The organism is Acinetobacter legionensis (assembly GCF_048551735.1).
Lineage (GTDB): Bacteria > Pseudomonadota > Gammaproteobacteria > Pseudomonadales > Moraxellaceae > Acinetobacter.
Genome location: NZ_JBIMBV010000006.1, coordinates 115,343 through 209,562, shown reverse-complemented (window position 1 = coordinate 209,562; position 94,220 = coordinate 115,343). Strand labels below are relative to the sequence as shown.

Sequence of the window (94,220 nt, the reverse complement as noted above, 5' to 3'; positions counted from 1 at the left end):
AACTTCGAGTAATTTAAACCAATCAATCAATGATAATATTTCGATCAATCAATTAGTAAAAATCCACACAAGTTGTTCTTCATATTCTCTTAATGATTAATTTATCACTTCGTCAGTGATAAATAAGACGCAATAAACATTTAACAACTTAACCCTCTAAGCTAAGTTCGTTTGCTGTATCGCGTCGGGATGCTGCGTATTCTATACAGATTTTAAACCAGTGCAAGCCCTATTTTCAACAAAATGCATTGTGTGATTATTTTTTAATCTAAATACTCAAAAAACCGCATAATTCACTCATTTTTTAAGCAATTTGAGAAATTTAGCTTAAAAATAAGCTAAATCGATCATTCAAAATAGTCACCAGAAGATTGTGCATGTAGAAACGCAGGAATTAATCCCGTTAATGCTGCACGTATATCTGCCCGCTCATTAATCAATTGATGCGATCCTTCTTCAAGAATCAATAGGGTCTGTAATCTAAATTGTCGACGTACAAAATCAATATTATATTTCCAGTCTACAGTTTGGTCTTGTGCGCCTTGGGCCAACCAAACTGGAATGCGGCACTTTGGAAAAGCTTCCATTTCTAACATCCACTTAGACATTGCCAAAATCCAATCCATTCCCATCATTCTGGGCTGTAAAGGATCTTTAAGGCGTACAAATCTTAAAAACTCAGGATTATGATTATTTCTTTTAAAATGACGAGGGACTTCTCTTTTAATTCTTCGAATAATTCCTAAACCAATAGAATTATGCCACCACGCTGTTTTTGCCGGTCGTACTAATGGTGAAAGCAGTAATACCCGATCCACAATGGGATTCTCACGTTTTTGTGCATACTCAAGTAAATGATGCATCCAAATTGCACCACCTGTACTTTGCCCCACTCCCAACCATGGCTTCGGAAGCTGCTCTGCATTTTTTACATATTGATAGACCGCATGTAACACTTGTTGGTAATGATCAAAATTTTGAATATTTGCAGGAGAACCATTACTCAGCCCATGCCCAGGCAAATCATAAGTAATCACACTAAACCCTTGTTCAAGTATTTCTTTCACAATCGGCTGATAAATACCACTATGTTCTAAATAACCGTGCAATAAACACACAGAACCCTTTATTTTATCTATATTAGGTTTGAATACTTGCACATGGAGTTTAAACAATGGCATATCAATAAAACCTTGCCATTGCAAACAGTCCAGTTGATCAAAACCATAAAGACGTTGATAGGATTTTATTTCTTTATTTGGAATATATTCACGATTTAAGTTTAAGGCTTCTAATAGTTGTGGTGTTGTATCTCGACTTGGTATAGGTAAATCGAGTTGCTTTAGAATTGTTGGATTTAAAAATGGAATATCTGCCATTAAGGCACCTCTCTACAGCCACTCGAACCAAACAACATATCTCGGATTGTTGCTAAAGTTTCATAATTGGCTCTACGACTATGATCATAATTTTGTTTGCTAGGCTGCCATACTGTTAATTGAGTTGGCATAGGTGCATTGACAGGAATTGTTTCTATACCATTTAATGCAAATAACCGACGTGTTCTAGGCATATGATAACGATCGGTAATTAATAATACTGTGGGTGCACCACCTTTCTTTTGTAAAAGTAATGAGCTGAAACGTGTATTTTCACATGTGTTCATACTCCTATTTTCTAATAATTTTGCTTGAACACCACGGTCAGACAACCATTTTTGCATATAGGGCGCTTCTACACCGCTGAGTACAATAGGAAGCTTATTTTTTTCTTCTAAGGCCAAGGTTGTCTCAAGTCTTAGCTTAGTATAGTCATTAACAATAATATCTTTTTGATTTTTATCTAAAGTTAAACCACCACCCAAGACTACAATTGCATAAGGCTGACTGATGGGCTTCGGTTGTTCACTGGTTTTGGTTGGCAAACTCTCAAGATCTTCTTGTACCTGCGAACTGGACAATTCATTTGCCAATGTGTGTGAGTTTTCTTGAAGTAATTTTTCATCAATTTTATGTTTTTTTAAGAATGTTAAATATTCATCCATTAGTGCTTTATTGTCTTCACTATTTAAATCCAATAAGTTTTTAACAACATCACTCGACTGATTTTCAACAACATCTGATGCAGCACGTTCAGAAACTAAAGGAATTACGGGTTTATTTTGTTGTAGTTCTTCATTTTTTTGCTCTTTAGCAATTTTTTCTTGTAAGGCTTTATATCGTAACTGAAGTAAGATTAAATCCTGTGCATTTTTACTCTTAATCGCTTCATCCATCAGCTTAAGATAGGCTTGTCGAGCAATCCATAAATCAGACCCAGGTTCTAAGTTTTCAGCCTCCGAAAGCGCAGCATTTTGTTGGCTCTTTGCTGCCACCCGATTCACTTCAACGGGAACAATACTATTTAGGATTTTAACCATCATTGTCGAATAAAATGGCGTATACCAAAAAACGACCAAACAGCCGAACAATACAAATAATATGGCAATTATTCGTAGAAATCTGACCATCCAATGCGGTTTGACCATATATTTACTCAATCTAATGGTTTTCGATTAACCCTAATTCATCATAAAGCACAGGTTCAGGTTCTAAGTGCACACCAAACTTCTCAAAAACATCTTTTTGTACTGCCTGATACGTTGCGCGTACATCTTTCAGTGTTGCATCGGCATAATTCACCAATACCAAAGCTTGTTTATGAAACATTCCTACCTGATTAAGCTGTTTACCTTTCCAACCTGATTGATCAATCAACCAACCCGCTGCAATTTTAACTTGATTCCCTGTTTGAGGATAATGTGGAATATTAGGGAATTTTGCAATTAATTGTGAAAACTCTTGTTGCTTAATAATTGGATTTTTAAAGAAACTTCCCACGTTTGGGTATTCATTCGGGTTCGGGAGCTTACTTTGACGAATCTGAATCACTTGCTTTTGTAAGTTTTCAGCACTCATATCTCCCATCATCGCATTTTTTAAATCTCCATAATTTACTTTTAAATCAGCATGTTTAAGTAATTTAAAAATTACATGGGTAATGACATAACGATCTGGATTATCTTTAAAAATACTGTGTCGATAAGAAAACTGGCAATCTCGTGCTTGAATTGAAAGAGTTTGTGCTGATAGACGATCATAGACTTCCACAGATTGAATAAATTCACCGACTTCCACACCATACGCACCAATATTTTGCACAGGCGATGCGCCGACTAAACCAGGAATTAAAGCCAGGTTTTGTAAACCATAAAGCTGTTGTGTGGTCGTCCACAACACAAAATCATGCCAAACTTTCCCAGCACCCACCTTGATTGTTTTGCTTCTTGCATCTTCGCTTAAAAATTCAACACCTTGTATATCTATAGCAACAACAAGCGCATGGATATGTTCAGGCAACATTATATTACTACCACCTGAAAGCAATAAAACGTTTAAATCATGTGCTTTAGAAAACTGTAATGCTTGCTGAAGATCTACAATAGATTGTATTTTGACATAATGTGATGCAATCGAGCTCAAACTCAATGTATTGAAAGGTTTGAGTTGAACCTGTGATTCAATATTCATAACTTAAATTTATTTCCTAAAAATATTTCAATCACGTGCATTAAAACTGTTGTTGAAACACATGTACCCAAGCCGAACTACTTGATTCACACTGATCAAGTACACGTTCAAATGCATCAGCTTCACCATAATAAGGATCTGGAAGCGCCTGTTGTGGATAAATACAATCGTGCTCACTCATTAAAGCAATTTTAGCTTTAATTTGAGCAAGACCAAATTGGCTGCTGGCTTGGTTATACAAATGCTGTATATCCGCAAGATTTTCATGATCCATGGCAAGAATCAAATCAAACTCTAAAAAGTCTTGTATTTTTAATTGTCTAGCACGTAAGCTAGAAAGATCATAGCCTCTTTTTATTGCATGTTTTTGACTACGACTATCGGGTGATTTATTTGGATGATAATTGCTCGTTCCAGCTGAATCCACAATTACATTTAATCGTTTTTCATCACAATAGTGTCGTAAAACCACCTCTGCTGTGGGTGAGCGACAAATATTTCCTAAGCACACACATAAAACTTTGTATGGCATTTTGGATGACATAACAACCTCAAATGATCATTTCTTTTATAAAGTCTTATGTTAAGTTATTTAGCAGGCGAATCCTATAGAACCTTAAAACAATAATGTTTAATTTGTGATGATAGATTAAGGATAATACATATGAGTCATTTTCAATTCCAAACTGTAGCCAATATTATTTCAGGTTTAGGATCAATCCAAGAACTCAGTACAGTATTAGGCAATCAATACCACAAAGCATTAATCGTGACAGATGCAGGCATGATTCAACACGCATTGCATTTGCCGCTATTAAAAATTTTAGCGCAATGCAATTTAAACTATGAAATTTATGCCGATGTACAGGCAGATCCAGCAGAGCAAATTGTTTTATCGGCAGTTAAATTCGCCAAAGACAATCAAGTAGATGTGGTTATTGGCTTCGGTGGTGGTAGCTCTATGGATGTTGCCAAACTCATTGCGATATTGGCAAATCCAAAGCAATCACAAAGTATTCAGGAAATCTATGGGGTTAATAATGTCAAAGGCCCTCGCCTTCCTTTAATTCTTATTCCAACCACAGCAGGCACAGGCTCTGAAGTAACGCCCATTTCTATTGTCACGACAGGTGAAACAACCAAAACTGGAATTGTTTCTCCAATTTTATATGCAGATGTCGCAATTTTAGATGCAACCTTTACCTCAGGCTTACCTGCACATATCACAGCAGCAACAGGTATCGATGCTATGGTGCATGCAATTGAAGCCTATACTTCTAAAATTAAAAAGAATTTTTATGCAGACATGCTTGCTAAACAAGCACTTAAACTTTTAAATAAAAATTTAAAATTAGTATTAACTGATGGTACAAATTTAGAAGCTCGTCAGAATATGTTACTTGGCTCTATGCTTGCAGGACAAGCTTTTGCCAATGCTCCAGTAGGTGCTGTTCACGCTTTAGCTTATCCGTTGGGCGGTCATTTTCATTTATCACATGGACATACCAATGCTTTAGTTTTATTGGAAATTTTAAAATTCAATGCGCCTGAAGCAAAAATACATTACGCAGAATTAATGCAATGGATTGATCCATATAGTAAAGGTAGCACAGACGGCTTGTGTGATTTATTTATTGATCATATGCAGAGACATTTGGATCACAGTGGGTTGGCTTTGAAGTTACGAGATTTAAATGTACAAGAACACCAACTCGACAGATTGGCATCCGATGCAATGCTTCAGACACGTCTTTTACAAAATAATCCAAGACCGCTAAGCCACTTAGATGCGTTAAAAATTTATCAAACGATTTATTAAAAGTTATCAGTATTCATTTACGAAGTCATACATTAAATAAATTTCTAAATAAAACATTGAGATAAGTTAGCATATTTCATCTTCGTGTTTTATTTTCAAATATCTTCTATATAACTTATACAAACATAAACCATAGTATGCACATAGGGTATATCTCATCAATTTGACTACATTTCAACTCAAACTATAACCACGCAAAAACTACTTTAAAGTTGAAGTTGGTTATTCTTAATATGTGAAAAATCAACGTGACTTATAATGTTTGTTATATTTTTTAATCAATTAAACTTAAAGTTTTTTTAATGAAATAATTTAAAAATCATTAATTTTCAAAAAAATACTCTATTAGATGACTATTTTTATGACTGCCTAGTAATGAGTTTTTATTTAATTTTTATTTAATTTTTAAAATAATTACTCTAAAATCGCGCCGGATCTTAATCGGAAAATTAAGACAACTGATAGTATTGGAAAATCATTTTATGAAAAAACTTACATTAGCGATTCTGCCATTAGCAGCATTTGGATTAAGCAACGTTACTCACGCAGCAACTTCAGATGGTAAGACTTTTGGTGTTTCTGCTGGTTGGTTGCATGTTATGCCTCAAAGTAAAGGACAAGGCGTCAATGGTAAAACTGGTAATAGTCCTTTCTTAGGACCTCTGGCAAATATACAAGCTAATAACCCTGATGCAGGTTTTGAAGTACAAAATGCAGATACAGCAGGCTTGATGCTTGATTATTTTGTTAATGATAACGTTTCACTTGAATTAACTTTAGGTGCTCCTCCTGAAATGGAACTTGCTGGTCAAGGTAGCATTAAAGTTCATGGCCTAACTGTAGTTGATTTGAATAAATTTGATAAAGCTGCAACAACAGATGCTTATACACCAACGCTTTCAGCTCGTTATCACTTTGGTTCAATCAATAACAAGATCCGCCCTTATGTGGGTGCTGGCTTGATGTATGCTCATTTCTCAAATGTTGAGACTGATCCAGCAATCAATGATGCATTAAAAGCTTCACCTATCGGCGCGTTTAGACCTGAACTAGGTAAAGTTAAAGTTGATGATGCGTTTGCTCCTGTTGCAATTCTAGGTGCAGATTTCAATATCAATAAAAATTGGTATGCAACTGCTTCTGTTTCATATGCGCATCTGACAACAAAAGCAAAATTAAATGTAAATGGTACAACGTTAGGCGGACCAACAACTTTAATTTCAGGCCAAAGCAGCATTGAAATTAAACCAATCGTGACTTATTTAGGTCTTGGTTATCGTTTCTAATCAATTTGAACTGAATCAGTTGTAAATTTGAAAAGCTCATTAAGTTATACTTAATGAGCTTTTTTATTGCCCAAACTTGATCGTGAATGTTTTAACCAAAACACTTGTAAAAAAATGCAAAATTCATCTATAAAGTTACTTGTTTATAAAACCATATAAAGAATTGACTTCGTGATTGACAGCGAAAATATTCTAAATATTTAATCTATAGAAATGAATCAATCAAAATGAAACCAGAAATAAAATTACGCAGCCAATATCCCTTTATCTTACCCATCCAAACACGTTGGGCGGACAATGATATTTATGGACATGTCAATAATGTGACCTATTATAGCTATTTTGATACTGCTGCAAATGCGCTATTGATCCACAAAGCAGACTTTGACATACATCATTCACCCATCATTGGTTTGGTGGTAAATTCTTCTTGCCATTTTCTAGAAGAACTCACCTACCCTGAAATTATTGAAGTTGGTGTAGCGATTACAAAAATTGGAAATACATCACTTAGTTATGATCTGGCAATTTTCAAACAAGGTAAAAATGATGCTTCAGCACAAGGTCACTTTATCCATGTTTTTGTAGAACGTGAAACAAAAAAAAGCACCCCGATTCCACAAAAAATGCGAGATTCTTTGCAAAACTATATAATCTGAGTTCAATATAGGTTCTTGATTAAATATGCTACTCAGAAACGTCATCCGTAATAGTCTGAGGCAGGACTTCATTCATAAAGTCTTCTTTCTACGATTTATTGAATGTGTAGCTGGTTGTCGACGATTTTTGCGGTGAGGAGCAAGACTTTGCAAGATGCTTGTCCATGCGAAGCTTAGCTCCTCCCTCCGAAAAAAAGTAGGGCATGCCGCAGGCTGACCCTGAAATTGAATGAAAGCTCAGTAAGACACTGTCAAGATCATTGTTTTCAATCAGTTAAAGATAAGTCGAATTCACTTTATATCATTTAAGACAAAATTAATTCTTAAAAAACTCATCCCCAACATCCTAAAAATAAAGTATCATTTCAAGCGAGCGTATTTTGATCCCAAAAAGCCTGACTCACTTCTGGTATTTGATTTAACATTTCAATAATGGGCTGAATTTCTTTTTCCTCAACGGAATTCGCAATCAAAATCGCTTTAATTTCCACATCTTGCTCACCAAAAGGTTCTACATCAAAATCTTTGGCTGGAAAATGATAACGCTTTAAAGCTTTATTCAGCTCATCCATAACATATTTACTGTGCTCTTTTTGACAAACCACATAAATTTCATGTTGCATTTCCGAATCAACATTTAAAGGCTTACGGTCGATAATGTGCCCAATAGGACGCAATAAAGTATTGGCTGCCAAAATAAATATCGTCGCCAATATTGCTTCCACCAAACGGTCACAGCCTGCCGCAGCACCGACGGCAGCAGAACACCATAAGGTTGCAGCAGTGTTAAGTCCTTGAATATTCCCTTCTTGACGCATAATTACCCCTGCGCCAAGAAATCCAATGCCAGAAACCACATAAGCAATCACACGTACCGAGCCATCAGCACCTGTTAAGTTATTGGCAATATCAACAAATATAGCAGCGCCAAGTGCAACCAACACATTGGTTCTTAAACCTGCAGTACGTTGTCTATACTGTCGCTCAAACCCGATCAATCCTCCTAAAATAAAAGCGCCAAGTAAACTAATCAAAGAATCTAACATATTCGCTAATTCTAGATGTTGCATGAATTGGAGTTGCATTGGTGTTCTCCATTACCAGCCGTAACGACGGATGTAAATTTTTTTCATCAGTTGGACAACCAGTATGTAACCAAGCAAGATTAATGGTAAAAATAAGAAATAACTTAATGGTAAAGCTTGTAGTTTTAAATACTCAGCAAAAGGCCCCATTGGTAAGAAAATACCAACAGCCACAATGACCAAGGTCATGACCAGCAAAGGCATCGCTGCACGACTTTGAATAAAGGGTATTTTTTCCGTACGAATCATATGTACAATTAACGTTTGTGTCAGTAGCCCGACCACAAACCAGCCTGATTGAAACAAGGTTTGCTGTTCTGGCGAATTTGCATGAAATACAAACCACATGAGTGCAAAAGTCAAAATATCAAAAATCGAACTAAGCGGTCCAAAGAAAATCATGAAACGCCCAATTTCATTTGGTTTCCAGCTTTGCGGTTTCTCGATCAACTCATCATCAACATTGTCAAATGGAATGGCGATTTGTGATACATCATAAAGTAAGTTCTGTATAAGCAAATGAATTGGTAGCATCGGTAAAAACGGAATAAAAGCACTCGCTACTAATACCGAAAAAACATTACCAAAATTTGAACTTGCCGTCATTTTGATATATTTCAACATATTGGCAAATGTACGTCGTCCCTCTAGCACGCCTTCTTCAAGCACCATTAAACTTTTTTCAAGTAAAATTAAATCTGCTGACTCTTTGGCAATATCCACTGCTGTATCCACCGAAATTCCAATATCAGCACTGCGTATAGCCGCCGCGTCATTGATACCATCTCCTAAGAATCCAACCACATGTCCATTCTCTTTCAGCTGCATCACAATACGTTCTTTGTGAACTGGGCTTAATTTGGCAAATACTTGAGTATATTCAACTGCAAATTTTAGTTCTTCGTCAGTCATATTCTCAACATGCCCACCTAAAAGTACATGTTCACAATCCAACCCAAGTTCTTCGCAGACTTTTTGAGTAACAAACTCATTATCACCTGTAAGCACTTTGACATTGACGCCATGGGCTGCCAATTGAGCTAGAGCAGGTGCAGCAGATTTTTTAGGAGGATCCAAGAAAGTAAGATATCCAGTTAAAATCAAATTATTTTCATCTGCGACAGAAAAGTGATCTGATCTACCATTAAAATCTCGATATGCGATGGCAATAACACGTAGACCTTCAAGATTAAATTGGCGTATTTTTTCTTGAATAGCTTCAAGATACTCTGGCGTTAATAGCTCAATCTTGTCGTTTATCTCTACATGCGAACAGACTTTCAACATTTCCTCTGCCGCACCTTTAGTGATAATGCGTGCATTCCCTTGTAAGGTGCGGACCACTACTGACATACGTCGACGCACAAAATCAAATGGTACTTCATCCAGCTTCTTAAATTTAAAATTTAGATCTTGCAAGTCTTGTGCAGCATGGTCCAAGATTGCAGCATCCAGTAAATTTTTCAGCCCTCTTTGGTAGTAGCTATTTAAGTAAGCCTGTACCAGTACGCGTTGTGATGTCTTGCCATTTACATCCACATGTTGTGATAAACAAATTTTGTCCTCAGTCAAGGTACCTGTTTTATCTGTACATAAAACATCCATTGCACCGAAATTTTGAATCGCATCTAAACGTTTAACAATAACTTTTTTACGAGATAAAAATACTGCACCTTTGGCCAATGTTGAGGTCACGATCATCGGTAACATTTCAGGTGTTAAACCCACAGCAACAGATAAAGCAAACAACAATGCTTCACTCCAATCACCTTTGGTAAAGCCATTGATAAATAATACAACTGGCGCCATGATCAACATAAATCGAATCAATAACCAACTGACTTTATTTACCCCCATTTGAAATGAGGTCGTCGCACGATCTGCATGTGATACACGATGTGCTAATGCCCCAAAATAGGTTTGTGTCCCTGTATTCACCACCACCGCTTTTGCAGAACCCGACACAATATTGGTTCCCATAAAAACAATATTTTCTAATTCCAATGCATTTTGCAGGGTGTGATCTTTTTGATCAGCAAACTTTTCTACAGGAATAGATTCACCCGTCATCGATGCTTGTGAAACAAAGAGATCTTTTGCAAAGATAATTCGACAATCTGCTGGGATCATATCTCCAGCAGACAATAAAATGATGTCACCAGGGACCAAATCTTGGATCGCAAGCTCAATCTGTTGAGATCCTTGATCTAGGTCATATTGCATGGTTTCAAGATCTGGATCGTCCCAATCTACTTGACGAATCACTGTAGCTGTATTGCTCACCATTGCTTTTAATGCAGCGGCTGCTTTATTTGACTTAAATTCCTGCCAATAGCGCAGCACGGTAGAAAGTACAACCATGGTTGTAATAATGATTGTGCCTTCTATATCGTCAGTAAAGAAAGCCACCAGAGCCAAAATTGTAAGTAAAATATTAAATGGATTGCGATAGGCATACCAAAGATGCTTCCACCACGGTAGTGGTTTTTCATGCGCAAGCTCATTTAACCCAAATTGCTCTTGCCGTTGTTCAACCTGCTTTGCTGACAAACCTTGCATTGTTGTATTTAAATGATTGAGCAATTGGTCTGAAGGTACATAGGAAGCATTGATCAAACTTTGTGAAAGCTTTTTACTAATTTCACTGGCATAACTGGCTTGATGTAATTCTTTAAATGAACGATGACGTTCAAATAAGTGTTGAATATGATATTTTTTGATGAAATTAGAAAATAAACGTTGCCATAGATTATGAAGCATAATGTTCTCCTTTTTTGGCAATAAAGACTTCTTCCTATTGGACAAGAATCGAATTAGATGATTTTTTTATGAGCTTAAAGTTGGTGAGAAACTCAACTCCCACCCCAAACCAGCGACCATCATGGTGGTCAAATCGATCTGCATAAGCCACTTGGACCCTGACAAAATCTTGAATCAACTCATAACCAAATGCGGTTTGAAAAAATACAGACTGATGATCTTGATTAAAGATTTCTGCACTGAGAGAGGTTTTAGCAGTGATCCAATAATTGCTTGAAATTGCAGCTAAAACATACTGAGTATTACCCTGATGTTCATAGGAGATATTGCCATTTAAAAATAAACGATCATCCAGTAATAAATACGTTACGGGCAGATTCACTTTCCAACTGGAGTGGTTATCACCATACATATTTCGGCTTATTGTTAGGGATACAGCCGCGCCCCAACTATTCGATTCCACCGCTTTCAAATTCCGTTTGAATTGAGCTGATATCACATCATGACGATTCTTATTTTGAAGATGATCATCCAATTGAAAGCTTAATTCCAAATTTTTGGCAATACCGCATATTGGAGAAAAACTGGAGTTAACCTCCTGATGTTTATAAAAGTTTATATTACTTTCAAAATGGCAAGTATATAGATCAGCAACACTTGCATCATCTGTAATTAATACAGGATCGGCATATGCTGATTTATGAATAATAAGTAATAAAAAACAGCCCGTAATCAGTACTGTTTCTATCATACAAAGTTGATTGATTACCATCCGTAATCCTCATTGCTGAGGCGGTATGAATCTAAGTGCGCACAAAAACAAGCCAAAATTGAACTGATTAAAGTCAAAATTGAGCTGTTTCACGTCAAAATGGGGATGTAGTTTAAAATCAGATTATAACTGTCTCATTGCAAGACAGCTTTCCTAAAGGCAGCGCTCTCTTGCTCAGATACGAATAATGGCTGTATATAAACTACAGCGCCTCGATGAACAATTTGCCACTTAGGGTCTCCGCTAATTAAAGTTGCCGCAATTATAACCATAAAAATATTTAAAACAAGTGATTTTCAGCATAACAACGCCCATAAATGCCAGATTGATCATCATAATTTGAATTAAAATTCTTATATAAATTGAGAACCTGATGAGATTTTAAAATGATTTACCTTGGCACAGGCAGAAAAGGATTGTGAATATTGCCTAAATTTCGGCAAAATACAGTGGAATAAAAACAAGCCCAATTCCAGTGAAATTGAGCTTATTTAAAACGTTATTTAATCTAGATGTTTTTTATAATTAGGGGCTGTTGACAATTCGTCTACGTTTGCGACTACGTGTGTTTTTAGGCGATACTAGGCACGAAATACGAAATTTAGTCATTCTAAATGATGAGAAACATCGTTTCGCAAGGTAACAACGTAGCGGCAAAAAACACACAAGTCCCGAAGGGTTGTGGCTAAAATTATCTCAGCCTGTGTTACGAAACTCGAAAATAGTCTCGCTATTCTCATTCATGTTTTACGGCGTATACGTCTCATGCTCAATTTTAGTCTACAACGCAAGCCATTTATGAAATGTCTACAGCCCCTAAGCTTTGAGCTGAATATTTTCCAACTTCCCATCCAATGCTTCAATTAAACTTTTGACCAAAGGTTCTTTTTCAAGCATTTCATTCGCACGATCATAAGCTCGAAGCTTACGCTCGTTTTGCATCATATAAGGTGTGGTCGACTCAACTTCACCGTATTGCACTGTAAATAAAGTATTCGGCCACTGCTGTTTTAATTTTGCCTCAAGATCATGTTGTGCTTGATTCAGTATTTTTTCATATTTTTGCGAAATTTGAAAAATAGATTGACCATTCACATCCCCAGTCATTAATCCATGCTGTGCGAGTTCTTGAACAGCAGGAGAAAGTGAGCTGTTTCTAAACCAATATTCCCATTTCTCAACTGTCCACTCACCTTCTAAGACCTGTAATTTTAAGGCAAGTATCTGTTGCGGCGTTTGTTGCTCACCAGAAGATCCTGGTTCTATTTCAGGGATAATATTAGAAACTTGAGCTGGAGTATCTGTTTGAGAATGAATAGGCTCAACTAAATCAATTTCAACATTTTGATCCTGATTCTCAGGTGCTAAAAAAAATACATCTTTATTTAAACTAGACTGAGACGTAGAATTTTTCGGTTGACTCAAATCAGCACCAAATAAAGTTAAACTTGGTTCAGCATTTTCTACTGCAATTTTCTCTTGAACAGTTGGCGACTGCGCTTCAATATTTTGATTATTATGAACAGTTGATTCAACTACAGCGCTTTGTTGTGCTTCCTCAGCAAAGTCATCCAAGTAGTCATCACTACTGGGTTCATGATCAACGCTTTGCTGTTGAGTTTGCAGCTCTTCTATTTCGTCAAAAGCTGGATCTAAATCATTCACTACACGCTGCGAATTGATCTCAACCTGCGGTTGCTGTACTTCTGTTAATGGCGCGTAACTTTCTGGTTGCGGAATTACATTCAAAGCAGCATTTTGTTGTTCATTATTTTTTTCAACAGGTGCTTGCTGAGCCTGCTGTTGATGAGCTGGTTCTTGTTGAATCTGTGCTTGCTGAATTTGCGCTTCTTGAATAATCCCGGCTTGAACAGATGCTTGATGCGGTTGCTGTGACACAGCAACTTGAGCGATATTTTGATTGTTTTGTGGTTGTTCATCTTGAGAGACTACAATTTCATTGATTTGCATCGGTCTAAATGCCAGTAAACGCAATACTGTCATTTCAAAGCCTTGCTCTTGTGTTACTGCAAGTTGTAGCTCCGCTCGACCTTTACAGGCAATTTGATAATAAAGCTGTAAATCTTGTGCAGAGACAATTTTTGATAACTGCATAATTTTTTGATTAATTTCAGCACTGTATTTTAGACTTAAATCAGGCAAATATTGCAACATCGCCAACTCATGCAAAGTTGAAATAAACTGATCTAAAACCAGTGAAACATCTAAAGCCTGTTGCCTAAATTGTAGTAATAACTGACTAACCCGTGCATTTTGATTTTGATGAATTGCCAAGATCAAATCATAAATGATGGTTCTATCAATCAAACCTAGCATTTCTTTGACATCTTGATGATGAATTGCGCCTTGACCATAAGCAATTGCTTGGTCAGTTAAAGACAATGCATCACGTAACGAACCTTGGGCAGATTCAGCAATTTGCCAAATCGCATCTTGCTCTGATGCAATTACTTCTTTATTTAAAATGTCTGTAAGGTGATGGGTAATTTCATCTACAGCCAATGGACGTAAAGTAAATTGCAAGCAACGTGAAATCACCGTAATTGGTAATTTTTGTGGATCTGTGGTCGCAAATAAAAATTTTACATGTTCAGGCGGTTCTTCTAATGTTTTCAATAATGCATTAAAGGAATGCGTCGACAGCATATGTACCTCATCGATCAAATATACCTTAAATCGACCTTGGGTCGGTGCATAAGGTACATTGTCGAGCAACTCACGTGTGTCTTCAACTTTTGTCCGTGAAGCAGCATCGATTTCAATCAGGTCAATAAAGCGCCCTTCATTTACCGCCTTACAAGTTGCGCAAACTTCACAAGGTTTAGAGGTTACCCCTGTTTCACAATTTAAACATTTCGCTAAAATTCGAGCAATCGTGGTTTTCCCCACCCCACGTGTTCCAGTAAATAAATAGGCATGGTGTAAACGTCCACGATCTAACGCACTGGTCAGTGCACGTGAAACGTGATTCTGTCCGACCAATTCATTAAAGTTACGTGGGCGATATTTACGTGCAAGTACCTGATACATGGAAGCTCCTAGTTACAGGTCTAAGGATACTGTTTTTTTACTGATTAGTGAATGAAGAACTGTAGAGTTATTTTTTATTAGAGATAATTCGATCAATTTCTTCTAATTTGACACTGTGCTCTACAATATAAAGTTTATCTATCGCTTAAATAGATTTAAAAACACACAATAGCTAATTTTACTTTAAAAAACACTGACGTGGCAGTGTTAAACAAATCACATTTTGGGCTGCTATAGTTTTTCAATCGCTTCTCCAAACTTTTATATTACACCGTAAAACCTATAGTCAACCTGTCAAAAACTCAGATACAAGAATAGAATTTCTCTTAATCAATATTTTTAATTAAATCAATTATATGGAAAAAATTTTTGATTATAAAAAAGCCTGCAATGCCACACCTTACATTCAAGGTTTAAATAGCTTTGCGTAGGCTATGCCTCACTCTTGCGCTACAAACAAAGCAGTACTTTATTTTTGCTCATATACCCCCGCCTAACGGCGACATCCCTGTCGCCCCACGGTAGGACAACCATCTATAATTCAAAAGTTTCAAAAATGAATTGATAAGCAATAAATAGTTTCTAAAAGTTCATACCAAAATAAAAGCTTCATTTCAGATCAATGGCTACATAAAATCACTTGTATAAACAATTAGTTGCTTGACTATAAATATAAAAACAAGCGCATAATTTAAATCATGCGCAATATTCTAGACAGTAATCTGTTTCTTTGCAGGTAAAGCACGCCAAACAAATACAGATAAAACCAGAAACATCAGACCCGAAATGCCCAAGACTTTACTATGTGAATAAATAAACGCTTCAAAAGCTGCTTGTTCTACCTCTTGCATCAATGCAGGTTCTAACTGCTTGGTCAACAATAATGCCTCACCAATAGAAGAACTTGCTTGAGCTGCGATATTCAGCGGTAAATGCTCAGGCAAGACAATTGAATGCGCATAAAATATAGACAGCAACAGTCCAAAAAACGCAATCCCAAGACCTGCACCTAACTCATACGCCATGCCTTCAATTGCACCAGCAGCCGTTGCTTTTTGTGGAGGTACAGCAGACATAATAGCTGCCGTGGAAGATAATAACGCGATTTCAACACTGATTCCCATCAACACCATCCAAACCCAAGCTTGAATATAATCGATATCAAAATTGGTCATGGCCAAGCCAAAGAAACATAAGGCACACATCAGCATCCCAATAGTTGCAACAGGTCGTAAACCATAATGATTCATTAAAATACTGGTAAAAGGTCCTCCAATACTAATAGCGATCATAAAGGGCAAAATAAACAAACCTGCTTCTAATGGACTATATCCATACACAAACTGTAATTCTTGTGAAAGGAGTAGCTCAAAACCTACTAAAGCTATCATAGCCACCATTGCCATCACAATACTGGTTGAGATCACAGGATTCTTAAACAGACTAAAATCGATCATCGGTTGGGTTGTTTTTAATTGATGGCGGATAAATCCCACCAACAATCCCAATCCAAGCACAAAAATCAAAATCATCCCTAGGCTAAACGCATAGATAGAGGTCTTAATTGAATAAATCAGCATTAAGATTGCAGTGACCAAAATGAGCGCTTGTAATAGATTTAAAGGTTGTTTGGTTTGTACCACTTGCTTTGGCACCAGCCATGTCGTCAATACCAAGACCAAAATAATAATTGGCACGTTAATCAGGAACACGGTTCCCCATGAAAAATGTTCCAGAATAAAACCACCCAACAGTGGACCAAAAGCGGCTCCACCACCACCGACAGTTCCCCAAATACCTAAAGCATAATTACGTTGTTTTTCATCTAAAAAGGTATTGCGAACACCTGCCAAGGTTGCAGGTAAAATCATGGCAGCACCTACACCAAGAAATGCTCTTGCCGCAATCAACATATAGGCTGAACTCGCAAAAGCAGCCATGAGAGAAGCCACACCAAAAATACCAGCACCAATCAGCATCAGACGTTTAAAGCCAATACGATCCCCCAATGCCCCCATGGGCAAAATCAAGCCTGCCATGATCAGTGAATAAATATCAATCACCCAGAGCATTTCATTACTGGATAGTGATAAAGCAGCACTCAATGTTGGGATGGCAACATGCAAAACCGTTGCATCAATTGAAACCGGTAAATAAATTAAAACGATGATTGCCAAAATCACCCAATTGCGGTACATAACACACCTAATTAAAGTTGGACGCTTGTTCAAGTTCCATCATTATAAGCAGACTTGAACAAACGTCCAACTTTGTTTAATATTTGTTTTGTAAATTTTGTTGTATTAAAAGTGATGAATTATTTAAACCGAGAACAACGTCGTACTATGATTTTGGATGCAGCAAAGCGTGTTGCATTACAAGATGGATTGAATGGATTAACTGTGCGCCGTATTGCCGCAGAAGCACAAGTTTCAACAGGGCAAGTACATCATCACTTTCAATCAAGTTCGCATTTAAAGGCAGAGGTTTTTATTCAGTTGATGGATCAACTCAATAAAGTAGAAGATCAAATTAAAACCGACAGTAGCTTTGAACGTTTATCTCTCTTGCTAGGCTTTGAAAATATTGAACAAACTCAACCCTACTTACGACTCTGGAATGAGGCTGAAATTTTAATCGACCAAGATCCAGAAATTAAAAAAGCTTATAATATTACGATGGAACAATGGCATGTTGCCTTGGTTACAGCGATTGAACATGGCATCGCCCAACAAGAATTTAAAATTGCTACAGCCAGCAGTAGCCAAGACATTGCTTGGCGGCTGATTGCTTTTGTTTGTGGTTTAGAAGGAATCTATCAACTTGGCTTAAAAGGTCTAGACCAACACTCGTTTAAACATCATGTCGAAACCATCTTAAAAATGGAGTTACTTGCCTAAGAAAATATAGATGGATCTACATGCCGCTGTATAAAGTCCTTATTTTTAATTCTTTTGCACTATAAGACTCAGCCATCTAACCTTCTATGAAATTTCAATCGCTTTGATCTTAATATTTAAAACCAGCCTTTACTTCCCTTAAGTAAACCATCAGCGCAACGTAATGTTTCTTGGGTCAGTCCCCAAAGACGATAATCGCCTGTGATTGAACCAATGGCAAAATTATGAGTATAGGCAAAACTAAGCCCTCGTTGCGGATCACACCACGCCCCAGAGCCATTATATCCAATATGTCCAAAGCCTTGCTTAGCACGTTTACCCATACTAATCACACGATGGTAGCCTAAACGCCATTTCATAGGAATTGGCATCACGCGATCTCGTTTAATCGATTGGATCTGACTTAACTCTGTAAATATTTCAGGGCGAATTAAAACTTTTCCTTCCCAAACCCCTTTATTTGCCATCATGGCATAAACTTTTGCAAGACTATTGGCGCTAAATACACCATTGGCCGCTGGAATAATCGCTTGAAGCCCTTGGTCACTAAAGAAACTAAAATCACGCATCCCTTTCGGTACCATAGCATCTAAAAAATCTTGCGGATTTTGTCCGGTTAATTCAACCAATTTATCTGAAAATGACGTTTTATGATGCTTCTTAGCTTTGCTCTTACTGGATTTTGTTTCTGTTTTTTGTACTGGCACTGCTTTTTGAATTAAACGCGCCACACGATTTAACTCAGATTCAGGCACACCAAAATAGGCACCATCAAGTTGTAGGGGTTCAACCAAATACTTCTGCATTAACTGTGTTAAAGATTGATGCGTTGCTTTCTCTAAAACACCACCCACCAACCAGCCAAATGTTAATGCCTGATATGCAATATCAGTTCCTACAGCAAAACGAGGTGTGGCCTGCTCCATTACCTTGAGCATATGCTGCCAATCTGCCATTTCAACGGCACCAGCAATAATATTTCGAATATCGTATAAGCCACTTTGATGACTTAAAATATGACGCAGTGTCATATTCTCTTTACCATTTTGAGCAAATTCAGGCCAAAAATTGACTATAGGCGTATCGTAGTCTAAGAAACCTTCACTCACTAAAATATGTGCGAGTGTGGCCAGTACACCTTTCCCTGTGGAATAACAAACCGACAAGGTTCGCTCATTCCATTGCTCAGTTTTTGATTTTTTACCCGTATATATATCGACAACTTTTTCATTTTGAAAATAAACAGTTAAAGCAGCACCACCATTTTCGCTACGACCATCCTGCAAACGACTAAATTGAACAGCGAGATCTTGAAAACGCTCATCCACATAGCCCTGATAATTTTTCGTACTCGCAAAAATAATGTCCGTTAAACTGCTCATTGCCCTATCCTATTTTTTTAATCATAACTTTTTTAATTAAAAAAGCCTGAATCATCTCGACTCAGGCTTTATATTTTATCTTATAAAGCCTTAACCACACCAGAAACATGAGGTTTTTGTGATTTTTGATTACGAATCAAAAAGTCAGTTGTTGTACCATCTTGTGCAGTTAAAAATTCTACTGTTGAAGGTAAATACATCGGCAATTTAAACAATACATCGGCTTCATAAGCTTCTGGTAAGTTGAGCCCAGCGAGAACGCGCGCCTTGCTCCACATCCCATGAGCAATCGCTTGTTTAAAACCAAATGCTTTTGCAGTTAATGCATGGATATGAATCAAGTTAAAGTCACCTGATGTCATAGCATAACGACGACCAGTATTTTCAGAAACTTCCCAAACCGCCTGAACTTGATAATTTGGTTCTTTTTTATCTTTTGGTTTTTCTGTAACTGAACCATCGGTTTTTTGACGTGCTAGATAGGTGGTTAATCCTTGCATGACCACGTCACCGCCAACTTTGGCTGTTGTGATGAAGTCGAACTGAACCCCTTTATCATGGGGCTTTAGCTCACCAAATTGACAAGATAAAGTCAGCTGTTCATTGACCCCAATTTTACGTGTTTGCTTAATTTGATTGCGAATATGCACCAAGCCTAAGATTGCAAAAGGAAATGCTTCAGAGGTCATCATATGCATTTGTAAACTTTGCGATAAAACAGCTAAATAAATCGCGGGAATATACCCATTATTTTTAAAGCCACACACTTCGTTATATGCTTTTAAATGATTTGGATCAATTTTGAATGAATCAACCACATATTCAACTTGCGGTAGAACTTTTTTACCTTTTGGCTTTTTAAAAATTAAACCCTGAATCACTTTTGGATAAGCTAAATATGGCTTAGGAAGCTGACTAAAATGGCGAGTATTCATACTAGACCTTTGAAAAATTAATTCTTATTCAACATTTAAAAAATCCAACATTTCAGTTGAAAATTAACGAATGACAGAGAATAAACATCCTGATTTCGTTCAAGCGAAAGTCAGTGAGAGTGATTATTTAAATACTTAAATAATCACTTCGCAATAATCCCCTAAACGAAACAGGACTTCACTTATGCGTGATTATGCACCCAATAAGCTTTGACCACAAACACGCACAACATTACCATTTAATCCTGTAGATGCTGTAGATGCAAATAAAGCAATTGTTTCAGCAACATCAACAGGTAAACCACCTTGACTCATTGAGTTCATACGACGACCCGCTTCACGGATTGCAAATGGAATTGCCGCGGTCATTTGAGTTTCAATGAAACCCGGCGCTACAGCATTAATGGTAATACCATTTTTTAGTACAGGTGCAGTGAATTTCACCAAACCAATGACACCCGCTTTTGATGCAGCATAGTTGGTTTGACCTAAGTTACCTGCAATACCTGAAATTGAAGATACGCAAACAATACGACCATTTGCATTTAATCCATCATTTGACAATAAATAATCGTTAATACGTTCAGCAGCAGATAAGTTGATATTAATCACCAAATCCCACATCTCTGGCTTCATATTTGCCAAAGTTTTATCACGTGTAATACCCGCATTATGTACGATAATATCTAAACCACCTTGTTGAGCTGCCGCAGCTTTGATTTTTTCACCAGCATCAGCAGCAGTGATATCAATTGCGAGTGTAGAACCACCAATTTCACTTGCAACACGGTCAAGGTCTGCTTGTTGTGGTGGCACATCCAAACAAATTACATGTGCGCCATCACGTGCCAATACATGTGCAATCGCTTCACCAATACCACGGCTTGCACCTGTTACTAATGCAGTTTTGCCAGCAAGCGGTTTTGCCCAGTCAATATCAATCACATCACCTTTAGACACACGAATTACTTGGCCCGATACATATGCTGAACGAGGAGAAATTGCAAAACGTAAACTCGATTCTAAGTTTTGTGCAGCATCTGCATCAACCAGAATAAGATCTGCAGCAATTCCTTTCTTAAACTCTTTACCAACCGATTTAACAAATCCTTCTAATGCACGTTGTGCAATCGCTTGTTTAATCGTTGGTGCAGTTTCCGGTGTTAAACCAATAATAATTACACGACCTGATGTTGCAATTTGACGGGCAACAGGATTAAAAAACTTGTGTAGCTCATGTAATTGTTCTGAATTTTGGATACCTGATGCATCAAATACCACTGCTTTGAATTTTGATTCTTTATCACCTTCATTAAAAGCACCCACATTCAAACCAGATTTTGCAGCAGCTTGTTGTAACTCAGCATTATTCCCTGCATAAGTATTGGCATGAATATTACTAAGAACCTGCGCAACTTCACTAGTAAAATGACTATTTGGCGCTGCACCAAATAATACAGCACCTTTAACGACAGGAGTGGCTGACTCAAAGCGGTCTAGCTGGATTGGTGATGGTAAACCTAAATTTTTTATGACAAATTTACCAATTGGAGATTTAGCAAATGCTTGGTATTGGTCAGACATGTTTCTTATCTCTCATCAAATTAATTTTGTATGGGCTTAAGCTATCTTTTAACTTCAGTATAATCTCAGATATTTAGCTGTGTTGCGCTTTCTTAAATGCCTTGCGTTATTCTTCACGCAAGGCTTAGAGGAATCGTCAACAACGCTATCATCTCTATGACCCATAAGTTTCAGTTAAATCATACTTGAGTTGCCAAAATGATGACTTGACCTGAAAGAATATGCAAATGTCATTATAGTCAATTCGAGTCATAGCCAATTATGTTAATGTAAGCCCTAAGAATATTGCGAACATGCTTGGAAAAGCCTTATGAGCAAAACAACTCAAGAAAATTCGAACGCTGAAAGCACTGTACAAGAAACTGTGTCAAATACATCAAAACCTCGTACTCGTACGAGTAAAAGTAGCAACACAAATTCTACAAATGCCAATGCAGCCAACACGACTAAAAAACCGACTCGTGCACCAGCAGCTGCTTCACGTAGCAAAGCAACTGCATCGACGGCAAAAAAAGTTACAACATCTTCATCTTCTAAAACTCAAACTTCTGGTCAGCAGGATAAAATTATGAGTCAAAACACTGTACGTCGCGTAGCAATTATTGGCGGTAACCGTATTCCTTTTGCACGTTCAAATGGCCCTTATTTCCGAGCGTCAAACATTGACATGCTTACTGCGTCTTTAAACGGTTTAATTGAACGTTTTAACCTTCAAGGTCAACGTTTAGGTGAAGTGGTTGCTGGTGCAGTTCTAAAACATAGCCGTGATTTCAACATGACACGTGAATGTGTTTTAAATACTCAACTTGCGCCTGAAACCCCTGCTTATGATATTCAACAAGCATGTGGTACTGGCTTACAAGCAGCTTTCCTTGTTGCAAACAAAATTGCATTAGGCCAAATTGAAGTGGGTATTGCTGGTGGTGTAGATACTACCTCTGATGCACCAATCGCATTTGGTGACGGCTTACGTAAAGCATTGCTTGAATTAAACATTGCAAAAACAGGTAAAGACCGTTTAAAAGCTTTAGCTAAAATCAATGTTAAAGACTTGATGGATGCACCAAAAAATGGTGAACCTCGTACTGGTTTATCTATGGGTGATCACCAAGCGATTACTGCTTTAGAATGGGGTATTCCGCGTGAAGCTCAAGATGAACTTGCTGCATCTTCACATCAAAAAATGGCCAAAGCATATGATGAAGGCTTCTTCGATGATTTGATCACGCCGTTTATGGGTCTAGACAAAGACAATAACTTGCGTCCTGATTCTTCAGTTGAAAAATTGGCTAAGCTTAAACCTGCATTTGGTAAAGGTGATACTGCAACAATGACTGCAGGTAACTCTACCCCACTTACAGACGGTGCTTCAGTTGTTCTATTAGCCTCTGAAGAATGGGCTAAAGCAAATGGTCATGAAGTCCTTGCCTACTTAACATTCACTGAAACTGCTGCGGTAGATTTTGTGAATAAGAAAGAAGGTTTATTGATGGCGCCTGCTTATGCTGTTCCACGTATGTTGGCTCGTGCAGGTATTAAGCTTCAAGACTTCGATTACTATGAGATTCATGAAGCTTTTGCATCACAAGTTCTTTCTACCTTAAAAGCATGGGAAGATCCTAAGTTCTGTAAAGAACGTTTAGGGCTAGATGCACCATTGGGCTCAATTGACCGTAGCAAACTCAATGTTAAAGGTTCTTCTTTAGCTGCTGGTCATCCATTTGCAGCAACAGGTGGTCGCATTTTGGCAACTGCTGCAAAATTGATTAATCAAAAAGGTTCAGGTCGTGTACTTATTTCGATTTGTGCTGCTGGTGGTCAAGGTGTAACTGCAATCGTAGAGAAATAAATTCTCTGATTTGTACAATACTCTCAAAAAAGCATCCATTTAGGATGCTTTTTTATTGCTCATCAATCTACATCTAGCTAAAAAAATTTGCATAGACCATTCTGCTCAACATAAAAAATGGTTAGCCGAAGCTAACCATTTAAAATCTTCACTATTCTTAGGGAAAATAGTGTTGATTTTAGAAGCGATACCCTACACCAACATAAGTAATCAATGGATCTATATCAACTTTTGTCGTTGAATTAATCAGTCGCTTACCAGTCTTAGCATCAACAACATCAATCTTAGCCTGATTGTTGAGCTTGGCATAAGAAACAGAAGCCACACCAAACCAGTTTTCATTAATGTCATAAGTAGCACCCAGACTTACAATAGGTGCAATTGCATCAGTCGTTTTAACCCTTACATAAGTATTTGCACTGGAAGGTTTGCCATCCAACGCAGCCCCTGCTTTTCCATCTAAAACGTTTTGAATCATGTGTCCCGCTGCGACCAGATCACTTTTGATCTGTGAGTTCAATTTAATATCAGTAAAATGAGAGTACATCACCCCTACCCCAATATATGGACGCAATTTATTGACACCAGACTGACCAAACTGATATTGCGCTTCAAGCGCTGGTGTCCATGCACGGACTGAAGCTGCTTTAGATTTGTTGCCTAAATTGGTGATTGGAATTGCTTGGTTTAAATCTATACCATCTGGAAATAAAATTCCGACTAGGTCACTTGGCGAGGTGGCTAATCCGGTGAGGGGTGCCAAGATTTCCCCTTTACCTTTAATATCAACTTTTGGAGGAATTCCACCAATGAGTTGCAAGGAAACATTGTCATTAATGTAATAATTTAACATCATACCAAGGGTATCTACATCATCGACTTCAAGCCCTGTTCCCTTAGCTTGCCAATTTTCCAAGCCATGAATATTTGCTGTTCCTGCGACCTCTGGCAAAATATTACCCTTACCATCGGTCAATAGGGTTTGCATAAATGCATCATTGAGAAATTCAGTTAAAACCTCTTTCTGATTAAATGGTACTCCGCCTAAGTCTTCCCCCATAGCATTAGGATCAACTGAGTTTAAAAAACTGGTTGTAGAGATACTTCCGACTGTTGCGTTGGTACCATTTTTAACACTGGTATTAATATTAAAGGGATTGGCTTTTCCCTGAGGCATAACATGTAACCAACCTGCAGATACTGAAAAGCGTTTATACTCCCCCGCAAAACTCATGCTGGTAATCGCGAACAATGAACTTGTTATGACAATATTTTTTAACGTTAATATTTTTTTCATTTTTTATCCTTAAAATATGAGATTACCGAACCGTGGCAACCTGTTTAAAAAACATACATAAAAAACAATCTTTATGTATAAAATTCTGATCAATAGCATTTTCACTCAGCCGTAAAAAATATAGGTAATTTTATTTTTAAATTTTTTATACTACTTATTAATGATATATATCATTGTTTTATTTTTATCATTTAGCATAATTTAACAGTAAAGGTATATTTAAAAAGTCTATTTAAGCCCATGCTGAACTATTATATAAATATCAAATTTTTCACATAATTTTAACTTTTTAATTATCAATACACATTCTCATAAATTGATAATTCATTCTATTTTGATGGATTTTAAAATGTATGCCCGAAATTAAACTCAACGATTCACTTTTTAAAAATAAAATGAATTGTTAGAGCAAAAAACACCCAACAAAATAGCTTTTTGTACTTTTTAATCAAAACTCACGTTCAAATATAATTTTCACCTTAAAAATTATAAAGAAAAACTTCACTACTTTATTTTAAATAAAAATATCAAATACTTAGTTTAAGGTTTGCATTATTAAAGTTTGGTAGGTGTTTAGTAGGTATTCAATCTAGCCCTCAAAACAGATACTCAACCTCAAGGTGAACATCACCTTTCTGGAATGATGAAATAACAATGGTAGAAGGAATCGCACCATGGCTTTTAAAAATATAGCAGATCAAACAAACGGTTTTTACATCCCTTGCGTCTCACTTTTTGGTCCAGGTTGTGCCAAAGAAGTCGGTGCTAAAGCACAAAATTTAGGGGCAAAAAAAGCCCTCATCGTCACTGATGCCGGCTTATTCAAATTTGGTGTTGCAGACATTATTGTTGGATATCTTAAAGATGCTGGGGTAGACAGTCATATTTTTCCTGGGGCGGAACCAAACCCGACAGACATTAACGTACATAATGGCGTAAACGAATATAACAATAATGGTTGTGACTTTATTGTGTCTTTAGGCGGTGGCTCTTCTCATGACTGTGCAAAAGGAATCGGCTTAGTTACCGCAGGTGGCGGTCATATTCGTGATTATGAAGGGATTGATCAAAGTAAAGTCCCAATGACACCGCTTGTCGCAATCAATACGACAGCAGGAACTGCTTCCGAAATGACTCGTTTCTGTATTATCACCAATACTGATACCCATGTAAAAATGGCAATTGTTGATTGGCGTTGTACACCGCTTGTTGCAATTGATGATCCTAAACTCATGATTGCAAAACCTGCTGCTTTAACTGCTGCAACGGGTATGGATGCTTTAACTCATGCTGTAGAAGCTTATGTTTCAACTGCTGCAAACCCAATTACTGATGCATGTGCAGAAAAAGCCATTTCAATGATTAGCGAATGGTTAAGCCCTGCTGTTGCCAATGGCGAAAATCTTGAAGCACGTGATGCAATGGCATATGCACAATATTTAGCAGGTATGGCATTTAACAATGCGTCTTTAGGTTATGTACATGCAATGGCTCATCAATTAGGTGGCTTCTATAACCTTCCACACGGCGTATGTAATGCAATTCTATTACCGCATGTGTGTGAGTTTAACTTAATCGCCTGCCCAAACCGTTATGCAAAAATTGCCCAATTAATGGGTGTCAATACTGAGGGTTTAACCGTTACTGAGGCTGCCTTTGCTGCGATTGATGCAATTCGTGCGTTATCATCATCTATTGGTATCCCTTCTGGCTTAGCTGAACTGGGTGTCAAAGCGGAAGATCATGCAGTGATGACCTCAAATGCGCAAAAAGATGCCTGTATGTTGACCAATCCACGTAAAGCAACTGATGCTCAAGTCATTAAAATTTTTGAATCAGCAATGTAAAATGATCCGCTTTCGTTCTACTCAGCCTTAGAACCTTTTAGGCCAAATACAATGAAGTGTGCTTGATACTCAGGAATATTACTTTGGTAATATTCCTTTTTTATACGCTTATAAAAAATGACAATCATTATTGTCAGATATATTGATAAAGTCACAATCTATGACTATGATGCTTAAAACATCAGCGGATTATTTCAGCAATGACAACAACAAGTAAAACCATCATCATCACGGGTGCAAATACCGGAATCGGGCTTGCAACTGCAGAAACCTTTATTAAGGATGGTCACCATGTGATCATTGCTTGTCGTAATCTAGAAAAAGCCAAAACAGCACAGCAACATTTAGAGTCATTCGGTACAGGTCAAGTAGACGTAATTCACCTTGATTTAAATAGTCTTGAACAAATTAACCAAGCAGCCAATGAAATTATTGCTAAATATGAAAAAATTGATGTATTAGTCAACAATGCTGGCATGATGACACCTGATCTTGAGGCCACAGCTGATGGTTTTGAAAAACAGTTTGGGGTAAATTATCTGGGGCCTTTTCTTTGGACATTGAAACTTCTTCCATTGGTTCAAAAAGCCCAACAAGGTCGTGTAATTCATTTGGCTTCAATGATGCATCTTTTAGGTCGTATCCAACCTGAAAACTTTAACGCGGATCAAGTGAAGAAATACAATGGTGTTTTGAGCTATGGCAATAGTAAATTAGCTAATCTGCTCTTTAGTAATATCCTCGCCAAACAACTATATGGAAGTCATGTCACCAGCAATGCATTACATCCAGGTGGCGTAGATTCTGAGATTTATCGTGAATTACCCAAATGGCAATATGCAATCATTAAACTTGGTCTTATTCCACCATCTAAGCCTGCCGAATTAATTAAAAAAATTGCTTTTGATCCGTCATGGGAAAAGCGAAATGGTGATTATGTGAGTTTACAAACTCCAGCGTTTAAATCAGGCAGGGCCAAAGATATAAAGTTGGCACAAAAACTATATGATGAATCCTATGCGCTGGTAAAAGACTATCTGTAATTTTTCGGATTTCATTTTTCTATAAAATTCAGGAATACGCTATGACCACTCAATCTATTGAATATCAACCTGATACCCTTGGTACGGGTTATGAAAAACTAACCTTAAACTTACCAAATGACTATGATGGTAAAGTCATTGCGACTTTGGTACGTAAACAAGCAGCTCAAGCGACCAAGAAAGCGGTGCTCTATATCCATGGTTTTATCGATTATTTCTTTCAAACAGAAATGGCTGAACAATTTAATCAACATGATTATGATTTTTATGCACTTGATTTAAGAAAATATGGTCGTTCTTACCTACCACATCAAAAATATTATTATGTTCTAAATTTGAATGAATATGATGAAGAAATCACGCAAGCATTAAAGATTATTGGTCAGGAAGGCCACACTGAGGTGTTACTGGCAGGACATTCTACAGGTGGATTGATCGCAACATTATATGCAGCACATTATCCACAACATCCCCTTATTCAAGCCTTATGGTGCAATAGTCCTTTTTATGACTTTAATATGCCTGCTTGGAAGAAAAAATTAGCCCTCCCCAAACTCAGCGCAATGGGCAAACGCTTACCTAATTTAAAGTTTCCAAGTGAATTAAATAAATGGTATGTCACCAGTCTGCATAAAGATTTGCAAGGCGAATGGGATTTCAGCTTAGAGTGGAAAAAACCAACTTACCCCAAAGTATATTTAAGCTTTGTGCATGCAATTTTTGAAGCGCAAAAAGAAATTCATGCAGGTGTACAGATCAATGTACCAACCTTAGTGATGCATTCTCACAGAACAACCTATCCTAAGAAATTTAACCGAGATGCTCAAAGCACTGATGTTATTTTAGAGGTCAAAGACATCGTCAGAGATGCAGGTAAAATACAGGGCGATGTTAATGTCATGACCATTCAAAATGGACTACATGACTTGGTTTTATCGGCACCAGAAGTCAGAAGAGAAGTTTATCATCAACTTTTTTCATGGTTAGCTCAAAAGCAACCTTAAAGGCTCAAATCCATTTTTCTTTGCAAGCAAATGATCAGTTAAAAGTATCCTGCAAAATCAATGCTCATCTTTATATTTCATTAGAATTTGATGAGCAGGATGCCCGTCTGGTGTAAGTTCAATTAGACGTTCAACGGCATCAATCGCTTCTGGAAAATGTGCAAGGTGTTTTAATAAAGCATCTGTTTCATTGGCTTTAAAAATCGCTTCACTTAGGCGTGATTCGAGGCAGTCTCGCCATGCAGATAAAAAAGGACTTTCGGTTTTAGCTAAAAATACACCTTTACATAATTTTAAAGCGGATTCGGTATAACCCGCATCTAAAGCATTCTCTGCTTGCAAGAAATCTGCTTCAACATGTGCCAATAAACGATAAGGCCGTGAACCCAGCATGCCGCCCAAGATATCACGCAACTGCGACATTTCTGCTTTTAATGTGCCGACACTCACTTTTCGTTCACCATACAACGCTTGATGTAAATTTTCCAGATTCATCCCTTGAGGGCACAACGCAAGAATGGTCAAAATTTCAATTTGTCGTGGTGTCAATACCACAATCTTGCCATTGAACAACACTTGTGGCACAGCAAAAGCACGGATAAATAAATGTTGTTGTTGAAACTCTAGCAATGCCGATTGAATAATCGAGGCACAGCGCTCAGCCGCCAATAATCCCAAACTATTGTGATGATTCCATGTGGTTGAAAGATCAATGACCCCTAAAACTTGTTTGGAATATGGATCTATAATTGGAGAGGCATAACAAACCCAGTCATGCACAGAAGACATAAAATGCTCGTTGGAAAACACACAACTGGATTGTTGGGTTTTTAATGACAGTGCCAAAGCATTAGTTCCCACCAAATCTTCACGCCATTGTCCACCAGCAATAAAATGGACACGTTCTGCAGCATTGCGCATTTGCCCACTTGCGGCTGACCAAATAATAGTACTACCGATATCCCCTACTGCAGCAACCATTGCTGACTGTTCTGCGATATGAGTTAATTCATCCCGACAATGTTCTATTGCTTTTTCTAACAGCGTTTTTCTTTCTTGTTTTACATTCATCAAAGGTGCAGCATCACGATCTTTGGGAATCGCAGCTGAGTTGGAACGTTGCCATGAACTTGCAATACTCTGTCCGAGTTGATCAGCATGTTTTAAAGACAAACTACTGCTTTGGCGTAACTGCTCAATTAAACTCCGTTTATTTGATAACTCTTGTTGGCTTAACATACGCTACTTCCTCTGTAATTCGTTAAAAAATATCCTATCCTTTCTCTGTTGTTTTTATCCAGCGGACCTGCTTATAAATTATTCTAGCACATTAACATAGTGAGCTTAACCTGAGTCAACACAACTCATACCAAAGCTGTAGAATAAAACCAATTTTTTCCAATATTTAGCAATTTTCTAATAAACAAGAAAATATTGCCAAAGATTAAAGCATAGCGCAAATGACTCTAGGATTTCATCCAACCTTTTCCCTACCTTTGACTCTCTATGCTCAATCCATCATGTAAACAATCATTGTTCATACATGCCATATTAAACACATCATGAATGATCATGAATATAAGTAAAGGGATACTCTTATGCGTTATGTAGATCCAAATCAGCCTGGTTCAAAAGTACAGTTCAAAGCCCAATATGAAAACTTTATTGATGGCAAATGGGTAGCACCGGTTAAAGGGCAATATTTTGATAATGTCTCTCCTGTAGATGGTAAAGCCTTTACCAAAATTCCACGTTCTTCCGCGGAAGATATCGAACTTGCATTAGATGCAGCACATAAAGCCAAAGCTTCATGGAACAAAGCATCTCCAACAACACGTTCAAATGTACTACTGAAAATAGCAGATCGTTTAGAAGAAAATTTAGAATTACTGGCGGTTGCAGAAACATGGGAAAATGGTAAGCCAATTCGTGAAACATTGGCAGCCGATATTCCTTTAGCAATTGACCATTTCCGTTATTTTGCAGGTTGTTTACGTGCACAAGAAGGTGGTATCTCTGAAATTGATGAAGATACCATTGCTTACCACTTCCATGAACCTTTAGGTGTAGTGGGTCAGATCATTCCATGGAATTTCCCTATTCTTATGGCAGCATGGAAACTTGCACCAGCACTTGCAGCGGGTAACTGTATTGTACTTAAACCTGCTGAACAAACACCATCAAGTATTTTAGTAGTTGCAGAACTCATTCAAGATATTTTACCGCCAGGCGTTTTAAATATTGTCAATGGTTACGGCGTTGAAGTGGGTCGCCCACTGGCTACCAATCCACGTATTGCTAAAATTGCCTTTACAGGTTCTACTGCGGTTGGTCAAATGATCATGCAATATGCAACTGAAAATATTATTCCTGTAACGCTTGAGCTTGGTGGTAAATCACCAAACATTTTCTTTGAAGATGTCATGGATAAAGATGATGATTATTTAGACAAAGCGCTTGAAGGCTTTGCCATGTTCGCATTAAACCAAGGTGAAGTATGTACTTGCCCATCACGTGCATTGGTTCAAGAAAGTATTGCAGATAAATTCCTTGAAATGGCAGTTGAACGTGTAAAACGCATCAAAACTGGACATCCTTTAGACACAGACACCATGATTGGTGCTCAGGCATCTCAAGAGCAACAAGACAAAATCTTGGGTTGTATTGCAACAGGTCGTGCTGAAGGTGCTCAACTGCTTACAGGGGGCGGCGATCGTCAGGAAGTCGGTCAAGGTTTCTATATTGAACCTACCATTTTCAAAGGCGACAACAGTATGAAGATTTTCCAAGAAGAAATTTTTGGACCAGTTCTCTCTGTAGCAACATTTAAAGATTATGATGATGCAATCAGAATTGCCAATGATACGATGTATGGCTTAGGCGCTGGTGTATGGTCTCGTTCTGCGCATACCTCTTATCGTGCGGGTCGTGCGATTGAAGCTGGTCGTGTATGGACCAACTGCTACCATATCTACCCTGCACATGCAGCATTTGGTGGTTATAAGAAATCTGGTATTGGCCGTGAAAACCACAAGATGATGCTTGATCATTATCAACAAACCAAGAATTTATTGGTTAGCTATTCAACCAAAGCAATGGGCTTCTTCTAAGTTCTATAGTTGATTTACACTTTAAAAAAGTGAACTTCGGTTCGCTTTTTTTAGTCATGATTAAGATGCTGTTTAATCCTTATAACTCTCAATTCATTCATTATTTTATACAGATTGCGATGATTCGCTAAATTTAGTCGGTTGTTGGATTCATCCAAACATCTTCATAGCCATGCTTATCAATAATGACATGATAACCGTGCTCAAGCGCCAAATAAGGTAAAATTTCAGGTAAATATTGCTGTAAATGTGAGGCATGCAGCGGTTGATAAAAATCATCAGCTGAAGAATATTCTCCACAGTGAATAAACCAAGAAACATTGTCTTGTTTTTTAAGCGCAACTCGAACTGCATAAATCGGTTGTTGGCCTAGACTCTGTAATGCAATTGCAACCCTATCCGACAGATTAAATTCCATATATTTTGATTCATATTTTTTGCAAATTTGCCTTTGTAATGTTTCTAAATTCATCAACACATTCCTTTATTGCCTGTTTCGTATTGTTTGTTTAGTTGAATAAACCAATGCGTTCAAACAGATATACTGAGATCAGCAGCAAAATTATTTAGGTCTTTTCCATAACATTTTAATATGTTCGAAACTATATCCAACCACGACTCTTAAATTCATCATCAATAACATTGTGAAAAACACAATCACAGACATCACTAAACTTTGTGGAAGAAATTTCTGATCTAAAACAGATTTATAAGTATTCAATGCTAAATATAAAATGATCAAAAGTATATAAAACAACAGTTGAAAGTAGATCTTGTATCTTGGTTTTTTCTCAACAAATTCCATCAAATAAACAGACAAAAACAATGCAGAAAATGCGGTAAAAACAAAGAAGCATATTACCCATAAAATACTAAAACTTTTGATATGACTAATTGCCCATAAGGATAGGTTAGCAACACAGCCACATAGTATAAATGCTGTTTTAGGACGTTCTATGAATTTACAAATCAAATCATTCATGCTGTGTTTAGACTCGTCATTTATTCTTCTGCGAAACGTTCACGATAAAATGCTAAACCATTTGTGCAATATCAATAAATGCCTGCGTAATTGGACTCATCTGTTTTTTATTCTTCACTGCCAGACTAATAGACCGCTTAATATTGGGTGATAAAGGTAATTTTTGCACATTGGGAAACAGTGTCATTAACTCTTTATTCAATGCCATATCAGCAACAATTGAAACACCTGCACCATTGTTAACCATATTAATAATGGTCAAAATTTGAGAAAAATAACATTTAATTTTTGGACTCAGATTGGCTTTTCTAAACATCTCTGTGACATGGTTTTGACTGCCTGCTGAGGTCATTAAAAAAGGATATTCTGCCAATTCATCCAATCGAACTGCACTTTGCTGTGATCGTGCATAGGACTTTGGAATAAGTGCTACAAAAATATCCTCAATCACAGGAAAAGTATCAAAGCGTTCTTCGGGTAAAACTACAAATCCAACATCAATAGTACGATCATGAATCCATTGAGTAATATCTTTATCCGTTCCTTCTTTAATAAACACTTCAATATTTGGATATTTTAAACTAAATTTTTCTAGAATTAAGGGAATAAGTACATTAGAAGATGAAGCACCAAAAGATCCAATTCTTAAAGTTCCAGAATGAAATCCTTGTATATCGGAGATTTCTTGTTTTAGTACATTAGAAATATTCAAAATTTCTTTCACATGCACTAAAAGCCGTATGCCAGATTCAGTTAACTCAACTTCATTATGATTGCGATAAAACAATGTGACCGACCAATCTTGTTCTAAGCATTTAATTGCATGAGAAATCGCAGATTGAGAAATTTGCAAACGCTGAGCTGTAACAGTAAAGCTTTTCTGTTCAGCTAACACGGCAAAAATAGTCAGTTGAGTAAATGTCATCGCCACTCTATCCATGAGTAAAGACTCATTTTACCATGAATAGGCATAAGTCATATTCTTGATTAAAATTTACTTGGGTTTAGCTTACAGATGAAAAAATCAGTGGGTGGGACTTGGTCGAATTAGGTTCTGCATAGAGCGTTCATCATGCTACAAATGATTACTATTCTTTTCCCATCCATCGCCCTGATTGGTTTAGGTTTTTATCTTTTCCAGTCACATATACTTGATGAAAAATTCTGGAATGGCGCAGAAAAGCTAAATTACTATATTTTATTTCCAGCCTTATTGTTTAGTTCTCTTGCAAATGCAGATATGAATATGGGGCATCTCGACAGTATTCTTACAGTCATTTTTTTAATTATGGCCATGATCATTGCTGGCGTTTATCTGTTTGCAAAGTTAAACCGAACACCTATTGCCCAGATCGGTGTATATGTCCAAAGCTTGATTCGTTTTAATACCTATCTCGGACTCTCGATTGCCACGACACTCAATCATGCTGAAATCAAAAGTATCTTGGTAAATATCCTTGCTATAGCAATTCCCTTGGTTAATGTTATTTCGATCCTTTCTCTGACAGATAAAGATCAACTGAACATTAAAAATATATTCTGGTCTTTAATCAAAAACCCACTGATCAGCTCTTGTATATTGGGAATTACATTTAATCTTTTAAACATCCCTATTTGGTCTGGCTTTGCAAATCTGTTAAATGCTTTTTCAAGTAGTAGTCTGATGTTAGGCTTATTATGTGTAGGAACAGCAATTCAATTTTCGACCCTCAGAATTTATCTGAATAAGTCTTTGCTCATTAGCCTAATCAGATTATTGCTGATCCCGCTTATTGCCTTTATCTGTTTGCAGTTTTTTGAGCTAAGTCATGCCGCCGTGATTGCTATCATGATTTTCTTTTCTATCCCAACCGCATCTTCCGCATATATCTTAACCAAACTATTAAACGGCGATCATCAATTAATGGCGGCAAGCATCAGCATGCAAACACTTTTATCCGTATTTACTTTGGCACTGATCCTTGCACTATTACAGCATTATTATGTTTAATCTATTATATTTTTGATTCGTGTTTGTTCATCAAATATTTTGCTGATTCAATGTAGTTTTGCTTTGTATAGAATAGCTGTGCTGCATGGCAAGGTACAACACAACTCGATTCTCTCCTGCTAGCATCTAAACAATAGAATCAGAGTTTAAAAGCGTATTTATCAAGATTAAGCCAATTCCATCTCAACAAAGTGAAGATGATCAACACCCCAAAACATTTCATCTCCAATAAACCATGTCGGTGCACCAAAAACACCACGCCCAATGGCTTCTTCTGTGATATTTTTTAGTTGGGCTTTAACCTGTTCATCTGAAAGCCAAGTTTGAACCTGCTCTGTACTAAAACCCAATGATTGAAGCAAGGTAATAAATTCATTGATATCATTTAAATTACGCGGATGCCCAAACATTGCATCAAATAAAGCGTTTAACACTGTTAAGAATTTTTCAGCTTGATAAAGCTGAACTGCTGTAATCACGCGCATCAGATTTAAAGTATTAATTGGAAAATAGGGATTCATTTGTATTGGAATATTCCAGAGTTTTGACCAACGCCCCATATCGATCATCGAATAACTGGCTTTTGCTGGCACAGCCATTGGACTGCTGTTCCCTGTGGCTTTAAAAATGCCACCAAGCAAGATCGGCTTCCAGATCACTTGTGCTTGATTTTGTTTTGCAATTTTTTGAATCTGATAAAAGCCTAAATAACTATATGGGCTACCCAAATCAAAATAAAATTCTACCTGTTTCATTCAGTGTTATTCCTTAACTGTACTGATCATATTTTTATCGTACTACTGTAAAAATAATTCTAGAAAAAACTTAAATCATGACTTCTTACTCTCACTATATCGAGATAAGTCATCTAGCTATATTAACCTACTCATACAAAAAACTTACTAATATAAAGTGACTTACCATTTTTCCATCCAAGGGCGTAAATCTAGCTCATGCGTCCATGCATCACGTGGTTGCTGGGCAAGATACCAATAATTTTCAGCAATATGTTCAGGATTTAAAATACCATCTTGGTCTTTTTTCTCATAAAGATGAGGAAAACTGTTTTTAATAAAATCTGTATCAATTGCACCATCAACTACCACATGAGCCACATGAATATTCTGTGGACCAAGTTCACGCGCCATACTCTGTGCCAAAGCTCTAAGTGCATGCTTTGCCCCTGCAAATGCTGAAAAATAAGCAGCACCACGTAGACCAGCAGTCGCGCCAGTAAAGATCAATGTCCCGCGTTGTCGGCTTACCATTCGTTTCGCCACTTCACGACCAGTTAAAAAAGCAGAAAAACAGGCCATTTCCCATATTTTAAAATATTTACGCGCTGTTTCTTCAAGGATGCTACATGGGACATTGGCACCGATATTAAAAACCAGTACCTCTATTTCACCAATATTGCTTTCAATTTCTTCGATTAATTGTATAACTTGCTGTTCTTTTCGAGCATCTGATGCAAAACCATATGCTGTCCCGCCAGCCTGTTCAATTTCATCAATCAGTGGTTGTAACTTGTCAGCATTGCGACGGGTCATACAACTAATATATCCCCCTTTGGCAAAACGTTTCGCAATTGCGCCACCTGTTGCATCACCTGCTCCAATAATCAATGCAACTTTCTGATTTGATGTGGTTATTTCATCTTGCATATCATGCTTCCCTTTTTGCATAACGATCGTTATTATAACGATCACTATGTTATAGTTTTACAAGAGCGTCAAGGAAAATTTGATCGAGGAAAATATGCGATACAAATCTGGATATAAAGAAGAAAAAAGAAAAGAACTATTAAAAATCAGTGGACAGCTTGCCAAAAAAGATGGCTTTGCTGCAACCGGTGTAGATGGCTTTATGAAAGCTGCTGGCGTGACCAGTGGTGCATTCTATTCACATTTTTCTTCCAAGCAGGATTTGTTTAAAGCATTGGTTGAAAATGAACTTAAAAATAGCATTCAGCTGTGGCAAAGCAATCCCCATAATCAGGCTGAGTTATGGATTGAATTTGAACTCAATCGTTACTTAACCCTCTCTCATGTTGAACATCCAAATCATGGTTGTGTACTGCCAACACTCGCCACAGAAGTCGCACGTTCTGATGAGGAGATTAAACAACGCTATCAACAAGAATTACAGCGCGGTCATGCCCTATTTACTCAACGCCTCGGAAGTGAAGAAAAAGCCTGGGGCGTCTTATGTCAACTGGTAGGTGCTATACTCATAGCAAGAAGTGTTTCTGATGATTCGGTTAAATCGACCATTTTGGAATCAAGCAAACACTGTATTTATTCTATGTTGCAAATCACATCATAAATTTAGTTTTCAACCCAATAGAATCTAGTATAAATTAGCGATATTCTCGTTAAATCATCATAAAACCATGACTTCCTCCACATACGCTTTGCCGAAGACAATCTATGCCATTCAACATTTAGCTTTTGAAGATTTAGGTATTCTTGAAGACACTTTTTATGATTTGGGCTATCGCATACGTTATTTTGAAGCAGGTATAGATGATTTAAAGCAAGCATTTGCATTTGAAGGTTTAGTCGTCGTTCTAGGTGGTCCAATTGGTGTTTATGAAACTGAGGATTATCCTTTTTTAAATGATGAAATCACTTATCTTAAACAACGTTTAGCCAAGAATTTACCAACGCTTGGTATTTGCTTAGGTGCACAATTGATTGCATATGCTTTGGGTGCAAAGGTTTATGCAGGCCATCAAAAAGAAATTGGCTGGAGTCAATTGAAGCTAAATCTGGCTCAAAATAATCCATTATTGCCACTCGTAAATACCGAAGTTTTACATTGGCATGGTGATACGTTTGACTTGCCAGTACAGGCTGAATTACTTGCAAGCTCTGCAATTTATACAAATCAGGCATTTAGAGTTGGTCAAAATATCTTAGCACTACAATTCCATGTCGAAGTTGCAGCAGAGGATATGGAAAAATGGCTGATTGGTCATACTTGTGAATTGCGTAAAGCTGCCTTAAATATTCCTCATTTACGAACTGAAAATGAAAAATATGCGCCAAATCTAGAATTAAAATCACCCCTGGTTTTAGAGCATTTTATCAAACACTTAAATGTATAATCTGTTTATCTATATCAGCATGAAATAGACTTTACTGTTTCGTGCTTTTTATACCCTATTTAGTCTCCACCCATAAATACGGTGTTGGTGTAAGTGTAATATCAATACTGCGTTGCCCATATTTAACTTACTATTATATTTAACTGACTATACCATTTACATTTAAAAGATTTTCTTTATTTATACATAATATTATTTAATTAAACTTTATACTAAGTCGTACTCATCATTATTTTGAGCTACAGGATTATACAGAGTAGATACATTAAAACTTGCTAATTTAATTATACTTCATACTTTAAAACAAAGACTTTATTTGCAATGAATAAAATATATATTGGCACATCTGTGCTCATGACAACACTTCTTTCTGCCTGTTCTACCCCTGAAGTAAATACTCAAAATGCTAAACCGCTTGGCATGGCTAATCCCGCAAGTGTGTATTGTCAAAAAATGGGAGGCGAGTCTCAGATTAAAAAAGATGCATTAGGAAATGAAGCAGGATATTGTAAGCTTCCAAATGGAACAGTGGTTGATGAATGGAAGTTGTTTAGAAGTGCACAAGGCGATGTGCAAGCTGCTGCTAAATAATTTTGAATAACTGCGGTTGAACGTAAACAATACATAAGCCTTCTGGAATAACTGATTTTCTATTGATATAAATTTCAGACTCATTACTGTATATTCACTACGGTAATGAGTTGCTCCATCATTGTCATAGTTAAAATAAATTAGATCTAAACATGCATTAAATATAAACAGTATTGTATTTATTTGGGGAATATTGAATAGATGAAAACCTACCAATCTAAACAGGAACTGTTCATATCAACACTGTCGCCCCTTTTACCAATTTTAGAGTTCAAATCAGAAAATGGAAGAAACTCAACATAAATACTGAACAAACTAAAAAGCCTTAACAGGTTATTTTTTTCAGTTCTAAATATTGAGAAATGGTGTTATTTAATTCATCCAAATAGTACTGTTTTGGTTTTTCTTGCCCTAATGATTTATCATATTTCATTAAAGCAGGCAGGTATTCTGTTTTATAGACACGCTCATATTCACCACATAATAATGCTCTATTTACCTCATTACTGGTATTTTCATCATCCAGTTGCTCATGCATGACTTTAATGGGTTTTTCTTGTTTCATCAGTACCAAACTATGAGGATTTGGAGTAATGCAACCTGTAAGCATAAGCAATAATACCATTGTTATTTTTTTCATAAACTTGCTTCATCGTTCTTAGGTTAAGCTGATCATAAACTATTTATATCTTATATCACCCTCTCAATTTATCGATAACAATTAAAATTTGAGTTTTTCTAAAGTACATATTAAAATCTTGATTAAGTAACAAAATCAAAATTTGATATAAATATATCAAATTTATATCGCTAAAAGTGCAGAGCGTTAAAATTCAATCACTCGCAATTTTATTGATTGTCAGCCATTTAAGGTGTAAAGAATTTAATCCCATGTCCTATAGAAATAAGCCAAACACAAAACAATTGTTATCCTCTGCTTGGTCAACAGATCAAGATTGCTTTCTCATTGAAAACAACCATTTAACTGTTGATCAATTGGCTGAAATACTGCCTTACCAGCATGATGAAATTATCGCAAGAAAAAGACAACTTGGACTGCTTAGAAGAGATTTTTATATGAAAAAACTACATGACTTGTAAGCAAAATTACAATATCCCCGCATCAGGCGCGACATAATGAATATATATATTAAATACTTAAATATAGGGCTATGTCATGAACAACAAGTTTAAAATATTAACGCTCGTCGGTGGAATAGCATTACTTAGTGTTGCGGCATTTGCTTATGCAGAAAATGAAAAGATTCAAACCGTTAAAAATGTAGATTTAAAGAGGTATCTGGGTACTTGGCATGAAATTGCACGCAAGCCAATGTATTTTCAAAATAAATGCGATTATAACGTTACTGCTGATTATTCCTTAAATGAAAATGGCTCAATCAAAGTAGATAATCGTTGTTACGATAAAAATGGCAAGCTTCAACAATCAATTGGCGAAGCATATGTACAAAACGCGCCTACGAACTCCAAATTAAAAGTAAGTTTTTTACCAAAAATACTTCGTTGGTTACCTGTGGGGCGTGGTGATTATTGGATTTTAAAGCTGGATGAAAATTATCAAGTTGCATTGATCGGTACACCCAACAAAAAATATTTATGGTTACTCAGTCGATCTCCACAGCTTGATCCAGCCACAACTGAAGAATATTTAAATTATGCTAAAAGCTTAGGTTATAATTTAAGTGATTTAATTGAAACCAAACAAAAATAAACGCATACAAGCCCTTAAAAGGGCTTGTTAGATCTAGCTCATTTTATACGATTACGCTACAAATCCTTCTTATCAATATTGTCTACGAAATGAGACAAAACTGATGAGCACCCCCACAATCATCAATGCTCCAGCACACAAAAAGGTAAATTGCATCCCATCAATGATTGCTAAAGCCGTTGCCTGAGTGAGTTGATTTGTGCCGACACCAAATGAAAAAATAGCTCCCATCACTGAAACCCCGATAATTAAGCCCATATTACGAGATAAGCTAAGAAGTCCTGATACCACCCCTTGTCGAGCTTTGGGAACATCTGCCAAGGTCATGGTATTGTTGGCTGCCTGAAACAGTTGATAACCCGAAGTCAAAATAATGATCGGCATAATATAGCCACTTATACCCATCAATTTCGGTAAGATAGCGAGCATCGAGCTACCGATAATCAGAAAAATCAACCCTGTAGTGACGATATAGCGACTGCCCCAACGATCGACAAGTCGACCCGATGGAATCCCACTTAAGATAGCAACCACTGGCCCAATCCCCATAATCAAACCCACTTGTATTTGATTCAAATTTAGACCAAGACTGAGATAAAAAGGTCCAATGACAAGTGTGGTCATCATAACGGCGGCAACCAGCAAATTAACCATGAGGTTTTGTGTTATGTTCGTGTCTGGTTGCAAAGAAGTTAGTGCAGGAATTTCTTTTTTAATGTAATCATTAGGCAGCAGTACCCAAGTCAGAATAATCGCGATACCCGCAAGTATAAACTGTAATCCAAAAATGCCTTGCCAACCGCTCACAACAAGCAGAAACCCACCCAACACTGGTCCAAGTGCTGTACCTAAAGCTGATATCGTTCCAAGCATTCCCATTGCTCTTCCCAACTGTGATTTACTGACGGTATGACGTGTCAGTGCCATTGCAAGTGTCATTAAGAATGCCGCACCTATTCCTTGAAATGATCGTGAAGCAACCAATATCAATAAGTTAGGTGCAACACTACATAGCAGTGAAGCCAAACTGAATATAATCAGTCCAACGATCAGCATAGACTTACATCCATATCGATCACCTAAGCGTCCAGCAATGACAACAGAGAGCGTCAGCGAGACAAGATATCCAATTACAATAGCCTGTATTTGATTAAATGGCAGTAGAAATACCTCAGCAAGTGTGGGTAAGGCGATATTGACAATGCTTGTCCCCAGCGATGCCAATAGCATGGATAACGCCAAAGTGATGGTGATTCCAGTTTGGGTCTTGTTTATCGATTCTGTCTGCTCTGTCATGTTGCGCTCTTGTCAGCAGTGGTGTTTAATCACATACTACTAATTCAAGTTGACTTGAGGTCAAGTATGAAATTTCTTGATATTGGTGTAGTTTCAGCAAAAAGTGGAATTAAACCTTCAGCACTACGCTATTATGAAGAAATCGGTTTGATTTTCTCAATTTCTCGTCATGGATTACGTAGACAATTTTCTTCTGAAGTTCTGTTACGACTCACTTTGATTTCAATGGGAAAATCGGCGGGCTTTTCGCTTAAAGAGATCGCAGCAATGTTCGATAGTCGTGGCGCACTTGATCTTTCTCCAAGTGTTATTCATCAAAAAGCCGATGAGATTGATCTTCAAATTCATAAATTGATCGCACTCCGTGACATACTTCGCCACGTAGGTGACTGCCCTGCACCATCGCATTTGCAATGCCCTAGCTTTAAGCGACTAGTTGAGAAGGCAGCTCAGAAATAAAAGACATTTTAAAAAGATTGTTAGGCGTATTTGTTGAATAGCTAAATTAGATTGTAGAACAATAATTAAAATTAGCACGCAATGACATTGAACAGTCAAATGGCTTTCTCTAAGATGATAAAACAAGCTTAAATTTTCATGACTTTTATACATTTGTAGCCTGATCTATGAGTATTAATTGTATATGTTGAAATCGGTATTTTTGATTTATGGATCAAAACAAATCTAGTGATTCTGGTGTTTTCCTCTGGTTAACATATCACACCCTAAATAAAATGAATTTGGATGCAAATCGGATATTTTCACAAATAAGATTATCAGAACAACCACCTGACAAAACCATTCGGCGAGATAATTCGACCCAACAACGCTTTTGGGAAATAGCTGAAGAAATCAGTGCTGATCAAAATATCGGACTTCATGTAGGTGAACATTTCCCCATTTTTAGAGGCGAAATATTAGAATACATTTTTATGAGTAGTCCTACATTTGGGGACGGCTTACAAAGAGCTTTGCGTTATCAAAAAATTTTTACTGATGCTTTTGTGGCTCATTTACACATTGAAAATCAAAATGCAATGATCACGAATCTTCAGCACCCAGTTCGTCATTATCTAGAATGCGCCATAAGCGTTATGCTTAATTTTTTGAACTATATAACTAACAATCATTTTAATCCCAAAGAAATATGGTTGACATACCAACAAGGTGCGAGCTTAGATGAATATCAACGTATCTGGAAATGCCCTACTCGTTTAGGTATGCAGCACGGCTGTATAGTTTTTGATGCTGAAATATTGAGCTTAGCTTCAGCATCAGCTGAACCAATGCTATTAAAAATACATGAGCATGTTGCTAAACAGCAGGTGAAAGTTGTCGATAAATATTATTTAATTAATGATATAGAAAACTTACTCAGCTCCGGTTTATTAGAATCAGGTCAATTAGATTTAAAATTAATTGCCCAACATTTAGGACTGCAGCCACGAAAACTTCGTGCAGATCTTAAAGAAGTGAATACGACTTTTGAATAAGTTTTGGCAACTTACCGTGAAAAAATGGCCAAAAAACTATTGATGAATCCCAATATAAGCATAGATCAAGTTGTATATTTACTTGGTTTTTCTGAGCCTTCCGCCTTTTCACGTGCCTTTAAACGCTGGACAAATGAAACGCCATCCCATTATCGCCAGCGTAAGCAAAAATAATTTTTTAGCTATAACTTGATTCTAATGACATTTAACGAGTTAGCTTTTCAGTCAAAAAAAATGAGCTGTTCTTTTCTACACTGATGTTTATTTCTTAATTGAAAAGGATTAGAGATGTTAGGTTTTCCAATTGGCCTTTTAGTTGCGAATGGATTTGAATGGTATGCACATAAGGTATGGTTGCATGAATTTCCAAGTAAACACCGTAATAGCCCTTTCTTCACACATATAGCACATCATAAACGTGCCAGAACACATGTGTTTCATGATGAAGGATATCGTGAATCTATGTTTAAAAATGCAGAAATTTATAATGAAAAAACCGCATTGTTAGGTATAGCCGCGGTTTCAACTGTATTTTTACCCATTGCACCATTTTTTACTGCCGGCTTATATTATGGGATTTGGAATTATTGGCGAGTACATGCAAAATCTCACCTAGACCCTGAATATGCGCGTAAACGGATCCCTTGGCACTATGATCATCATATGGCTAGTAATCAAAATGCCAATTGGTGTGTTACACGTCCGTGGTTTGATTATATTATGGGAACACGTGTTTTTACTGAGCTTTCGATTAAAGAAAGCAATCCTCTAGGAATAAATCTACCTAAAAATTTTGAAATAATCCTAAACAAGACATCACAGAAAATATTTGCAAAATCATATCTTAAAATTACTTCTAAGAGTGCATTGGATATAAAAAGTGCTCGTCAAGGCATCTCATTAGAACTGTAAATTTTAACAAATAAAGTATTAAGGATCATTTAGATGAAACGATTATTACCCAAACACATTGCTGCGCCAAAGTTTTTACATAATTTTATCGATTGTTCAGAGACAATCAACGGAAAACCTTTTGAGGTGAATACGCCAACGCATACACCACGAGGAAAATATTCTTGCGTTCATTATGGGGTTATGATTCCGAATCTTAATGCACCATTTAATTTTTTGAATCTTTTAATCGTGGTTGGTCAACCACGTGTAAAAATTTTTAGAAATCAACATTTGATCCAAACCACTGCGCTTGATACAGCAAATGTATTAATAGGCACAGCAGTGGGTACAGACAAACACTTTAATGGCTATAGTGTAGAAAATGACTGTAAATTGGAAAGTAATGGTTCATCCTTAAAATTTGGGAATGACTTGTTATTAAAAGGCACATATCCAAATTTTCATGCGCATCGTGAAGGTCATGATTTCAATTTTGATTTAAAGATTCGTGCGACTGATAAAATTGCACATTTTGCACAAATGTCATTAAGTTTATATGATCACTGGGCATTATTATGTACATATGAAGGATTTCTTGAATATCAAGGTAAGAAAACCTCAGTTCAAGGACTTTGTACTTATGAATATGCTCGTGCAGTAGATGTAAATTTATATATCAATTATTTTACTTATCATATTTTAAATATCGATGAGAAAACTCAAGTCCTACTTGTCGAAGTTCTTGGCCCATTAAATCTTGTATTGCAACGTCGAGTATATATTCGTTCTACAGATGATCATGGCAGTATTCATTCAAATGGATTTAATTTTAATGTCCATGCATTTCAAGCTCAACGTGTTATAACACCGAATGGTTTATCAATGCGTTTACCTCGTACTTTCTCATGGTGCGTGAATGATAATAATGGAAATTCGTTAATACGTATTGATGGTCTAACAAATGCAGATTTTCAATATGGCATGGCTGGAGGCTATGCAGGAAGCTATCAATACAAAGGTACATTCAAAGGGAGTCCAGTTGAAGGTACTGGTTATATTGAATATTTAGATATCCGTACTGATTAGATTGATGCAACTTTTATCTAGGCGATAAAAAAGGCCTATAAAGCAAGTTATATCCACCTTATAAGCCTTTGATCTATTTAAATATTACTTTGCTACAGACGCTTCTGTTGTAATATTTACAGTAATTTTATCACCTACATTTGGCACGTATGCTCCAACACCAAATGCTGAACGGTCAAATGATGTCGTTGCATTGAAACCAATTGACTGCGCTTTAGTCATTGGATGTTCACCTTGTTTGTTTAAAACAGCATCTAAAATAACTGGTTTAGTCACATCTTTCACAGTTAAATTACCTGTGATTTTGTATTTATTTTTACCTAAAGCTTGAACTTTAGTACTTTTAAAAGTGATATTTGGATACTTTTCAGCATCAAAGAAATCTGCCTTTTTTAAATGTTCGTCTAATGCTGCTACATTGGTATTTAAACTAGCTAATGGAATAGTTACATTGACAGATGAGTCTGCTGGTTTTGCATTATCAACAGAGATCGTACCTTGAATGTCACTGAAGTTTGCTGAAGGTGTTGAAAAACCGAAATGATTCCAAGTAAATACTGTTGCAGTATGTGTTGGATCAATTTTGTAATCTACAGGCTTTGCCATACTGAAAGTTGTAACTGATGCTACGGCCAAACCCAATGTTAATGCTTTAAAGTTCATCTTTATATTCTCGCTATCGAATGGATATTAGTGTATACACTTCCCGTATAAATTCACTGTTATTGATAATACGATATGTTGCATATATGCAACGATTCTATAATGACCATTTTAAAAACTTAATCCAACCCTAAAAAAACAAAACAAGACGTTGTTTTATAATTATTTATTTTTTAAAAAGTAATTAAGAAAAACATTGACCATAGGTCACATTCAAATCTAAAATTTATAAAGCAATAAATTAAACTGAAAACTTTTCCGAAAATTTTATATTGATGATACTGGTCTATTTTTATCTGATGAACATTTTATGGCAAATCTTGCTCAAGTAGAAAGTACACAGACACCTTATCGTGTGACACTCACCCACCCCCAAGGACATACATGGTATGCCGATAAACCTAGCGATAAGGGTGTTCAAGATACAGCACAGAATCCGATTTAATTTCTATTATCTACATAATCTGCTTGTACTGTGAGCAACTTAGAAATGTATTCAAATCATAAAGGGCTAAAATTGAACATGTACAATTAGATTGAGCTTTAAACCCTGAACTAGTTGAGAATAATATTTCAAGGAAAATTTTTCTTAAAGGTGATTTCACCGAGTAGCAACATAAACGCCTGCTTAAAGTTACAGAAAGTTGTCCTGTTCATAAATTATTGACTTCAAATATTCAAATTCAAACAGAGTTGGGAATTGAATGCTAAATGCTAAGCATAGGACAAGCACATATTCATAATAGTAGCGTAAAAATATGATACAAAACGTCCTGTCAAAAATGTTGGCAATTACATCAATCCGTATGGCCTACACTTTGTTTTTCTAATCCCAATTATTTTGCAATTCTTTCCGAGGAAGCTAAAAGTAATCTAGCTGTTATCCATAATGACTTTTGTGTGATTACACACCATGATCAAGTTAACCATTTTATACCTTGTATTTAAAAAAAGTTATTAATCGTTGTTGTGAGCTCGAATTTGGCTTATGGGTATTTGTAGGTGAAAAAAGTTTTCAAGATTATTAAGATCATTTTAATAAAGAAAATCATGAAATCACTTTTTTGGTCGCTGTGTAATTTTCTTTCTGAATATAAATTTGGTGATTCTTCAACACTAATGTCTGTTCATACCCAAACTGGTAATTTAAGAACTATTTTGATTCCATATCTCGCTAAGGAACATCCATTTGTAGATGATTTTTATCATGATATTTCATTGGGCGATGCTGAAAAACGTATTAAAAATATGATGGATCGTTTATCTTAAATTTTCTAGGTTAATATCATTTGAATTATCAAAGTTTTATTTATAACTAATTTACTTGAGTCAGTTTTTGTACGATTGTTCTGCAAAATATTTCTAAAATATCAAAGCCCCTTACGGGGCTTTTAAACTTATAACTTCTCAACCAAGACACGATCAACCTGTTTTAAACCAGAATGCTTTTCATAGTTTTTACGGCGGATCTTAATCAACTTATCTTCTTGAAAATCTTGTAGCAGTAACTCAACAGCAACCATAGATTCAAGCGGCAAATCCTGCCCAATCCACTTTTGCTCACCTGCATCCATCAAGGTAATTTCATCACTAATTTGTTCATAAAGGCTCATATTTTCCTCACTTATGGGATATGTATCACCATGTTTCATGAATACCCAATGAATGGCACAACTATATACCTATTGCAAAAAACTGCTACTAAAATTTAGTTAATTTACAAACCAAGTTCACAAAATAAAACCGCCCCAATTGGGGCAAATAATTTGCTTATAAATCAATTAAATAATTTAGAATGTTGCAATTTTGTTGCACTTTCACGGAAATAACAAATTTCAAATAAATTTGAATACGTTATAAATACACTAATATTTTTAAAATGCAAGTTGAAATAAGCGATGTAAATACCTGCTTCCACTTTAATTAAGGTATTTGCTCTTCATCCCCTTTAAAACACTAAATTCATTATAACTAAGAGATTTTATCAATTTTAAAAATTTTACCAGTGAGCTTACTTTGAAAAAACATTTCAAAACTCGGTCGTATGTCTTCGCCTTCAACTGTAATGTATTTTAAATTTGAAAAACATTGGGTATTAGCGAAATAATTATCCACGGTTGCCTGAATGAGATATTTAATTCCAAACTGGTCTTTAACACTGATACTATGTTTAAGCATTACAATATCCTAATAAAATTTTGGCAGAAATGAAGAATCCACCTAAGTTTTCAGTAACTAATTGAGTTTTTTAAATAACTCTATCATTTAATTTAAATAGTTGATTTAAAGAGGCATAGAAGGTCCGTCCATCTAAATTCAAATCAACTTCAATTCCAGAGGAAAGAAGAACTCTTTTTCCAACCTCTACTGTTTTAAAGCCTTCACGTGTGTTTTGTATTTTATTTAGAGGAATCAAAGACACAAGAATTTCTGTACCATTTTTAGATTTTGCAATTAAATCATTTATTTTTAACAATTTACATCCTAAATTTAAACTTATTAACAATCTTAAAATTAATTTTAAGAGAAAATAAAAAGCACTAATTAGTGCTTTTCTTTTTACTATTTACAATTACTTATACAGCAACAATATTTATAGCATTTGGGCCTTTTTGACCTTGTGCAATACTGAATTCAACGGGTTGACCTTCAGCAAGAGTTTTGAAGCCAGAGCTAGCGATTTCGCTAAAGTGAGCAAAAACATCTGGACCTGATTCTGGCTGAATAAAACCAAAACCCTTGGCTTCATTAAACCACTTAACAGTACCTTTCATAACATTTGAATTAGACATAATAAATCCTATTTTTTAAAAATTTAGCCATTTTATTGACTATTCTGTAACATCGAAATAATAAAGAATGGAGCTTAAAATCTGAAAAAAACGAAGGATTATGACTAATACTGCGGTACTTAGAGAAGATTTACCAAACATGACTTTTTCTAGTTAAGTTTATTGTACACCCAAAACAAAAATAATCAAGTTTTCTTATATATATATTAATTTTATTTATAAAAGTTCTTCATAAATGCTTATAGTTATTAAAATTTAATGTTAAAATTTCATTTATTAACTTACACTTACGATTATTTTTGCTTTATTATTTCTACAAATAAATAATTCTTTTCATTTCATGACATATCTAATATACAAGTCTCTAGAGATAAATGTTACAATATAACAATTAAACAATGAGTTTTTCATGACAAATCAATATCTTAATAGCAAATTCTATGTTTTAATTTTGGTCTTATTTATATCAATTATGACGACTAATGTAATTCATAATGATTTTTCTGATACTTTATTAACTGTAATCAACAGTTTTATAATTATAAAAATCTTACATGTATTATTTATTCAACTCTTAAATACAATCTTTGAAATATGCAATCCATAGTCCTTTAAAGTTATAAAATTTCTACAATTGTCTTTTGTAATTTCATCTATATTGATAAATTAATAGTTGCCCTTATCATATCTAATTTGATGTAGATAATCATTCTTATTTTGTTTCATATCAGATAACAAAAATTTATTGAATAATTGATTTCATAATCATGGGAATATACAAATTTCAATGATTATTTCTTTTAAAATTTTATGTTCACTCAAAATAATTTCTATATATTGGGTTCTTTTCAATCAGAAAATTTCATCTGTTCCAATTTGTGCCCATTAACTTCAAATTAAATTTGCTTTGCCTTTTGTAACGGCCTTGTTCTTGGTTTATTTTATGGTTTTCTTTTTTGCTAAGAATATTATATTGGTTAATTTCCACATTTCGATCATAAAAGAGCTCACCTTTAGACGAGCTCTTTAAGTTATTTATGACAAAGAACTATTTATAATTAAAAAGCTTATCAGTCATGCTTTTATCAACTTTACTCCTATGTCCGTTCTCAAAATATCGATCTACATGACATCTTTTTGTATTTGTATCACAAAATACCCCATTAGAAAGTGTAAATGCTGATGTGTCAAAATTGCTTTGTGAAAAAGCTTTACTCGCTTTCTTAGTCCCTAAATATTTGGCCGTAAGGGATTTTGATACACCTTTCTTATCAGCACAAATATATTTATCACAAATCACACCTTTTTTAGGTGAAAAAACACTAATGCTTGTTTTTGCTATCACTGAAGAGCTGATGATTAAACATGTGCAACCAATGAGATTAAGAAATCCCTTATAAATTTTCACTTTTGATCCTAAAAAAATAAAGCAAAATTATAAGTTCAATCTGATTAAGGATAAACAATTATTACTTTTAAACTAATATATAAATAAAAAATTACATTATTGAGTATTGATGAACTTGTCAAAAAATAGATTAAAATTTAAGATTTTCAAGCATAATCTGTATATGAAATATCTCAACTTAACAAAGCTTTCTGATTCCCAGTTTAAGCGTTATACAGGCATATCTCGTTCAACATTTTCTCTAATGGTTGAACAAATGCAGATGCAAATTCCATCTAAAGGCAGACCACCGAAACTGTGTCTTGAAGATCAAGTACTACTCTGTTTAAGCTATTGGAGAGAATACCGAACCTTATTTCATGTTGCTGCAAGTTACGGTGTATCAGAGCCAACAGCTTCCAGAATTGTTCGTCAAGTTGAAGTTAGTTTAAACCAGTCAGGTTTGTTTAATTTACCCAAAGATATCCCCGAAGGTGAAGGTATAGACTGGAATGTGGTGATTGTAGATGCTACTGAAACTCCAATTCAAAGGCCTAAAAAAACAGAAAAAAAGCTATAGTGGTAAGAAAAAGACTCATACGCTTAAAGTACAAGCGATCATTCACTGTAAAACTCAGCAAATACTAAGTTTATGCATGAGCAAAGGCGCTGTATATGACTTTGAACTGTTCAAACGCAATCTGCATTTAGTCCCAACAAATTCATTTATTCTGGAAGATAAAGGTTATCAAGGGATTTATACTATATATCCCAATAGCTTGTTACCGTGCAAGGCTAAAAAACGTTGTGAATTAGATCCTTTACTAAAAACATATAATCGAGAAATTAATAAAAGAAGAATAGGGATTGAGCATGTATTTGGAACATTAAAGACTTTCAAAATCCTTGCAGAGCGATATCGAAATAGATGGAAAAAGTTTGTCTTAAGGTTCAATTTTATTGCAGGAATTTATAATTTAGAACTGAGTAAAAGTGAGTTATGAAAGAAGTCTATTTCAGAAGTAACATCATTAACAATAGAAATAAAAATGCCAAGATTCATAGTGCAATTTCGAATTGCATAAAGAATTGTATCTACAATATCTACTACTTCATCTGAAATTTGACTTCATCAACTAAAATAGAGGTTTTGTAGAGGGCTTTAATTACATCTACATAATGTTGGCGTTCTTCACGTGTCATTCATTTTCTCCTGACATAAAAAACCGCCTTTCGGCGGTCATGGTGAATCCATCAAACTATTTGACGGATAAAATTTATTTTTAGTTAATTTTATTTAAACAAAAACTTTGAGCACTACTGCTATCTTTATAATTAAGCTGATTATTGAAACAAGTACAATATTGTCGGGACTTTGTATATTTTACACTCTCAGGAATATTTACTCCTATACATTCCTTTTCAATACCGCCAGATTGAGATAATTGTAATTCACCTTTAACTAATAAAATAAAAAAACCAATACAAATAAATATGACAAATAGAAATAAATATTTATTTTTCATGATTATCTCAATGCAATGAACTCTAGGTCGATACTACTAAATTCAGCCTGTTAATTGAATTATAATTTATAAGCTTTAGAAAATAAAAAAGCCCACTAAAAGTGAGCTTTAAATTTAAAACTATTGAAAATCATATTCTTACTGTAAAAGTAAAAATTCTTGTTCTTCTGTTGTTTGATTCATCCCAAATTGCAACATTGAATCTTGGATTGCCTTTAACATTAATGTTCTATTAGCAGGATTAGACTGATCTATTTCGTCCCAATTATGAGGATTCCAACCATTTTGTGAAGAAATTTGATCTGATTTAATTTTCAAATTTTCTAAAGTTTTCTTAATAAATAAATAACCTTTTAACTTGTCATCCTTAAACACCTTTGTGCCATCTAGGTATGTTCGGTTTATTAAATTTGGCGGAAGATTTAGTTGACCATTTGTTGTATCAGAAAGTACGGCTAATCGACTCCATAATTGATTGTATGGTACTTCATAAACCTCTGCTGTTAATTTTTTTTGTTCTTTTGGCAATGGAGTTAGGCCATCTCCATTTTGAGTACCCGATCGCAAAAGACTTTCAGCCATTTAGCCATTCCTTCAAGGTACCAGCCACCTTTAAATTGATTATAGTCATATTGATAAAGATGAAAAATTTCGTGCGTTCCTGTAACCCAATAATCTCCAGTAAAACTCTCAATATTATTTCGAATATATATGTTAAGAGCACATTTACCTTCTTTGGTTGGTTTATTAATAAATATTGAAGGATTTTCATACGCTACACCATTGCCAGTTAAAGCTGCTAAATGGATATCAATGAATTTTGCCGCACCCGCGTATCGTTCACTATTTAAAGGATGAACAAATCTAAGGCTAGTTAAAGCTTCTGTAGTCGCATTAGCTTGTATTGCTACATTTTCAACATAGTCTGGAATACCATTATTATTAAGATCAGTTTGATTTGGTATATAATCAGCATTACTTGGATTTGATGAGTAGAAAATTCTAAACTCACCTGATTTATAAACACTATTTAAAGTAGGAAGTGTTGATGTTGACGTACCACATGTTACAGCCGCATATATATGATTAGACATAAATGCTAGCACTAAGCCACTTAATATATTTTTCATCTTTTTACCTTTTAATAATTTTGAGCTTGTCTCATCCTGAATAAATAATTAACAAGAATATATGTAAAATATTTAACCTATATAAATCAAATAATTATTCCATCTTCTAGTTTTAAAATAAAAGCAACATAGATAAATTTCAATATTCATGCGTATTAAAGTAAATAGAAATGAGTAAATAAACTTCCATATAATTTGAATATAAATTTTTTTAATAAACAACAGTTAAGTATAGTGTTTTAAATTATCTAAATAAAAGTGGTCTTAGGTTACTGATCTCACCGTTTACTCATATAATTTCCAATTTTTCTACAGTATTATAATATCTGTTTTTATTTGTATTTCTAAAAAGCAAAAAGCCCACTTAAAAGTGAGCTTAATATCTAGCGGATTACCATAACTTTGCCCACTATAACAAGAAATATGCCATATACCCTGTGCAGGGTCAAGCAGTGTGCTTTATATTGAATAAATGGATACCTCACATTTAATGCATCTAAGCCACACTTCACATCAAAACAAGCATCCCTTTCTGCGCGAGCAATAACTGGCATATCCACTGTACCTGATTTAATAACCATTTGGGGCCATGAACTGCTATAAAAATATCGATCAACTATAGCATCCAGCCATTCATCCAATGCTTCAGATTGACCTTGCATATCTAAGATCAGTCGCCGTACTGCTCTTGCTTCATTGTCTGATATCTCACAACAATGCTTGTTCTTCTTGGGGATTAAGACTTTTGAATCATCATTAATCCAATCAGCAATAACACGCTCTCTATGCTCTGATTATTTAGGTATGGACGCATCCTTGAGTGGGTTACTACCTAACCATATTTTTGTTTCTATGCACCATGCAAAGAAGCCTTGAAACATTATTAGATCACGGCGAACAATTGCCCTCCTTAACGGTTTCTAAACGCAATTCCCTCCATTTAACAAGCATTTCTTTATCTACATTTATCAAAGCCTTTGAACAGTCCATATTTTTTAAAGATGTAATTTATTCTGGTGATTTCTTGGGATGCACCTTTTTTATTTATAGATACATTTTCTCGATATTCAATCAGAGCATCTTTAAAAACTATATGTTTAAAATTTTGCACCTTTTCATTTTTCAAGGTGACCTCAAGTTCTTTGGCCCAAGCTTTTGCATCTCTTGCAGTATCAAAAGTTTTCGATTTAGGTGGATGGGGTTTTATTCTAACTGTTGCTGTTACGCTGCCATTTCGCTTTTAAAAAGTTGCCAGCTTGTTACCCTAGAATTAATAATTCAGTTTTAAGGAAAAAAAGCCATTGTCTGTTATTTTAAAAGATTTAACAAAGGTAAAAAAACGCCCCTGTTGGGGCGTTTTATATTTAAACAATGTAAGAATTAAGCTGTCAATTCTTTTACAGCGCCAACAACTGCTTCAGTGGTAATACCAAAGAATTGGAACAAATCTTTGGCTGGTGCAGACTCACCGTAAGTTGACATACCAATGACTTTGCCGTCTAAACCTACAAATTTCCACCAGTAATCTACATGTCCAGCTTCAACTGCAACACGTGCACGGATATTTGATGGTAATACCGCTTCACGATATGCAACATCTTGCTTAACAAATTCTTCCGCACATGGCATAGACACCACACGCACACCCTCAAGTTGTGCATATGCTTCCATCGCCAATGAAACTTCTGAACCGGTCGCAATGATGATCGCTTTTAATTCACCTTTTTCTTCAGCCAATACATAACCACCTTTCACAACATTCTCAATCTGAGCTTGAGTACGTGTTTGGAATGGTAAGTTTTGACGAGAGAAAATTAACGCTGTAGGGCCTTCGTTACGTGTTAAAGCAGATTTCCAAGAAATAGACGCTTCAACTGTGTCGCATGGACGCCACGTATTTAAATTTGGTGTACCACGTAAAGATGCAATTTGCTCAACAGGTTGATGTGTTGGACCGTCTTCACCTAGACCAATCGAATCATGGGTATAAACATGGATCACACGTTGTTTCATCAATGCAGACATACGAACTGCATTACGAGCATATTCCATAAACATAAGGAATGTAGCTACATAAGGAATGAAACCACCATGCAATGCTACACCATTGGCAATTGCAGTCATACCAAACTCACGCACACCATAATGTACATAGTTACCCGCAGGATCAGACTCAACCCCTTTCGCGCCTTTCCAAAGTGTAAGGTTTGAACCAGCCAAGTCAGCAGAACCACCTAAGATTTCAGGTAGTAAAGGGGCAAATGCTTGAATCGCATTTTGGCTTGCTTTACGTGTTGCAATGGTTTCACCTTTTGCATTCACTTCAGCAATATAAGCATCCGCTTGTGCCAAAAATTCTGCTGGCAAGTCACCATTGACACGGCGTTTTAACTCAGCCGCTTCTGTTGGGTATTTTGCAGCATAGGTTGCAAAAACGTCATTCCAAGCAGCTTCTGAGGCTGAACCCTTTGCTTTTGCATCCCAAGCTGTATAAACATCGGCAGGAATAACAAACGGCTCTTCTTTCCAGCCCAATGCTTCACGAGTTAATGTAATTTCATCATTACCTAGTGGCGCACCGTGGCAATCTTCTTTACCTTGTTTGTTTGGCGAACCTAAACCAATAATCGTTTTACAGATAATCAACGTTGGTTTCGAGCTTTCTGCACGCGCAGCAACTGTTGCAGCTCGAATTGCATCTGCATCATGACCGTCTACACGAAGTACTTGCCAACCATAAGCTTTAAAGCGTTCTTCTGTATCATCAGAGAACCAGCCTTCTACTTCACCATCAATAGAAATACCGTTGTCATCATAATAAACAACGAGTTTTCCAAGACCTAATGTTCCAGCAAGTGAACATGCTTCATGGGAAATACCTTCCATTAAGCAACCATCACCCAAGAAACAGTAAGTGAAGTGATCTACAACTTGAATATCTTCTTTATTAAATTGTGCTGCTAAAGTTTTCTCAGCAAGTGCAAAACCTACAGCATTGGCAACACCTTGACCAAGTGGACCTGTTGTCGTTTCAATCCCTGGTGCATAACCTAATTCTGGGTGACCAGGAGTTTTAGAATGTAACTGGCGGAATTGTTTAATATCTTCAATAGAAAGATCATAACCCGTTAAATGAAGCAAAGCATATTGCAACATTGAACCATGACCATTTGACAATACAAAACGGTCGCGGTTTGCCCATTGTGGGTTGCTTGGATTATGGTTTAAAAATTCACGCCATACGACATCAGCGATATCTGCCATCCCCATTGGAGCACCTGGATGTCCAGAATTAGCTTTTTGCACAGCATCCATAGCCAATACACGAATTGCGTTAGCTATACGACGTTCATTCAGCGGGGTTGTCATAAATCAGAGTCCAATAAATTAAAATATAGGAAGATGAATAGAAAATTCAAAAACTGGGATGTATTGTCTTAAAAAAAGCGATCAGGGTAAAGACTTAAGTCTATATTTATCCGCTTAGGTTGCAAATTAATTAAAAAATATACTGAATAGTCTTAAATCAACGTTAAAAACGGTCTTTTTTCTTATTCACATCGAACATCTCAACATCAGCAAAACAAATTTGATTATGTTTAAGCGATGCAGTTACATTCGGACATTCTTTCACCATCCAATTCAGTCTAAATTTTGAAAAATTTCATGCTGATCATTATTCAATAGAACAAGATCTCGCTAAAGCGTTTCACGCGATAAAAAATCATGATAACTTGAATTCAAACTGCCACACTTTTGGTGATTTGCCCAGAAACAATACCCAATCGCAATCTTTTATCAATTTTACTCATGAGCATATCAATTAAAAACACATGAAAATGAATTTAATTCATGCATTTTAGTCAGGTAATGCTAGTCCTCAGGCTGAAGTCGATGTAACATATTGCGTCTTTATAAATTACTGTGATAGGACTTTCATGCGCGAGTATGCTGTTTTTACTTCGGAATCTGTGAGCGAAGGCCATCCAGATAAAATGGCTGACCAAATCAGTGACGCTATCTTGGATGCAATCTTAAAAGAAGACCCATACGCTAGGGTTGCATGCGAAACATTAGTAAAAACTGGTGCAGTCGTTCTTGCAGGTGAAATTACAACGACTGCAAATGTCGATTTTGAAACTATTGTCCGCAATACCGTAAATGGAATTGGCTATCACCATACCGATTTAGGTTTTGATGGTTCAACTTGTGCTGTGATTAACATGGTGGGTAAACAATCACCTGAAATTGCACAAGGTGTAGACCGTCAGAAACCAGAAGACCAAGGTGCAGGTGACCAAGGTTTAATGTTTGGTTATGCAAGCCGTGAAACTGATGTGTTAATGCCAGCACCGATTTCATATGCACATCGCTTAATGGAAAAACAAGCTGAATTACGTCGTAATGGCGCTCTACCGTGGTTACGCCCAGATGCAAAGAGCCAAGTAACATTTGCCTACGAAAATGGCAAACCTGTTCGCTTAGATGCAGTTGTTCTTTCAACTCAGCACGATCCTGAAATTTCGCAAGCCAATCTTAAAGAAGCTGTGATTGAAGAAATCGTGAAAAAAATTATCCCTGCTGAAATGTTCCATGCAGGTACTAAATTTCACATCAACCCAACAGGGTTATTTGTGATTGGTGGTCCAGTGGGAGACTGTGGTTTAACCGGTCGTAAAATCATTGTAGATACTTACGGTGGTATGGCGCGTCATGGTGGCGGTGCTTTCTCGGGTAAAGACCCATCAAAAGTTGACCGTTCTGCAGCGTATGCAGGCCGTTATGTTGCAAAAAATATTGTTGCAGCAGGTTTGGCGGATAAATGTGAAATTCAAGTGTCTTATGCAATTGGTGTTGCTGAGCCGACTTCCATTTCGATCAACACATTTAATACCGGTAAAGTATCTGATGAATTGATTATCCAATTGGTTCGTGAGCATTTTGACTTACGTCCATACGGTATCACCCGTATGCTTGACTTGATTCAACCAATGTATAAGCAAACCGCTGCTTATGGTCATTTTGGTCGAGAAGGTTCAGATACTGCATTTACTTGGGAAAAGACAGATAAAGTTGAAGCGCTTAAAGCTTCTGCAAATTTGTAATTCTAGCCTAAGATCTAAATCTAAAAAAGCTCGCAAATGCGAGCTTTTTTATTGAATTAATGCTATCGGGATGAATACCTCAAAATTTTTCCTCCTCTACTCCACTGAATATCTATATGTTAAATATTCTATCGATATTTATAACTTAAAACAGCTCTAATGGTTAGTTTATTTTAATCATTAGCATGATCTAATTTTATTGTTTTTAAAAAATCAAACCTTTATACAATTAAACCTACCATCTACACGTACATGAATTATTGGCCATCTGATTTAGAATCTGGCTGTAACACACTCAATAAAGAAACTTGTGCTGGGGTTTCTGTATTGTGATTTTGCAAATAAATATGCCCCACTTTAAACGTTACTGCTGCAATCAAACAAGCAACCAGACAAAACGTCCATAATCCATATGGGCTTTTAATATGTTGAGAGCCACATTTTGGACAAACTTTTTGTGTTGAACTGACCGCTTCATCACAACAAGCACAATGATATTGTAGAATCATATTCAGATCTCCTTTTAGGCACTATTATTGTTTTTAATTATTACACTACAATTATATCCATATATGTAATGCAAAAAATCTGTTTCTTTTTTTAGTGTACATGATTCGCATCTTTTGACAAGACAAATTTGTTTCAATATATTCTTATATAAATTCAACAACTTAAATTTATATAATAAAAATAAATGATTATAAATCAATACTATCTAATTGTGGATCATTCATTCAATATTCTGTATCACACTGATTCAGGCTATAATCTACGAAGTGAAAGAAATTGTTTTGGAGATTATTTTGGTACAGCTGATTAAAAAAGGCGGATTAAGAGAACGTGCAAATCGCAGTCGTAAATACACGCAATCTGAGAATAATATGAAAACCTTAGATCCGCATCGGTATACCACTCAAGATCCGAACCACAGTCGCAATGATCAACCGTCACAAGAACAGCTTTTAAAATCTCAACCACATCCTGACCATTAAAACATTTTCAAAACATCGACCCACAGGAAAATAGCAAATAATAAGAAAAAGCTTCCTGAAACAATATCGATATAACTTCCAGATTTTTGATAAATGCGCTTAATTTTAGGAATTGACATGATCATCATCAATAGGCTGAAAACTAAAAATGTTTGAATGGGAATAATCACTGCCAATTGCGGTTTTAAATCTGCACCTGCTGTTGAACTCAATGCCAATGAAAAAACACTACTGAAATAAATCACAATCTTAGGATTAGCTAAATTGGTATAAAGCCCTAATAGAAAATAGTTTTTAGGGGGCTGCTCGATCACGCCATCTAAATTGGTATTTTGTTTAAGTGTTGCAATGCCGCCTCTCAACATTGCATAGCCCATTTTGGCAAGGAACAGGCCTCCGATCAGCATCAAGACCTGTTGAATCCACGGCCATTGTTCCAATAAAACCGTAAAACCAAGCAAAGTTAAAGCAACCCATACCACCACACCGGCAGAGATGCCTAGAATGATTTTTAAAGTATTGGCACGTGTTGTCGATGCTGAGCTTTTAGCGACAAGTAATACATCTGGACCAGGACTCAACTGTGCAACAAAGTGTAGTGCACAAATAGTCAATAACATCGACATAATAAAATCTTAGAAATTGTGACTCAGTGATTATATCGTTTGATCAAAAATATGTTTAAGAAATTATGCTTGCTTTAGGGTTTGTTGACATTTCATAAATGGCTTGCGTTGTAGGTTAAAATTGAGCATGAGACGTATACGTCGTAAAGCATGAAGAGAATAGCGAGACTATTTTCGAGTTTCATAACGAAGGCTGAGATAATTTTAGCCATAACCCTGAGCAAGAACAAAGCACGGCTTTGTTTGCAGCGCAAGGCGCAGCGGGGACTAGCGTGTTTTTTGCCTCTACGTCGTTACCTTGCGAAACGATGTTTCTTATCATTTAGAATGACTAAATTTCGTATTTCGTGCCTAGTATCGCCTAAAAAAACTCATAGTCGCAAACGTAGACGAATTGTCCACAGACCCTATGATTTCAGGCATAAAAAAGCCGAATCATTGATTCGGCGTTCTATTCAACATCGTAGACTGTATTTTACTTTTTATTTATATCTTTCAATTCAATTTGTTTATGCTGCGGTTCAACTTCATGCGCTTCACCATCAATAATGGTTGAATCACGATGTTGCCCAGATTGCTGGTTTTGCATATCCTGCATTTGACGCATCAAATCTGCAAATGGGTTTTGACCTTGAGCACCACCCATGTCCCCCATTCCACCCATCATATTGTTCATCATGGCTTGTTGCTTTTTCGCCATATATTTCATACCTGCATTTTTAATTGCATTCTGTACAGGTGGAAGAATAACCAGTAGCGCCAAGACATCGGTGATTAAACCTGGAATCATCAACAAAATACCCGCAAATGCTGTCGCCATTTTTTTGGCAATTGCAGGATCATTCCCCATCATTCCTGTCATTTGCATTTGTTGTAATTGCGGCATAATTGTTGCGGTACTTGAGCGCAATAAGTTTAAACCAATTACAAAAGCAATGATAAACCAGAAAAATACGTACCAACCGCTAATGAACTGGGCTACACCAATCCATACAGCAATTTCAAGAATCGTACCAATTAAAATAATAGGAAAAAGTTTCATCGAAACAAGGCATCTCAAAGATAAATTAAAAGTGAGCTTGAAAATTCACATATAAAAACAATGAATTTCGTTGCTTCTATCATTTATATGGGCAGTTAAAAAATTTTAAAGGGTAATTTTGTGTTCTAACAGCGATTTTGTATATTTGTGCAATTTATTGACTAAGGTTTTACAAATAATGAGCACCCTCGCACTGTGCTTATAGGAAATAATACTGATGTGTACTTTGATTATACAACTAAGTGAAAATTTTACTTACAATTCATTTTTAGAATCATATAATTGAAGCAAGACTTACGATAAGCAGTATTATGCCTTTAATTATTGGAATTGACCCCGGTTCACGCTTAACAGGTTATGGCATCATTGAAAAAGATGGTCAAAAACTTACTTTTGTTGATGCTGGTACAATTCGCACTGAAACAACTGAAATGCCTGAGCGACTCAAACGAATTTTTGCTGGAGTTGAACGCATTGTTCAGTTTCATGGCCCTACAGAAGCTGCTGTAGAGCAAGTATTTATGGCACAAAACCCTGATTCTGCTTTAAAACTTGGGCAAGCGCGTGGTGCTGCAATTGCCGCATTGGTCAATTTAGACTTACAAGTTGCAGAATATACAGCTCGTCAAATTAAACAATCTGTTGTGGGCTATGGTGCTGCAGACAAAGAACAAGTTCAGTTGATGGTGATGAAGTTACTCAACTTATCAATCCAACCCCAACAAGATGCTGCCGATGCACTCGCTGCAGCAATTTGCCATGCCCATGCTTCTGGCAGTATGAGCAAACTAGCTGTACTGAATGCTTTAGGCGGTATGGCTCGTGGGCGGAGTCGCAATAGTAGTCGTCGACGTTAATTTATATACTCCACCAAAACGCCTCGCTCTACCCATGTCTAAGCCCAAGCTATATCAGTCATAAAGGTGAATTCAAAGCGTTTTTATTTATTGAGATGGTACAGCCCATCTCAAGTTAAATAAGGCAAAGTATCTTTTCGAATCTCACGAATACTGGGCTGCTTCGTATAGGTTGCAATTAACATTTTTCCAGAAGTTCTTAAATTTTTCTTCTGTTCAGAATCAACACGAATCAACACCAACTCTTCAGGGATACGTGGATTACTCCCTTCTCGACATATTATGAAATTTTGATTCCGTTCAAGAATGGTATAACTTGGAAATTCTTTTTGCAACTTTGCTTTAAATGACAAAGACTTATCTTCTTTTTTTCCACTATCGAGTTGGGTATAAATAATCAATACCAAACACGCAGCAAATACAATTCCAACAACTAAATATTTATCAATCATGTAATTTCACTCGAATATACTTCTGCTGTTTTTCATTATACTGATAAACATGGGTTTCATTTATAGGCACAATTTTAGCGATATCACCAACATAGATTTGTTGCGTACCAGAATAGTGAATTTCAATATCGTACAAACCCTCATGCTCAGTGCTTAAAAAACGATAATCAGCTTGTGTATTGTAGATTTTATCACTTCCTGTCACTTCATTGTCATTCCCAATTTCTGCAACTTCCAATTTGACCATTGCAGGGTTTTCATCAAATGGGATGATATAGAGCGTGCTCGTTGAATAGCCTTGTCGACTATAGGCTTATTCTTCAACATAGCCTTTTATTCTCGGACCAATTTTTCGAATATTTTTAACTATATTTTCAGTCGGATAAGGCAAATAATTAAAATCTGCATTCATCCAACTATTTTCATCCTGACTCTGGCTCACTAACTCAAATTGACCTAAAGCATTTTTCTTAAATAGGTAGATTTTAGTAAATGTTGCGCATACACCACAAAAGTTTAGTAGTTCATTATTTTTATCTATCGAAACTTCTGTCGTACTTATAAGATAGCGCAACTCATTTTGAGCATTTTGATAAGCACTCGCAGGGCTAAATACAATTACAGCATCATCACGATCAAAGACATGGGTATATTCGGGATTTTTAATCCCGACATACTGTATGTTACTCTGATCTAATTGAGGGATTTTGACATATTGGATCTGTTTTTGATAAAAAGACTTCATCACAGTTTTAAAGTCCAAATTTTTTAAAGCAATCTTATTCTTATTCGTCACAGCATCTACTGGTTGTGCGACAAGCTCAGTATGAATACCGCAAATCAAAATACAGCTTAATAAAATTTTGTTGATCATCATATGTAATATTGATTGATATCAGTATGTGGTTGCTATTCTAAATAATCTCTTTAACGAATCATCTTAAAATCAGTATAGTCTAAACCATGATTAAGGTTTTGTTGTTCAATACTGCTCACATCAGCACGTAACGGACCAACATAGCAATGACGAATCAAACTTAAAATCGCTTGTTCATCTCCGATCACAACAGCTTCAACCTCTCCTGTAGTTAGGTTTTTCACATAACCTTTTAAATCCAATTGTAAAGCTTCTTTTTCAAACCACCGACGGTAACCTACAGCTTGAACTTTACCACGAATTAACAATTTAACCGCTTTCATCGCAAACTCACTCCTCACAATGATTGACCACATAGTACACAGCATCACGCATTTGCTGTGCCTGTAAACCGCGCATACCGTTTTTTGCGAGCCTATCACCTGCCAAAGCATGCAAGGTGACAATTTCATGTAAATGAATATTTTCATCAAACTGTGCTTTTAAACTAGCAATCATTCCTGCAAGAACATCTCCCATTCCACCAGTGCCCATGCCTGCATTCCCCGCAGTACAGATCCATAGATGTTTTTCTAAAATCAAACTTCCAGAACCTTTAAGTACCCACTGGCCTGAATATTTTTGCTGAAGTTTTTGAATCGCAGCAATACGATCATGTTCAATTTCTGCCACTGAGCAATTTAATAATTTAGCAGCCTCACCAGGATGAGGGGTCAGGTAAGTTCGTTGATTGAGTTGAACAGCTTGTTCAGCTAAAAACCATAAAGCATCAGCATCTAAAACCACTTGTAGCTGTGGGTTTAATTGAATAGGTGAAAACCATTTTGAAAATTGTTGTTTTGCCCAAGCATCACGTCCTAAACCCATGCCAAAACTAACAGCATCCACATGGCTTAATAAATCTTGAATATCTAAATCATTTAAAGCATTGATATCTCTCAGCATGATATTAGGAGAGCGTGCCAGAATTGCAGTGTGATGTTTGGCATGGCATACAATCGTGACCTTTCCTGCACCCGCACTAAATGCAGATTCAGCAGCTAACATGACTGCTCCCCCCATCTCTGCATGCCCACCAACTACCAAAACATGCCCATAGCTGCCTTTATGACCAAACGCTTGGCGTTGTGGCAATTGGATCTGTTTGGGTGACAACTGTGCGACTGCTTTTAATTGCGAGTCTACTGGGACGACTGAAATGAGCTCAATTTGCCCCGTATATTCTCGACCTTGTCCTGTAAACAAACCCGCTTTAAGGCCTAAAACAGTCAATGTTTGATCTGCTTTTACCGCCACAGGTAAAGGTTGTCCTGTATTGGCACTTAAACCGCTCGGAATATCAATGGCTACTTTTAAACCTGATTGGGTATTATAGTGTTGAATAATCGCTTGCAATGCATCATCCAAATCACGATTTAAACCAATACCAAACAATGCATCAATATGACAATCAAACCGCTTTTGGATATTAAAATGTGGATGGATTTTGAGTTGATCTGCCTGTGCTAATTCAATTGCCGCCTTCAACTGCTGAGAATGCCCTGCTTCAGTTGCAAATATTTCGACTTGATAACCGTATTGATGCAAATAATGAGCAACACAATAGCCATCACCAGCATTATTTCCCGCACCGCACCACAGCGCAACAGTAGTAATTGAGGGAGAAGCTTGTTGAAACAAAATATTTAAGTGTTGCGCAATCGACCAAGCCACCTGTTGCATTAAACCAAAAGTGCTATTTTGCTGAGCAAACCAACGCGCTTCCCATGCTTGTATTTCACGGCTGTGATAAACTTGCTGATGCATCATTCTGTCCTTTTCTTCTCACTATTTTATAGCGCATTGATTCATTATGTCGGCAACTTTAACTTCGCAATCCATTCCCTTGCAACAGCTTGATCTTCAAGAACTAAAGTCTTGGATCAAACAACAGGCTTTGCAACTGGGCTTTGCTGATTGTGTCATTGCTCGTCCTGATGCTCAAGCTGAATTACCACGATTTAAAGAATATTTAAAACGCGGATACCATGGCGATATGAAGTTTTTAGAAGAAAATTTAGAAAAAAGAGCGGATCCCACACTACTGGTTCCAGGCACGAAAAGTATCATCTGTGTACGAATGAACTATTTGGTTGAAACACCAAAACCACGTTATGTCCCAGATGAACCCAATTCAGCCATTATTGCCCGTTATGCACGTGGACGTGACTATCATAAAATCATGCGTGGTCGGTTAAAAACCTTGGCAACCCTCATTAAAGAAAAAGTTGGTCCGTTTGAATCTCGCCCCTTTGCGGACTCGGCACCAGTATTTGAAAAATCACTGGCAGAAAGTGCAGGAATGGGATGGACGGGTAAACATACTTTATTGATTCATAAAAAATCGGGTTCCTTTTTTGTTTTAGGTGAATTATTTACTTCACTTGATTTACCCTTTGATGAACCGTCAACGCCTCATTGTGGTTCATGTTCAGCCTGTATCGATATTTGCCCAACACAAGCGATCGTTGAGCCATATATGCTGGATGCGCGTAGATGTATCGCCTATTTAACCATCGAATATAAGGGAATTATTCCTGAAGAGTTAAGACGTGATATTGGTAACCGTGTTTTTGGCTGTGACGATTGTCAACTGATTTGTCCTTGGAACAGTTTTGCCAAAAAAGCCTCAATTGAAGACTTTAATCCACGTTATGGCTTAGACAATATTAATTTATTAGATTTATGGCAATGGGATGAGCAAACCTTCCTCAACTGTACTGAAGGAAGTCCCATCCGACGTACAGGCTTTCAAAGCTTTATGCGCAATATTGCAATCGGCTTAGGTAATGCACCGTATTCAGCCCAAATTATTACAGCTTTGACCCAAAATAGAGCCCTACATGATGAAGTTGTGCAAGTCCATATTGATTGGGCTATTAAAGAGCAAAGCTCTAAACAAGGCTAAATTCAAGCTCATTTATGCCCTTAATTTGTGCCAAATTATAATTTTCAGATCGTTACAAAGTTCGTAATTTTTGAATATTTTAATAACCAATACACTGAAGTTAACAAAAATTAAAGTTAAAATTTTGTGAGTAAATCACAAGAAATGTGATTAACTTTGCAACTATATTTATAATTTTAGTTCTCTATACTCTTGATCATTTTAATCGTAAGATACCATCATATTTGTACTTTTTTGCCCTATAGAATTGGCATGAATTATGTATTATATACAGGGATAGATAATGATTATCATGGATTTAATTAATGACAGTACGTAATGACTGGGCTCGTGAAGAAATTCAAGCTTTATATGAACAGCCTTTTTTAGACTTAGTTTTCAAAGCACAGCAAATTCATCGTGAACACTTTGATGCCAATACCATCCAAGTCAGTACTTTACTTTCAATTAAAACTGGTAAGTGCCCTGAAGATTGCAAATATTGTTCGCAATCTGCACGCTATGATTCAAAATTAGAAGCTGAAAAACGTATTGCGGTTGATAAAGTAATCAGTGAAGCAAAAGAAGCCATTGAATCAGGTTCTTCGCGTTTTTGTATGGGTGCAGCATGGCGAAACCCACATGAGCGTGATATGCCTTATGTCCTCGAAATGGTGCGTGAAGTTAAAGCCTTAGGTTTAGAAACCTGCATGACACTGGGTATGCTTAACCAATCACAAGCTGAACGTTTACATGCAGCAGGCTTAGATTATTACAACCATAACTTAGATACGTCTCGTGAATACTATTCACATATTATCAGCACCCGTACTTTTGATGATCGCTTAGACACCTTGGATCATGTTCGTAATGCAGGTATGAAAGTCTGTAGTGGCGGTATTGTTGGACTGGGTGAAAATCGTAATGATCGTATTGGATTATTACATGAATTAGCAACCTTGCCTGTTCATCCTGAATCTGTACCGATCAACATGCTTGTCCCAATTGAAGGTACGCCACTTGCAGATGTTGAAAAACTTGATGTCACAGAATGGATTCGTACTATTGCGGTTGCGCGTATTATCATGCCACACAGCTATATCCGTCTTTCTGCTGGCCGTGAATCTCTCACTGACTCAGATCAAGCTTTAGCCTTTATGGCAGGTGCAAACTCGCTATTTAGTGGTGAAAAATTATTAACCACACCGAATGCAGGCGAAGGTAAAGACAAACAACTGTTTAATAAGTTAGGTTTAAAAGCAGAAAAAGCCAAACCAACAGTGGCTGAGCTTTCTGTCGATGCCATGGCGAGTTAATTCAAAGTTTCGTGAACACCACTTCAGAAAAAAGGGGTGTTCGCGTTTCCCATTTGATTCTTTTTATTATACTTTCTATGATTACGTCACTACAACTTACTTTACATTTGTTAAATAATCATCACACTATTCTTTTTCTGCATTTGATCTACGATATCATCTGTGGCAAAGCCAAGTCGCCAATACAGCAATTGCAGTACATCTAGTTCATCTTGCGTAATAATTCGATCATTCCACAAACAAATTTCAGCCACGCCCAAAATACTTAGGCGATCACGTAATAATAACCCTGCAATATCATTTAAGATTTCTCCCAAATCAATAGGTTCATCTGAGATTTCCTCAAACAGTTCTAACTCATCCTTAGACAAAACCCGTTCTAAAATCTCATAACGTACATCAAGCTGATTGGCACTGTTAATTTGCTGTACGTGCAGTAATGCATCAATCAAGCGCACAATTTGCGGCTTCACCGTTTCCAATGATGAGGGTGTATGCATCGGCAGCAAATGCAATTCAGCCTTTACACGTTCAATCAGCAATGCATCTAACAAACCAATCTCGCCATCTTCTTGAATAATTTTCGCTAGCTTGGTCACAAATTGACGTGCACTGGTCGCAGGCATATTACCAAGATTTTCACAGGCATCATGGAAAATTTGAATATGCACCCGACCATCTAAATTCAAAAGTGAGTCAATAATTGCACGACTCACCTCTGCATCAGATGGAATAAATTCGCGATACTGTCGAATCATTAAGATGGCGACCATCACCTCACGAGAACCCGTTGCTGTTTGCATAGCGCGCTGAATCAAGTCAGAACGCTCAATTTGACGGCGTACTTCTGGATTTAAAGGCTTAATTGCATCGTTTAAAGCAAAACTAATCGGCGATAATCGTAACAGAGGTAGCGGCTGTGGAGATACCCACGGGTTATAAACATCTCCTGTTGATTCTTCCAAAGGTCGCAACAAACTAAATAAAGGCTGACTGCGTAATTTTTTTAAATTTTCGAGCTGTAAATCCTGTAATAGTGTTGGATTTAACTCATAAATACGGTCTTCAATACTTGGATGGATATTTAACCAACTTTGCGGACTTAATGAATTAGCAAAACACATATGCGCAATGGCTTCTGAAAACTCACTATGAATTTGAGAACCTGCGTGATGCACATAGATCCGTAATAACGTTTGTACATTGGCATTATTTAACAATAACTTTTTAGTTTTATAATCGTTATAAAAAGTACGCCCCCCTAAAGTGAAATATTTAATCAAACGATTAATTAAAATCCCCATACTACCTAACAGCCAAATCACGCCACCAACAGCAACAAAACTGGTTTCAAATTTATGCTGATTTCCCTTGGCGTTATAACGATTAAAACCCTGTTTTGCGATTTTACTTCCCAACTGGCTAAAGGTAATTAAACCACTATATAAAATTTTAAGTCGGGTATTTTCACGTGCTTCACCTGACAAAATTTGATTAAACTCATGACCGAGCAAACCATAAAGTTCTAATTCATCCAAGTTCTGTAATGCACCCCAAGTCAGGATAATCACTGTATCTCTTGGATGGAATCCAGCAGTTAATGCATTAACCCCAACTTCATCTGGCAAAACATATAATGTAGGTGCATCAATTTCAAAAGTCTCCGCAAATTTATCTGCTAGTTTTAATGCTACACTTTCTTCAGGTGTGCTTTCAATTTGACTTAAACGACGGGCTTTTAATTGCTTTGCAAGTGAATGACCACCTGTACGGAAGACATAAAATTCATATGCGATTGACCATCCAATAATGACAATGATCAAGCCTACACAGTATGGGCTGAGAATATTCCACCAAATCTCTTGATCTGGGTCTGCATAGTGAACCAGCAACCCTAAAACAGTATTTAGAATAAAAATCGTCAAAATGACCGCAAGTAAACAAATACTTGCAGACCACAACATATTTTTGTTTTTTATCAAATAATGACTGACATCTTTCAATGTAAAATTCCTCATTACATTGCAAAATACTATAAATGAAAAAAGCGGGAACTTCCCGCTTTTTCTCAATGTAAATCAAAGTTGATTACATTTCCTCTTTGATACCACTCAAATCAACAGATGCAGCATCTATATTGACATCAATATAACCATCTTTCTCTTTTTTAGCAGTATCACTACGACTTTGCTCCAGATCAGTTAAATATTGTTCATCAATATCACCTGTCACATAAACACCATCAAACACTGAACAATCAAACTCTTGCACTACAGGAACCTTACTGGTTCTTACTGCAGCTTTTAGATCATCCAGGTCTTGAAAGATTAAACGATCGGCGCCAATGATTCCCTGTATTTCTTCGACACTACGATGTGAAGCAATCAATTCTGCTTTTGCTGGCATATCAATACCATACACATTTGGATATTTCACCATAGGTGCAGCAGAGGCAAAATAGACTTTTTTCGCACCAGCATCACGTGCCATTTGAATGATTTCATTACAAGTCGTACCACGTACAATCGAATCATCAACTAACAAAACGTTCTTACCTTTAAACTCAAGCTCTACAGGGTTGAGTTTTTGACGTACAGATTTGGTACGTTGTTGTTGGCCCGGCATAATAAAGGTACGGCCAATATAACGGTTTTTCATGAAACCTTCACGGAATTTCACACCCAGCATATTCGCCAACTCTAAAGCAGAAGTACGACTTGTATCTGGAATTGGAATCACTACGTCGATGTCATGCATGTCACCCCATTCATGAAGAATTTTCTTCGCAAGGGTTTCACCCATTTTCAAACGTGCTTTATATACCGAAATACCATCAATTATTGCATCTGGACGCGCAAAATAAACGTATTCAAAAATACATGGGCGGTAGCGCGAATTTGCAGCACACTGTTGTGAAAAGAATTCACCTTTTGAATTGATAAAGATCGCTTCACCAGGCTCAATATCACGCTCTACCTTAAATCCTAATGCTGTTATTGCAACAGATTCCGATGCGATGATATATTCTGTTTCACCATTTTCAGTTAAACGTGAACCATAAATAAGTGGACGAATACCATTCGGATCACGAAAACCAACAATGCCATGCCCTGTGATCATTGCAACGACGCCATAAGCACCTTTACAACGCTCATGCACACGTTTAACCGTATGAAAAATATCATCAGGCATTGGCGTTAATGATGCACATTTTTGCAATTCATGAGCAAAAACGTTTAACAATACTTCTGAGTCTGAGTCCGTATTCATATGACGTAAGTCAGTTTTGAATAAGTCATCGTGAATATCAGCTGCATTGGTTAAGTTACCATTATGAGCCAAAGTAATCCCATACGGTGAGTTTACATAGAAAGGCTGCGCTTCTGCACTACTTGAAGAACCAGCAGTTGGATAACGCACGTGACCAATACCATAGTTACCGAGTAACGCACGCATGTGGCGAGTATGAAATACATCACGTACCATACCATTATCTTTTCTTAGAAAAAGACGTCCATTATGACAAGTCACAATCCCAGCCGCATCTTGCCCACGATGTTGTAACATCGTCAACGCATCAAATAACATTTGGTTTACAGGTGCTTTACCTGCTATACCAACGACTCCACACATAACTACCTCGCAGACCAGCTAGGACTAATAAAACGGATTCTTTGTCGAATGTGCTGATTTTTCATCGTTTTGAATATCCGATGATCGATCAGTCTTCGTTACAGAAGCATCATCGGAACGATCTTCTGAATGTATATGATGTAATGCTTCATTTGCAGCATCTTTAGAGATTTCAGATGCCAAAGGTGCAAATGGTAAAAGCGTCTGAATGAATTTGGATTGTTTCCAAGTTGGAGAACTTTCAACCCACGGCCCTAAACCTTGCATAGTAATGAGGACGATGAACAAACCTTTCAAGGCACCCAAAGCACTTCCAGCTAAACGATTTAATGGACCGAGTTTTAAAGTTTTTAAAATCTGATTAAGTAAAGCAGTGACAATCCATGTTAAAACAATAATGACCAAGACAATAAAAGCAAATGCAGCAATTTTCTGCACCACAGGATCCTGACTGAGTGCAGACATTGAAGGTGCGATGATATTGGCATATTTGGCACCGACAATCAGTGCAAATATCCATCCTATCAAGTTCGCAAAGGCTTTCACGAATCCTTGTCGCAAACCGTTTAGCCCTCCAATGAGCAATAGAATCAGAATAATAATGTCTAAGGTATTCATATTTTAAATCATAGCGTCAACACAGTCTTTAATGAGTATAGGACCTGTATAGATCATACCACTATAAATTTGGACTAAGCTTGCGCCGGCTTGTTGTTTTGCAACAGCTTGTTCACCAGATAAAATTCCACCAACACCGATTAAAGGAATTTTCCCCTGCAAAATTTTTGAAAAAGCCGCCAAACATGCCGTGCTCTTTTCAAATACTGGCGCACCGGATAAACCACCCGCTTCATCACCAAATGGTAAACCTTCAACCCCCTCACGGGATAATGTTGTATTGGTCACAATCAATCCATCAATTTTAAACTGCAACAATTGTGATGCAATAAATTCAATATCTGAAGCTTCTAGATCTGGTGCAACTTTCAACACTAAAGGAACATAGTGTTGCAATTCTTCTGCCAACTCTAACTGACGTTTTTTCAGTGTTTCCAAAAGTTCAATGAGGGCATGGCCACTTTGTAAAGAACGTAAATTCTTGGTGTTTGGAGATGAGATATTAACAGCAATATAAGATGCGTAGTTATAAACTTTTTCAAGACAAACTAAATAATCAGAAACTGCATCTTCAACTGGTGTTGTGGCATTTTTACCAATATTGATACCAAGAATGCCTTTAAATTTTGCGGCTTTAACATTCTCAACCAATTGATCCACACCATCATTATTAAACCCCATACGGTTAATAATTGCTTTGGCTTGGGGAATACGGAAAAGGCGTGGCTTGGGATTGCCCTCTTGTGGTTTAGGCGTAATGGTTCCAATTTCAATAAAACCAAATCCTAAACCCGCTAAGGCATCGATATAAGCGCCATTTTTATCTAGTCCTGCTGCTAGGCCAACTGGATTTGGAAACTCAATTCCCATGCAAGTGACTGGTTTGGCAGCAACAGTTTGACGAATCGCCCCCATTCTATGGGCAGATTTAAGCATGGATAATGTGAGTTCATGTGCACGCTCTGGTGCTAAAGAAAACAACAAAGGGCGAGCAAGTGAATACATCATAGCTACAAAAGTCTACTGCTTTTTAAGTTGCCATATTATAGGCACAGTATGTTGAAAAGGCTATGCTTGAACTGTGTTTATTTTCGCTACTACTGTACCGTCGCTGTTAATTTAATCTGCCCACCTTCTTTGGCTAACTCCATCTTTTCCAAACTTACACCCATTTGGACAATTTGGGTTAAAAAGTTTGCTAAAACGGCATAGTTTTGATGTTGTGCAATAATCTGAAATTGCTCACCCACTTGCTGCGAGGCAACCGAAAGCCCTTGTTGTTGTGCTACACGTTGAATTTTATCTGCGGTGGTTAAAGCCAAGTCATCTGCAGGCTTCATAGTCACCACATTACTTTGCATCCAAACCACAAGATCTTTCATCTGATTTAAACGTGCTTGCTGTTTTTCGGCAGCTTTATGGGTGTACCACAATGCCGCACCCACAATTGCCACAATGACAAAAATCGTAGTGAAAATAACCATGACACGTTCACGTGGTGATATTTTTTCTAAATTATCTGCGATTTTCTCAGACCATATATCCAGTCGATTTTGCACATTTTCCATTGTTTTCATTATTGTATCTTCACCAAACCAACGACAGATGCACCTTGCGTCTGAACATTACCTAATTCCGCTTTAAAGCCCTGTTGATTCAGTTGCGTTACCAAGGTCTGTAAGCCTTCAGCATTTTTCGCCACCAGATCCATATTTAACACAGCTGTATCATAATTCACACGACTGGCAATGATCTGATGTTGCATCAGAATAGGCCCAACACGGCTGAGTAATTGTAAAGCTTGCGTATTGGCACTCTGACTAAGTGCTAATTTATTTTTAAACTGACGCTCTACAGACTCTTCTGTAATCCGTTGCTCATTTGGAAACCACTTTTTGTACTGATCCACTGCAATTAAAGCAGTTTGATCCGCAACTTTCTTTAGTTTAATCCAACGCAAAGCATCATAACTCAATTGCGCAATGATCAACACAACCACCAATACTGCACAGGCTTGCCAATAACGAGAAAGACCTTGATTAGCTTGCTTGGCTTTTGGCAATACATTATAAGGATGTTGTTTAGTTTTTTTGATTTCACTAAATTGATAATCAAAAGGCTCACGTTGATCCGCTGTAGCAATGGCAAATAAGCTGACCACTTGTTCATCTGTCAATCCACTATATAGATAATTTTTTTCTCGATCAGCAAAATCTAAATATACACTGATATCATCAATCGAATTACCAAGAAACTCACCTTCTCGAACCAATAATTGCCCATTGATATTGGCCAAAATCGTCTGTCCAGCTTCTGGTACGGGCAGCATCAAAAAGTCAGGTAATAAAGATACGATTTTTAACGGAATCAATGACAAGGAATGCTGCATTGTTGTGACAGCATATTGATGAATCCCCAATATTGAAACCTGATCCGGTTGTTGAAAGTATGAAAACACTTTCATCTGATCAATCGGCAAAATTACATATTCTTCTAATAAATATTTGACACCATCTACACCCAATTGTTTATATTGAGTTTTACTAAATTTCTGTTGAAGAATTTGCACTTCACGACTGGGGAAGAAAACCACAGCTTCTTCACCTTGGTAAAGTTTAATATCTTGTATTAATTGTTCTAGGGTCGAAGATTTAGTCCAATCACTTCCTCGAGACCACTGCCAAACCCCATTGGCTTCAGGCATCCATAAGTACAACATTTATCGTTTTCTGCCGTTAAGTTCTTTTAACAATGCTTTTATACAGTTGGAATAAAGGCTTTATCTTGTGTAGATAGACCATTTGCAATCACAGTTTGCTCATAGATACGAGCCTCTGCCAAGGCAAAAGGATTAAAATGTTCATGTGTCAACTGTTCAGCAATATGTGCAACAACATTCATATGACATACCACAACAATACGTTCAAATGGCAATTGTGACAACCACTCGATTGCTAATTTTGCATCATCATCTGGCTTTATTTTATCACAGACTAATACTGATACATCTGGGAAGTAAGTCTGTATGTGCGCCAATGTTTCTTGTGCTCTCAATAAAGTACTTACAACAAATACATCAGGCTGTACGTTTTGTTTTAAAAAATTAGCCGTTTGTTCTGCTTGTAAATGCCCGCGTTGTGTTAAAGGTCGTTTACTGTCCACCCCATTGACGGGTGGAGCTGCTTCACCATGACGCACCAAAGTCAGTTGCATAAGATTTCCTTTTAAATATTGCACTGATTATAACGAGGCTTTGTTACAAATCCATCTCTAAAGCTTGAAATATTGTCCTAACAACATGCCATTAAACTTCGTTATGTGGAAGGACAAACTCTACATCACTACGATGCCCATTCTTCATTAAAGAAACAGCAATATTGAGTGGTGGTGCACCGTCAAAAATAACCTCATACAACGCAGTTGTAATTGGCATATAGACATCCAACTCCTTTGCACGTGCATTGACTTGTACAATGGTATTGATCCCTTCAGCGGTTTGACCCAGTTCAGATGTTGCTTGTTCCAGTGTCTTTCCAGAACCCAAGGCAAAACCAACTTGATAATTTCGGCTCAACGGGCTATTACAGGTCGCAAAAAGATCACCAACACCAGACAAGCCTAAGAAGGTTAAAGGATTTGCACCCAACTTAACTGCAAAGCGGCTCATTTCAGCCAAGGCACGGGTTAAAATCATACTCTTGGTATTTTCACCGACTTTATAAGCTGCCGCCATTCCCATTGCAACAGCATAAATATTTTTAAGTGCCCCCCCCAATTCGACACCATGCACATCGTCACTGCCAAATACTCGAAACAAGGCACTATGCAGTGCTTGTTGTACGGCATAACGTACTAACTCACTATCACTGGCAATCACTGTACCCGCAGGTTGTCCTGCAACAATTTCTTTGGCTAAATTTGGCCCTGAAAGAACACCATAAGGAACTTCAGGAAGCTCCTCACGAATGATGTCACTCATAAAACTAAAGGTTTTTGCTTCAATCCCTTTGGTTAATGAAACAACGGCTTGCGCACTGATAAAAGGTTTAATTTGACGTAAAACATCACGAAAAGAATGACTTGGAATTGCGACCAGAATAATATCGCGATCACGCACTGCATCTTCTAGATTTGACTCAGCACGTAAGCCCGTCTCCAATTGAAAATCAGGTAAATAGCGTTTATTTACATGGGTTGCATTAATTTCGGCAGCTATACTTTCATCACGAATCCAAATCATGGTGTCGCAACCATTACGTACTGCTGTATTTGCCATTGCAGTACCAAAACTACCGCCACCCAGTACAGTCACTCGTAATGCTGTTTTCTGACCCAAAACAATAGGTTCAACTAAATCTTTAAATTGTAAATCCGACATTTATTGTTATCCTAAAATGCTTATCCTAATAACCCAATGATTTTTTCAATCTGAAAATATCAATATTTTTTTGACTCAAGCTTGCCAAAAATGAACATATTGTGTTGTTTCAACCTCTGCACGCGAGGCAATCGCTTTTGCCGCTGTGCCAACATAAATAATGCCTGAAATTAAATCTCGCTCAGCTAAACCCAATGCTGATTTTAATAATTTAGATTCAACAACAGCCCCACTCCGCCACATTGTTGCGAAACCTTGTGCCTGCATCGACAATAAAAAGTTTTCAATTGCTGCCCCTGAACTCAGCGTTTGTTCAAAAAAAGGCACTTTAGGGTGGTCTTGGAATTTAGTCACAGCAAGTACTAAAATAGGTGCTCTAAAAGGATGAAGTTTTACTCGTTCAACTTGGGCTGGATCTAATTCACCTAAGTCAGCAATAGATTGTGCCAGTAATGCGCCAAATGCTTCACGTTGTTCAACATCCACTACAATAAATTGTGTTGGCTTTAAACGATGATGATCGGGTGCTGTTAAAGCGGCTTTAAATGCAATATTCAGTTGTTCGTGTGAAGGTGCTGGTTCAACCAAATGACCGACTGATTGACGTTGATGAATATTGTCATGTACTGCTTTGAAATTTAAATCTGACATTGACCTATCTATTATCTAGTTAATTTCACTTGTTTCAAGATTAGCATAATCTAAAATCATTAAGCTATCTCCAACAAAATTTACTTAGCATCTGTCAATAATGCATACAACTTATTGTTAGGTTATCAATGATCATGATTGCTCACAAAAAAAATGCCTTCAATACCCTGTGGCTTTAAAAATAAAGCCAAATCATCAATAAACTCAAAAAAAACTGCAAAATTTATACATGTTTCTCAATATTTAGCCCACATTCTATGCTCAAATTATAACTAATTTAAAAGCACTATCTTTTTAATTTTTAGTACAGGAATTTGAGAATCAATATGAATAAATTAACAACGATCACTTTACTTGCTAGTTCAGCATTACTCTTCACAGCATGTGCATCAAATCCAACACAAACTTTAGCGATTCAAAAAGCAGATAACCAGTATGAAGTTACTGGCTTAGGTAAAGATCAAATTACGGCAAAAAACAATGCCATTACTGCAGCAAACAAGGCTTGCGGTAAAAAAGGTGCGCCCGTCTTGGTTGATGAAAAAACTGAATACCATGGCAGCTTAAAAGGTGTAGTCGATGAACAAACTGGAAAAATGATCACTGCAGCAGCAGGCGTATTAGGTTCAGTGATGGGCAAAAATTACGGTATTGAAAAAGATACTGACTATCAAACAACTCTGACCTTTAGCTGTAAAGCAAGTTAATCCGTTTAGTCTTCTAAATTAAAAATAGCCATTAAAAAACCCACTTTAAATAAGTGGGTTTTTTACGCACAATCCGATAAAGAAACAAAAAAACTAGCAATAACCTTCTAGTCGAGTTAAAGGCAATTTTTGCCCAATCGCTTTCTCAATAGTCGGTAAATTAAATGCATCATCTTCAGATAAGAAACTAATACTCACACCCTGCGTACCTGCACGACCTGTACGCCCAATACGATGTACATAATCATCAGACTGTTCAGGTAAAGTGAAATTCACCACATGAGATACGCCATCAACATGGATACCACGACCCGCAACATCTGTTGCGATCATAATATTATGTTGACCATTTTTAAATTGATCCAACATTTTCAAACGTTTATCTTGCGCTATTTCACCAGATAGCATCACCACCTTATAACCATCAGCTTTTAAATGGTCATAAAGTTTACGAACTTGATCACGCCGATTGGCAAAGATCATCACTTTTTCAATGGGTTCATCTGCCAAAATTTCACGTAATAATCGATATTTATCTTTCTTTTCGACCACATATACACGTTGTTCCACATCAGCATTGGTTTTCTTTTCAGGCTCAATTTCTACTGTAACTGGCTCACATAACCATTGTTGTGCAAGATTGAGAACATCATAGCTAAATGTTGCCGAGAACATTAACGTTTGACGCTGTTCTTTACGTGGAGAAAAACGCACAATCCGTTTAACTGATGGAATAAAGCCCATATCTAATAAACGGTCAGCTTCATCAATCACTAAAAATTCAATTTGATCTAACCAAACTTCTTTTTGTTCGGTGAAATCGATTAAACGACCCGGGGTTGCTACTAAAATATCGACAAAACCTTGATCCAATTGCTTTCTTTGTTTATCAAAATCTACACCACCAACCAAAGTCACGACATTTAGATTGGTATATTTGACCAAATCTTTTGCGTCATTTTCAATTTGAATTGCCAGTTCACGTGTTGGCGCAAGAATCAATGCACGTGGCTCGCCCCGGAAACGTTGTTCTTGAATTGGGTTTGTGAGCAAATCATTAATAATACTGACTAAAAATGCTGCTGTTTTACCTGTGCCGGTTTGAGCACGACCAATTGCATCATGACCTGCTAAAGTATATTTCAATACTTTTTGCTGAATTGGGGTCATTTCTTTAAACCCTAAAGCATCAATCGCTTGTTTAAGTTGCGGATGTAAATTAAGGGTTTCGAAACCTGATGACATAAATACGAGCTCTAACTGTAGACACTTTTAATTGCGCCCATTATAAACAAAAAACGCCCCAATTTATAAGAAATTGGAGCGCCACTTAAATTTTAAAAATTTAAGATTAGTCTAAAGGCTGAACTTCTTCAGCTTGAAAACCTTTTTGACCTTGCACAACACTGAATTCAACGCGTTGACCGTCACGAAGTGAACGATGACCGTCACCTTGGATAGCACGGAAATGAACGAATACGTCATCACCGCCTGCGCGTTGGATAAAGCCGAAGCCTTTAGTGTCGTTGAACCATTTAACTACGCCTTGTTCACGAGCTGTCATAAGTTAATCCTCAGTTATTAAGAAAAAGGGACCACCCGGTGTTGCAAACAGCAGAGCAAACAAAGTTTTAAAATATTTTCTAATTTCAAAGCTTGTAATCATTCTGTAAAACTATTAACAAAATCCCGGTTACATCCATCTTGTAATAGGGTTTCAAAACAAGAATTGTTTCTGATAAATCCTAAATACGCAACGAGCTTAACATGGGTTTATGACAATTAATAGAATTTTTTTTGATAATTATTTTCGATATCAAGCGTGTTTTTTAAACAGCTTCACGATTATTTTTTATTTGTTGAAGAATTTTCCAATTTTTGTTGGGGTGTTTCAATAAACTTGGTAAAATATGCGTTCCATCACCCTATTGTTACCTTGCCAAAAAATGAATGAAACTTTAGGTCAGACAACTATTGAAATAAATTGTATGGGCAAACCCTGCCCAATGCCTCTATTAATGTTAAAACGTGAACTAAAAAGAGCATTGCCTAATCAAATATTTCTCTTAATGTCCTCTGATCCGCACAGCGAAATTGACATTACTCGTTATTGCGAGATCAATAAGATAACTTGCCAATTGACTCAACGATCAGAGCATGAATTTCATTACTTAATTGAATCTTAATTATTTTCGATTCAAATTATTTTTTGCAAATTTGCATATATTTTTACATTTCGATACCCAAATTTCCTTACTTATGTACAATATTCGAATTAAGATGAATACATTAGCTATACAACGAAATTCCTATAAGGAGAACCCATGAGTGACAGCAGCAATCAGTTGATGCCCCTGTCCTTATCTGCACCAGGTGTTAACTTAGGTGCTTATATCAGCACCGTAAATCAGATTCCAATCTTGACAGCTGAACAAGAAAAAGAGTTAGCTGATCGCTATTTTTACGATCAAGATTTAGATGCTGCGAAAATGTTAGTGATGTCTCACTTACGTTTTGTGGTGCATATTGCGCGCAGTTATGCGGGCTATGGTTTGCCACAAGGTGATTTAATTCAAGAAGGTAATCTCGGTTTAATGAAAGCAGTCAAACGCTTTGACCCGAATATGGGTGTACGTTTGGTGTCTTTTGCTGTGCACTGGATTAAGGCTGAAATTCATGAATATGTGATTCGCAATTGGCGTATTGTCAAAATTGCGACCACCAAAGCGCAACGTAAATTGTTTTTTAATTTACGTAGCCTAAAAAAATCGAGTAAAAAACTCACACTTGAAGAAGCAAAATCGATTGCCAACGACTTAAATGTAACACCTGAACAAGTCTTGGAAATGGAAGGTCGTTTAACTGCTTATGATGCTGCATTTGAAGCTCAAGGCGATGACGATGACGAAGGCTCAACCCATGTTGCACCAGCACTTTATCTTGAAGATAACCGCTATGATCCTGCCCGTTTAGTCGAAGAAGAAGATTACGAAGAACAAAGTACATCAGCTTTGCATAATGCCATGGAACAGTTAGATGATCGCTCACGCAACATCTTACAGCGCCGTTGGTTAGATGATGATAAATCGACCTTGCATGAACTGGCTGCAGAGTACAATGTATCTGCTGAACGTATTCGTCAGTTAGAAAAAAATGCTATGGACAAAATTAAAGTTGCCATGTCATCCAACTAAATCTTCAAAACTGTCTACATACAAGATAAAATTTAAATTTTCAATAAAAGGGCGACATGCCCTTTTATTTTGCCAGATATTTTTGTCAAATCTTTATTCTTAATAGATTTTGCCTTTAATCCCGCTTTGAAATTGTGTTAATGTTATGCGCAAATTAATGCAGATGACTGGCTTATGTGGATTGCAATTTCAGCACTGAATTTAGCGCTTGCAGTAATCTTAGGTGCATTTGGCGCACATGGTTTAAAAGCTCATGCAACTGAAGCTCAGTTGGTATGGTGGCAAACAGCAACCGATTATTTTTTCTACCATGCACTAGGTCTATTGGCATTGGCGATTCTCGGTAAAGTCATTCCACAACTTCCAATCAAAGCTAGCTTCTTACTCATCCAAATCGGTATTTTATTTTTCTGCGGTTCGCTTTATGTCATGGCACTAGGTTTACCACGAGGTTTAGGTGCAATTACACCCATTGGTGGAGCACTCATGATTGCAGGTTGGCTAGTTCTTGCATGGAACGCATTGAAATACGCTAAATAAATTTATTTTGATTTTAGACCTCACAATTTGCGCAATCGAATGGAATGTATATGCAAATTTTCTTAAATGGTGAGCCTCAAGAAACCGCTTGCCAAAATCTTTTACAACTGGTTCAGGAACTTTCACTCGAAGGTAAACGCTTTGCCGTAGAAATGAATGAAATGATCATTTCAAAAAGTAAACTTGAACTTACCCCTATTACTGAAAAAGACCGTATTGAAATCATTCACGCTGTCGGTGGCGGCTAATTTGGAGCTCTCCCATGCTAGATTTTCCTACTGAAAACTCCCCTCTTATTATCGGTTCTCGTACTTTTCAATCACGCCTTCTTGTTGGTACGGGTAAATACAAAGATATGCAAGAAACTGATTTAGCAATTCAAGCCAGTGGCGCTGAAATTGTGACTGTTGCGATTCGCCGAGTAAATATTGGGCAGAATCCAGATCAACCCAACTTACTGTCGATACTTCCTCCTGAAAAATATACCATTTTACCAAACACAGCCGGTTGTTTTGATGCCAATAGCGCAGTACGTACTTGTATGCTTGCACGTGAACTTTTAGATGGTCATAACTTGGTCAAATTGGAAGTATTAGGTGATGAGAAAACCCTTTATCCCAATATAACAGCAACACTTGATGCTGCTCGCACATTGATTGAAGATGGCTTCGAAGTGATGGTGTATACATCAGATGACCCTATTGTCGCCCAAGAACTCGAAAGCATGGGTTGTGTTGCGATTATGCCTTTAGGTAGCTTGATTGGTTCTGGTCTAGGCATTTTAAATCCACATACTATTTCAATTATTAAAGAAAATGCCAAAGTGCCAGTTTTGGTTGATGCTGGTGTAGGTACTGCGAGCGATGCCGCAATTGCAATGGAACTAGGTTGCGATGGTGTACTCATGAATACCGCGATTGCCGCTGCACAGCATCCAGTTTTAATGGCATCAGCAATGAAGAAAGCGGTTGAAGCTGGACGTGAAGCGTATTTGGCGGGTCGTATGCCACGTAAACGTATGGCAAATGCAAGCTCACCTGAAACAGGTTATTTCTTTAAATAATAGTTTGAATTGCCTAAAAGGATTTTCCGAAGTACTTTTAGGCTCAAAATATCTTGATACATTCATTGAGAGAGATCATGACTAAAATAATAAATACCACCCTTCTCCTGATCGCTTATTCATCGCTAAGTTTTGCAAATCAACCTTCCAACTCATTACAAAAATTTATTCCAAATAATTGGGAAATTCTTGCTCAAGCAGAGGGTGATTTGAATCAGGATGGTAGACAGGATATTGCTATCATCATTCAACCCAAAAATAAAAACCAGCACAATCGAAAGCTATTAGTACTGTTTCGAAAAGATCAACAATTACAACTCAAGCTAAGTCGGCAAATTTCTAACTGGACCTATCGTTCAGAAGAACTCTGTATCGAAGATGCTTTAGATGATTCTACGTTGACGATAGAAAATCAACGCTTAGATGTGTTATTCAATACCATGTCATCTTGTAGCAATACATATGGCTTGATGTATACCTATGGGTTTAAACTGAAGAACAATCAATTCCACCTCATTGGATTTGATGTTTATGATTTAGATAAAATTAGTGGCAAACTAAAAGAAACCAGCCTTAACTTTCTAAGCAACAAAGCCAAAGTAACCACAACTCCAAATATCTTTGCACAAGTTGAAACGCCAGCCAAAATTGTTTGGAAAACACTGAGAACTTCGACAGGCTATACTTTGGAAAATATCCCTTGGGATAGTGAAGAATTTATTCATAACTTTAGCGTTAAATTTATTGGAGAAAAATAATGAAAAACAAAACTGGGTTACTTTTATTTTGTACATTAACAATATGCTCAGCTTTGGTTTGGGCAGACACCAATACCAAAGCTGACTATCAATCATTTGTCCCCAAAAACTGGAAAGTACTGAGTAAAGCACAAGGTGATTTAAATGGTGATCAACAAGCGGATCTTGCTTTAATTATTGAAAATACAGATCCAAAAAATATTGTGACAAATGAGGGATTAGGTAATCCTCAGCTGAATTTAAACAATCGAAAGTTATTAATTTTATTTAAAGGCCCTCAAGGCTATCGTCTTATTGCAAGTAATTCCTTGCTTCCTACTGAGGGAGATCAAGAATCACCCTGTCTTACTGACCCTTTAGGTGAAAGCGATCCACTCAACATCAAAAATGGATTAGTTAAAATTAATTTACATTATTGGCTCAGTTGCGGTTCATGGTCTGTCTATAACAACGCTTTTACTTTTCGTTATCAAAACCAGTCTTTTAAACTAATTGGTTACGATACAGATTACTTCCATCGCGCTTCTGGTGAAACCAGTGCGAAAAGTATCAATTTTCTAACAGGTAAAATTAAAAATACTACGGGAGGTAGTGCGTTTGAAAATCAGGATCAAGCTAAGCAAGTTTCTTGGTCTAAATTAAAGAACAGTTATTCACTTAAACTTGAGCAGATTAATTTTAAAGACTACGGTGAATTTGAATAGAACACTTTTCACATCTACCAACGATTCATAAAGCTGGGGAAGAATGTATGGAAGATGCTCTGTATCTTCCATACAAAAGCAATAAGGCCAACACTCCCCCACAAAAGTAAACTAAACTACTTCGCTCCAACTCGGCTGGGTTGACTTTAAGTATTAGATTCAATAATCAAGCTCGACATTTTGATTTATATATTTTTAATCTATCCAGCAATGTATAAATTTTAAAATCCATTGTTTAAAATACGGATTTTAACATCAGCAACATGCTCTTTTACTTCAAGATGATAAGCTTGCATATGCTCAGTTTGCAAGTGTGCATTGAGAAGCTCAATACTTTCCCACTTTTCAAGCATCACAATCAAATCACAATCCTTGATTTGATAACTTACATCAACATCAGCGTCAACCAATAACTGATAGCCATGACAACCTTGCTCTTGTAATACTGTTGGGGTGATTTTCTTAAATGCTTGGATAATTTTATCTTTGTGTAATCCATTTGGATATGCGCGGATTTCAGCCACAATGGTCAACATTTTAAACTCCTTAAATTTTTAAATGAGATATTCAAAATACCAATTAATTTAAGCAAAAAGCTGCTGCAAATGCTGGCGATATGCTTGTTCATATTGCGCAATTTGCGGTGCTTTAATCACATCATTGACAATAAATGTTTCTAAGCTTTCCATCCCTAAAAATTGATTGGCTTTATGAAAAGGTAAATAAACACCATCTACACCAGCACCATGGAAAAATTGCTCAGGATCATCAAACGCTTGTAAGGGTGCATTCCAAGTTAATGACAACATATATTTTTTCCCCTGAATTAAACCACCTGAACCATATTTCTTGGCAGTATTAGAACGGCTACGACCATCATTGGCATATAAACGGCCATGACCAGTGGTAAAAACATCATCAATATATTTTTTCATGGTCCACGGTGCACCCATCCACCAACCTGGCATTTGATAGATCACTACATCAGCCCAGAGATATTTCTCCACTTCTTCTTGAGCATCGTAATTTGCATCAGTACGTGTCACCTTTACACTATGCCCCAAATCGGTAAGTACTGCTTTACCCAAGTCAGTCAGAGTATCGTTTAATTCACCCTTTGAATGTGCAAACTGTTTTGCACCATTTACGATTAAGATATTACTCATTGTTTACCTATGTTTTGCCAATACGTTTGATTTATGGCGCAACTATAGAGCTTATTCTTATTGCAAAAAACGCAAAAATAAACAAAACATTATTGACTAAAAATCAACAATAAATATCTAATTCTTTCTGCTTCTGCCCATTTCACTTTAATCAATTCAATAAAAAAGCACCCGTAGGTGCTTTGTAGCTCTATTCCACTATACTTAAGGAATTAAACCTTCATCACGCATTGCAATCTGTACAGATTGACGTTCAGCAACTTTATTACGTAATGCCACAATATTGGTAAATGGAGTTAGATCATGATGAATTGAATTCGACCAATTTGTCAGTACAAACAAGTACGCATCAGCAGGACCAAAGCGGTCATTAACCAAATAATCGTATTCAGACTCGGCAAGATAGTCATCTATATATTTCAACATCTTATCTATGGTTGCATAGCCACGTACTTTTTCATCTTCAGTGATTGCTGGATCAAAGAAGACAGCATATTCATCATGCAACTCTGAGTTTAAATAACCCAACCATTCTAAAACTTTAGCACGTCCCAAACCTGATGGTGGGATCAAATCTTGTTTAGGATCGTGTTGTGCAATAAAAGGCAGTACTGCAACATTTTCAGTTAAAAGTAACCCTGGATTGATTTCTAATGCGGGTACATAGCCTTTTGGATTGATTTCGTAATAATCTGCGCCCTTTTCTGTTTTATGCGTTTTTAAATCAACACGTTCTAGATCAAAATCAACATTAATTTCGTTGAGTAAAATATGGGCCGCTAAAGAACATGCACCTGGTGAATAATATAATTTCATATCTAATCCTTGTTATATGACTGTTTAAGTTGTAAATGGCTCAGATCACAATTTCAAGTCGTAAAACATAAAATTGCAAAAAGCATAAATTTATAAAATCAGCTATAACTTGAATATTCAACAAAATGAAGACTTTTTCAAGTCAAAGTTAACTGCTTTTTCACTAAGAGATGTTTTAACATACGCATCTTTAAAGAATGATGAAAGGTTTGTAGTGATTAGTCTAAAAAAAGCGGAATGGTTTTCCAATATTCGTACAGATGTACTTGCTGGAATGGTCGTGGGCTTAGCACTTATTCCTGAATCAATTGCTTTTTCTGCAATTGCAGGTGTAGATCCACAAGTTGGTCTGTATGCATCATTTTGTATTGCAGTGAGCATTGCTTTCTTCGGTGGACGTACTGCAATGATTTCCGCAGCCACAGGCGCGATGGCATTGCTCATGGTTACCCTCGTCAAAGATCACGGTTTACAGTATTTATTTGCCACCACAATTTTGACTGGAATTATTCAGATTCTTGCTGGCTATTTTAAAGTTGCAAAGCTGATGCGTTTTGTTTCACAGTCTGTCGTCTATGGTTTTGTTAATGCATTGGCCATTCTCATCTTTGTGGCACAGATTCCTGAATTACAACGTATGGATCTGACGGCTTATCTATTTGTCGCCTTTGGCTTAGGGTTGGTTTATCTTTTTCCCTATATTCCCAAAATCGGTCAACTCATTCCCTCACCCTTAGTGTGCATTATTGTACTAAGTTTAGTTGCCTTATTTTTGGGTTCGGATATGCGTACAGTTAGTGATTTAGGAAAATTTCCAGACACTTTACCACTATTTCTGATTCCAGACATTCCACTTAACGTGGATACCTTAAAAATTATTTTTCCTTATGCCATCACTTTAGCCACCGTGGGTTTACTCGAAACCATGATGACAACTACAATTGTTAATGAAGTGACGCAAACTGAAGGTGATCGTCATAAAGAATGTCGTGGTCAAGGCATCGCCAATATGGTCAGTGGATTTATGGGAGGGATGGCAGGTTGTGCCATGATTGGGCAATCAATTATCAATGTATCTTCTGGCGCACGAACTCGCCTATCGACCTTGATTGCTGGTATTTTTTTACTGTGTTTAGTGGTCTTTTTAAAAGAATGGCTGTCTTATATTCCAATGGCTGCACTTGTGGCAATTATGATTATGGTGGCTTTTACTACATTCAACTGGGATTCAGTCAAAAACTTTTCAAAACATCCCAAACAAAGCAATAGCGTGATGCTTGCGGTGGTGGTCATTGTACTAATGACGCATAATTTAGCTTTAGGTGTATTGGTTGGTGTACTTTTATCTGCACTTTTCTTAGTCAATAAATTAGAAAATGCAGTGCGTGTCCAGTCTCATCTATTGAACAGCACGACCCGTAAATATCAAATTTTTGGGCAAATTTTCTTTAGCAGTTCAGACAAATTCTTTCAGTTTTTCGATTTTAATGAATCTATTGATCATGTCATTATCGATTTAACTCATGCCCATATATGGGATATTACCTCTGTCAGTATGCTCAATCAGGCACAGAACAAGTTTCTGCAAAATAACATTCAGGTTGAAATTATAGGGATGAATGAAGCAAGTCGAAGCTTAGTTGATCAATTTAGCGCGGTAAAATAAACATCTTTATTTTTCTTAAGGCAGTGATGCTAAGTGTTTAATACAAGTAAAGAACAATAGCCAAAATGGTAATCGCAATACATTGCATCACTGCCAAATTTCTAAGGAATTTAATCATCGTAAACGACATCCATTATAAAAATAATCCATTATTTATCGAATATAACCGATATTTTGCTTTTAAATTGTGATTTTTATCTACTAAAATTTGAATATTTACTTAACCAGTCTCAATAACCTTATCTCAAAAAGTTAACTTGATCTCAATAAATTGACTTTAGACATCATTTGATACTCATTTAGCGCGTTAAAACTCGATTGTAATAAACTGAATATTCATTTCTAATCACTTTGGGTCTGTTAACAATTCGTCTATGTTTGCGACTACGAATATTTTTAGATGATACTAGGCGCGAAATACGAAATTTAGTCATTCTAAATGATGAGAAACATCGTTTCGCAAGGTAACGATGTAGAGGCAAAAAACACGCTAGTCCCCGCTGCGCCTTGCGCTGCAAACAAAGCAGTGCTTTGTTCTTGCTCAGGGTTGTGGTTAAAATTATCTCAGCCTTCGTTATGAAACTTGAAAATAGTCTCGCTATTCTCTTCATGCTTTACGACGTATACGTCTCATGCTCAATTTTAACCTACAACGCAAGCCATTTATGAAATATCAACAGACCCTTATTAAATACTAAAAATACCTATTATCAGGTATAGATAAAGTCATCAATATCTGAAAAACTAAGTCCAATAGACATGGGCGAGTTTTTTACATCATGAACAATGAGTTAAGTTTACCTGTTCCAGTTATCATCGTAGAAGACGAGCCTCTTATACAAAAAAGACTGACTGACATATTAATTAATCTTGGATACTCAATTTCAGATTTACGTTTTGCCCAAAGTTTAGCTCAAGCCAAAGAACAACTCAGTATACATTCAGCTTCATTTGCATTGGTTGATTTAGGCTTGCCTGATGGAAATGGAATTGAATTTATTGAAATTTTAAAAAACTATGATCCAACCATCATGATTTTAGTGATCTCAGCTTGGAGCACTGAAGATGCCATTCTCAATGCATTAAGTGCAGGTGCAACAGGCTATGTTTTGAAAGAAAGAGATGACTTGGAAGTTTCTCTTTCGATTAAAAGTGTTTTACGTGGTGGGGCCCCTATTGATCCATTTATTGCCCAAAAAATTTTAAAACAACTACATTTTAATGAGAAAAATAATTCAAATAAAACATCGCCCATTCAGAAGGTAATGGATCAGGACAGTGTATTATCCAAAAGAGAATTGGGAATTTTAGAACTAGTTTCTCAAGGCTTAAGCAATAAGGAAATTGCAGATCAACTCAATTTATCCCGTTATACCGTTGAATCTCATATTAAACATATTTATCGGAAACTTGCGGTATGCAACAGAGCCAAAGCCATCGATACAGCACGCAACTTAGGATTACTCGACTAATTCTAAAGTTAATCGGGCTTTTCGGTCTTATCCTAAGTTTGACACAACATTTTGCTTTTGCTGGTGCTCTCTTAACAGCTCAGCCCAATGCAACAGATGCAGCCTGCCATTTTCAAATCCAAAGCATACAAGTTGCTCAAGCGCTTGCAAATCTTGAACAGGTTCCCCAACAGGGATGGGAAACAGTCACCTTGCCAGATGACTGGGAAACGCGCTGGAAAAACTACACAGGCGCTGCTTGGTATAAAATCAAATGGCAATATCAGTGCGATCAGGAAAATCAACCTGTCGCCTTACTGATTGAACGAATCAATATTGCAGGAGCTGTCTATAGCAATAATGAACTGTTATGGAAAGACAAATCCTTAGTAGAGCCATTGTCTAGAAGTTGGAATATGCCAAGATATTGGGTGCTTCCTGCTACATCTATTCAAAACCAGCAAAATGAAATTTTAGTCCGTGTTGTGGGGGTTGCATCACAACATTCAGGTCTAGGAAAAATTAAATTTGGTCAAGCCGAAGATATCGCCAATCAACAGGATCAGTTGGTTTTTGAACGGCGAACTTTATTTTTTATCAATATTATTATTACGTTTGTGGTGGGAACTACAGGTTTTACCATTTGGCTATTTCGACGCCAAGAAAAAGCCTTTGGCTGGTTTGGTTTAACTTCATTTTTATGGGTATTGTTTGCCTATAATATTATTTCGACCATTCCTATTCCTTTTACCGACAGTATCTTAACAGCACGTTTAAATCTGGTATTTTTAGTTGGATATACCTATTGCCTCTGTTTATTTGCTTGGCGTTTTGCCAATCGCCATTATCCGTATTTAGAACGTTTACTTTTATTGACCTCTACAATCGCGATTGTGGCATTGCTGTTGACACCAATCAATTATTTAGAACGTAGCTTGTCCTCTGTCTTTTTCTATTCTGGCATGGTATTTATTTTTAATTGCTTGTTTTTTCAGTGGATTGCTTTTAAACGTAGAAAGATGGACATTCTCCTGCTTGCATTTATTTTCCTCATCTATTTACTTATTATTGTTCATGATTTTTATAGCATGATCCATCATCTGGATCAGACGCTCTATTGGACGCCATTGGCCGCACCAATTACCAGCTTAGCAATCTCGTTTATCTTGGCTTATCGTATTTCACAGAATGTTGGACGTATTGAAAAATTTAATCAGACGCTTGAAGAAACTATTGAAAAAGTCACGTTTGATTTAGAACAATCTTTAGATAAAAAGTACCAACTCGAAATTGATAATATGCGGTTGCAAGAGCGTCTAAACTTGTCCCATGAATTACATGATGGACTGGGTGGTTCAATTGTTCGCTCGATGATTATATTGGATCACAGTGAACATATTGAAAAACAGCAAGTGATCTCTATGTTTAAATTGTTAAGAAATGACTTACGCCAAGTGATTGACTCAGGAAGTAGTGCTGGAGCAAAAATACCAGAAAGCCCAGTGATGTGGGTTGCGCCATTGCGTCATCGTTTTATACAAATTTTCGAAGAAATGGAAATTGAATCAACTTGGATTTTTGCAGAAAAATGGAAACATAAACCTCTTGCATTGGTTTGTTTAACCTTTTCTCGTGTCGCAGAAGAAGCCTTAACCAATATTGTAAAACATAGCCATGCAACTGATGTCGAAGTTTCGTTGGTTGAAGACGAGCGACAACAGCTCGTTTTAACGATTCAAGACAATGGTATTGGCTTTGAAGTAGATCAAGTTCAAGCTGGCTTGCATGTGGGTTTACAGAGTATGCAAGTGCGGGTAAAAAGAATTGGAGGTAGTTTTGAAATCCATTCTCAGCATGGTTTTACCGTGATCCGAGCCATGGTACCGTTGAAAGATAAAACTGAATGATTTAGATGAATGAAATAGTATTTCTACCAATATCATTTCATCTATGAAGAGATTCCATCTTAAATCAGTTGATGAAAATTACTATATTATACAAACTGTTATGTTATACAGTTTGAGTTTTATAAAAGCATAAAAAAAGAGAAACTAGACCACTAGTTTCTCTTAAAAGGATATATGCGTATTAGGATTTCTTTCTAGAACGCGCAAATACTGATGTCGCGGTAAGTAACATCAGTCCAAACAAAGACCACAGTCCCGTACTACCCCCACTACTCTTATGCCCGCCTGTAGCACCACTTGATTCATTTAAATCTAAATCAACAATAACCGGATCGTGATCAGAAGAACGGAAAGCATCTGGCGCATAGAAAGCGGAAATTTGTTCTTCAGTCTTATATTCTTCATTGTAGTCTAATGCTGTTGGTTCATCAGCATTGATATGCCATGCAAAAGTACGTTTAACCATTGGGTATAAGTTTGCATCTGCAATGGCATGATCTAAATTACCCGCACCACCATTCCCGGTTGCATCACTGGCCACACCAAAGACATAGCTATATGCAGATTTACCTTGCCCTACTTTTTCATCATTTAGCAATATTTTGTAGTTCGCATTTTCAAATGCCAAGATTGGATCTTCTTTGGCATAACTGTTCATATCCCCGACCAATAAATAATTTGGTTTTTCAGCTTTGGTCGGGTTGGTTGCAATCCACTGAATCAACTTTTGTACTGCAGTAACACGAGTCGGATTCCAACAGCCTTGACCATCACCTTGGTTTGCTTCTGGTGAAGTTTTATCGTCAGGACAACTACCTTTAGACTTTAAGTGATTTGGTACAACAGTAAAGGTTTTTCCTCCCGTTACCGCTTGGAAGCTTTGTGCCATCGTGACTCGGTTTTTCTGTGTCAAATCATCATATACCACAGGATTACCAACAGCTTTTACACGTTTGCTATTATAAATAATCGCAACTGCAATCACATCAGTACCTAACTTATCCATATTCGGTGGGATGACATATTTCCAATCTGCACCTAAAGCTTTGGTTAAGTAATTCACAGCACTTTTTTCGCCATAACCATTGTTGGCAATTTCCATTAAGCCATAAACATCTGCATCAATGGTTTTAATCGCACTGACTATTTTGGCATGTTGACGATTAAATTCTGTCTCGGTGTTTGCACCACGATCTGGTTTAACACCAATCAGCGGAGAATTGTCATAATTTAAGACGTTAAATGCGGCAACACGAACCTGTTTAGTCTCTTTTGCCAAGACGGTTGAATTCCGCAGATTACTGTCTTTGACAACCTCAGGCAAAGCTTTGTTTTGAATCGGTTGAATACGCCAAGCATTGAAACGGTATTCCAAAATCCCTTCAACATTTTTAAGCTGATAGCCTGTACGTAAAGTGTTTGCCGCATTAAATGTTTGTGGCAACCATGGTGTTCTGTTTTGATTGTTATAACCATCATCCAAGATAATCTTAGACAGTAAATTTTGTTTTGCTAAAGCAACCGCTTCATTGGATTTCGCAGGATATAAATTGGTTGGGATATATAAGCGTCCCAAACTTAAAGACAATTGACCATATCGACCATAATCATAATTCTCGCTAACCGTTAGGGTTTGAGGAATTTTCACCAACATGCCTTGATAGCGCTTAGGTGCATTGCCTGTAGCATCGGTTAAACTTGAAAATGGCAGTTGAATCGGAGTAGAACTCACCAAACTTGCGGCTTGATTATTACAAGTTTGAATATTGCTGCTCAGTTGATCAATTTGCAATTGATTTTCATAATTGGTTAAACGCCCTTTCAGAATCACTTCTTCACCCACTTTACCGCCAGTGATTGTGCTTGCAGCAGGGAGATAGACAAAAATCGCATTGCTTAAATTTGCTTTAGCTTTACTGTCAGGAGTTTGAATATAAAAACCTGAAAAACCATTTTGATAGCGATAATCTGCAGTAATTACACCTCGAACCACATATTGTTGGTTTTGTGCCGCAGATTGTAAATCTGCAATTGCAGTATCAGCAGTACTACAACTGATTGCAGTGATTGGCGGTGTCGTTGTACCAGTACCTAAATAGCTACTGAATGCATTACGATCTGACCATTTGCTCCACTCACTGTCCAAATCAAAGGCACTATTTGGATCTACAGCGCTGACATCATTTTTATTTTTTATTCTACTTAGGCTATTTTGATAGCTGGTGATTGTTGTTCCCCAGCCGCCACTTGCTGGTTTCTCCCCAATCCGTCCAAAGCGGTCTACAGGTGTACCTTTATAAACAAGGACCAAGGCATCATCACCATTAAATGACAAACCAGCAACCTGATTCACTTTAGTGCCAAGTTCAGCCTGTAATTCGGTACGACCTATAATAAATTTTGCTTTACTGGCTAAATTTCCCTCTAAGGTGTAAGTTGCTGTTTTACTCGTTGCCCCATTGGTATATTGTTCAATTTGATAATCTGCAAGATTTACAGTGCTGCCATCTGGATTATAAATTTCTAAGCCTTTTCTATTTACTGTACCATCAATGTATTGGCTAAACATCAATTGTGCATAGCTTGGAAATGAACAGCCCAATAGTGCAAGGCTTAAACAAAGTGTATGTAGTTTTAAATTTTGCATAATTTTTAACGTTTGTTGAAATTTAAAGCAGATTAATTTTTATTAATGACAATATCGTGAATTTAAATCATTCTATTTGATCCATTTATAGTTTAGACAAAATATACTACTGGCAAAGTGGACTAAAATTGTTATAAGAACCTTAGAAATACGAGATCTCATGCTGATCATAAAAAAAAGCACCCTTTCGGGTGCAAAGCATGGAACTTTAAAATATATTAAGCCAGCAATTGTATTTGCTGTAATTTAGCTACTTCTTGCTGCTTCAATAAATTACGTTGAATTTTGCCACTAGATGTTTTAGGTAAGCTTTCAACGAACTCAATTTCTCGTGGATAAGAATGCTTAGATAATCGTGAACGTACATATTCTTGTAATTTAGCATTCAATTGCTGACAACCCTTGAATTGAGGCTTGAGCACAATAAAAGCTTTTACGATCTCTGTTCTTTCTGGATCAGGTTTGCCAATGACTGCAGATTCTAAAACTTCGACACATTCCAAAAGTGTACTTTCAACATCAAATGGCCCAACACGATAACCTGAAGTTGTAATGACATCGTCTGCACGACCAATAAAATCCACCCCACCTAATTCATTCAAACGGACCGTATCTCCAGTTAAGTAATAATGACCAACAAAGGATTTACGATTATTCCCACCATAACCTTTAAACCATGTGAGTGGCGATTGAGAGAAGTCAATTGCTAGCGTTCCAATCTCACCTCGTTCAACTTCTTGGTTGTCTTGATTTAACACTGCAAAACGATGACCAGGATTAGCAAAACCTGCTGAGCCGACTTTTATTGCATGTGTTAAAGCATGATGGTTACCTATTACCATACCTAATTCTGTTTGCCCATATTGGTCATAAATATTGACATTTAAGTCATGATTAAACCAATGAATTACTTCAGGAGTTAAAGGTTCACCAGCACTACTAACGGCACGTAAATGATCTTTGATCGAAGTATTAAATTTTTCTTTAAAACCAAAGAACATACGAAATGCTGTAGGTGAACCTGTAAGATTACTGACTTGGTATTTTTGAATAATTTCCAAAGCATGGTCGACACTAAATGCTCGTTCATCCATGATGATACTGTGTCCCAATCCCAATGGGCCCGCTATACCATAGTATAGACCATATGCCCAACCTGGATCCGCGAGGTTCCAAAATGAATCATCTTCACGTAAATCAACAGCGTGACGCATATATTCTTTAAAGGCCAAAATTGCTTTTAATGGCACTGGAACAGATTTTGCCAAACCTGTTGTTCCAGAGGTAAACATCATTAAAAAATTATCTGCAAAACTCATCATGACGGGTGCACATTCAGCTGATTGACTTTCTAGTTCTTGCCAAAAATCTGCATGCTTTGTTGTGGCAAAATCTTGTGGATGAACGGTCAGAATATGCGGAAGTTCAATCCCGTTTAGTTTGGGACGTTGTTCGATGTTGGTGATGATCAGTTGGGTATTGGCCGTTGCTACACGATGCTCAAT

At 36.7% G+C, this 94,220-nt stretch carries 92 protein-coding genes and 3 pseudogenes (1 of these 95 cut by a window edge); 40 read left to right on the top strand and 55 right to left on the bottom strand.

Annotation, left to right across the window (positions count from 1 at the left end; translation table 11 throughout):
• Positions 1-347 precede the first annotated feature (347 nt).
• From ACG9ZL_RS07710 to ACG9ZL_RS07695, 4 genes are read right to left on the bottom strand one after another with little or no spacing between them, the layout of a single operon-like run.
• On the bottom strand, positions 348-1,379 hold the full coding sequence (locus ACG9ZL_RS07710) for an alpha/beta hydrolase (protein ID WP_419359653.1): 1,032 nt from the start codon (positions 1,377-1,379) through the stop codon (positions 348-350).
• Entirely contained in the window at positions 1,379-2,527 is a 1,149-nt protein-coding gene (locus ACG9ZL_RS07705) for a YdcF family protein (protein ID WP_419359651.1), read from the bottom strand. The genes ACG9ZL_RS07710 and ACG9ZL_RS07705 overlap by 1 nt, the downstream gene beginning before the upstream one ends.
• A 13-nt stretch (positions 2,528-2,540) precedes the next feature.
• Positions 2,541-3,569: a UDP-N-acetylmuramate dehydrogenase gene (murB, locus tag ACG9ZL_RS07700; protein ID WP_336954181.1), complete on the bottom strand. Its 1,029-nt coding sequence runs from the start codon at positions 3,567-3,569 to the stop codon at positions 2,541-2,543.
• Between the two features lie 40 nt (positions 3,570-3,609).
• Entirely contained in the window at positions 3,610-4,113 is a 504-nt protein-coding gene (locus ACG9ZL_RS07695) for a low molecular weight protein-tyrosine-phosphatase (RefSeq protein WP_419359649.1), read from the bottom strand.
• 120 nt (positions 4,114-4,233) lie between these two features.
• On the opposite strand from ACG9ZL_RS07695, the gene ACG9ZL_RS07690 reads away from it, so the two are divergent.
• The 3 genes from ACG9ZL_RS07690 (at position 4,234) to ACG9ZL_RS07680 (ending at position 7,333) form a co-directional block, all read left to right on the top strand.
• On the top strand, positions 4,234-5,388 hold the full coding sequence (locus ACG9ZL_RS07690; protein ID WP_419359647.1) for an iron-containing alcohol dehydrogenase: 1,155 nt from the start codon (positions 4,234-4,236) through the stop codon (positions 5,386-5,388).
• A gap of 482 nt (positions 5,389-5,870) precedes the next feature.
• Positions 5,871-6,674 carry an OmpW/AlkL family protein gene (locus tag ACG9ZL_RS07685; protein WP_336954185.1) on the top strand — a complete coding sequence of 268 codons (804 nt, stop codon included), beginning with the start codon at positions 5,871-5,873 and terminating at the stop codon, positions 6,672-6,674.
• 227 nt (positions 6,675-6,901) lie between these two features.
• Positions 6,902-7,333 (top strand): acyl-CoA thioesterase, encoded by a 432-nt coding sequence (locus ACG9ZL_RS07680; RefSeq protein WP_336954186.1) that lies wholly within the window; start codon positions 6,902-6,904, stop codon positions 7,331-7,333.
• Positions 7,334-7,698: 365 nt separating this feature from the next.
• On the opposite strand, the gene ACG9ZL_RS07675 is transcribed toward ACG9ZL_RS07680, so the two are convergent.
• The 5 genes from ACG9ZL_RS07675 to ACG9ZL_RS07655 form a co-directional block, all read right to left on the bottom strand.
• Positions 7,699-8,418 (bottom strand): MgtC/SapB family protein, encoded by a 720-nt coding sequence (locus ACG9ZL_RS07675; RefSeq protein ID WP_419359645.1) that lies wholly within the window; start codon positions 8,416-8,418, stop codon positions 7,699-7,701.
• A gap of 12 nt (positions 8,419-8,430) precedes the next feature.
• The gene (mgtA, locus tag ACG9ZL_RS07670; protein WP_419359643.1) at positions 8,431-11,178 is read right to left on the bottom strand and encodes a magnesium-translocating P-type ATPase; all 2,748 of its coding nucleotides are present in this window, start codon (positions 11,176-11,178) and stop codon (positions 8,431-8,433) included.
• A 34-nt stretch (positions 11,179-11,212) separates the two neighbouring features.
• On the bottom strand, positions 11,213-11,950 hold the full coding sequence (locus tag ACG9ZL_RS07665; protein ID WP_419359641.1) for a PA4824 family protein: 738 nt from the start codon (positions 11,948-11,950) through the stop codon (positions 11,213-11,215).
• Positions 11,951-12,766: 816 nt separating this feature from the next.
• Positions 12,767-15,001: a DNA polymerase III subunit gamma/tau gene (gene dnaX, locus ACG9ZL_RS07660; protein WP_419359639.1), complete on the bottom strand. Its 2,235-nt coding sequence runs from the start codon at positions 14,999-15,001 to the stop codon at positions 12,767-12,769.
• Between the two features lie 710 nt (positions 15,002-15,711).
• Complete coding sequence (locus ACG9ZL_RS07655; RefSeq protein WP_419359637.1) at positions 15,712-17,199, bottom strand: MFS transporter; 1,488 nt, start codon at positions 17,197-17,199, stop codon at positions 15,712-15,714.
• Between the two features lie 114 nt (positions 17,200-17,313).
• On the opposite strand from ACG9ZL_RS07655, the gene ACG9ZL_RS07650 reads away from it, so the two are divergent.
• Positions 17,314-17,901, top strand: coding sequence for a TetR family transcriptional regulator (locus ACG9ZL_RS07650; RefSeq protein ID WP_419359635.1), 588 nt, complete (start codon positions 17,314-17,316; stop codon positions 17,899-17,901).
• Between the two features lie 116 nt (positions 17,902-18,017).
• Here ACG9ZL_RS07650 and ACG9ZL_RS07645 read toward each other — a convergent pair whose 3' ends face one another.
• From ACG9ZL_RS07645 to ACG9ZL_RS07635, 3 genes are all read right to left on the bottom strand, one after another.
• Complete coding sequence (locus tag ACG9ZL_RS07645) at positions 18,018-19,283, bottom strand: serine hydrolase domain-containing protein (protein ID WP_262086359.1); 1,266 nt, start codon at positions 19,281-19,283, stop codon at positions 18,018-18,020.
• Positions 19,284-19,363: 80 nt separating this feature from the next.
• Entirely contained in the window at positions 19,364-20,218 is an 855-nt protein-coding gene (locus ACG9ZL_RS07640) for a MaoC family dehydratase (RefSeq protein WP_419359633.1), read from the bottom strand.
• A 192-nt stretch (positions 20,219-20,410) separates the two neighbouring features.
• Positions 20,411-21,802, bottom strand: a complete 1,392-nt coding sequence (locus ACG9ZL_RS07635; RefSeq protein WP_419359631.1) for a 3-oxoacyl-ACP reductase — start codon at positions 21,800-21,802, stop codon at positions 20,411-20,413.
• A gap of 310 nt (positions 21,803-22,112) precedes the next feature.
• On the opposite strand from ACG9ZL_RS07635, the gene ACG9ZL_RS07630 reads away from it, so the two are divergent.
• Entirely contained in the window at positions 22,113-23,651 is a 1,539-nt protein-coding gene (locus ACG9ZL_RS07630) for an acetyl-CoA C-acetyltransferase (protein WP_336954196.1), read from the top strand.
• Between the two features lie 178 nt (positions 23,652-23,829).
• Here ACG9ZL_RS07630 and ACG9ZL_RS07625 read toward each other — a convergent pair whose 3' ends face one another.
• The gene (locus tag ACG9ZL_RS07625; protein WP_419359628.1) at positions 23,830-24,948 is read right to left on the bottom strand and encodes an OmpW/AlkL family protein; all 1,119 of its coding nucleotides are present in this window, start codon (positions 24,946-24,948) and stop codon (positions 23,830-23,832) included.
• Between the two features lie 674 nt (positions 24,949-25,622).
• Between ACG9ZL_RS07625 and mdh the strand changes: the two genes are divergently transcribed.
• The 3 genes from mdh (at position 25,623) to ACG9ZL_RS07610 (ending at position 28,842) form a co-directional block, all read left to right on the top strand.
• Entirely contained in the window at positions 25,623-26,795 is a 1,173-nt protein-coding gene (gene mdh, locus ACG9ZL_RS07620; protein WP_419359626.1) for an iron-dependent methanol dehydrogenase, read from the top strand.
• A 200-nt stretch (positions 26,796-26,995) separates the two neighbouring features.
• Complete coding sequence (locus tag ACG9ZL_RS07615) at positions 26,996-27,838, top strand: SDR family oxidoreductase (protein ID WP_419359624.1); 843 nt, start codon at positions 26,996-26,998, stop codon at positions 27,836-27,838.
• Between the two features lie 41 nt (positions 27,839-27,879).
• Positions 27,880-28,842, top strand: a complete 963-nt coding sequence (locus tag ACG9ZL_RS07610; protein ID WP_419327803.1) for an alpha/beta hydrolase — start codon at positions 27,880-27,882, stop codon at positions 28,840-28,842.
• 57 nt (positions 28,843-28,899) lie between these two features.
• Here ACG9ZL_RS07610 and ACG9ZL_RS07605 read toward each other — a convergent pair whose 3' ends face one another.
• Positions 28,900-30,081: a sigma-54-dependent transcriptional regulator family protein gene (locus ACG9ZL_RS07605; protein WP_336954201.1), complete on the bottom strand. Its 1,182-nt coding sequence runs from the start codon at positions 30,079-30,081 to the stop codon at positions 28,900-28,902.
• Between the two features lie 359 nt (positions 30,082-30,440).
• On the opposite strand from ACG9ZL_RS07605, the gene exaC reads away from it, so the two are divergent.
• A complete protein-coding gene (exaC, locus tag ACG9ZL_RS07600) occupies positions 30,441-31,952 on the top strand; it encodes an acetaldehyde dehydrogenase ExaC (protein WP_004719517.1) in 1,512 nt (503 codons plus the stop codon).
• 133 nt (positions 31,953-32,085) lie between these two features.
• Here exaC and ACG9ZL_RS07595 read toward each other — a convergent pair whose 3' ends face one another.
• Both ACG9ZL_RS07595 and ACG9ZL_RS07590 read right to left on the bottom strand, forming a co-directional pair.
• A complete protein-coding gene (locus ACG9ZL_RS07595) occupies positions 32,086-32,424 on the bottom strand; it encodes an immunity protein Imm33 domain-containing protein (protein ID WP_336954202.1) in 339 nt (112 codons plus the stop codon).
• Positions 32,425-32,986: 562 nt separating this feature from the next.
• A complete protein-coding gene (locus ACG9ZL_RS07590; protein ID WP_336954288.1) occupies positions 32,987-33,859 on the bottom strand; it encodes a LysR family transcriptional regulator in 873 nt (290 codons plus the stop codon).
• A 147-nt stretch (positions 33,860-34,006) separates the two neighbouring features.
• Between ACG9ZL_RS07590 and ACG9ZL_RS07585 the strand changes: the two genes are divergently transcribed.
• Complete coding sequence (locus ACG9ZL_RS07585; RefSeq protein WP_419359621.1) at positions 34,007-34,924, top strand: AEC family transporter; 918 nt, start codon at positions 34,007-34,009, stop codon at positions 34,922-34,924.
• 167 nt (positions 34,925-35,091) lie between these two features.
• Here ACG9ZL_RS07585 and ACG9ZL_RS07580 read toward each other — a convergent pair whose 3' ends face one another.
• Both ACG9ZL_RS07580 and ACG9ZL_RS07575 read right to left on the bottom strand, forming a co-directional pair.
• Entirely contained in the window at positions 35,092-35,679 is a 588-nt protein-coding gene (locus ACG9ZL_RS07580) for a 2-hydroxychromene-2-carboxylate isomerase (RefSeq protein ID WP_336954206.1), read from the bottom strand.
• Positions 35,680-35,841: 162 nt separating this feature from the next.
• On the bottom strand, positions 35,842-36,588 hold the full coding sequence (locus tag ACG9ZL_RS07575; RefSeq protein WP_419359619.1) for an SDR family oxidoreductase: 747 nt from the start codon (positions 36,586-36,588) through the stop codon (positions 35,842-35,844).
• A gap of 94 nt (positions 36,589-36,682) precedes the next feature.
• On the opposite strand from ACG9ZL_RS07575, the gene ACG9ZL_RS07570 reads away from it, so the two are divergent.
• The 3 genes from ACG9ZL_RS07570 to ACG9ZL_RS07560 all read left to right on the top strand — a co-directional run bounded on the left by ACG9ZL_RS07570 (position 36,683) and on the right by ACG9ZL_RS07560 (position 38,624).
• Complete coding sequence (locus tag ACG9ZL_RS07570; RefSeq protein ID WP_336954207.1) at positions 36,683-37,249, top strand: TetR/AcrR family transcriptional regulator; 567 nt, start codon at positions 36,683-36,685, stop codon at positions 37,247-37,249.
• Positions 37,250-37,316: 67 nt separating this feature from the next.
• A complete protein-coding gene (locus ACG9ZL_RS07565) occupies positions 37,317-38,033 on the top strand; it encodes a glutamine amidotransferase (RefSeq protein ID WP_419359617.1) in 717 nt (238 codons plus the stop codon).
• A 321-nt stretch (positions 38,034-38,354) separates the two neighbouring features.
• Positions 38,355-38,624: a putative hemolysin gene (locus ACG9ZL_RS07560; protein ID WP_419359615.1), complete on the top strand. Its 270-nt coding sequence runs from the start codon at positions 38,355-38,357 to the stop codon at positions 38,622-38,624.
• Positions 38,625-38,949: 325 nt separating this feature from the next.
• On the opposite strand, the gene ACG9ZL_RS07555 is transcribed toward ACG9ZL_RS07560, so the two are convergent.
• On the bottom strand, positions 38,950-39,264 hold the full coding sequence (locus ACG9ZL_RS07555) for a hypothetical protein (RefSeq protein WP_336954211.1): 315 nt from the start codon (positions 39,262-39,264) through the stop codon (positions 38,950-38,952).
• A 251-nt stretch (positions 39,265-39,515) separates the two neighbouring features.
• Between ACG9ZL_RS07555 and ACG9ZL_RS07550 the strand changes: the two genes are divergently transcribed.
• Positions 39,516-39,725 carry an acyl-CoA thioesterase gene (locus ACG9ZL_RS07550; protein WP_336954212.1) on the top strand — a complete coding sequence of 70 codons (210 nt, stop codon included), beginning with the start codon at positions 39,516-39,518 and terminating at the stop codon, positions 39,723-39,725.
• A gap of 76 nt (positions 39,726-39,801) precedes the next feature.
• A complete protein-coding gene (locus tag ACG9ZL_RS07545) occupies positions 39,802-40,356 on the top strand; it encodes a lipocalin family protein (RefSeq protein WP_419359613.1) in 555 nt (184 codons plus the stop codon).
• 72 nt (positions 40,357-40,428) lie between these two features.
• Here ACG9ZL_RS07545 and ACG9ZL_RS07540 read toward each other — a convergent pair whose 3' ends face one another.
• Positions 40,429-41,652, bottom strand: a complete 1,224-nt coding sequence (locus tag ACG9ZL_RS07540) for an MFS transporter (protein WP_419359611.1) — start codon at positions 41,650-41,652, stop codon at positions 40,429-40,431.
• 66 nt (positions 41,653-41,718) lie between these two features.
• Between ACG9ZL_RS07540 and ACG9ZL_RS07535 the strand changes: the two genes are divergently transcribed.
• The 4 genes and pseudogenes from ACG9ZL_RS07535 to ACG9ZL_RS07520 all read left to right on the top strand — a co-directional run bounded on the left by ACG9ZL_RS07535 (position 41,719) and on the right by ACG9ZL_RS07520 (position 45,125).
• Positions 41,719-42,111, top strand: coding sequence for a helix-turn-helix domain-containing protein (locus ACG9ZL_RS07535; protein WP_336954215.1), 393 nt, complete (start codon positions 41,719-41,721; stop codon positions 42,109-42,111).
• Positions 42,112-42,320: 209 nt separating this feature from the next.
• Positions 42,321-43,319, top strand: a pseudogene (locus ACG9ZL_RS07530) (AraC family transcriptional regulator).
• 114 nt (positions 43,320-43,433) lie between these two features.
• Positions 43,434-44,057, top strand: coding sequence for a sterol desaturase family protein (locus ACG9ZL_RS07525; protein WP_419359609.1), 624 nt, complete (start codon positions 43,434-43,436; stop codon positions 44,055-44,057).
• A 33-nt stretch (positions 44,058-44,090) separates the two neighbouring features.
• On the top strand, positions 44,091-45,125 hold the full coding sequence (locus tag ACG9ZL_RS07520; protein WP_419359607.1) for a DUF6670 family protein: 1,035 nt from the start codon (positions 44,091-44,093) through the stop codon (positions 45,123-45,125).
• Between the two features lie 84 nt (positions 45,126-45,209).
• On the opposite strand, the gene ACG9ZL_RS07515 is transcribed toward ACG9ZL_RS07520, so the two are convergent.
• The gene (locus ACG9ZL_RS07515; RefSeq protein WP_336954219.1) at positions 45,210-45,788 is read right to left on the bottom strand and encodes a YceI family protein; all 579 of its coding nucleotides are present in this window, start codon (positions 45,786-45,788) and stop codon (positions 45,210-45,212) included.
• A 310-nt stretch (positions 45,789-46,098) separates the two neighbouring features.
• Here ACG9ZL_RS07515 and ACG9ZL_RS07510 point away from each other — a divergent pair.
• From ACG9ZL_RS07510 to ACG9ZL_RS07500, 3 genes and pseudogenes are all read left to right on the top strand, one after another.
• Positions 46,099-46,499 (top strand): annotated as a pseudogene (locus tag ACG9ZL_RS07510) (OsmC family protein).
• Between the two features lie 75 nt (positions 46,500-46,574).
• Positions 46,575-46,736: pseudogene (locus ACG9ZL_RS07505) on the top strand (hypothetical protein); the annotation flags it as partial.
• Positions 46,737-46,838: 102 nt separating this feature from the next.
• Entirely contained in the window at positions 46,839-47,057 is a 219-nt protein-coding gene (locus ACG9ZL_RS07500; protein WP_336954221.1) for a hypothetical protein, read from the top strand.
• A gap of 128 nt (positions 47,058-47,185) precedes the next feature.
• On the opposite strand, the gene ACG9ZL_RS07495 is transcribed toward ACG9ZL_RS07500, so the two are convergent.
• The 5 genes from ACG9ZL_RS07495 to ACG9ZL_RS07475 all read right to left on the bottom strand — a co-directional run bounded on the left by ACG9ZL_RS07495 (position 47,186) and on the right by ACG9ZL_RS07475 (position 49,958).
• Complete coding sequence (locus ACG9ZL_RS07495; protein WP_419359605.1) at positions 47,186-47,401, bottom strand: hypothetical protein; 216 nt, start codon at positions 47,399-47,401, stop codon at positions 47,186-47,188.
• Positions 47,402-47,759: 358 nt separating this feature from the next.
• The gene (locus tag ACG9ZL_RS07490) at positions 47,760-47,966 is read right to left on the bottom strand and encodes a hypothetical protein (RefSeq protein WP_419327793.1); all 207 of its coding nucleotides are present in this window, start codon (positions 47,964-47,966) and stop codon (positions 47,760-47,762) included.
• A 70-nt stretch (positions 47,967-48,036) separates the two neighbouring features.
• Entirely contained in the window at positions 48,037-48,264 is a 228-nt protein-coding gene (locus ACG9ZL_RS07485; RefSeq protein ID WP_336954224.1) for a hypothetical protein, read from the bottom strand.
• A 100-nt stretch (positions 48,265-48,364) separates the two neighbouring features.
• Positions 48,365-48,580, bottom strand: coding sequence for a cold-shock protein (locus ACG9ZL_RS07480; protein ID WP_336954225.1), 216 nt, complete (start codon positions 48,578-48,580; stop codon positions 48,365-48,367).
• 1,048 nt (positions 48,581-49,628) lie between these two features.
• Complete coding sequence (locus tag ACG9ZL_RS07475) at positions 49,629-49,958, bottom strand: YcgJ family protein (RefSeq protein ID WP_419327821.1); 330 nt, start codon at positions 49,956-49,958, stop codon at positions 49,629-49,631.
• Positions 49,959-50,151: 193 nt separating this feature from the next.
• Between ACG9ZL_RS07475 and ACG9ZL_RS07470 the strand changes: the two genes are divergently transcribed.
• Together ACG9ZL_RS07470 and ACG9ZL_RS07465 are read left to right on the top strand one after the other, a co-directional pair.
• Entirely contained in the window at positions 50,152-50,547 is a 396-nt protein-coding gene (locus ACG9ZL_RS07470) for a transposase family protein (RefSeq protein ID WP_419359602.1), read from the top strand.
• Positions 50,495-50,971 carry a transposase gene (locus tag ACG9ZL_RS07465; RefSeq protein WP_419359600.1) on the top strand — a complete coding sequence of 159 codons (477 nt, stop codon included), beginning with the start codon at positions 50,495-50,497 and terminating at the stop codon, positions 50,969-50,971. Before ACG9ZL_RS07470 ends, ACG9ZL_RS07465 begins: the two co-directional genes overlap by 53 nt.
• Positions 50,972-51,250: 279 nt before the next feature.
• Here ACG9ZL_RS07465 and ACG9ZL_RS07460 read toward each other — a convergent pair whose 3' ends face one another.
• The 5 genes from ACG9ZL_RS07460 to tkt form a co-directional block, all read right to left on the bottom strand.
• Complete coding sequence (locus ACG9ZL_RS07460) at positions 51,251-51,493, bottom strand: hypothetical protein (protein WP_336954229.1); 243 nt, start codon at positions 51,491-51,493, stop codon at positions 51,251-51,253.
• A gap of 138 nt (positions 51,494-51,631) precedes the next feature.
• Positions 51,632-52,075 (bottom strand): hypothetical protein, encoded by a 444-nt coding sequence (locus tag ACG9ZL_RS07455; RefSeq protein WP_419359598.1) that lies wholly within the window; start codon positions 52,073-52,075, stop codon positions 51,632-51,634.
• Positions 52,027-52,623: a hypothetical protein gene (locus tag ACG9ZL_RS07450; RefSeq protein ID WP_419359596.1), complete on the bottom strand. Its 597-nt coding sequence runs from the start codon at positions 52,621-52,623 to the stop codon at positions 52,027-52,029. Before ACG9ZL_RS07450 ends, ACG9ZL_RS07455 begins: the two co-directional genes overlap by 49 nt.
• 383 nt (positions 52,624-53,006) lie before the next feature.
• A complete protein-coding gene (locus tag ACG9ZL_RS07445; RefSeq protein ID WP_336954232.1) occupies positions 53,007-53,285 on the bottom strand; it encodes a hypothetical protein in 279 nt (92 codons plus the stop codon).
• A 718-nt stretch (positions 53,286-54,003) separates the two neighbouring features.
• On the bottom strand, positions 54,004-55,992 hold the full coding sequence (gene tkt, locus ACG9ZL_RS07440) for a transketolase (RefSeq protein ID WP_419359594.1): 1,989 nt from the start codon (positions 55,990-55,992) through the stop codon (positions 54,004-54,006).
• Between the two features lie 569 nt (positions 55,993-56,561).
• Here tkt and metK point away from each other — a divergent pair.
• Positions 56,562-57,728, top strand: coding sequence for a methionine adenosyltransferase (gene metK / locus ACG9ZL_RS07435; RefSeq protein ID WP_004719464.1), 1,167 nt, complete (start codon positions 56,562-56,564; stop codon positions 57,726-57,728).
• A 257-nt stretch (positions 57,729-57,985) separates the two neighbouring features.
• Here the strand turns inward: metK and ACG9ZL_RS07430 are convergent, their stop codons facing one another.
• A complete protein-coding gene (locus tag ACG9ZL_RS07430) occupies positions 57,986-58,237 on the bottom strand; it encodes a hypothetical protein (protein WP_336954235.1) in 252 nt (83 codons plus the stop codon).
• A gap of 294 nt (positions 58,238-58,531) precedes the next feature.
• On the opposite strand from ACG9ZL_RS07430, the gene ACG9ZL_RS07425 reads away from it, so the two are divergent.
• Positions 58,532-58,720, top strand: coding sequence for a hypothetical protein (locus ACG9ZL_RS07425; protein ID WP_336954290.1), 189 nt, complete (start codon positions 58,532-58,534; stop codon positions 58,718-58,720).
• On the opposite strand, the gene ACG9ZL_RS07420 is transcribed toward ACG9ZL_RS07425, so the two are convergent.
• The gene (locus ACG9ZL_RS07420) at positions 58,717-59,346 is read right to left on the bottom strand and encodes a LysE family transporter (protein ID WP_166782296.1); all 630 of its coding nucleotides are present in this window, start codon (positions 59,344-59,346) and stop codon (positions 58,717-58,719) included. The genes ACG9ZL_RS07425 and ACG9ZL_RS07420 overlap by 4 nt on opposite strands.
• A 475-nt stretch (positions 59,347-59,821) precedes the next feature.
• Entirely contained in the window at positions 59,822-60,388 is a 567-nt protein-coding gene (locus ACG9ZL_RS07415; protein ID WP_336954236.1) for an FxsA family protein, read from the bottom strand.
• A 311-nt stretch (positions 60,389-60,699) separates the two neighbouring features.
• Here ACG9ZL_RS07415 and ruvC point away from each other — a divergent pair, with 311 nt between their 5' ends.
• Positions 60,700-61,245, top strand: coding sequence for a crossover junction endodeoxyribonuclease RuvC (ruvC, locus tag ACG9ZL_RS07410; protein ID WP_336954237.1), 546 nt, complete (start codon positions 60,700-60,702; stop codon positions 61,243-61,245).
• Between the two features lie 110 nt (positions 61,246-61,355).
• On the opposite strand, the gene ACG9ZL_RS07405 is transcribed toward ruvC, so the two are convergent.
• From ACG9ZL_RS07405 to ACG9ZL_RS07385, 5 genes are all read right to left on the bottom strand, one after another.
• The gene (locus tag ACG9ZL_RS07405) at positions 61,356-61,697 is read right to left on the bottom strand and encodes a hypothetical protein (RefSeq protein ID WP_336954238.1); all 342 of its coding nucleotides are present in this window, start codon (positions 61,695-61,697) and stop codon (positions 61,356-61,358) included.
• The gene (locus ACG9ZL_RS07400; protein WP_419359592.1) at positions 61,690-61,944 is read right to left on the bottom strand and encodes a hypothetical protein; all 255 of its coding nucleotides are present in this window, start codon (positions 61,942-61,944) and stop codon (positions 61,690-61,692) included. The genes ACG9ZL_RS07405 and ACG9ZL_RS07400 overlap by 8 nt, the downstream gene beginning before the upstream one ends.
• 66 nt (positions 61,945-62,010) lie before the next feature.
• Positions 62,011-62,574, bottom strand: coding sequence for a hypothetical protein (locus ACG9ZL_RS07395; RefSeq protein ID WP_419359591.1), 564 nt, complete (start codon positions 62,572-62,574; stop codon positions 62,011-62,013).
• Positions 62,575-62,624: 50 nt separating this feature from the next.
• On the bottom strand, positions 62,625-62,897 hold the full coding sequence (locus ACG9ZL_RS07390; RefSeq protein ID WP_419359589.1) for an acylphosphatase: 273 nt from the start codon (positions 62,895-62,897) through the stop codon (positions 62,625-62,627).
• 7 nt (positions 62,898-62,904) lie between these two features.
• Positions 62,905-64,380 (bottom strand): NAD(P)H-hydrate dehydratase, encoded by a 1,476-nt coding sequence (locus ACG9ZL_RS07385; RefSeq protein WP_419359660.1) that lies wholly within the window; start codon positions 64,378-64,380, stop codon positions 62,905-62,907.
• 46 nt (positions 64,381-64,426) lie between these two features.
• On the opposite strand from ACG9ZL_RS07385, the gene queG reads away from it, so the two are divergent.
• Together queG and bioB are read left to right on the top strand one after the other, a co-directional pair.
• Positions 64,427-65,521: a tRNA epoxyqueuosine(34) reductase QueG gene (gene queG, locus ACG9ZL_RS07380; RefSeq protein ID WP_419359587.1), complete on the top strand. Its 1,095-nt coding sequence runs from the start codon at positions 64,427-64,429 to the stop codon at positions 65,519-65,521.
• A gap of 305 nt (positions 65,522-65,826) precedes the next feature.
• Positions 65,827-66,816, top strand: a complete 990-nt coding sequence (gene bioB, locus ACG9ZL_RS07375; RefSeq protein WP_336954246.1) for a biotin synthase BioB — start codon at positions 65,827-65,829, stop codon at positions 66,814-66,816.
• 110 nt (positions 66,817-66,926) lie between these two features.
• Here bioB and ACG9ZL_RS07370 read toward each other — a convergent pair whose 3' ends face one another.
• The 9 genes from ACG9ZL_RS07370 to ACG9ZL_RS07330 form a co-directional block, all read right to left on the bottom strand.
• Positions 66,927-68,819: a M48 family metalloprotease gene (locus ACG9ZL_RS07370; protein WP_419359585.1), complete on the bottom strand. Its 1,893-nt coding sequence runs from the start codon at positions 68,817-68,819 to the stop codon at positions 66,927-66,929.
• 85 nt (positions 68,820-68,904) lie between these two features.
• Entirely contained in the window at positions 68,905-70,449 is a 1,545-nt protein-coding gene (gene purF / locus ACG9ZL_RS07365) for an amidophosphoribosyltransferase (RefSeq protein ID WP_336954248.1), read from the bottom strand.
• Positions 70,450-70,473: 24 nt separating this feature from the next.
• Entirely contained in the window at positions 70,474-71,067 is a 594-nt protein-coding gene (locus ACG9ZL_RS07360) for a CvpA family protein (RefSeq protein WP_336954249.1), read from the bottom strand.
• A gap of 3 nt (positions 71,068-71,070) precedes the next feature.
• On the bottom strand, positions 71,071-72,075 hold the full coding sequence (locus ACG9ZL_RS07355; protein ID WP_419359583.1) for a quinone-dependent dihydroorotate dehydrogenase: 1,005 nt from the start codon (positions 72,073-72,075) through the stop codon (positions 71,071-71,073).
• Positions 72,076-72,164: 89 nt separating this feature from the next.
• Positions 72,165-72,644, bottom strand: a complete 480-nt coding sequence (locus tag ACG9ZL_RS07350; protein ID WP_419327784.1) for a type II secretion system protein M — start codon at positions 72,642-72,644, stop codon at positions 72,165-72,167.
• On the bottom strand, positions 72,644-73,786 hold the full coding sequence (gspL, locus tag ACG9ZL_RS07345) for a type II secretion system protein GspL (RefSeq protein ID WP_419359581.1): 1,143 nt from the start codon (positions 73,784-73,786) through the stop codon (positions 72,644-72,646). Before gspL ends, ACG9ZL_RS07350 begins: the two co-directional genes overlap by 1 nt.
• A 38-nt stretch (positions 73,787-73,824) precedes the next feature.
• Positions 73,825-74,280, bottom strand: coding sequence for a SixA phosphatase family protein (locus ACG9ZL_RS07340; protein ID WP_336954255.1), 456 nt, complete (start codon positions 74,278-74,280; stop codon positions 73,825-73,827).
• A gap of 91 nt (positions 74,281-74,371) precedes the next feature.
• The gene (locus tag ACG9ZL_RS07335; protein WP_336954256.1) at positions 74,372-75,445 is read right to left on the bottom strand and encodes an NAD(P)H-dependent glycerol-3-phosphate dehydrogenase; all 1,074 of its coding nucleotides are present in this window, start codon (positions 75,443-75,445) and stop codon (positions 74,372-74,374) included.
• 75 nt (positions 75,446-75,520) lie between these two features.
• Positions 75,521-76,096, bottom strand: coding sequence for a nitroreductase family protein (locus ACG9ZL_RS07330; protein ID WP_336954258.1), 576 nt, complete (start codon positions 76,094-76,096; stop codon positions 75,521-75,523).
• A 326-nt stretch (positions 76,097-76,422) separates the two neighbouring features.
• Between ACG9ZL_RS07330 and ACG9ZL_RS07325 the strand changes: the two genes are divergently transcribed.
• Entirely contained in the window at positions 76,423-76,803 is a 381-nt protein-coding gene (locus ACG9ZL_RS07325) for a hypothetical protein (RefSeq protein ID WP_004719430.1), read from the top strand.
• Positions 76,804-76,896: 93 nt separating this feature from the next.
• Here ACG9ZL_RS07325 and rhlB read toward each other — a convergent pair whose 3' ends face one another.
• Together rhlB and ACG9ZL_RS07315 are read right to left on the bottom strand one after the other, a co-directional pair.
• Positions 76,897-78,048: an ATP-dependent RNA helicase RhlB gene (gene rhlB / locus ACG9ZL_RS07320; protein ID WP_336954259.1), complete on the bottom strand. Its 1,152-nt coding sequence runs from the start codon at positions 78,046-78,048 to the stop codon at positions 76,897-76,899.
• 106 nt (positions 78,049-78,154) lie between these two features.
• Positions 78,155-78,367 carry a cold-shock protein gene (locus ACG9ZL_RS07315; RefSeq protein ID WP_004822370.1) on the bottom strand — a complete coding sequence of 71 codons (213 nt, stop codon included), beginning with the start codon at positions 78,365-78,367 and terminating at the stop codon, positions 78,155-78,157.
• Between the two features lie 382 nt (positions 78,368-78,749).
• Here ACG9ZL_RS07315 and ACG9ZL_RS07310 point away from each other — a divergent pair, with 382 nt between their 5' ends.
• The 7 genes from ACG9ZL_RS07310 (at position 78,750) to ACG9ZL_RS07280 (ending at position 83,062) form a co-directional block, all read left to right on the top strand.
• Complete coding sequence (locus ACG9ZL_RS07310; protein WP_419359659.1) at positions 78,750-78,989, top strand: sulfurtransferase TusA family protein; 240 nt, start codon at positions 78,750-78,752, stop codon at positions 78,987-78,989.
• Between the two features lie 138 nt (positions 78,990-79,127).
• Complete coding sequence (rpoH, locus tag ACG9ZL_RS07305; RefSeq protein WP_336954260.1) at positions 79,128-79,997, top strand: RNA polymerase sigma factor RpoH; 870 nt, start codon at positions 79,128-79,130, stop codon at positions 79,995-79,997.
• Between the two features lie 174 nt (positions 79,998-80,171).
• Complete coding sequence (locus tag ACG9ZL_RS07300) at positions 80,172-80,537, top strand: DUF423 domain-containing protein (protein WP_336954261.1); 366 nt, start codon at positions 80,172-80,174, stop codon at positions 80,535-80,537.
• 50 nt (positions 80,538-80,587) lie between these two features.
• Entirely contained in the window at positions 80,588-80,785 is a 198-nt protein-coding gene (thiS, locus tag ACG9ZL_RS07295; protein ID WP_336954262.1) for a sulfur carrier protein ThiS, read from the top strand.
• Positions 80,786-80,799: 14 nt separating this feature from the next.
• Entirely contained in the window at positions 80,800-81,600 is an 801-nt protein-coding gene (locus tag ACG9ZL_RS07290; protein ID WP_336954263.1) for a thiazole synthase, read from the top strand.
• Positions 81,601-81,677: 77 nt separating this feature from the next.
• On the top strand, positions 81,678-82,358 hold the full coding sequence (locus ACG9ZL_RS07285; protein WP_336954264.1) for a hypothetical protein: 681 nt from the start codon (positions 81,678-81,680) through the stop codon (positions 82,356-82,358).
• On the top strand, positions 82,358-83,062 hold the full coding sequence (locus tag ACG9ZL_RS07280; protein WP_336954265.1) for a hypothetical protein: 705 nt from the start codon (positions 82,358-82,360) through the stop codon (positions 83,060-83,062). The genes ACG9ZL_RS07285 and ACG9ZL_RS07280 overlap by 1 nt, the downstream gene beginning before the upstream one ends.
• A 221-nt stretch (positions 83,063-83,283) precedes the next feature.
• On the opposite strand, the gene ACG9ZL_RS07275 is transcribed toward ACG9ZL_RS07280, so the two are convergent.
• The 3 genes from ACG9ZL_RS07275 to ACG9ZL_RS07265 all read right to left on the bottom strand — a co-directional run bounded on the left by ACG9ZL_RS07275 (position 83,284) and on the right by ACG9ZL_RS07265 (position 85,044).
• Positions 83,284-83,598: a putative quinol monooxygenase gene (locus ACG9ZL_RS07275; protein WP_419359579.1), complete on the bottom strand. Its 315-nt coding sequence runs from the start codon at positions 83,596-83,598 to the stop codon at positions 83,284-83,286.
• A gap of 48 nt (positions 83,599-83,646) precedes the next feature.
• Positions 83,647-84,228 carry an NAD(P)H-dependent oxidoreductase gene (locus tag ACG9ZL_RS07270; protein WP_336954267.1) on the bottom strand — a complete coding sequence of 194 codons (582 nt, stop codon included), beginning with the start codon at positions 84,226-84,228 and terminating at the stop codon, positions 83,647-83,649.
• 204 nt (positions 84,229-84,432) lie between these two features.
• Positions 84,433-85,044 carry a glutathione binding-like protein gene (locus ACG9ZL_RS07265; protein WP_004719407.1) on the bottom strand — a complete coding sequence of 204 codons (612 nt, stop codon included), beginning with the start codon at positions 85,042-85,044 and terminating at the stop codon, positions 84,433-84,435.
• Between the two features lie 214 nt (positions 85,045-85,258).
• On the opposite strand from ACG9ZL_RS07265, the gene ACG9ZL_RS07260 reads away from it, so the two are divergent.
• The 3 genes from ACG9ZL_RS07260 to ACG9ZL_RS07250 all read left to right on the top strand — a co-directional run bounded on the left by ACG9ZL_RS07260 (position 85,259) and on the right by ACG9ZL_RS07250 (position 90,068).
• Entirely contained in the window at positions 85,259-86,710 is a 1,452-nt protein-coding gene (locus ACG9ZL_RS07260; RefSeq protein ID WP_336954269.1) for a SulP family inorganic anion transporter, read from the top strand.
• Positions 86,711-87,489: 779 nt separating this feature from the next.
• Positions 87,490-88,182 (top strand): LuxR C-terminal-related transcriptional regulator, encoded by a 693-nt coding sequence (locus ACG9ZL_RS07255; RefSeq protein ID WP_336954270.1) that lies wholly within the window; start codon positions 87,490-87,492, stop codon positions 88,180-88,182.
• Positions 88,128-90,068: a sensor histidine kinase gene (locus ACG9ZL_RS07250; protein WP_419359577.1), complete on the top strand. Its 1,941-nt coding sequence runs from the start codon at positions 88,128-88,130 to the stop codon at positions 90,066-90,068. The genes ACG9ZL_RS07255 and ACG9ZL_RS07250 overlap by 55 nt, the downstream gene beginning before the upstream one ends.
• Positions 90,069-90,249: 181 nt before the next feature.
• Here the strand turns inward: ACG9ZL_RS07250 and ACG9ZL_RS07245 are convergent, their stop codons facing one another.
• Entirely contained in the window at positions 90,250-92,715 is a 2,466-nt protein-coding gene (locus ACG9ZL_RS07245) for an ExeM/NucH family extracellular endonuclease (protein WP_419359575.1), read from the bottom strand.
• 218 nt (positions 92,716-92,933) lie between these two features.
• Positions 92,934-94,220, bottom strand: partial view of an AMP-binding protein gene (locus ACG9ZL_RS07240; protein WP_419359573.1) — the 3' portion only. It continues 360 nt past the right edge of the window; the window shows 1,287 of its 1,647 coding nt (coding positions 361-1,647); its start codon lies off the right edge, out of view; it ends in the stop codon at positions 92,934-92,936.

What these genes read in the sequence shown, in the direction of transcription:
- ACG9ZL_RS07710 (WP_419359653.1), bottom strand. Translation starts at nt 1,379, where the DNA reads ATGGCAGATATTCCATTTTTAAATCCAACAATTCTAAAGCAACTCGAT.
- ACG9ZL_RS07705 (WP_419359651.1), bottom strand. Translation starts at nt 2,527, where the DNA reads ATGGTCAAACCGCATTGGATGGTCAGATTTCTACGAATAATTGCCATA.
- murB (WP_336954181.1), bottom strand. Translation starts at nt 3,569, where the DNA reads ATGAATATTGAATCACAGGTTCAACTCAAACCTTTCAATACATTGAGT.
- ACG9ZL_RS07695 (WP_419359649.1), bottom strand. Translation starts at nt 4,113, where the DNA reads ATGTCATCCAAAATGCCATACAAAGTTTTATGTGTGTGCTTAGGAAAT.
- ACG9ZL_RS07690 (WP_419359647.1), top strand. Translation starts at nt 4,234, where the DNA reads ATGAGTCATTTTCAATTCCAAACTGTAGCCAATATTATTTCAGGTTTA.
- ACG9ZL_RS07685 (WP_336954185.1), top strand. Translation starts at nt 5,871, where the DNA reads ATGAAAAAACTTACATTAGCGATTCTGCCATTAGCAGCATTTGGATTA.
- ACG9ZL_RS07680 (WP_336954186.1), top strand. Translation starts at nt 6,902, where the DNA reads ATGAAACCAGAAATAAAATTACGCAGCCAATATCCCTTTATCTTACCC.
- ACG9ZL_RS07675 (WP_419359645.1), bottom strand. Translation starts at nt 8,418, where the DNA reads ATGCAACTCCAATTCATGCAACATCTAGAATTAGCGAATATGTTAGAT.
- mgtA (WP_419359643.1), bottom strand. Translation starts at nt 11,178, where the DNA reads ATGCTTCATAATCTATGGCAACGTTTATTTTCTAATTTCATCAAAAAA.
- ACG9ZL_RS07665 (WP_419359641.1), bottom strand. Translation starts at nt 11,950, where the DNA reads ATGGTAATCAATCAACTTTGTATGATAGAAACAGTACTGATTACGGGC.
- dnaX (WP_419359639.1), bottom strand. Translation starts at nt 15,001, where the DNA reads ATGTATCAGGTACTTGCACGTAAATATCGCCCACGTAACTTTAATGAA.
- ACG9ZL_RS07655 (WP_419359637.1), bottom strand. Translation starts at nt 17,199, where the DNA reads ATGTACCGCAATTGGGTGATTTTGGCAATCATCGTTTTAATTTATTTA.
- ACG9ZL_RS07650 (WP_419359635.1), top strand. Translation starts at nt 17,314, where the DNA reads ATGAATTATTTAAACCGAGAACAACGTCGTACTATGATTTTGGATGCA.
- ACG9ZL_RS07645 (WP_262086359.1), bottom strand. Translation starts at nt 19,283, where the DNA reads ATGAGCAGTTTAACGGACATTATTTTTGCGAGTACGAAAAATTATCAG.
- ACG9ZL_RS07640 (WP_419359633.1), bottom strand. Translation starts at nt 20,218, where the DNA reads ATGAATACTCGCCATTTTAGTCAGCTTCCTAAGCCATATTTAGCTTAT.
- ACG9ZL_RS07635 (WP_419359631.1), bottom strand. Translation starts at nt 21,802, where the DNA reads ATGTCTGACCAATACCAAGCATTTGCTAAATCTCCAATTGGTAAATTT.
- ACG9ZL_RS07630 (WP_336954196.1), top strand. Translation starts at nt 22,113, where the DNA reads ATGAGCAAAACAACTCAAGAAAATTCGAACGCTGAAAGCACTGTACAA.
- ACG9ZL_RS07625 (WP_419359628.1), bottom strand. Translation starts at nt 24,948, where the DNA reads ATGAAAAAAATATTAACGTTAAAAAATATTGTCATAACAAGTTCATTG.
- mdh (WP_419359626.1), top strand. Translation starts at nt 25,623, where the DNA reads ATGGCTTTTAAAAATATAGCAGATCAAACAAACGGTTTTTACATCCCT.
- ACG9ZL_RS07615 (WP_419359624.1), top strand. Translation starts at nt 26,996, where the DNA reads ATGACAACAACAAGTAAAACCATCATCATCACGGGTGCAAATACCGGA.
- ACG9ZL_RS07610 (WP_419327803.1), top strand. Translation starts at nt 27,880, where the DNA reads ATGACCACTCAATCTATTGAATATCAACCTGATACCCTTGGTACGGGT.
- ACG9ZL_RS07605 (WP_336954201.1), bottom strand. Translation starts at nt 30,081, where the DNA reads ATGTTAAGCCAACAAGAGTTATCAAATAAACGGAGTTTAATTGAGCAG.
- exaC (WP_004719517.1), top strand. Translation starts at nt 30,441, where the DNA reads ATGCGTTATGTAGATCCAAATCAGCCTGGTTCAAAAGTACAGTTCAAA.
- ACG9ZL_RS07595 (WP_336954202.1), bottom strand. Translation starts at nt 32,424, where the DNA reads ATGAATTTAGAAACATTACAAAGGCAAATTTGCAAAAAATATGAATCA.
- ACG9ZL_RS07590 (WP_336954288.1), bottom strand. Translation starts at nt 33,859, where the DNA reads ATGACATTTACTCAACTGACTATTTTTGCCGTGTTAGCTGAACAGAAA.
- ACG9ZL_RS07585 (WP_419359621.1), top strand. Translation starts at nt 34,007, where the DNA reads ATGCTACAAATGATTACTATTCTTTTCCCATCCATCGCCCTGATTGGT.
- ACG9ZL_RS07580 (WP_336954206.1), bottom strand. Translation starts at nt 35,679, where the DNA reads ATGAAACAGGTAGAATTTTATTTTGATTTGGGTAGCCCATATAGTTAT.
- ACG9ZL_RS07575 (WP_419359619.1), bottom strand. Translation starts at nt 36,588, where the DNA reads ATGCAAGATGAAATAACCACATCAAATCAGAAAGTTGCATTGATTATT.
- ACG9ZL_RS07570 (WP_336954207.1), top strand. Translation starts at nt 36,683, where the DNA reads ATGCGATACAAATCTGGATATAAAGAAGAAAAAAGAAAAGAACTATTA.
- ACG9ZL_RS07565 (WP_419359617.1), top strand. Translation starts at nt 37,317, where the DNA reads ATGACTTCCTCCACATACGCTTTGCCGAAGACAATCTATGCCATTCAA.
- ACG9ZL_RS07560 (WP_419359615.1), top strand. Translation starts at nt 38,355, where the DNA reads ATGAATAAAATATATATTGGCACATCTGTGCTCATGACAACACTTCTT.
- ACG9ZL_RS07555 (WP_336954211.1), bottom strand. Translation starts at nt 39,264, where the DNA reads ATGAAAAAAATAACAATGGTATTATTGCTTATGCTTACAGGTTGCATT.
- ACG9ZL_RS07550 (WP_336954212.1), top strand. Translation starts at nt 39,516, where the DNA reads ATGTCCTATAGAAATAAGCCAAACACAAAACAATTGTTATCCTCTGCT.
- ACG9ZL_RS07545 (WP_419359613.1), top strand. Translation starts at nt 39,802, where the DNA reads ATGAACAACAAGTTTAAAATATTAACGCTCGTCGGTGGAATAGCATTA.
- ACG9ZL_RS07540 (WP_419359611.1), bottom strand. Translation starts at nt 41,652, where the DNA reads ATGACAGAGCAGACAGAATCGATAAACAAGACCCAAACTGGAATCACC.
- ACG9ZL_RS07535 (WP_336954215.1), top strand. Translation starts at nt 41,719, where the DNA reads ATGAAATTTCTTGATATTGGTGTAGTTTCAGCAAAAAGTGGAATTAAA.
- ACG9ZL_RS07525 (WP_419359609.1), top strand. Translation starts at nt 43,434, where the DNA reads ATGTTAGGTTTTCCAATTGGCCTTTTAGTTGCGAATGGATTTGAATGG.
- ACG9ZL_RS07520 (WP_419359607.1), top strand. Translation starts at nt 44,091, where the DNA reads ATGAAACGATTATTACCCAAACACATTGCTGCGCCAAAGTTTTTACAT.
- ACG9ZL_RS07515 (WP_336954219.1), bottom strand. Translation starts at nt 45,788, where the DNA reads ATGAACTTTAAAGCATTAACATTGGGTTTGGCCGTAGCATCAGTTACA.
- ACG9ZL_RS07500 (WP_336954221.1), top strand. Translation starts at nt 46,839, where the DNA reads ATGAAATCACTTTTTTGGTCGCTGTGTAATTTTCTTTCTGAATATAAA.
- ACG9ZL_RS07495 (WP_419359605.1), bottom strand. Translation starts at nt 47,401, where the DNA reads ATGAGCCTTTATGAACAAATTAGTGATGAAATTACCTTGATGGATGCA.
- ACG9ZL_RS07490 (WP_419327793.1), bottom strand. Translation starts at nt 47,966, where the DNA reads ATGCTTAAACATAGTATCAGTGTTAAAGACCAGTTTGGAATTAAATAT.
- ACG9ZL_RS07480 (WP_336954225.1), bottom strand. Translation starts at nt 48,580, where the DNA reads ATGTCTAATTCAAATGTTATGAAAGGTACTGTTAAGTGGTTTAATGAA.
- ACG9ZL_RS07470 (WP_419359602.1), top strand. Translation starts at nt 50,152, where the DNA reads ATGAAATATCTCAACTTAACAAAGCTTTCTGATTCCCAGTTTAAGCGT.
- ACG9ZL_RS07465 (WP_419359600.1), top strand. Translation starts at nt 50,495, where the DNA reads ATGCTACTGAAACTCCAATTCAAAGGCCTAAAAAAACAGAAAAAAAGC.
- ACG9ZL_RS07460 (WP_336954229.1), bottom strand. Translation starts at nt 51,493, where the DNA reads ATGAAAAATAAATATTTATTTCTATTTGTCATATTTATTTGTATTGGT.
- ACG9ZL_RS07455 (WP_419359598.1), bottom strand. Translation starts at nt 52,075, where the DNA reads ATGGCTGAAAGTCTTTTGCGATCGGGTACTCAAAATGGAGATGGCCTA.
- ACG9ZL_RS07450 (WP_419359596.1), bottom strand. Translation starts at nt 52,623, where the DNA reads ATGAAAAATATATTAAGTGGCTTAGTGCTAGCATTTATGTCTAATCAT.
- ACG9ZL_RS07445 (WP_336954232.1), bottom strand. Translation starts at nt 53,285, where the DNA reads ATGCAAGGTCAATCTGAAGCATTGGATGAATGGCTGGATGCTATAGTT.
- tkt (WP_419359594.1), bottom strand. Translation starts at nt 55,992, where the DNA reads ATGACAACCCCGCTGAATGAACGTCGTATAGCTAACGCAATTCGTGTA.
- metK (WP_004719464.1), top strand. Translation starts at nt 56,562, where the DNA reads ATGCGCGAGTATGCTGTTTTTACTTCGGAATCTGTGAGCGAAGGCCAT.
- ACG9ZL_RS07430 (WP_336954235.1), bottom strand. Translation starts at nt 58,237, where the DNA reads ATGATTCTACAATATCATTGTGCTTGTTGTGATGAAGCGGTCAGTTCA.
- ACG9ZL_RS07420 (WP_166782296.1), bottom strand. Translation starts at nt 59,346, where the DNA reads ATGTCGATGTTATTGACTATTTGTGCACTACACTTTGTTGCACAGTTG.
- ACG9ZL_RS07415 (WP_336954236.1), bottom strand. Translation starts at nt 60,388, where the DNA reads ATGAAACTTTTTCCTATTATTTTAATTGGTACGATTCTTGAAATTGCT.
- ruvC (WP_336954237.1), top strand. Translation starts at nt 60,700, where the DNA reads ATGCCTTTAATTATTGGAATTGACCCCGGTTCACGCTTAACAGGTTAT.
- ACG9ZL_RS07405 (WP_336954238.1), bottom strand. Translation starts at nt 61,697, where the DNA reads ATGATTGATAAATATTTAGTTGTTGGAATTGTATTTGCTGCGTGTTTG.
- ACG9ZL_RS07400 (WP_419359592.1), bottom strand. Translation starts at nt 61,944, where the DNA reads ATGGTCAAATTGGAAGTTGCAGAAATTGGGAATGACAATGAAGTGACA.
- ACG9ZL_RS07395 (WP_419359591.1), bottom strand. Translation starts at nt 62,574, where the DNA reads ATGATGATCAACAAAATTTTATTAAGCTGTATTTTGATTTGCGGTATT.
- ACG9ZL_RS07390 (WP_419359589.1), bottom strand. Translation starts at nt 62,897, where the DNA reads ATGAAAGCGGTTAAATTGTTAATTCGTGGTAAAGTTCAAGCTGTAGGT.
- ACG9ZL_RS07385 (WP_419359660.1), bottom strand. Translation starts at nt 64,380, where the DNA reads ATGCATCAGCAAGTTTATCACAGCCGTGAAATACAAGCATGGGAAGCG.
- queG (WP_419359587.1), top strand. Translation starts at nt 64,427, where the DNA reads ATGTCGGCAACTTTAACTTCGCAATCCATTCCCTTGCAACAGCTTGAT.
- bioB (WP_336954246.1), top strand. Translation starts at nt 65,827, where the DNA reads ATGACAGTACGTAATGACTGGGCTCGTGAAGAAATTCAAGCTTTATAT.
- purF (WP_336954248.1), bottom strand. Translation starts at nt 70,449, where the DNA reads ATGTGTGGAGTCGTTGGTATAGCAGGTAAAGCACCTGTAAACCAAATG.
- ACG9ZL_RS07360 (WP_336954249.1), bottom strand. Translation starts at nt 71,067, where the DNA reads ATGAATACCTTAGACATTATTATTCTGATTCTATTGCTCATTGGAGGG.
- ACG9ZL_RS07355 (WP_419359583.1), bottom strand. Translation starts at nt 72,075, where the DNA reads ATGATGTATTCACTTGCTCGCCCTTTGTTGTTTTCTTTAGCACCAGAG.
- ACG9ZL_RS07350 (WP_419327784.1), bottom strand. Translation starts at nt 72,644, where the DNA reads ATGAAAACAATGGAAAATGTGCAAAATCGACTGGATATATGGTCTGAG.
- gspL (WP_419359581.1), bottom strand. Translation starts at nt 73,786, where the DNA reads ATGTTGTACTTATGGATGCCTGAAGCCAATGGGGTTTGGCAGTGGTCT.
- ACG9ZL_RS07340 (WP_336954255.1), bottom strand. Translation starts at nt 74,280, where the DNA reads ATGCAACTGACTTTGGTGCGTCATGGTGAAGCAGCTCCACCCGTCAAT.
- ACG9ZL_RS07335 (WP_336954256.1), bottom strand. Translation starts at nt 75,445, where the DNA reads ATGTCGGATTTACAATTTAAAGATTTAGTTGAACCTATTGTTTTGGGT.
- ACG9ZL_RS07330 (WP_336954258.1), bottom strand. Translation starts at nt 76,096, where the DNA reads ATGTCAGATTTAAATTTCAAAGCAGTACATGACAATATTCATCAACGT.
- ACG9ZL_RS07325 (WP_004719430.1), top strand. Translation starts at nt 76,423, where the DNA reads ATGAATAAATTAACAACGATCACTTTACTTGCTAGTTCAGCATTACTC.
- rhlB (WP_336954259.1), bottom strand. Translation starts at nt 78,048, where the DNA reads ATGTCATCAGGTTTCGAAACCCTTAATTTACATCCGCAACTTAAACAA.
- ACG9ZL_RS07315 (WP_004822370.1), bottom strand. Translation starts at nt 78,367, where the DNA reads ATGACAGCTCGTGAACAAGGCGTAGTTAAATGGTTCAACGACACTAAA.
- ACG9ZL_RS07310 (WP_419359659.1), top strand. Translation starts at nt 78,750, where the DNA reads ATGAATGAAACTTTAGGTCAGACAACTATTGAAATAAATTGTATGGGC.
- rpoH (WP_336954260.1), top strand. Translation starts at nt 79,128, where the DNA reads ATGAGTGACAGCAGCAATCAGTTGATGCCCCTGTCCTTATCTGCACCA.
- ACG9ZL_RS07300 (WP_336954261.1), top strand. Translation starts at nt 80,172, where the DNA reads ATGTGGATTGCAATTTCAGCACTGAATTTAGCGCTTGCAGTAATCTTA.
- thiS (WP_336954262.1), top strand. Translation starts at nt 80,588, where the DNA reads ATGCAAATTTTCTTAAATGGTGAGCCTCAAGAAACCGCTTGCCAAAAT.
- ACG9ZL_RS07290 (WP_336954263.1), top strand. Translation starts at nt 80,800, where the DNA reads ATGCTAGATTTTCCTACTGAAAACTCCCCTCTTATTATCGGTTCTCGT.
- ACG9ZL_RS07285 (WP_336954264.1), top strand. Translation starts at nt 81,678, where the DNA reads ATGACTAAAATAATAAATACCACCCTTCTCCTGATCGCTTATTCATCG.
- ACG9ZL_RS07280 (WP_336954265.1), top strand. Translation starts at nt 82,358, where the DNA reads ATGAAAAACAAAACTGGGTTACTTTTATTTTGTACATTAACAATATGC.
- ACG9ZL_RS07275 (WP_419359579.1), bottom strand. Translation starts at nt 83,598, where the DNA reads ATGTTGACCATTGTGGCTGAAATCCGCGCATATCCAAATGGATTACAC.
- ACG9ZL_RS07270 (WP_336954267.1), bottom strand. Translation starts at nt 84,228, where the DNA reads ATGAGTAATATCTTAATCGTAAATGGTGCAAAACAGTTTGCACATTCA.
- ACG9ZL_RS07265 (WP_004719407.1), bottom strand. Translation starts at nt 85,044, where the DNA reads ATGAAATTATATTATTCACCAGGTGCATGTTCTTTAGCGGCCCATATT.
- ACG9ZL_RS07255 (WP_336954270.1), top strand. Translation starts at nt 87,490, where the DNA reads ATGAACAATGAGTTAAGTTTACCTGTTCCAGTTATCATCGTAGAAGAC.
- ACG9ZL_RS07250 (WP_419359577.1), top strand. Translation starts at nt 88,128, where the DNA reads ATGCAACAGAGCCAAAGCCATCGATACAGCACGCAACTTAGGATTACT.
- ACG9ZL_RS07245 (WP_419359575.1), bottom strand. Translation starts at nt 92,715, where the DNA reads ATGCAAAATTTAAAACTACATACACTTTGTTTAAGCCTTGCACTATTG.